The sequence below is a fragment of the Lysinibacillus xylanilyticus genome, from assembly GCF_001183605.1.
Taxonomy (GTDB): Bacteria; Bacillota; Bacilli; order Bacillales_A; family Planococcaceae; genus Lysinibacillus; species Lysinibacillus xylanilyticus.
Genome location: NZ_LFXJ01000010.1, coordinates 173,015 through 288,357, shown reverse-complemented (window position 1 = coordinate 288,357; position 115,343 = coordinate 173,015). Strand labels below are relative to the sequence as shown.

The following is a 115,343-nucleotide window of genomic DNA, read 5'->3' as shown; positions in this document are numbered from 1 at the left end:
ATTTGCTTCTACTAATCGAGTATTCATATATTCATAGAGTGCCATCATATTTTTTGATATTTCAATATCCATATTTAGAGTAGACATAAGTTCACTTATGATTGCCTGTGCTTTTTGGAGATTGGTATTTTTCCCCTGAATATTTTTATCTTGAATCGCCAACTTTGCCTTATGCAGAAACTTTAAGCATCCATTATACAGCATTAATGTTAATTCTCCTGGCGAAGCTGTTGTTACACTATTTTGTTTATATGCATTATGTGCTGATGTTTGTGCTGCCAATCAAAGACAACTCCTTTTTATTACCTTTTAACTAAATTATACTAAAACCTTTATCCCTGTCCACCAAATTGTGCAAAAATACTTGACTGTGAGTTTGCTTTGTTAATAGCTTTCTCCATTGCACTGAATTGCTTCCAATATCGAGCCTCGATATTTTCTAATTTTGTTTTCCACGTATCAATCCGTTTATCCATATCAACTAGATTTTTACCGATTGTGTACTCTTGTGCTGACTGTGTAGCACGACCAGCTTTTTTCTCAATATCTAGCGTGAAAGATTTCATAGACCCTTGAAGCTTTTGGAGGAAACCACGAGTATCCACAGTTTTTTCAACACCGTCGACAACAACTGTATCTTTTTCATTACCTCTATTTGTAAATAGCGCTGTCACTGCATCAGGATCATCTTCTAATGCCTTACGTAATTTATCTTCATCAATTTCTAATGTACCGCCGTCATTATATGATTTTGAAGTAGTAATCCCAATTTTAAATAACGTATTATATTCTGGATTTCCCACAGCTGGGTTAGAATTGTAAATCAACCCTCGCATACTAGACAATCCACTTCTTAAAATCGAGTCGCTACGTAATAAACCACTTTTCGCTTTTTCTTCCCACAGCTTAATTTCATTTTCGGACATCTCTTTTTTTTGCTCGTCTGTTAAAGGTAAATAATCTCGATATTTTGTTTCTTTTGTTTGATCGTTCATTTCCTTAGTAAGACCGTTATATGTAGTGACGAACTCTTTAATTTTGTTCATCATCTCATCTACATCTGTTGAAGATGTCATTGTTACTGGAGGAATATTTGGTGCCGTTGATGGCTTACTGGCTTCAGCATCTGCAGCAGCTTGAGCTGCATCTAAAGTTGCTTGTGCCTGTTTCAAACGATTTTCACCAGCTTTGAAATTGTTTTCTGCTTGAACTTTTAAAGCTAATTTTTCATCATAAGGAATCTGAACTGTCGCAACTTCTTGATAATTTTTCAAGTCTTCTTCACTTAAATTTTTTAAAGATTGCTTCTGTGTATCACTTAACTTTAATAATTTTGTTTTTAAAGCTTCGTCCTGTAAGTTATTAATTGATTCATTTAATGTTTCATTACTTGTAAAATCTAACCCTGTGATACTAGTAATATCTGTAGCGGATAAGCCACTTAGGAATTGTTTATCTAAAGATTTATAAGTATTCAGTGAAGTTTCTTTCTGAGCTGCATCTTTAAAATTAGTTAACTGGGTCTCATCTAGAGTCTCCACTAACAATAAATCATCTTTACTTAGACTCATTAGCTTTGATTTCAAATCTGGCGAAAAAGATGAACTAGCATTAATAGCATCTTTGATAGTTTGTTCATCCGCATTTTCATCAACTACTAAACTTTGCAATTCAAACATCTCTGCATCAGTAAGTGAACTGAAGAAAGAGTTGTTATTGATTTTGTTGTATGCTTCTTGCTCAGTAGCATTCAAACTATTTTTAAAAACTGGGTCATACCTATTAGTATATGCCGCATTAGCAGTATCAAAATTAGCAATAGCAGTATCTAATAATGCCTGTAATTTATCTTTATTTAACTGAGCATTTTTGAGTTCTTCTTTTGCTGCTGTTAAATTATTTTCAATTGTAGTGGCAGCGTTGAATGTATCTTTTAATGTTACCGTATATCCTGAAATAGAAAATGTATTAGATGATCTTTCCGTTGGAATTCCATTCACTTGAAATACTGCGTTTGTACCACCACTTGCTAAATCTCCTGAAGTCGCACCTAATAACGAATCAAAACCAAGTTTTCCAAATACATCTGCTCCTGAAATAACTTGTACCTCAGCACCATTTTTATTGTCTCCTGTATTTTTTGCTGTGATTGAAAGAGTTCCATTTTCAAATATAGCGCTTACGCCCGCATTACTATTATTTATTTTTTCAACTAACTCAGATACAGTCGTTTTATTTGGATCAAATTCAATTTTAGTCCCTTTTGCAGCCATACTACCATCCGCTTTGATTGAGCTTAACTCAATTACTCCATCAGAAATTCCAAGTTCGCTTAATTTTGTATTCCCTGTTGCATTTATTTGCTTACCAAGACCGCGAGCAGCTGAAGCCAATTGAGAAACACCCTCAATTGATAATGTTCCAGATGCATTTGCACCTGCCTTTGCTGAAACATAATTTGAGTTTGAAGATGTAACTGTTTTAGTCATAAAACTTTTATTTAAAAGATTATCCTGAATATATTTATCAAATGTTTTTAATTTTGTATTGACACCCCTATATGCATCACGCATCCATTCAGTTGTTTGTTTCTTTTGTTGTAATTTGATAAGAGGAGACCTTTCTGCCTTCATTAATTTCGCTACTAATTCATCAATATCCATTCCCGATGCTAATCCACCGATTCTGTTTACCATACTAAAATCCTCCTAAAAAGTCTTATATTTTTTCGTCTACAATCATACCTAAAAGTTTTTGCATTTCGTAAAAAGCATCTAATAACTTTTTCGGTGGTATTTCTTTCACGATTTCTTCTGTTTGAGTGTCTACGACTTGTATAAAATAACGCTCTAAACCATCGTGAAGTACAAATTTTGAAGAATTATGATTGATTTGCAAAAATTCATTCACTGTTTCTACAGCTTGTTGTAGTTTCTCTTTTGTTATTTCTTGCTCATTTATTTTTTGATTTTCTATTATTGGCTGTGGAGCTACTTGAGTAAATTCAGTAGGCTTTGTTGCATCTTCGGTATCTGCCACTCTAGTATTACTTGAAACAGCCAATGCTTCTACTGATTGTCCTTGCGGTACAATACGCATCATACCTGACCTCCTATGCTTTTCAATTACTTTTGTTTAATATCGGATAAATTTTGAAATATTTCACTTTTAAAATAAAGCTAATTAAAATAATTAGGAATGATTACATCCACTAGAAGTTTATAAACCAATAGGTATAAAAAAAGGATGAATTTCCGCATTATACAAGACGGAAATTCACCTTATAATATTTTTATTATAGCCCGAAACAATGATTGTAGAAGTATAAGTAAAATTATTGGCTGATGACCATAACAATACCAAAACTAATACAAATACGCCTCGTTTTACCAATACAAATATTGTCTTTTAACTTTGTCTAATACAGTTAGTACAGGCACATTAACCATATTCCCCTTATTAGTGCACTTCTACATCATTAAAAATATCAATAATCGACTGTGCTCGTTCTTCAAAAGTATGTGCACCTTTAATAGCCTGCCACGCTGCTTCAGACATTTTTTCACGTTTCTCATTATCTTTTAATATTGCCTGAACAGCCTCCACCATTGCGCTTAAATCATTAAAGTTATAGAACAATAATTCTTCATTTTCTGTAAATTGCTCTCTCAAATAAGGTGTTTCATTTGTCACTACCACAGAGCGTGCCGCCATCCCGGCAAAAACTCTCTCATGAGTACCATCACGAAGTAATGCTTGAAAACTCATAACAACCTTTGCCTGTCGCATCAATTCTTGAGTTTGCCAATAATTCACTGACTTATGAATAATCACATTGGGATAATTCATAAGAGGTGAATCTTCCCATCCTTTACCATAAATACTAATCGGCAAGCCTGCATCCGCAAGTGCTGTTACAACACTTAAACGGTTCACAGAATATATATATCTACCAATATCACGTACTAACTTTATGATATCCGGATTATCATTTAGACGTAAATCTATTGATACTCCCCGTTTCGCGAAAGCTTGTAAAAATTCATCTATGTAGTATTTTCTTGAATCTTCAAGACAATTATCTATAACTTCTTTACAAATTGCAAAAATAGCAGGTGGCTGGCTCTCAATGTACTTTGTATACATTGTCATATCTGAATAAGATCCACTCACTAAAATATCAATAGTTTTTTCCACTGGTTCCACTGACAATTCAATTGCAGCATGAGGTAACATATATATATTGGATATATTTAGGCCAAAATGCTCTAAATTATTTACATCATTTCGATCCATCACAGTCAAAATATCTTGTGGTCGTAAATTTTCAAGGCGACCTAAATGATCAATCGGATGATCGATAAGTAAATAAATATAAGGAGCTTTAATGACTTCCTCTATAATCTCTTTACTTTCTAAAAACAAACCGTTAAATGAAATTACAGCATCTACATCTAAGCCTAATAATGCAATAACTTGATCATTAACTGAATATTTCCCATCTAAAACAATTGTTTCTATCCCCTTCTTCTCAAGTCCCTTCGCTAAAGCATCCATCCAATAACGTAATACATTATAATTTGATTGCCCTTTTATTAATACTACTTTTTTCATACAATTTACCCACTCCAATTCCCTGAAATTTAAGATATTAATGTAAGTATCCTAATTTAGTTACTTGAATTAATTTCATAAATTTAAACCCTTTAGTATCAAGGGTTTAAAAACAATAAAAAAGAGCACCTCCCAAAATTCGATATAATGGTAGCAACCAAGCTAAACCATACTGAATGAGGTAAATGCATCTCGCTATAGATGCCACACATTTCGAATCATGCGACGCAGCGAAACCTTCGGAGAAAAAAGAGCCTGCACCACCAAAAAAAACGCCGACGCAAATCAAAAGTAGAACGAGACGCTTGGCTCACGGAACAGGAAGAAATCAAAGCCAATCAGTCAACTTATGAAAAAGAAATCAAGGACCCACTCGATACACTGTGGCAAGAAGTGCCCGTCGAACCGAGTTGGGGCATCAAAAAGAACAATAACGGCAAAAATACGTTTTGATTTGGCTTTAAAGGGCATCTCGCGGTGACCACAAAGAGTCAATATATCGTTGGACACCTCATGACATCTGCTAGTTTGTCAGATCTTAATAGGAGTAATCTAAGCTCTTAGAAAATACGATTTAAGAAATTGATTCAAATATGGTTTTTTTATCTCATACCAAAATAAAATATTTCTCTATGTTTAATAAAGGTAAAGAATATTAATAGTGATTTTGATTTTCGCGTATTTTCCACTCACAAAATGAAAAATCCTCTTCAGTATCTATATCATAGGAATGACTTTTTTCCATAATATATCCAATTGTTTCATCAGTAATAAATGATTTTGTCTTTTGTAACCAACTAGTTTCACCCACATAAACAGCTCCATTTAGAGCATACACACTCGGTAAATCCTGCCTTCTTGTAGTTAGCTGCTTTTGTTCTATTAAAGGTTTTATAGTTTTATCCTCTAAGGTATACATCCAATATGGTGATTTCTCAGGCTCTGTTACTGAAACACAGAATTTTGCTCCTTGTTCTATAATATATTCAATACAGCTGTCTATATCTGCAACGGTTCGTAATGGTGAAGTTGGCTGCAATAATACCACATAATCATATCCAGGGCACTGTTCAATCGCATGAAGGACTGGACCTATTCCCGGCGTATCATCTTGTGCAAGTTCCCTTGGTCTTACAAACGGGACTTCACACCCATATTTTTTTGCTATATCTATTATTTCCCGATCTTCCGAGGATAAAATTGTTCGAGTAATATATTTCGATTTATTTGCTGCTTCAATCGTCCACGCAATTAATGGTTTTCCAGCTAGTTCTTTAATATTTTTACGAGGTACACCTTTAGATCCCCCGCGTGCAGAAATAATTGCTAAAATTTTAGGTTGCATTTGAGAACTCCTTGAATTCATTATTTGCCCTATTAAAATCATCTATCTGTCCAATATCTAACCAATATTCCCGAATTGGAAAAACAGATGTTTTTTTATTTTTCTCAATTAACTGTTCAAACAGAGTTGGCATATCATAAAATTCATCGTCTGGAATATAGTCTAGCACCTCAGGATTTAATACATAAATACCAGCATTGACAAAGCTACGATGAATGGGTTTTTCCTTTATCTTTACTAAATCAGTACCGATAGTTTCAATCACACCATACGGAATTTGATATTCATATTCTCTCACACACATCGTAGCAACTGACTGATGCTCAATATGAAACTGCATAAGCTGTTCAAAATTCACCTGTGTTAGCAAGTCTCCATTCATCACAAAAAATGGCTTTGTTGGTCGATTTTCTAGTAAAGAAAGCGCCCCTGCCGTTCCCATTCGTTTGTCTTCTTCAATATAATCAATCGTTACATCTAACGCTTCCCCATTATTGAAATAGTCCTGAATAACTTCTTTTTTATAGTTTACAGAGAAAATAAAATGTGAATAGCCATATTGTTTAAAACCTTCAATTATTGTTTCTAAAATTGGCTTGTTTCCTATTTTCAGCATTGGCTTTGGTATGTCATTTGTAAGGGGTCGTAGTCTAGTCCCCAAGCCCCCAAGCATTAAAACAACAGTATTTTTATTTAACGGAGCTTCCATACTATCCGCAAATAAAATATTTATAATTCTACTTGATTCATCAACAATAGGTAGATGCCTTAACATTTTAGCTTTCATTAATTGTTTATATTTATAAGCTTTTTGTCCGATTTTCGCACTTATCGGATCGGGATTCATAATAGTGTTAATTGGTACTTCGAGTCCCTCACCACGCAAAATACCGCGACGAATATCCCCATCGGTTACTGTTCCAAGTAAACGTTGTTCCTCATCTACTACAACAGCAAATTGTAAAGACGAATCATCTATAATTTTCATTGTATCTAATAATGTTTGGTTTGGGGTAACTAATGTTTTTTGCCATTGCTTCATAGAATTACACTTCCTTTGCAGGTACGCCAACTGCTTTTATGCCATTTGCAATATTACTAACCACTACTGCTCCTGCACCAATTAAACAATTTGATCCTATATGAATGCCCTGGATAATTGTTGCACCTGTTCCGACATGTGTTCCTTTTTGTATATTAACACTGCCAGATATTTTAGTGCCTGGCGCAATATGTATATGGGAACCTATTTGACAATCATGATCAATTAGCGCACCAGTGTTTATAATACTATTATCGGCAATTGTTGTATTCGTTTGAATAATAGTACCAGCCATTATTTGAACTCCTCGTCCTAATTGAACGGAAGGAGCAATAATGGCTGAAGGATGGATTACAGATTTAAAATGATACTTTCTTTGCGTAAACGCATTAAATATTTTTTCTCGTAATGGTGACGGCTTAACAGCCCCTATAGCAAGTACTAGTTCAATGTCAGATGGATTATGAACTTCTATTACCTCATCAGATCCTAAGTAAGTTAAATCAAAATCATTCTCTTCTATAGTCGGTGCAGTAAATCCGATAATCGTTTGCTTCTGTGCAAGTAAAATTTCTGTTAATACCGAGGCATGTCCGCCATTCCCAATAATAATAATTGGTTTATTCATCTATTAGCTCATCCTCTTCATATGATTTTGAAGCAATTTCACCGATGAAAGACCAATATTTAGAAGGTTGAATACCATCTCCAGGTCTTTTTACAGTCAAATTGCTAACAGAGAATACTTCACCTGCTTGTATCGGATTTTTAGCAACTAAGCTTTTCCGTGCAGGAATACGATTTTGTAGTTCTATAGGTGTTGGACTTTTTATGCCATCTCCTAATGCCTGTTCTACTTCTCTAATTCCTATTATCATTGACTTAAGTTCATCTGGATTTAATGAGGCCACATGATCTGGTCCTTCTAACGTTTTATCTAATGTAAAATGCTTTTCTATTACTGTTGCACCCATACCTACTGCTGCAAGCGGGATATTGATTCCTTCAGAATGATCTGATAATCCGATAGGTAATTGAAAGACTTTTTTCATTTCAAGCATTGCTTTTAAATTAATGGAATCCATTGGCGCTGGATATTGTGTCGTACAATGTAAAAGTGTTACATATTTTTTTAACGCCGCTTTCGCTTCTTCAGTAGCATAAAAATTATATACTCGCTCTATCGTAACAGGTTCCTTAGATTTCACTAAACCATAGGATATAAATGCTAATGCCTCATGAATCTCTTCGACAGTTGCCATTCCAGTGGATAAGATAATTGGTTTTTGTTTCGTTGCAATATAATGAATAAATGGTGCATTCGTTAATTCTCCTGAAGGAATTTTAGCCGTTGCAATCTCAATTTCATCTAGTAAAAAATCGACACTTTCAAAGTCAAAAGGTGTCGATAGAAATTCTATTTGCTCTGTTTGACAAAATGACTGTAATTCAATAAATTCCTCGTAAGTTAATTCAAGCTTTTTTAACATTGCAAATTGAGATGTTGCTTCTTTTAAATTTTCAACTTGATATGCTGCTTGCTGTGCCTGCTTTGTAACTAGATTTTCTGCTTTAAATGTTTGAAATTTTACTGCGTCTGCCCCTGCTTCTTTTGCAACCATTACAAGCTCTTTTGCCATTTTCAATGAACCATTATGATTGACACCTGCTTCAGCGATGATATACGTTTTATTCTTCATAAATCATAAAACCCCTTTTGAATAGAAAATGAAGGTAAACTGCGTAATACTGTAATTATTTTTTCAGATACTATTCCATCACCAAATATATGTTCATACTTATTGCTAAATTCCCTTGCTTTTTCAATAGTATTACGTATATTTTCAGTATCCATATTTGTATTAAATACTGAATTGGGATGCTCACGCCCTTCCTGACGGTTTCCACAATTAACAGTAGGTGTCTCTAAATAAGGAACTTCAATTAACCCACTCGAAGAATTTCCAATAACAACATCAGCATTCTTCACTGCACTTAAATACTTTAACTGACCCAGTGAATCAAATATTTTAGCATTACTATGATTTAATACGAATTGTTGAATAGATTCATTAATCATCCTTCCTCCATTATCAGCATTCGATTTAGTAAACACTAAATTAATATCAGGATAATTTTCCAATGCCTTTAACAATTCGTATATCCCATTTATATGACCATTCGTCTCAGGATGATATGTTATTAAAAACATAGGTCTTTGCTCATCAAGCTGTAGTTTTTGAAATAGTTCATGTCGCGTCAGGAGGTTCAAATTCGCAATATTTTCTATTCCGAGAGCACCGACATTATAGACACGCTCTGGAGATTCGCCTAATTGAATAACACGTTTACGATGGGATTCTGTACTTGTAAAATGCCAGGTAGCCATTTTTGTAATGGAATGACGAATAGCATCATCATACGCACCAAAAGTACATTCACCCCCATGTATATGTGCAATAGGTATTTGCATAATAAGCGCTGTTTGAGCAACTGCTAACATTTCAAAACGATCACCTAAAATGATAATCAAATCTGGTTGCAAACGGTTAAGTGCATCTGTAAAACTAATTGTGGCAAGTCCTATCGATTTCACGATGCCAGTGGGAGAATCCGCAGATAAAAGAATTTCTATTTTTTCATCAATCAAAAAACCATCATTTTCAATTTCTTTATATGTGCTTCCAAACTCTGGAGATAAATGCATTCCCGTTACAATCATTTGTAAATCAAATTCTTTATCTTTTTGAAGTTGCTTGGCAAGATTTGATAATAAACCGTACTCTGCTCTAGTACCAGTCACAATACAAATTTTACGTTTCATCGTTATCCCTCACTTATTGGTGTGCTAGGAATATTGACAACACATTTATTTAACTGTTCTGTCACACTTAAATCTGATTTTGGACAGTTTTGATATATTGCTAAATGGTGCATCGGCGTCCAAATTGGGCGACTCATTACACCTTGCTCATTTAAAAAGTCCAACACCTCATCACGATTAAATCGCTCGTCAAGTAGAATTGTTTGTAGCCAATAATTACTTCTAGTATTTGCAGGCTCTTTAAATAAATGAACACCATCTAAATTAACTAACCATTGCTCATACTGCTCGGTTAACTCGCGCTTTTGTTGGATAAACATCGGCATTTTTTCTAATTGCGCACAGCCTAACGCTGCGTTTAAATTCGGCATGCGGTAATTAAACCCGATTTCATCGTGCTCATATTTCCAACGATGCGGAACTTTAGCAGTCGTTGTTAAATGTTTTGCATAGTCAGCTATTGCATCATCATTTGTTACAATTGCGCCGCCACCGCCAGTTGTCATTATTTTATTGCCGTTAAAGCTCAATGCACTTACTTTTCCAAAGCAACCTGTATGTTTTCCGTTATAATACGAACCTAATGACTCTGCTGCATCTTCAACAAGAGTCAAATTATACATTTCACATACTTGAAGTAAACCCTCTACATCAACTGCATGACCGAATGTATGCATCGGTACAAGTGCTGAAATACGTCTTCCTGTTTCTCTATTATAAAGCTGATTGTTTTGTAGTTTTCCAATTTGCTCTAAGTAGATTTTTAATTTATCTGCATCAACACCTAATGTATTAAAGGAAACATCTATAAAGTGTGGAACTGCACCTAAATATGACACAGCATTAGCTGTTGCAATAAAAGTAAGTGAAGGCATTAAAACTTCGTCTTCCGCCTTTACGCCTGCAACCTTTAATGCAATATGCAGTGCAGCTGTACCATTTACAACAGCAACTGCACGCTTAACACCGACAAATTTAGCTAAGTCTTCCTCAAAACGATTAACATAAGCTCCCACTGAGGAAACCCAACCTGTTTTTACACAATCCGTCACATATTCAACTTCTTTATCATTGAATGTGGGCTCATGCAAAGGCACAAACTCTTTTCCATAAAACTGCTTTACATTATCTGCAAATTCCAACCATTGAGTATTCATATATTATAAACATCTGCCTTATATTTAGATAAGTTCTTAGGATTTGTAAACCATTCTATTGTTTCTTCAAGACCTCGACGGAAGCCTTCTTTGCCACCATATTGTGGCTCCCACCCAAGTAGTTCCTTCGCCTTTTTATTCTCTGCCCAAAGGCGTTCGACTTCACTTTTTTCAGGACGGAAACGTTGTTCATCTGTTTCGATAGTTAAATCTACACCCATAATATCTGCAATCATTTGTGCAGTTTCACCAATTGAAACCTCATAATTTGAACCAATATTAATGACTTCACCAATTGAATTAGTAGATTCCATTACAGATATAAAACCGTTAACTGTATCTTTCACATAGTTAAAATCACGTGTAGGGCTTATAGCTCCTAGCTTAATGTTTGTGTTGCCACTTGCCAGCTGACTTATAATCGTCGGTATAACCGCGCGAGCAGATTGTCGTGGTCCATATGTATTAAACGGACGAATAATAGATACAGGTGTATCAAATGAGCGATAAAATGACAAAGCCATTTGATCAGCACCTATTTTTGATGCAGAATAAGGTGATTGTCCTTGTAATGGATGCTCTTCATCGATCGGTACATATAATGCTGTCCCATATACTTCACTTGTAGAAGTGTGTACCACCTTTTCTACGCCTAACTCTTTCGCTGCTTGTACAACATTTAATGTCCCTGTCACATTTGTATCTACATAAGTTGCAGGAGAATGATAGGAATATGGAATTGCAATTAAAGCTGCTAAATTAAGGACATGTGTACAACTCTTCATAGCTTCTTTAACACCATACGGATCACGGATATCCCCCGCAAACACATCCAATGATGATTTAATTTCCGATGATGACTGGTCTAACCAACCCCATGAATTAAATGAATTGTAGTAAACAAAAGCACGTACATTATATCCTTGACGTACTAATTCTTCCGTTAAATGAGAGCCAATAAAACCGTCAGCACCCGTTACTAGAATTTTTTTTGTCATATTATAAACAACCTTTACATAAAAATTTTAATTATTTGATGGTACTTCATACGGCTTACAGTTTTCGAAAAAGGGTTTAATCTCATATTCAAAAATATCAGCAATTAAAATAAAGTCTTGTATTTCAAGTCCGCTGTTGATCTGTTCTAAAAATTCATGATTTTTTTCCATACTCATATGATTTTGATATCCAAAATGAGCCAGTTTTTCATTTACCTCTGCTAACCATTCAACACCTTCACTAAATTGCAAAATCATTTGAAGTGCCTCTGTAAAATTATCTGTTTTTATTTTATTTACAATACTATTACAACCATCAATAATTTGATTTAAATATTTATTATAGCTAATTACTGTTTCAATAATTAGTTCATTCATTTATATTCTCTCCTTTTTTAACAATCCGATTAATTTTTCTAAATGTATCTCAGTTTCTTTTGTTGCTTCTAACATTTCAGAATATAACATTTTATTTTGCTTATAAATACGCGTATATGCATCTATCGATGATTCATTTTTTGTTGGTTTGAAGTACTTTAATACATTTATATTAATTGTTTGAAATGATATTTCGAGTACCGTTCGTTCACTAAATTTCTGTATTTTTTCATCATTTTCATCTAATTTTCTTAAAATATCATTTGAAAAGTTAGTTTTAGAGTTATTTGATTTAAGTAAATCTAGAGATTTTTTAAATAGCTTTTTTAGTTGTACATAATTCTCTTTTTCCTTTTCTAATTCTGGAAGCATTTTTTTTAGATTTTGAGCAAAAGACACATTCGGATTATCTACTCTATCAGTTGCTATCGAATTTATAGCATATTTATTTAGAAATTCTACAAATGGCATGTTTTTCATACCTTTAATCAATGCCCCGCCTTCTGTACAATTAAAAACTATTCTATTTTCCCCTAGAGTTTTATATAGTTTTTCAAATGATTCTTTCATGGTCATAAATACATAATCACTTAAAACTTTTTCTCCATAATATCCATCGATTTGAATGAAAATTTTTTCACTCTCGCTAATTTCTTCTAACTGTCTAGAATTTTTATTAAAATCAGCGTGCGTCTTATTATTAGTAAAAGCTAAATCTTGACCAATAATAGATATGGGCCCTGTAGTTATATATGTAGCTAAAGAGTATGCATAATTTGCTACGGATGTACCTCCTGATAAAAAGGGCACTGGTTCTTCAATAAACTTTTGTAAATGTCTATCCATCGTAGAGTTTGCTGTAAAGTAATAGCCTTCATTACTAAACACTGGACGGATTAAATGATGATTGTACAAAGTATATATTATCTTACTATCAATATTTTTTATATCTTTAAAATGATTAAAATTTGCCTCGCTACCATCTACAGTTATAACGTAGTCAGGCTGTATGTTATTGTGCAGTAATGTATTAACCGTTGAACCAGCAGCAATAAGAATTATATTATTTCTATATAATTTCAAGTTATCTAACTGTTTCGTTAAAGAGGGTCCCCCAGAAGCAATAACAACAGGTGCACTATACTTTTCCTTTAGTTTTAAAATAGACTGATCTTTTAATATATACTGAAGATTCAACAAATAGTTTTCAGGCCATTGTTTATTGAAAAACCTATGTGTTGATTCTGCTACGAAATCTGAATGCATCTTCTTATTTATAGCATTCAGAACTTGGGAATAAATATAATTATCTATTTTATCGTAATTAGGAGATATTATTACATTGATATTATCAGTTAGCGTAATATTTTCATCTAACTTCTCTCTTATTGCTGCTTCTGAAGATGCTGAAATAACTATTAAATCTTTTAGCTCATCAACTATACTAAGTATTGGTTCAATAACAATTATTTTCTCACCATTTTTTGCCTTTTTCTGTATAGCTTTTACAAAATGACCAGCACCATACCCATATATTAGCTGTAACCTTTCAGGTTTAAAATTTTTATCTGCGAACTCACTCGCTTCTTTAGACGGGTTATATTTGCTATGTAAAAAATAATCATTAATTTTAACTGTTTTCTCACCGTTTTTGGTATTTAAATATTCTATATAATATTTTGATTCCAATTTATTCACCTCTAAGTCTTTTATCGGTCTTCAAATTGAAATATAAAGAAAAACCCACTCTCTAAATTAGAGAGTAGGTTTCACATTAAAGATTTTCAATCAATTATTGTAATAATTGAAGAACGCCTTGAGGTTGTTGGTTAGCTTGAGCTAGCATAGATTGTGCAGCTTGAGTAAGGATGTTGTTCTTAGTGAACGCCATCATCTCAGCAGCCATGTCAGTATCACGGATACGTGATTCAGCAGCTGTTAAGTTTTCAGATGCAGCACCTAAGTTGTTAATAGTATGTTCTAAACGGTTTTGAACAGCACCTAATGCAGAACGTTGTGTAGATACTTTTTTGATTGCATTGTCGATTACTGAGATAGCACTACTTGCAGCAGTACCCGCACCAATCGATGCTTTAGTTAAATCTGTATCTAATGCTGAAACTGTCATAGTACCAATACCTAATTGCATTGTTTGACCTTTGTTAGCACCAATTTGGAATGTTAATGAACCATTTTTTGTTGCTGATGCTGCACCTTGAAGGTCACCATTTAATAATTTCTTTTCATTGAACTCAGTAGTATTAGCAATACGGTCGATTTCTGATTTTAATTGTTGAACTTCATCTTGTAAGAATTTACGGTCAGTATTTTCGTTAGTATCATTACGAGATTGAACTGCTAATTCACGCATACGTTGTAGGATTGCGTGAGTTTCGTTAAGAGCACCCTCAGCAGTTTGGATTAAAGAGATAGAATCTTGAGAGTTTTTAGTCGCCATATCAAGACCTTTGATTTGAGCGCGCATTTTCTCAGAGATTGCTAAACCAGCAGCGTCATCGCCAGCACGGTTGATTTTGTAACCAGAAGATAATTTCTCAAGGTTTTTAGCTGATTGAGAGTTGTTGAAAGCTAGGTTACGGTGTGTGTTTAAAGCTGAAATGTTGTGTTGAATTCTCATTTAGAATTCCTCCTTGAATGTTTGTTTTTGTTATTCCACATCCGTGTGGAATATAGGATTAGGTAGTTATGTACTTCCTGCCCCTTACAATCTATATATCGTAATTACTTGGAAATGTTTAATAGTTTTTTAAAAACTTTTTTTATTTTTTTTATGTAATAGATTCTGAGTTTAGATTTTTGATAAAACAGACAATATATTTTATTTTTTCTTTAGGTGTTCCAAGAAATTTGATGATGATGATAGAGCTTCTTTGTTTTGAGCTTGTATGGCTTCAAAAACTTCCGAACGGTGTACTTTGACTGTTTTAGGGGCGACTATACCTAACTTAATTTGTTCACCTTCTACTGCTAATATTTTTATTTCGATATGGTCGCCAATCATAATAGATTCATCTTTCTTACGTGATAAGACTAGCATTACTTCGCACTTCCTTCCAATGTTTGCATTGGATAGCGTAATGGAAAGGCTTTGTTATCTTGAAGAACAATTTGTTTACCACATTTTTTATCCATGTTAATAACTAATGGTGCAAGTAAATTAATAGTAGAGTCCTGTAGTGTTTCCTTCATTGTAACAACCGAGTACGTTAGAACATCTTCTTCATTTTCAATTTGAAGTTGTTCCAAATCCTCTTCACTTAAATCAAAGCTAAAGTCTTTTTTGAAGGCGAATGGATAAGCAACTACAAAGCCTATTTCAACTTGCTCAACTGATTGTAATAATACTAATGGATGTTCTTCAGAAATAGGTAATAATACGAATCTTTTATGATCCTCTAATCCGAGTAACCCTTGTTCAAACGTAAGTATGTCTTTTTCAACAATTTCAACTTCACCTAAAAATTTTGTTGCAATTTTCATCTGTTCCTTGCACTCCTTTAAATGATGACATTGGTGTCAACATCCGGTCTTTGTATCATTGTACCAGTTACTTTTCCTGGTGTGTATTCATGGGTTGGTTTGTTCACTTTTGCGTCAATTTTTGGCTCTCTTCGCTGAATATTGACATCTGTTGTCCCTGGTGTATAGTCAATTTTCACAGAACCTATAGATGGGACAAATTTAATATTAAATGGCGTCCGGTGTGGTCCATGATTTTGTTTCGCGATATTTTGGATAGTTGCACGGCCCTGACCTTTACCAGCATTGTCCATCATTTGACGTCCCTCACTCGCTCTACGTGCCATCCCCTTGAGTGCCTCTTGTTTTCCCTTTTCTGCGTAGTTTGCACTTGATTCCAATGGGCCTATCATCCCTATATCTCTTCTTGCCTGAGAAGAATCAATTTTTAAAACGCCTCTAGTCGTATGAATTTCCAAAATAGCAGCTGGCTGTTCAATATGTTGAGTAGCTTTAGGTTGTTTAATATATTGTTGCGGCTTTGATATATTAAGGTCTATTTTAGCGTCTGTTGTATGAATTTGGATTTGCGGGAGCCTCATATAAACCTCTCCTTTCAATAAAAGCGCCTGAACATATTGTTCAAACGCTCTGTTATTCATTATAAAGTTTGCCCCTGTCGCTTCGCTTTCGGGGCAGAACCTTTCGCTTCGCGTTTGCCCCTGTCGCTTCGCTTTCGGGGCAGAACCTTAGTAGATTTTAACGGATAAAATCTACTAAGGTTTGCTGAATGATTTTTGCTCCTACGGATAGAGCGGCTTGGTGAATGGATTCCTGTGTAACCATATCTGTAATCGTCTTCGTATAGTCTGTGTCTTCATTGGCAGATAGTTGTTTTGTTACATTTACTTCTTGAAGACTTAGTCGATTTCCCATCATCTCTACACGATTTTGACGAGCTCCGACATCTGCTCTTAAAGTCAATGTATTTTCGTAAATACCATCTAAACCAGGAATTTTATTAGCACCATTTGTTACTTCTAAACCAAGTGCACTGCCAATCTCCGGACCTGTCGCACCACTTTCTAAAAGTGTTGTTACGTGCGTCATAAACCCATCAATATTCTCAAATAAATCAGCACCCGGAGTATTAATATTCATTGAGATACCATCAAAAACGTTGATTTCAATCGCCTTCTGTCCTCCGGTGGTAATATCTGGGTTTTGCGGACCGGCTTTATCAGTATAAAGTGGTTGATTTGTGTGCGTGCCTGAAAAGATATAGTTTTCGCCCACTTTTGTATTGGCGATATCACGCAATTGTTCCTTAATATGTTGCATTTCTGCATTGATTTTTTGACGATCATCAGCGGTATTTGTATCGTTAGCAGCTTGTATAATAAGCTCCTTTACACGTTTTAATGCTCCGCCTACTTGATCAAGCGCTTCGTCTGTTGTATCTAGCCATGTATTTGCTTCACGTAGATTCCGTTGGTATTGTTGGTTTTTATCAAGCTCTATACGATAGCCCATTCCCTTTACCGCTACAACTGGATCATCGGATGGTCTTGAAATTACACTACCTGAGTCCAACATATCTTGATATTTAGACATTTTATTATAGCTTGTATTTAAATTGCGTAGCATATTACTCGATAGCATTGATTGTGTAACGCGCATAAATTTATCTCCTCTCAGTCAAATGGCTATTATAGCCCTACTCTTCCCATACCATTGATGATTTTATCTAATGTTTCATCTACCACTGTAATCATACGTGCATTGGCATTGTATGCTTGCTGGAATGTTATCATATTAGTCATCTCTTCATCTAAGGAAACGGAGTTCATTGAATCACGACGTTTAGAAATTTCCAAATGCATTGATTCAGAGTTGAATGCACTACGCGCAGCTTCCTGTCCCTTAACCGCTAAGTCCCCTACTAATGATTTATAATAGTTTTGGAATGTACCTTTCTTTAAGTTATCTTGAGCCTGCGATTGCAGCGCTGCTAACTTACGCATGTTTCCGTTATTACCTTCCTCACCCGCCGTATCAGATACAGCTACTTGCTTCGGATCGGTAATCACTACCTTAAAATCACGTGCAGTCGTCCCAGAGAAAAAGTTCTGACCTGTACTATCATCTAAACCAAAACCTTTACTATGAACTTCATTAAATTTTGTTATAAATTCATTTGCTAGATTATCTAAATTAGCAAGCATTTCTGGATAAGTACCTTGTCCACCGCTATGTCCATACGCATCAATTAATGCACGTAATGAACCTTTACCAGGGTCCATTTGACTGTAATCAATTGCAATTCCATTCACTGGATCTCCTGGTGGCTCGCCAATAGCAGAAATTTTAATTTCCTTAAAGTTAGCATAGCTCCCTGTCGCTTGATCATCTACATCACCATCAATGCGTTGATCGTTCGTGTCCATCGTTGCAAGTGCAGCATATTGTTTACCATCTACTAATTTAATAGGGGTACCGTCCGCTGATACATATGTAATCGTCATTGAACCTTCAGCTACATCTTTTGCTAAACCACCTGATTTTTGCAATGAAACAGTTACAGGAATATATTCATTTAACTGATCTACTAATACATCACGTGCATCATATAAATCATTCGGCACATATCCACTCGGCTCAACTTCTTGAATTTGTTTATTAAGAGCTGCAATTTGTTTAAGAATTGAATTCACTTTATCCGTCAATACATTAATTTCATTCCCGATATTACCTTGGATCTGTTTTAGCTGTCTATCCATATAATTAAAGGACTCAGCAATTGCAGTTCCTTTAGAAATTAATACCTGACGTGCAGCTGTATCTTTCGGATTGTCAATAATATCCTCCATAGACTTCCAAAAATCTGTAAATGATTGGTTAATACCAAACTCTGAAGGCTCTGACATGATATCTTCCATCTGCGAAATTGATTTTGCCGTTGAATCCCAATAACCCAACTTATTCGTTTCTTGACGATATTGTCGATCGGTAAATTGATCACGGATGCGTTGAATCGAGCTTACTTCTACCCCTGTTCCAAGATGTCCTGGATAGACAGGCTGATTTAAGCCTGGACTTGGAAAACCAGGAGTTGCTTGCATATTTGCTCGTTGGCGAGTGAAACCTAATGTATTTGCATTGGAAATATTATGTCCTGTTGTGTATAAAGCTGTTTGTTGTGTAAATAAACCACGTTTACTAGCTTCTAAGCCCATAAATGTTGAGCGCATTTTTTTTCCTCCTTTTTATACGTTTATAATTCCAAGCAAAGTTTCTTACATGGGCGCAGGAAACTATGCTTGAGAATCGAAAAATGATTTTTTGGCAACCTTATTTGTTCCGCGTATCTCACTGCCAGAGTAGTTCATTTGCTCGGTCCGAGGTCGTAAAGTATCCATTGTGAGATTGACAAATTGTAGTGACTGGAACACTAGTTTTTGATTTAGATCATTTTGTTTTTTTAAGTCGTTGATTATTTGCAATAATCGATTGCGCACTGCTGAGAGCGTGTCTTTGTCAGTCTGTTGTTCAGCAGCCTCGATGACATCAGCGACAGTTGTTTTGTCAGTTGAAGCAAATCCTTTTGCTTCAAGGTAATCCGTTACCTGTTTCTGACGCTGTTGCTCGAGCTTATCGATGGCCGCTACATGCGCCTGCTCATCCTTGAGCATTTGGTCTAGTGCTTCGACATTCCCAACTGTAATGATTTCAGTTTTTTTAAAGGCTAGTTCAAGTAAGCTTTTGTGCATTCTTTCTAGCTTTGTTAATGTAGAACAGATCGCTTCTGTAGTCATATTGCTAAGCACCCTTTCTGATATTCCTTAGAAACGATAATATTTCAGCATATCTTCAGCAACTTTGCGAGCGTCCACTTTGTATTCACCAGAAGCGATATCTTCTTTTAATTGTTTTACGCGTTCTGCACGCTCTGTGCTGTATGTTGAAACCCCTTGCATCTCCTGTGCAGTCTTTGAAATTTCAATTTTATCTGCGAAGGATGCTTTGTTAGTATCTGATTTTACATTGCGCACCTGATTTTTATAGGCGTTCACTGCATTAATCCCATAAGATGTAATTTTCATTTATTACCCCCCTATCTAAAAAGCTATCTTCCTATTATTTCGGATTGTCTCACATAATGTTAAGTTTTCAAATATAAAAAAGTGTGCTAATTTTGTTTAAAATTAACACACTTTAGACCTATCAAATATGCCTCGGCATATTTGTAGCTGACGCTTCGCTTTCGCGCAGATAAACAATGCGTCCGGAATCGGCTTTGTGCTTGCAAAGAGAGTTTGGACACTCGCTGAAAGAAGTTAACGTTTTCGTTCTGAGTGATATGTTACACGATCACGTTCGACCACACTTTCGCGGAACTCCTTCGCTGCTTCGAATGTGCGTAGCTCTGCCTTCAATTCATTCTGACATTTTGTACAAAGCTTGCCTGTTGTAGTTAGGTGACCACAGTTATCACATGGATAGCCAAGATTAGGGAACATCGCAGTCTGTAAGCGCCCCTTGCGCACCCATTTATACAATAACTCTTCTTCAGCTCCAGTTGCTTCAACAATACGTTCTACTGTCGCAGCACGGTTTTCACGTTTACGTAAAAAGCGATAAACGATTTGATATAAATCTTCTTCAGATTGAGCACATTTATGACATACTTCTCTGACCCCTGTATAGTTAAAAAACTCATTACATTTCGGACAATTACGAACCTCTGCCATCTACTATTCCTCCTCTTAAATCAATTTCGCCTTGGCGTAATTGCGTCCGGATTATGAATTGTGCCCAGGCCGACACGATGTCGGTCATTTCGGTAATGCCACAGGACGTGGCGTGTTTACCGATGCAGGTCAGTTAGCCGTTTTCACAGGATGCGAAGGTTTTAGGCTAACATCCTTTATTCATTCCTTTCAAAATCCGTGACATCCGCCGGAGGCATTATCTTCATTTGTATGAAGATAATAAGCTAAACAAATCTTATAAACTCGTAAACTATTATACACAATGCATTAGCATTTTCATCCATTAATTAGTGTGAAGCTTTTGACATTTTTCGCACCCGCATTTATTAAAATCTCGGTGGCATGATGCAAAGTAGTTCCTGTCGTTTTTATATCGTCAAAAAGAAGATATTCTTTATGCTCTACATGCGCTCCAGTCATCAGACGGAAAAGGGGAGCTACTTGGATTCGTTGCTCTCTATTTTTGGAGCTTTGTGTTTCTGACGTTGTCTTTTCTAAAAGTTGTACAAAAGGAATAGTAGCAGCCTTTAATAGCTCCTCCATATGCGAAAAGGTACGTTCCCTTTGCTTAAGGGGATGCATAGGAATCGGGATTATGGTTGCTTTTTCATGTTTCAATCGTGCATGTAGCTCCTGCCGAAATACTTTAGCGAGTGCGACATCCTGAAGAAATTTATATTGATGCAAATAATCCTTCATCGCATCGTTATATTGGTAAAGTGCTGTTGCTGTTGGAGAATATTCAAATCGAGCTGAACACCTATCACAGATGGTAGGTTGAAATTGTTTAGTTAAAAGTATTTTCCATGAAATTGCTGATTGCAAAGGCTGTGAGCATAATAAGCAAAGTGTTTCAATTTTATTCATTGTGAAAATCCCTTCTTATTATAATAAAGAATTTTTGTACGCGCATCATCCATTTCAGTCGTAATACCATGATGAAAAAATACGACGTCTCCATCTGCAAAATCAGCATTTCGTCCAACTCGCCCAGCGATTTGAATAAGTGCACTTGAAGTGAAAATCGTTGACTCTGCCCCAATAACTGCAACCTGTACATTCCTTATCGTAATTCCTCTTTCTAAAATGGTCGTTGTCAGTAAACCTGGAACTTCTTCATGGCGTAGTTTAAGCACTTTTTCTTTTCGCTCAGGATCTTCAGCATGCACCGCCACGATGCTTCCATCTAATAACCGAAAAAGTGGCGTAGCTATTTTCATTAATTCTACTTTCGGAAAAAATAATAGAAAAGGTTCTTTGCGTGTAAGGCGCTCCTCTGTCCATTGTTTAAGCTTGCGTGGAATTTTTCCACGCTTTAAGCTTTTTTCATAGTTCCATAGGGAATGAAATCGAGGGACTGGTAATGGACGGTTATGATAGCGCTTTGGGATAAATGAATAGCTTTCATTTTGGTACTGAGTCAGTAATTTATGCGAAGGTGTTGCTGTAACCAACATTATTGGCGCGTTTGCCGTTTTTGCCTTTTGCACAGCGCTTTGTAAGGTTTCATCAAATGTATAGGGAAATGCATCAGCTTCATCAACAATCATGACGTCAAACGCTCGTTCAAAACGATAAAGCTGATGAGTTGTAGCTAACACAAGCTGCGCATAACCCTCCTGCTTTGGTGATCCACCATATAGTGCATGGATTATCGTTTGCGGGAAAACTGTTTGAAAGCGCGGATATAACTCTAGCACTACATCTGTACGCGGCGTAGCGATACATACCCGTAAGCCCTGCTCTAACGCATAATTTACAGTCGGAAAGAGCAGCTCTGTTTTTCCTGCTCCACATACTGCATGGGTAAGATGGGAACGTTTTGAATTAACACTTTCTAGCATTTCATTTGCCGCCCGCTGTTGAAGTACTGTAAATTGCCCTGCCCATTTGAGTGAATGCTTTCTTATTCTAATTGCACGAGGGCCTGTCCAAATCATCAATTGCGTACAGCTACTCACTCTCCCCATATTCAGACAATGTCTACAATATACGCATTGCTGCTGGCATTTTGAACAATCAAATGTTGTGAATCGCTGAGGATTCTCATTATGGCAACGATTGCATTTTAGATGTGGCTCTTTTTGAATTCCTTCTATTACATGAATATATTTGCGATTAATTGATTTCTCGATATCTTCCTTTGAAAATGGGGTATACTCCTTTAACCAGATACGTCCTTCATGAAAATCTCGTAATGCAGGTGGCAATAACCAGCCTTTGTATTTCATTGCTTTGCTCCTTTCGTATGGGTGATTTTTATCAGCGATGTTCAAGATTTACCGGCGATTCTCCCGCTTCACCCGGCAATAAAATAAAAAAAGCCTCTACAAATTTACTGTAGAGACTGTCTCACTTAAGATTATTTTTTTGTCCAGCCTAGTCCCATTGCGCCTTCACCTAAGTGTGTGCCAATGACAGGACCGAAATAGCTTAATTTAAAGTTAACGTTCGGGTAGGTTGCTGCTAGTTGTGCTAGCCATTCTTCTGCTTCAGCCTCGCAATTGGCGTGAATCACGACAGCTTCCAGTGCTTCATACTTTTGAACATCCTCAGCTAGTAGCTCCTCCGCACGCTTTAATGCTTTTTTACGCGTACGAATTTTTTCAAAAGGTACAATAACCTTGTCCACAAAATGAAGTACCGGCTTTACTTGTAATAAGCCGCCAATTAATGCCGCTGCTGAAGACAAACGTCCCCCACGTTGTAAGTGCGCTAAGTCATCTACAATGAAGTAAGCACGAATTGATTGCTTCATGTCCGCCAATGTAGCAAGAATTTCTTTTGCAGAACAGCCCTGAGCCGCCATTTCAGCTGCTCGTAAAGCGTAAAAACCCTGTACCGCACAGGATATTTCACTATCAAAAGCGTACACATCAATGCCTTCAACCATATCGCCTGCTTGAAATGCACCTTGATATGTTCCACTGATTCCACTTGATAAATGAATAGATATTACTTCATCATACTCTTTTGCCAGTTCTTCAAAAAGAGAGGCAAATTCTCCAATTGGGGGCTGCGTTGTTTTTGGGAATTCTTTTGCCCCTCGTACTTTATCATAAAATTCAGATGCTGTGATATCTACTTCTTCTGCAAATAGTTGCCCTGAGATATTTACACTTAACGGAATCATATGAATGTTTAAGCGTCCTCGTTCCTCAGCCGAAATATATGCAGTACTATCTGTTACGATTGCTGTCCTCATCCATTTCCACTCTCCTATTCTACTTAGTTTACAATCAATTGCGCCTCTGCGCAATTGTTGCTGACGCTTCGCTTTCGCACAAATAAAAAAATTGTTGCTGACGCTTTGCTTTCGCTACAGATAAAAAGAAATGAATGTGAAATGAATTACGACATTACGTAATCCCGTCCGAATGTCGAATAGGAGCGAGTACACTCCCATCTTTCATCATTCTAGACAACTGCTAAATTATTAGATTTAGCATCCATTTCACATTCATTTTCTATGTAATAGTTCCTTTAGCAAAATTAAATTCCTAAAGGTTTATCTTCATTCAATTAATCCTTCTTTTAAGTAAATAAAGGCTCATCACCATAACTTGGGGTTGATTTCCGTTCCAGCTAGGCAAGTCCAATGAGGAGTTGGGCGTGATGCTTTTTGCCTTCGTTCCTCTATCTAGCTCACTCTTGACGCTAATCTCAGAAAATCACCCAACCTCAACTTTTAGTGATGGGCCTGCATGAAGTTATCCTCATTTTTATTTGCCAGTGCTTGATTTCGTGTCATCTCCAGTATAGAAGACGCTAGTGACCTTCCAGTGTCCATCTTCTTTGACGAATACTGTAACTTGTTGTCCTGCACTTTCATGCTTCACATTTGTTGTAGTTTGTACTAAATGCAATGTTACATTTGAATAGACCTGTGCTTCGTTTTCGCTATATTTTATAATCGTAGTATCTTTAGCATTTCGTTTAACGTCTGACTGTTTAAATACTTCTGTCGTGTATTTTTTTTCTTCTTCATAATTGAAACCTTTTGGATTCTTCGAGAGTGTTTGCATATAACGTTCAATTTCTTTTGAATTGAAAGCTGCATTATATTCATTAAAGGCTGCTAATATCGCTTTTTCTTCTTCAGCAGGAATATTTTCTGCCTTTGTTATTTTTCCACCATTCATTTCAAACCCGACAGTTCCATCATCAATGATTTTTTGTCTTTCTTCTGCACTCATATCATCTTTTTTATTACCACAGGCAGTTAACATTAATGTAGTTAACATTAATAGGGTAAAAACTGCTAGAAAACTTTTCTTTAACATCAAAAAACCTCCCGCGCATATTGTAGCATATAAATCCCGTTGTAGGAATTTTGTTGTGCATTTTCAACATTTAGGTGTTACATCTTCCTTATGACGCCCATGGTTTTAAAATGTTGCACTCTTTATGTGATCACTATGTATAAATTGTTACACCTTTATATGACATTTGCTAATGTAGGTTGTTTTTTCAATAGGTGTGAATATTACAGGAGTCTTCTGTAGACAATGCTATATTTTTGCATACTAAAAAAAACTGCTTTAAAAACTACTAAATAATATAGTAGCCTTTAAAAACAGTCTATCAATTATGCCTCGGTATAATTGCGTCAGGAATCGGCTTTGTGCAATTCCGATTCCGCGACATCCGCCGGAGGCTTCAACTTCTTTCAGTTCTGCTGAAGAAGTTATTTAATGTATGCTATTAGCGTACTTCAACCCAGCCATTTTTGATGGCTGTAACAACAGCTTGTGTACGGTCGTTTACATTCATTTTTTGTAAAATGCTTGAAACGTGGTTTTTAACTGTTTTTTCAGAAATGAACAGTGTCTCACCAATTGTACGGTTAGATTGTCCATCCGTTAATAATTGTAATACTTCACATTCACGTTTTGTTAGTAAATGGAATGGGCGACGAATTTCTGTTTGATGGAAGTTACCTTTATTTTCATGCTCAGAAAGACGACGGAATTCCGCTACTAAATTTTTAGTTACTTTTGGATGTAAGTAAGATCCACCATTTGCAACTACTTTAATGGCTTCAACAATTTCGTCAGCATCCATTTCTTTTAGCATATAGCCAAGTGAACCAGATTTTAGCGCGTGTGTTACGTATGTTTCATCATCATGAATAGATAACATAATAACCTTCGCATCTGGGAATTCATTAATTAAATCTGCCGTTGCCTCTACTCCATTTTTCCCCGGCATATTAATATCCATTAGTACAACATCTGGTTGATTTTCAGCATATAAAGAAACCACATCTCCACCATCGTCACCTTCTGCAACCACATCAAACGTATCTTCAAAATCTAAAATACGTTTTACTCCTTCGCGGAATAGTTGGTGATCGTCTACAATAATAATCTTCGTCATTTGTCTTTACCCCCTAAATTTCTCCAACAATCGTTTTACTCTACTTCTAACGGAATTTTAAATAAAACCGTCGTACCTCGATTTATCTCACTTGTAATTGAGATTGTACCACCCAAAATTTCGATACGTTCTTTCATACCTAAAATCCCAAAGGAATGTTCTTTAACCTTCTGCGGATCGAAACCTATGCCATCGTCCTTTACAACGACATTTACGGAATCTTCCAACCACTCAAGTTTCACCCAAATATCCTTACATTTCCCGTGCTTCATAGCATTTGTCACACACTCTTGCACTAAACGGAAAATAGATACTTCATAGTTTGATGGTATACGTTTTTCGGTGCTTCTCGATTGGAAATGAACGTCAACACCAGGATTATATTCAGTCACTGTCGATAAGTATTTTTTTAATGTCGGAACAATTCCCAAATCATCAAGTGCCATTGGTCTTAAATCATAGATTATACGTCGTACCTCTGATAATGCATTACGTACCGTTTTCTTTAAATCAACAATTTCAGCCAAAGCATATTCAATGCCCTTTTCACGATACGTTCTGTCTATTAAATCAGTGCGCATTAATACATTTGCTAGCATTTGAGCAGGTCCATCATGAATTTCCCTAGATAGACGTTTGCGCTCCTCTTCTTGTGCTGCAATAATACGTATACCAAAATCTTGTTTCATTTTTGCTTGTTCAAGTGCTAAACCAACATTTTTTAAATCTGAAGTTAAGTAATTCAAAACGACATTTACTTGATTGACAATATGATCTGCACGTTCAATCGTATCGAGTAACGCTCTTAATCTTCTCTCTAAATCATCTCTTTTATCACGGAGCTGCTTTTCTTGTGTTCTAATAACGGAGAGCCTCACTTGAAAATCATGCGCAGTTTCATACGCTTCTCTAACTTGTTCTTCGGTATAATTATCAAAAGCTTTACTCACTAACACAAGTCTTTGCTTAGCAAGCTGCGTACTTTTTTCTAAAGCATCGCCTTCATCAATAACAATTGAAACTTGTTTTCGAACAATTTCTAGCTCTATTTTCATACCTTCGAAGCTTCTTCGGCTTTGTTCGCTTATAATAAAGATATCATCTTTTGAGCTCATGATTGTTTCTAACATTCGATTAAATATGTCATCAAGCGACTTTAAATCGAAGGTATCATTTGAAAACATAGTATACTCCCCAGTCTAATGTCTTATGATTACTTACTATTTCAATAGACCAATTACATAGTCTACACCTATTATAGCATCCCCATGTTAAAATTTAATGCTTTTTCTTTATGAAAATTATAGAATAGAACTCTACCTTAAAGGAGATTGATATTGATGAGAGAAAACTATTTAACAGTAAAAGGATATGGAGAAAGTGAAATTGTTATTTCAAAATCTCGTTTCCTTACTTATATAGAACGTGTAGAAACGGAAGAGGATGCAATTTCTTTTATTGAACGCATAAAAAAAATGCATCATAACGCAACACACAATTGTTCAGCCTATATTATTGGGGAGCATGACCATATACAAAAAGCCAATGATGACGGGGAACCTAGTGGCACGGCTGGCGTCCCTATGTTAGAGGTTCTAAAAAAACAGGGGTTAAAGGATACGGTCGTTGTCGTTACACGTTACTTTGGTGGCATTAAGCTTGGCGGTGGCGGTCTTATTCGCGCGTACGGAAAAGCGACAACAGAAGGTTTACTTGCTGCACAGGTTGTCGAACGCAAGCTACATCATCTTATGAAAATTACCGTTGATTACACATGGCTTGGCAAAGTTGAAAATGAAATTCGAGGTTCTTCGTATACTTTAGAGGAAATTCGCTATTTAGAAGGCGTCGAAATTATTGTATCCGTGTTAAAAGAGGAAGAAGAACAGTTCCGAAACTGGTTAACAGAAATGACAAACGGACAAGCAAACATTACTTGCGAGAATGCGCAATTTATTGAATTTTTTGTGAGATAAATAGTTTTAATTGCCTAAACAAAATATGCATAGTATAATTCTAACGTTAAGCTAATTTTATCAACTGCATATTATTACTTGTATCTGAATAAAATTTAGTTTAATCGTATTATAATCCCCATAACTTAGAGGAGAATATAAATGAAAAATAAAGCTACTAAAAAGTACAAAAAAAGGTCTTCTAAAGCTTCCTTAATTATAAAAGTTTCCCTACTTCTCATAGCTAGTTTAGCAATTTGTGTAACTGCTTATGCTGTTTACCTTACTAAACAAGTGGAACATGCCGCAGACTCAGCACATGAAAAGTTAGAAGGCCGCGAAGTCTCTGCACTTCGTGAAACTAAAGTAGAGCCGATACATGATAATGTATCTATCTTATTTGTCGGTGTTGACGATAGTGATAATCGTGGGCAAGGTTCTGATCATTCACGTTCCGATGCACTAGTTTTAGCTACATTAAATAATAAAACTCATACAATTAAAATGCTAAGCATTCCTCGTGATTCTTACGTTTATATTCCTAAAGTAGGATATAAAGATAAAATTACTCATGCACATGCTATGGGTGGTACACTGACAACAATCAAGACAGTTGAAACTTTATTAGATATCCCAATTGACTATTATGTACGCATGAACTTCAATGCTTTTATTGATGTAGTCGATGCATTAGGCGGCATTGAAGCTGAAGTACCTTATGCTTTACATGAATTAGACGAATTCGACAAGTTTACAATCAACCTGAAGCCAGGTATGCAACATTTAAACGGTAGTGAAGCACTTGCACTAGCAAGAACACGTAAACAAGATAGCGATATTGAACGTGGTAAACGTCAACAAGAAATTCTTTCAGCAATTATCACTAAAGTTGCTTCCGCTAGTTCTATAACAAAATACGATGATGTCATTAAGGCACTTGGTAATAACATGAAGACTGATATGACATTTGATGAAATGAAATCCTTCTTATCTTATTTATCAGGTGGTGTACCACGCATTGACACATTAACATTAGATGGTTCTGATGATATGTCTACTGGTATATATTATTATCAATTAAATCAAAAGTCTGTTAATGAAGCATCAGAAACTTTGAAAAACCACCTTGGCTTAGATGGAACTTCATCAAGCCTTACAAACAAAGATAGTGATACTGATAGTGATTCAAGTGAAGAAACTTCAGTAAATTAACTAACTCAATAAATCTTATAGCCTTTCCACTTTCAAATCGTGGAGAGGCTTTTTTTATGGAATCATATTAGACGGATAGATCATTAGAGGGACGAATAGATCGTTCAGATAAATTATTTAGCGAAAGCAACTTTATCTACTGGCACAGTACCTAGCTTCTCGAAACGTTCCGACGACTGCTCGAACGTTCTATCTTCGCGGGTATTTCTCTTCCTTCCGCGAGTATTCGCTTTCCTTTCGCGAATATTCCTCTTCCCTTCCGCGAGTATTCCTCTTCCTTCCGCGAGTATTCCTCTTCCTTCCGCGAGTATTCGATTCCCTTCGTGAGGGTATCTCTCTGCATTCCGCGGGTATCCCTCCAAAATCGTTCTAAAAAATGTCGACAAAAAAAGCAATCATACAAAAATGTATGATTGCTTTCACTTTATTTATTAAATATCCGTACAAAGTTCAATAACGGCTTGTAGTTTTTACCAGCCAGTCCGATGACTTCAACAAATATTTCAATGGCTGTTAAAATAACTGCAACTAATAAAATCGCACCCCATACTTTCGCCATTGAGAAAATGATGGCTGCTAAACCAAACATGATGGCAATTCCATAAATAATGAGCACTGTTTGGCGATGTGTAAAGCCTATATCCAGTAAACGGTGATGTAAATGTGATTTATCTGGATCAGACCATTTTTTCTTCATGCGTACACGTCGAACAATCGCAAAGAATGTATCAGAAATCGGCACACCTAGTATGATAACTGGGATAATTAATGAAACGACTGTAACATTTTTAAATCCAAGCAACGCGAGCACGGATATCATGAAGCCAAGGAATAAAGCTCCTGTATCTCCCATGAAGATTTTTGCTGGGTGGAAATTGTAAAATAAAAATCCAAATGTTGCTGCTGCTAAAATGGCAGCAATTGCTAACACGAACATATTGCCCATAATAATTGCCATGATAGCTAAAGTAATTAGGGCAATCGTTGAAACGCCTGCCGCTAGACCATCTAAGCCATCGATTAAATTAATGGCATTTGTAATACCAACAATCCAAATAATTGTTAAAGGAATACTTAGGAATCCAAAATTTAATTCACCTACAAATGGCAAGGTAATCATATCAATTTGAATGCCACCTACAAAAATAACGATAAGTGCCGCAATAAGCTGGCCAACTAATTTGGCCTTTGCGGAAATTTCACGCATATCATCTACGACACCCGTTGCTACGATAATGCAAGCACCAATAATAATTGCAAGTAAAAAATTGCTACCATTTTCATTGATTATCAAAATCGGCTGAAATATAGCTACAGCTATTAAAAAAGAAAGGAAGATCGCCAATCCCCCAAGTCTTGGCATAATTCGTGCATGTACTTTTCGGTAGTTTGGTGCGTCGACAGCACCTATTTTGAACGCTAATCGTTTAACTAGTGGAGTTAACAAAATTGAAGCAACAAAAGCTGCTATTATAGACACGTAGAGCATGTCTCTCCTCCTCAAAAAATAATCTACATTTAAATCCAAATTGATTATAGCACGAACAGGCGCCGAAATATACTTTTTCTATTTATTTTCCACCATTTCACAAATATTATCCCTCTTTTTCTAGATTGGAAGAATGCTACATGCCAAATGTAGTCACCTTTCGTAAAATTTGATAGAATAATGTAGTGTCTAGCATTTAGACAACTTTAAAGGAGCGTATATTTCATGTTCTCAATATTCAAAAGTAATAAAGAGCAAACAAGTGCTCGTCAATTGAAACGCTACTATAAAATAGTAGAACAAATTAATAATCTCGAAGAAACATATGTCAACAAGTCAGATGCGGAATTACGAGAAATGACTTTTATTTTCAAAGATCGCTTACAACAAGGTGAGCCCATTACATCCATCATCCCAGACGCATTTGCTGTTGTACGCGAAACCTCAAAACGTGTATTAGGAATGCGTCATTTTGACGTACAGCTTATTGGTGGTCTTGTTTTAACTGAAGGCAATATCGCTGAAATGCCTACAGGTGAAGGTAAAACGCTTGTTGCTTCCCTTCCCTCATATGTACGTGCATTAGAAGGCAAAGGTGTTCATGTTATTACTGTTAACGATTACTTAGCTAAACGTGACTATGAGCTCGTTGGACAGATTCACCGTTTCCTTGGCTTAACAGTTGGTTTAAATTTACCAATGATGGAAGCAGACGAAAAAATGGAAGCCTATAATGCGGATATTACATATGGTGTTGGGACTGAATTCGGTTTCGATTATTTGCGTGATAATATGGCATATAGCTTAGCTGATAAAGTACAGCGTCCTTATCACTTTGCCATTATTGATGAAGTAGATAGTGTACTTATTGATGAGGCAAAAACACCACTGATTATCGCTGGTAAAATGCCATCTAACGATGAATTACATCGCATCGCATCTATGTTAGCAAAACGCTTCAAAATAGATGAAGATTATGATTTTGATGATGAAACAAAAGCTACTTCCTTAACAGATAAAGGTATTGAAAAAGTTGAGGCTGCATTCAATATAGATAATCTGTATGACTTAGAGCACCAATCACTTTTCCATTATGTTATCCAAGCAGTTCGTGCACATGTCATGTTTGAACGTGATGTTGATTACATCGTAAAGGATGACAAAATCGAGCTTGTTGATATGTTCACAGGTCGTATTTTAGAAGGTCGTTCACTATCTAATGGCTTACATCAAGCGATTGAAGCTAAAGAAGGTGTAACGATTACTGAAGAAAATAAAGCACAGGCACAAATCACAATTCAGAACTATTTCCGTATGTATCCGAAGCTTTCTGGGATGACGGGTACTGCGAAAACACAAGAAAAAGAAATTCGAGAAGTGTACGGCATGGAAGTTATTCAAATTCCAACAAACCGTCCTCGTCAACGTGTTGATCAGCCTGATATTATTTTCAACAAACAAGAAGATAAATATAAGTATGTAGCAGCTGAAGCTAAACGTCGTCACGAAAAGGGACAACCTGTTTTAATTGGTACAACGTCAATACTGCAATCTGAAACAGTTGCCGATTCCTTGAAAAAAGCAGGCTTAAAATTCCAATTACTAAATGCAAAAACAGTAGAACAAGAAGTTGAGCTTATTTCTCAAGCAGGTCAAAAAGGTCGTATTACTGTAGCTACCAATATGGCTGGTCGTGGTACAGATATCGTGTTAGGCGAAGAAGTTCATGCACTTGGAGGTCTATATGTCATCGGTACCGAAAAGCATGAAAGCCGCCGTGTAGATAATCAGCTACGTGGTCGTTCAGGTCGTCAAGGCGACATAGGTGAAAGTCTCTTCATTCTCTCTATTGAAGATGATATGTTCCGCCGTTACGCAAAAGACGAAGTTGAAAAATTCTCAGCAAAAAAGGTTGTCAACGAAGAGGGCATTATTCAAAATAAAGATGCTCTAGAACTCATTAACCGTACACAACGAATTGTTGAGGGCTCCCAATACGGTATGCGTGAATACAACCTAAAATTAGACGATGTTATCAACGACCAACGTACAGTTATTTATGGTCTACGAGACAAAATCTTAGCTGGGGAAGACTTAATGGGCGAGCTTAAAAAAATGCTTCGTGAAACGGTTGAGTTTGCTGTTCTTGACTCTGCACCAGAAGAAATTAGTTCCATTGAATGGAATTATGATCAAATGGAGAGCTCACTTAACTCACTTTTCATTACACCTGTCACAATTGACCGAGAAGTGGGCAAAGTAAAACAAATTTTAGCTGACATTCAACCTTCTGAACAAGAACTGCTCAATCGTATAGAGCAATTCGCTGAAAATGAACAAGTAATAGCTGTTCTTCCACAAATCATGCTTAGTCACATAGATAGTGGCTGGGTGAGACATTTGGAGGTAATGGCTCATTTAAAAGAAGGTATTGGTTTACGTCATTACCAGCAAGAAGATCCAATGCGAATTTACCAACGTGAAGGACTTGAGTTATTCGGTAAGAATTTCCAAGAATTACGTCGTTCTATTATTATAGAGATTACTGGCTTCATGAAAACAATTGAGGCACAACAGGAGGTACAATAATGGGCTTATTTTCATTCTTTAAAAAATCGGACAAAATCGTTCAAGAAAACACAATTGACTCAAAAGACTTACTAGGAAACGCTTCAACTAATTCAGGCGATAATCGCGATGTTGAGACAAAGCTTTCATTCCATCCAGATTGGGATGTACCACAGGAACAAAAATACATTTTCAACTTCCTTGCAAATGAGCTAGAACCATTGAAACCAAATCAATTATCTCTTTCTTCTATTAGTATTGAAGAAAGCAAACGCTCTGGTAAATGGCTTGTTCGTGCATTTTTCCGCTCATCCTTAGCACAAGCAATCGAGCTAGGAGAAATTGAACTTTTCATCATGGATAAAAATGATGAGCTTGTAGCATCTAAAAAATTCGATTTTAAAGCACTTGGCACAATTCCAGCAGAAAGCGCTCGCCCATGGGTGTTTGAATTTGAAAAATCTACAATTAAAGTAGATGAAGTTCCTGAAGATGGTTGGAAAATTGCCTTCAACCTTGTTTCCCTTCGTGGTCATCAATTAGAATTAGATCCATCATGGGAAAAACAATTACCCGCAGCTCAAAAAGAAGAGCTTGCCAAAATCGTCGATACTTTACCAAAGTTAGGTGAAACTGAAGTAAACTTCACTGGCTTACAAGCAAAACTGGCTGATAATGGCAATCTAAATGTATCGATTTTTATCCGAAATGGACACAATAAAGCTATTAATCTAGAACAATTACCGCTAGAAATTATAGATGCAACAGGTAAACAAATTGCTAATGGTTCATTTACAATGGATCCAGTATTAACTGTACAACCGAACTCAACGAAGCCTTGGACATTCGTCTTCCCTGCAGAGCTTGTTGACGCAAAAGATGCCGACCTTTCTCGTTGGACAGCACGCGTAACACAATAAAATGAAACTTTAATCAGTACTTCACCAATCAGATTTTACGAGCAGTTAATCTCCCTGCATTTGAAGGAGAGACTTGTACCTGACGCTTCGCTTTCGGTACAAATTACTGCCCGTTAATGCGGAATAAATATTGAAATCCCTTCTTTTTTCATAGAAAGAAGGGATTTTTTTATTGCCTTGCATGGGTATTTACTTCCCTTTGGGGGTATTTCTCTGCCTTCCGAGTATTCACTTCTCTTCCGCGAGTATTTGATCCCCCCGCGCGAGTATTTCCTTCCCTTCCGCGAGTATTCACTCCTCCCGCGCGAGTATTTACTCCCCTTCCGCGAGTATTCGATCCCCCTCCGCGAGTATTCACTCCCCTCGCGCGAGTATTTACTCCCCTTCCGCGAGTATTTGATCCCCCCGCGCGAGTATTCACTCCCCTCCGCAAGTATTCGATCCCATCCGCAAGTATTCGATCCCCCTCCGCGAGTATTTCCTTCCCTTCCGCGGGTATTCGATCCCCCTCCGCGAGTATTCACTCCCCCCGCGCGAGTATTCACTCCCCTCGAGCGAGTATTCGATCCCCCTCCGCGAGTATTCTCCACCCGCGCGAGTATTCACATCTCTCCCGTAAAGATGTTGATCTTCCTTTCATCGATCCTGACTAGCTCCATGAAAAAAAGCGATTTCTGCATGTATTTGCAAAAATCGCTTTTACTTTATTTTATTGCGTCGAATCGTTTATAAGCTACTAATCTTGTAGACCAGTAAGAGTATGTAACGTCCGAAATTTCAACACCGTCTGTCCCGGCATGGATAAATTTGTTGTTGCCTATATAAATACCCATATGAGATATACCGTCTTTATACGTATTTTGGAAGAATACTAAATCTCCCGCTATCGGATTGTTAACTTGTGTTGTATTACCGTTAAAATATCCTTCGCTACTTTCTCTTCCAATTTTTAAACCACCTTGATTAAAGGCATAGTAAATAAGGCCACTGCAATCTAGACCTTCAGGTGTGTTGCCACCGTAGAGATATGGTGTTCCTACTACTGAATTAGCTACATCTACTGTTTTCTTATAAACAGCTTGTCCATTAGCTGTAGAATCATTAGACGTTCCTGATGATGTTCCCGCACCTGAAGTTCCGTTATTATGTACTGTTTCACTCTCGGATACTGAAGACTCTGAAGATAATTTTAACACCTGTCCAATGTAGATAGTGTCTACCGTTAGTCCATTCCAGTCTTTAATTTCCTTTATTGTCACGTTATATTGCTTAGCGATTTTGGATAATGAATCGCCTTTAACTACTGTATGGGAAACAGCTGTCGTTTTTGATGGTGTTGTCGGTTTTGTTGTTGATGGATTTGTTGTTGATGGATTTGAAGGTTTTGCCGTGTCATTAGTAGCATAGTTTGAAATTTCAAGCTTTTGTGCGACATAAATCATATCATTCTTTAAATTGTTCCAAGTTTTTATGTCTTGTACTGTTACTTTATGGTTTGAAGCGATTTTAGATAAAGTATCTCCTTTTTGTACGGTATATGTTGCTGCTTCTGCGGTCTGTAATGCTAAAAAAGAAGTAGCAATAGTGCTTAAAGCAAGGATTCTTAATTTTTTTGTCTTTTTCATATCAATTTGCCTCCGTTCGTGCTAAAATATTTCCTTGTGTGTCTATCATACTAGATTTTTTAAAAATCAGATATCGGAAAAAGTGACTATTTTTCAAACAATTTATGAATCTTACCGATTCCGACAGATTCTTACAAGTTATAATAGAATATTAATTGCAAGATTAGTATTCGTATGATAACATACACTTCTGTATTTAAAATTTTTAGAAAGTTTAATCTTTTCAATCTTAAAGGAGTTTTTATTTTTATGAAAAATATCTTGCATTTCATCAAGGAAAATTTGGCAGTAGGTTTACTATTATTTGCCTTATTTTTAGGTGCTGGAAATATTATCTTCCCCCCATTATTAGGTCAACAAGCTGGTGAACATATAACGACAGCAATGATTGGTTTCTTAATAACAGGTGTTGGATTACCGTTATTAGCAATTGTTGCTATTGCGAAAGCAGGTGGCGATCTACAAATACTTGCTAATCGTGTCAGCCCTACCTTTGGTATTATTTTTACATCAATCGTTTATTTAGCGATTGGACCATTTTTTGCAGTACCGCGTACAGGTTCTGTATCCTATGAAATTGCGATCGCCCCATTTCTCCCAGAGGCAGCAACTGATCATTGGGCACCACTTTTCATTACTTCTGTAGTATTTTTTACCTTTATACTTTTCTTAGCTATCAACCCTTCAAAGCTTGTCGATCGCGTAGGGAAAATTTTAACGCCTGCTCTATTAGCCGTTATTTTACTTCTAGCGATTAAAAGCTTTATTTCCCCAATGGGTGAACCAGGGGCAGCTATAGGAAAATACACTACGTCACCGTTGACAGAAGGCTTTGTTCAAGGCTACTTAACAATGGATGTACTAAGTGCACTTGTTTTCGGAATCGTTATTTTGCAAGCATTGCGCGACATGGGTATGTCGGATACTAAAAAGCAAGTCAAAACGACAATTTTCGCGGGAATTGTTGCCGCTCTTGGCTTATCATTTGTCTATATCTCACTTGGACAAATTGGTAACACTAGTGTTGATGCAATTGGTACTTTTGATAATGGTGGTACTATTATTGCGAAGTCCGCTGAAGCTCTTTTTGGTAGTCTTGGAAGTATCATATTATCAGCTACAATTTTACTAGCGTGTATATCTACTGCTGTAGGTTTACTGACTGCTAATGCTCAATTTTTCAATAAACTATTTCCTAAAGTTTCGTATAAAACGTTTTTAGTAATTTTCACAATATTCAGTACCGCTATAACAAACGTAGGTCTTTCTACAATTATTAGCGCATCACTACCTGTATTATTAATCATCTATCCGCTAGCGATGGTGTTAATGGTTCTGTCGCTTTTCGATAACTTCTTTAAAGGTGGAAAAATTGTATACATTTTAGCATTAATTCCTACATTCTTTGTTAGTCTGAATGATGGTTTAAAGGAAATGAAGATTACAATCACACCATATGTGAACACTTTAAAAGCTTTACCATTATACGAGCAAAGTTTGGCATGGCTTGTACCTGCAATAATCGGTGCGCTTATCGGCTTTATTATTCATAAGCTAATAAAAAAATAAAAGTTCTTCATCTAACTAGAATCTGCTTTCTTTTGCGAATAAGCCTCATGCTTCTTTTAGACAATGACTGTCTAGGAATCTTGCATAAACTTTCTTTTTCGCAAAAGGCTAGCAGATTCTTTTTTTGTAGGTAATCCCTTCCTTTTACTATTAACGGTTATATGGAAATTCATGTATAATAAAGATAATTTGAAAAGAGGTGTCCTATGAAAAAAGTATTGTGGTCTTTTGTATTCGTTCTAAGCTTTTTCATCTTTCCATTTACAAATGCTTCTGCTGCAAGCAATGAACAACAGCTTGTAAAGGAAATCAAGGGTATTATTGAGGAAAATTATGTTGGAACTATCCATGGTGATTTGCAAAAAGCTAAAACAATTCCTGAAATTATCGAAATGCTAGATCCTTATTCTACATATTTTACGAAAAAGGAATTTGAGGAATTTATCAATAGCATCGAACTTTCAACAATTGGGATTGGTGTAATCATCGAAGAGCATGAAGATGGCATTCATATTTTACAAGTGTTTGAGAATAGCGGTGCCTTTGATGCTGGTGTAGTTGCTGGAGACACTATTATTACCATTAACGGGCAATCCGTAGCAGGAAGCTCTACACAAGAAGCCTCATCCCTATTAGCTGGTGATGAAAACACTAAAATAGAAGTGACACTGCGACATGCAGATGGTAAAACTTCTACTTCAACCATTACAAGAAAAAAATTCACATTACCGAATGTGGAATCTGGATTACTATTTGGGAATGTAGGATATATTGCTATGTCATCCTTCTCAGAAGACGGTGCGAAGCTTGTAAAGGATGCGCTAATTCAGTTACAACAGCGTGGTGCAACTTCTTTTATATTGGATTTACAAAACAATGGCGGAGGCTATGTAACAACGGCTCAGGAGATTACAGGGCTTTTCCCGAAAGCGAAAATCGCCTTTTTACTGGAAGAAGCACATGCCTCTTATAAAGTACGTGCAGTCAATCAAAATGAAAAATTCCCAGCTGATACACGTATTCTCGTAAACCGCTATAGTGCTAGCGCCTCTGAAATGTTAGCAGCGACATTACAAGATCAGAAGTCTGCTATTTTATATGGAGAAACTACGTATGGAAAAGGCTGTATGCAGGGCTTTTTTGAACTGCAGGATGGTAGCTATTTAAAGCTTACAATCGGTAATTTTACAGGTCCTTTAGGGAAAACAATTAATGAAGTTGGGGTAAAACCGAACATCCAAACAAAGACTGCTCCTATTTTCCAGGCGCATTATGATGCAATTAAAGCCCAATATACAAATTACAAAGAGCTTGCAAGTTTAAAAAATGTTTCGGATACTAAAAATTTAACAGTGAAAGTCCCTTCTACACTTTCTTCACAAATGTCTGAGGATAAGATTCAGCTAATTGCTTTAGGTGGTAATGAAGTGCCTATTACAGCTAAAGTAGATGGTCTTTCATTAACTATAACTCCATCAAAACCTTTAACTCCAGGGCGAGAGTATATGCTCCTTGCCCACCCAAAGGAACAAAAAGCTAACAAAGCGCAGCAAGGTTTTTATCTGCGTATAACAACAACGAAAAAATAAAAAATCCCTCTCACCAGTTAAGTTGCTTTCATGACTTAATGTCGGTGAGAGGTTTTTTCTATTCGTGCGGACATACTCTCAAAGAAGCAGCCAAACATGATTCTTTGCGCGCCTCAGTATAAAATTTCTTCCGAATTTATTCATTGTTTTACAAAGCCTCTATCGATTTCCATAAACATAGCTCAAAAGTATAGTTAATGGTAAATTTTTGTTGGTATATTTTATGTTATATCTAACATTTGACCCTTATCTTAATTCTCCAACTTTGGTAAAATAATAGGAGCTTAGGAGGGTAAAAAAACTATGAAAAAACTATCAATAATAACGGTGGTAATGGCACTTGTTAGCTTGCTTATTTGGCAACCCAACATGGCATATGCTGATGAGCTCTCAGGACATATGCATGAAAGTGGTCTACGCTATTTAATTTCCAAAGGTGCATTAAAGCAAGATGCAAATGGAAGCTATCGTCCAAATGACACTGTCACACGCGGTGAATTTGCTACTTACATAGCAAAGGCTTTAAACCTTGAGAAAAAAGATAATATTACTTTTACAGATGTCCCAGATACATATTTATTTGCAAAAGATATTAAGCTAGCTGCTACTGCTGGTATTATCACAGGTTATACAGATGGTTCATTTAAACCAGATGCACATATTTCAAGAGAGCATATGGCTGTTATGCTAATTAGAGCTGTTGATTATCTAAAAATCCCTAAAGGTACGTCATCCATTACTTTTAAGGATAATGCAGCTATTTTTAAAGACTTCCGCCAAGACATTGCTATTGGAGCACAATTAGGGCTTATTAAAGGTAGCTCTAATAACTTATTTTTACCAAAAGATAATGCCACAATTGGCGAGGCATCTACATTTGTACTACGCTTGATACATCTAGCTGACGATGTTAAAAATAATGGTGGTAATTCTAGTAATAATGGCAACAATGGCAATAACGGCAACAACGGGAACAACGGAAACAACGGGAACAACGGGAACAACGGAAACAACGGGAACAACGGCAATAACGGCAATACTGATGGTGATACGGGTAATGGCAACTCTACTAATTTCATCGTAAAAGAAATTTCCAATGGCAATCTTGTTGGTAGCCAAGCCTTCTCTAGCTTTGACGCTGCTGAAAAAGCTATGTCAAAAAATACGCTTGTCATTACGCTAAATGATAAAATTATGAAAATGTCATCGGGTTTTGTTGTAACTAATAATTATGTAGCACTTAAATCTGAAACAATTAATGACCAAATCGCTGTTGCTGCTAATACAGAAATGGAGTATTTAAGCAGTGATGCGACACAAGTAAAAGTTCGTTTAGCAGGTCATATTGGGTATTTAAAACATGCCGATGTCACATTAATCCCATCTGCTTTAAGTAAGGGTCGTTCCTACTATAAAAACGAGAATGGTGAGATTAAACATATTTTATATGATCAGAAATCAAATAAAGAATCATCTAGCTATGTGTATGGAAAAGCGCCAGACTTCATGAAGCAAGGCGAAAAATACTTTAGCTGGAATGGCATTAATTTCACAAATGCTAGTGGCTCTTCGAAAGGTGAAGCCTATAATTACTATCAATTTTTACCTGCACGTGCGAAAACTCAATATACAGCAGCGGAACTGGATAGTTACATTTTGCAAAAGTTAGCTGAGGTTGAAAGTTCAGGGGCTAGTCTTTATAAGGATGCGACGAAGAAAAGTAAGTTAATCGGTTTAGGGGAAGTATTAAAAGAAGTAGAAGCAAATTCTCACATTAATGCCATGCTTATTTTATCGCTTGCCCAACATGAGAGTGCATACGGCATGAGTGACCATGCTCAAAACTACAACAACTTATTTGGTTTATATGTATATGACACGAATCCACTAAATAAGAAGTTTGATAGTGTAGCAGCCAATATTAATGAACTTGTTGAAAAGTTCTTGCAACCAAATTACATTACACCAGGTGGTCCCTACACGAATGGTGCAGTGGTTGGCTCTAAGGCAGTCGGTTTTAACGTTAAGTATGCATCTGATCCATTTTGGGGTGCTAAAATTGCTGGACACTACTATCGTGCCGAAAAAGCATTAGGCTTTAAAGATGCAAAAAATCCATACAAAATTGGTATTACGACAACAACTGGCCTAAATGTTCGTCCAGATGCATCAACAAGTCAAAGTCCACTTTACACATTTAACAAAGTTGGAATGCCAATTATTGTAACCGGCACAGATGCTAATGGTTGGTATCAGGTAATTTCTGATAAAATCCACCCGGAATCAGCCTACATCAGTAAAGACTATGTAAAAATCATTAATACCGTGAAGTAGCAATTAAAGGCTGTCTCCGATTATTTTCGGGACAGCCTTTTTCGATGAAAATAAGTGTACAGGAAATCTAAACTGTACCGAAACCGATGCGCCCATATCTTTTTGGCTCTCTTATTAAAAAACATAACAATAAAAAACTGTCCCAAAAGTGAGTCAATCACCTTTGGGACAGTTTGATTATTGCTTTTTGTAGTATTGCAAAATTCCATTATAAATAGAATCTGCAAATAAATTTACGTATTGATCATTTGTCATTTTATTGCGATCTTCATCATTTGTTAAAAAGCCAAGTTCCACTAAAATTGATGGAATGATCATATTTCGAATTACGTAGTATGGAGTTTCTTTAACGCCACGATTCTTCATATTTAAATTGTTTACAATTTGATTATTTACAAATGTGCCTAAATCAATATCTTCCTGATACATATCTCCTGTTGAAATAGCATAATATGTTTCAGTACCTTGCGCTGAGGTATTAGCAGCCGAGTTTACATGCACACTTACGAAAATCTCACCATAGTTTGCATTCGTAAAGTCTACTCGGTCTTGTAAGGTAGGATACGTATCACCAGTACGAGTCATGTATACTTTTGCGCCAGCATTTTCAAGCTTTTGCTTAACAAGTGTACTCACTTTTAATGTAATGTTCTTTTCAGAGTTAGAACCCATTACCGTGCCTGGGTCCTTACCACCATGACCTGGATCTAGGATAATAATACGATTTTGCAACGGCTTGCCATTTTGATTTAATAATTTTATATAGGATTTATGAACATAACCTGTTTTACCATTATATTCAACATTCGCCCAATAACCTTTAATTTCGTTAACTTTTACAGAGTCTCCCTTGTTAAGCTTAAATAACACGGAAGAAGTTGTATTTGCTTCACTACGGACATTAAGGTTTCCAACAGTAGCTCGTCCTAAAACATCTCCTGAGGCTGTAGGTGGAGTCGGTGTTGGATCTGGATTTGGTTGCTCTGTTGTTTCTGTTGTGCTGTTCGCTACAATATAACCTGGTAAACCATTTACTTGCGTTAAATAATAACCACCAACAGTATTGTAAACTGGTAATTTTTCATTACCTTTAATAGCTGAAATTACTTTTGACGACGAGGTTGCTTTAACATATAAGTTAATAGCTCCTTTAGTTGTCACTTCTTTTTGGACAGTCCCTAATTCATTGCCATCTGCATCTAAAAATTGTGCATAATCTTTATAAACATAAGCGTATGCACCTTTATATGTTACCTTTAACCATTTGTCCTCAACTTGATATACTGATAGTTTTCCGCCTTTATTGACTTTGCCAACAATGTTAGCTTCTGAAGAACTATCCTTCGATTTGCGGATATTTAGACCATCTGTCGTCACTTGGACAAGTCCTATAACCTCTTTTGTGTCAGGTACAGATGACCCTTTAACAGGTAGCTCTAAACGATATTTCTCATTTTTTGCACGTGCTACAAATAATGAAAAATGTGCACGTGTAACAGTATTGTTTGGTAAATACTTATCACCAGTTCCATTTGTGATACCATTATAGTAAATTGTATTTACATATTTAACGTAAGGATTTGTAATACCTACATCAGTAAATGGTGAATCGATGTTTTCATATTCACTTGTGTCTAAGTTAAATGCCTTTGTTAATACATAACTCATTTCATCACGAGTTATAGGCTTTTTTGGTAAGAACTTGCCTTGTGTATTCGTTGAAAATAATCCTAATTGTATGGCACGTTCGATATAGCCAGACATTTCAGTACCTGCTGTTACATCTGAAAAACTAGATTTGTTTACGACTAATGGTTTGTTCCCTGAGGCAACGACAACCATTTTTGCCACTTGTTCTCTTGTTACAGAGTCATTTGGGGCAAAGATTCTTTTCCCATTTACAAAATATCCTTGTATAACACCCAAATTTACTAAATAATTGATTTCTTCATAAGCTTCGTGATTTTTAGATACATCTGCAAATGATATATTTGTAGTTGTATCTGCACTTGCACTATGTATAGTAAACATAGAAGCTGAAATGAATAAGACGCATAAAATAAGACTAATTTTTTTAAAGTTCAATGTCTTATTTCCTCCCTTCCTGTTCTCTTAAAGTATTCATTTTAACAAAATTAACTAACTAATTCATCATACATTAGCACTGTTCAAGTCTCTTTTTCTAAATCACATCCTTTTTTGTGAAATTATCATAAAAATAGAAGAGTCTGCTATTGCAAACTCTCCTCTAATTATAAGCTATTTAAAAGATCTTTTCTTGCAATCAATGAAAATTATCTAAAGTTATTGTTGTAATCTTTCAATAAACACTTTTAGTTCTTTGATTTTTAGTAATTCATCCATACCAAACTGGCCATTGCCATCTCCGTTTGTAACACCGTTAGATGCAAGAATGGAAACATATTCATTAGCCCAGCTATCTTTTGGTACATCACTAAATGTTACTTCTTGACTAGCATTCTCAAGTCCAAAAGCTAAAACTAATACTTTAGCAATTTGCGCACGAGTAATTGGTGAAGAAGGATTGAATTTACCATTAGCATCACCTTCAAAAATACCTAATTTCGTAACAGCTGCAATAGCACCTGCACGCTCATGTGTTGGTTTTACATCGATAAAACCACTATTTTTGTCAGATGTATCTAAATTTAAAGCTTTCGCAATTTGCCCAGCAACTTCCGCACGTGAAGCATATACTGTAAAGTCAATTGCTGCTTGCTTTACTTCAGCTTTTTGTTCCTCATCAAATGTAGCCACACGTTTAGCACCTACGTAACGAGAACTCCAATAATATGGATCGTCTACATTCGAATAACTAACGCCTTGATTAGTTTGTGAGTGGATCATTCTACCGTCACCTATGTATATAGATACATGTGAGATACCACTGCCACTTGTATTGAAAAATAGTAAATCTCCAACTTGAAGATCACTTTTAGCAACTGCTGTTCCTTGTTGGTATTGACCGCCTGACGTACGGTTTAATGTGATGCCTAAATCTGCGAATACTTTAGAAGTAAAGCCAGAGCAATCAAAACCGCTTGTCGTTGTCCCACCGTATTTATATGGAGTACCTAAGTATTTAGAAGCTGTTTCAGTGACTTCAGATTTAGTCGCTGCTTCAGCTGAGTCTATATGAGTTGTTGAAAATAACATGAAAGATGCAAAAATCGGTAATAACCATTTCTTATTCATACTTTTGTTATACCCCCTCTAAACTTTTTTGCCTATAAATAGACTATCATAAAAGGCGGTATTTTAATTTTTCAATTGTGTAACGATTTCAGAATAAATAAAAACGCTGATATACCAACGTTTCTTGGCATCATCAGCGTTAAAAATGGTAAAAATTATTGGTTATTTCTAACATCCGTAACACAAATGTAATATTAGCAACTCTTTGTTACATAACCAATTATTGACTCGAAAACATTTGAACCCAATAATAATTTCCTTTGCTATCCTGTGAAACCGCAACACCTGTATTTGTATAATGCTCTTTCATAATATTATCTCGATGAGTTGGAGAAAGCATCCAAGCTTTTACTACTGTTTCAGGCGATTTGATATTTCTTGCAATATTCTCCCCAAAGCTCGTGTAGGAATAATCAAATAATGTCGCTAAATCCCAAGGAGCGCCATAATAAGGGGAAACGTGCTCAAAATAATTACGTTTAACCATGTCCTGCGCTTTTATAATTGCAATTTGTGTCAGTTTCGAATCATAGACAACAGGCGCTAGGTTATTCTTTTCCCTTTCCACATTGATTAACTGAATGACCTCTTTTGACCAAGCTGTCGAAAGATTTAGTGTTGGTATATAATCCTTTGATAAATAATCATAAGCTACTTCAAGCTGCTTTATTTTTTGCTGAAAATTTATGCTGCGTTCAACAAAAACTGCTAATTGTGCCCGTGTCACTAATTTATCGGGTGCAAAATGCTTGGAGTCTATTCCGCCAATAATTCCTATGTCTGTTAGTGATTCGATAAAGTCTTTTGCCCAGTGTGTTCGAGTAACATCGTCAAATTTACTTTTATTCTTATCATCCACTTTAAACTGATAGGCTAGTGCTAGCATTTTTGCAACTTCCATACGCTTTAAAGGCTCATTTGGATGAAAGGCATCACTGTTTTGTATAACGCCTAATTCTACAAGTTTCCGAATTTCCTTGTAATATGGATGTGAAGCAGAAACATCTTTGAAGTGTAATGAAATCGAAGTATCTGAGTTTGTTTGAATAGACCGAGCAATTGCAGATGCAGCCTCTGCCCTTGTAATAGCTTGCTCCGGCTTAAATGTATTGTCTGTATATGTAGTCATATATTGCTTCGATAGCATATGTTGAATCGACGAACTTGCCCAGTATGAACTAGACACATCAACAGCTTTAGAGGATGCCGCGTCTGCCTTACTAATCCCAGATAAATTTCCAATAGTTGTAGCTTGTAAAACAATTGAAAGTACCAATATACTTATAATCCTTTTAAACATGGCTACCTCCTATATTAATATTGTTTAAATGACCCTCAAACATTGTAATAATACTCCCTATTACATACGATTTCTTCATTGATAAAGTTTCACTTTTTTTGGAATTTCATAGGCTATAACTTTATAAATTTGTTTTATATAGTATAGAAGGAGTTTTCCCAAAATATGCATTGGGAAAACTCCTTCTTACTAATACTATTGAATCATTTTTAAATATTCTTCAAGAATGCGATAGTTATATACTAAATCCTGTTGCTCCAGCGTAAGTGAGTTATATAGTTTTTGAGCGGCTAACACCTTTTTCTCAAATGTCGAGTTGTCTGGATCAATAACAGCGATAGCTTCAACTACTTTTCGAACAGCCTCTACATCCTTTTCAGCTTTCTTTAATACATCGTCATTGATGACTTGTCCTCTTAATTTTGAATCTAAAGCTTTATAGGCTGCGACTGCATTCGCTACATCCTCTAAATACGTTGAAGAAGTTGGTGAGAGGCCAGCAATTAGTTCAACGACTTTCTTTACATCGGCCATACTTTTCTCCGCTTCTAACAAGATCGAATAATTAGTAATCCTTTGCTTATCTGTCGTATTTAAGCTATCGTACTCTTTTCGTACTGCTTCAACCATACCAAAGTAAAACTTGTCATTTGGATTTAAACTAGCAATGTTCTTATATACTTTTATTACGTTATCTAATGATAATAATAGGTCGTCATTATAAACGTATCGTCTTTGTTCGGCATTTAGCTTATCATAGGCTTTTAAGATCTTTTGATATTGACTATTCATGTCTTTGGCAGTAAGTAGTCTATCAATATCCTCTACAACACTAATGACAGGCTTCAAAAGCTTCTCTTGATCTTGTAACACTTTGTAATTTTGTACGGCTCTTTGTTGATCCTTTGGTAAAGCGTTATAAGCCGCACGAATTTCCTGAATACGTTTTACATACTGCTTCGGATCTACAGACGGTAAATCATTAATCATCTGCATAACATTACCCGCACCTAAAATGCTTGTTTCTGCTGCTTGTAATAAGTAATAGTTTGTAACATATTGCTTCATATCTGGCGCTAGCGCATCATAAAGCGAACGTGCACGAATTGTATCCTCAAGGTATGTACTACTTGAAGATTTCAGTTTACTAATTAATTCAATAACCATTGAAACGGGCTCATAGGTTTGTAGAATATCAATATTATTGATATATTTTTTCTGATCTTTACTTAAATTATCATACGCCTTACGCGCAGAATTGACCTTGCTGACAAAATTATTTGAGGACGGATCCAAATTATTAATTTGCACCATCACATTTAAAACAGGTTTTACCGCTTTTTCACGTTCTGTCAAATCTTTAATATTTGTCACTAATTTCTTTTGATTAGAAGTTAGCCCATCATACGCAACACGCGCATTCATAAGCTTCGTTAAATAGTCTGCACCCTGCTCTTTAGTAGAATCAATAAGCTCAACAACCTTATGTGCTACTCCTTGCTCATTTTCTGCTGCTACTAGTGCATCGTAATTAATGATCACTTGTTGCTTCTCTTGAGGTAGTGCATCATACATCTCACGTGCTGTTTTCATATCTTGGAAGAATGTCTTGCTTGATGGCTTTAATGATGAAATTAGGCCAATCAATGAAGCCACATCTTCAACCGCAGTTAGATTCGCATAGTTCGTCACACGTTTTTGCGATACTTCATCCAAAGCATTATATGCCTTACGCGCAGCGAGTACTTTTTTTGTATAATCCTTACTTGTTGGATTTAAGGCATCGATCATTTGAATAACCTTGATAACAGCTTTATTATTTTTTTCGTAATTGGTTAAGGTTTTTGCCTGCTCCACTAGTTTCTTCGCATTTTTATCCATTGTTTTGTACTCTGCAGATAATGCAACTACTTTCGCCACAAAAGTATCTGGGTGTTCATTCGCTAATGCTAAGACACGATCATCAAATGCCTTGGCTGTATCGATATAGCCCTGTGCTTTTGTTAATTCACCACTGTTTACTACCTTCAATTTTTGTTCTTCAGCTAATTTATTAAACGCGTCATTTACTTTCGCCACATTGTCTTTATACGTCTTTTGAGATGGATTTAGGGCATTTATTTGAACAATCACTTCTGTTACAGTAATCACATCATTTAAATTATTATAATTTCTGACATACCCTCGTTTTGTCTCGTCCAGTTTTGCGTAAGCTGTATAAGCAGATTTCGCTTTTGAAATATAACTTTTAGATGCTGGATCTAATTTTTCAAAAAGATCAATAACATTGACAACAGCCTTATGTGATTTCTCTAAATCTGTTAGGATTTTAATGTTGGTCACACGGCTTTTAGCTGCTGCTGGAAGTGCGTTATAGGCTGAGCGTGCTTTAAGCATATCAACTACTAGATTATTAGAGGTTTTTAAATTATCAATTTCACTGATAACTTTTGCTACTACCTCTTCTTCATTTGCAAGTTGCGACAATTTCGTCTCCAGCTTGTTTTTAATTTCATCCAACGCTGCTGCATCGCTACTAGTCCCAGCATTTAACGCAGCCACTTTAGTTTGTAATGCCCCTATTTGTGCTTTGTAATCCTTCATCGATGTATTTAGTGCATTTACTTGCTTCGATAAATCAGCATATTGGAAAAATAACTTTAATTTATCGCTTTTTTGCACTAATGCCTTTTCACCCTCACCAAGCTTGTCAAAGGCAGCCTGGGCAGCAATTGTTTTGCTTTCAAAAGTAGAAGATTTAGGATCTAAGCCATCGATTAATTTTTCCACGCTTTGTACTGCTTTATTAGCCGAAGATAAATTTGATAAGGCATCCGTATACTTTTTATAAGGTGTTACAGAATCGTTATTTGGATTATGGGCTACGACCACTTTCTTTTGATCCGCTGTTAGTGCATTATAAGCTGTCGTAACTTTTTCCAACGCAGCTGAAATGGCTGCAAAGTCATTTGGATTTTGCTTTAATTTGGCTACGAAATCCTCTAGTTCTTTAGTGGCTGGTAATACCGCAGCTGCATCTTCCTTTAATTTAAACAGCTTCGCAATATCTGCTCCCTTTGTTTTAAAGTAGGCATTGCGTGCAGCCTCATCATAGTCATATTGTAAAGATGTACCACGAATAGTCGAAGCAATACCTTTAGCTCCATTTGACAATGCTGAGTTGACAGCTGTTGCGAATTTTTTTTGGACATCTAAGTATGAATTAGTTTCTGATTCACTGCCTAAAAATTTAACATATGCACCTTCTACAGTTGCAACATCATTTATAAATGTCTTACTTGTATAAGATAACCCATTGATGCTCGTCCCGATTTCCTTTACTTTGCTTAGAAGTTGACGTTGTGCGACAACATAGTCATACTTCGCTTGAATAAATGCAATTTCCTCACTATTAAAATCTGTCGTACTTAGGTTTGCTACATCACCTTTTGCAATAACCATTTCATCCGCTGTCGAATTCTCAGAAAGCTTCGCAAATTGTGCTATCATTTGTTCTTTTGTCGTTGAGGCAGCTACCCCGTTAAAGTTGGTAACTTGCTCTGTTTGTGATACACGAGTCTGTGCATCACTTTCCTGCGCATTCGCTATAGCCGTAGGTGCTAGTAATAGACTCGTTATGACTCCCGCCGTCAATTTTCGATTCAATCGAACCACCCTTTCATTTTTTATGTATAGGAAAATGATTGTGTTCATTTTCATTTCAATTCATTACTTTAGTATCGGTGTAATTCATGTGATTTCAAGCCATTTTTTACAATATTAAACGCATCAAAAGTAATTTTTCATAATAACAGCTAGAAATACAGGAAGTTTTTTCAATTATACTATACAATAGTTTTATATGATGTTTTTCCTCATTCGACATGTAGTTTCATATAGTGTTTTTTTCACGGAATTATAGGAAAAAAACAGCTATTTTCATATGTCAATATCGTTTAACAAGGTGTATACTACAATTTTGATATATACTATTTCGGGAGAAAGGGAGCTGTATATGTTTTACCATTATAAATTTTGGCATAGCTTAAAAAATCCAACCTATTTTACTAAAATTGTAGAAGAAGGCGAGATTATTGGATACAAAAAACGTTCGTTGACGGTTTTCATCTTATTCATTCTGTTATTCATTGCACGTGAGTTTTGGGGGATGGGTACTGAAACTTTAACGACATTGTTCGCAATGGATTTACATAATGAATACTACGTGGCTCGTTTACTTTCGATGCTTGGTGCCATTTTGTGGGCTATTGTCTATTTTTGCTTCCATTATTATGGTGTTACCTACCTTTTACACCTTTTAACGGACATTCCATATACATGGATTAAAAAAGTCCAATTATATGTTGTCACATTTTTATTAATCGAAAAAACAATATTATTTGCTGTTTTCTATGTAACTGGCTATACAACACTCTTTTCATTCTTTTCTTTAGCGCCCCTTGCAGTGCAGGTGATGAGTACAGATTACGTCTTATTCACGCTCAATCAGTTGACAGTGGCAACTATGCTAACAATTATTGTACAGTTCACATTCCTTTCTAAATGGGAAGAAGAGGCGAGTAGAAAAATATTATTAGTAAAAATTATTGGTATACAATTATTTATGGCCCTATTTGTCGGTATGATTAGTGTTTTACCAATTAAAGAATGGATTACTAGGGGGTTAGGATAATGGCATTTTTCAAATCAAAACCTTGGACAAGCTTGGCCATCGTGTTGACAATGCTATTAGTCAGCGTAAATGCTTATTTTGTCTTTAAAGACGACAGCAAAATTACACGATCCTACTTTATCAATGAATTTCAAAGAGCCTATAAAGGTACAAATACAGAACGTGTTAATAAAGAAACGATTGTAGCACCAGCTGAAACATACACGATCACAGCCGATGCGACAAGCTTATCAGCGGTGAATGTTAAGCGTGGCCAAAATGTAACACCTTCTGATTTACTGGCTACCTATAAAACAGAAGAAGTTGATAGTGAGTTAACAAAGCTTGAGGCAGAACGTACAGCCTATGAAAATGAACTAAGTGAGTTAGAAGATGCGCTCTCTCAAATCGAGAGTGATTATAGTGACACATCTGATCCGAAAAGTTCAGTCAATACGGACCAAATAAACGGCACATTATCTGTCACACTAAAATTGGAGCTAGGACAGCAAAGTTCACCATCGGCAGCAGTAGCCATTTTGAATCAACATATTGCCGAAACAAATCGTCAAATTGCGCTAATGGATGCACAAATTGAACAAATACAGTCTCGCCAAGGTGTGGTTAGCCCAGTGGACGGTGTTATTGCAGCCATTAAAGAGGAAGCTGGAACAGTCACATTTGAAATCTATTCTACTGAAAAAACGATGCTTGCATATTTATCAGAAGATGAATGGCAAAAAGTGTCAGAAGGACAAACCGTTGACTTTAAAGTAAAACATTTGAAGGATTCCTTATCCGGTACAGTACTAGAAAAACAAATGATAGCTGCAAATGATTCTTCTATTTGGGGTAACGAACTTGCAAAAACAACAGCCTTACCTCAACCAACGAATTATGAAGTAGTGTTGCAACAAGATGATGCAATGGAGGATATTCCATTTTCGACTACTGGCAAAGCCTCCATTATTGTCAACGAAGCATCTGATTCTTATAAAATAGATAAATCGTGGGTGCAAGCTACTAAAAAGAAAGGTAAAAAAATATACATTATTGGACAGGACGGCAAAATTGAGCAAAAGGATATTCATGTTGACTTTAAAACTGCACAGTCAGCTATTTTTACTGACAGTTTAGATGAAGGAACACCTATGCTATCCTATGAAAAACGTAATCTTTCAGCCTATACCTTCCGTACAATGCCAGTCGAGAAAATTCAATGGAAACATTTCAAGGACTTAGATTGGAAACACTATATTAAATATATTATTTTCTAACTAAGTGTTGCTAGTTAGCATACGACATATAATAAAAATCCGCTTCAATTTCTGTGAGCAATAAAAGAGCAGCAACGGTTTGCTCTTCTCACAGAAATCTAGGCGGATTTTTTCATTCGTGATTGTAAATAAATATTTAGTTACTCTCCATAATAACAAAACCTAATATGACTTTTCGGCAAAAGGAGGGTTGATTTCCGTAACGACTGGGTGCTTCCGATGAGCCGCTTGGGCAATAGATGTTTTTTGCGCGAAAGCGTAGTGCTAACAAAGCGACAGCACGTTTTAACAAAGTGTTATCCAACTTTTGTGTTTTATCGGAACACTTTTACGTTTTATCGACTAACTTTCACGTTTTATCACTCAACTTTTGAATTTTATCGACTAACTTTTACGTTTTATCACTCAACTTTTGAATTTTATCGACTAACTTTTACGTTTTATCACCCAACTCTTAATTTTTATCGACATCCACCTGCCAAAGAGCAAAAAAAGATTCACACACAAAATTGTGCGTGAATCCTCTTACTTTATTATGTCGCTCAGTCTTCACTCCAATCAACTAATCCACATGACATACGTTTTAAACGAAGTGTTATCCATCTTTTGTGTATTATCGGAACACTTTTACGTTTTATCACCCAACTTTTAATATTTATCGACATCCACCTGCCAAAGTGCAAAAAAAGATACACACACAAAACTGTGCGTGTACCTTCTTGCATCTGCTAAATTAACGCAGATGCAATGAGTGTTTTATGTGCAGAAGCGAAGCGGCAGCAGCAACGTTAGCGAAGAAAGCAGCTCTGCGCCTGGCCATTCTATTTTTTAACAACATGACAAAACCCTGTAGTTCAATCCTACAGGGCTTTGTTTGAAGTGCTTTTATTATTTTAATTCTAAGCATCTATTTAAGAAGCTTGAGAATTGTGCACGCGTAATTTGTGTGTCTGGTCTGAATGTATTATCTGGGAAGCCGCTTGTTAAGTTATTTGCTACAAGCGCTTGGATATCGCTATACGCCCAATGCGTCGATTTAATATCTGTAAAGTTTACTTTACTTGTGCCTGTTAATTTATAAGCTCTTGTTAAAATCGCTGACATTTCAGCACGTGTAAGCTGTCCGTTCGGATTGAACTTCCCTGCTTCTTGCCCTTTAATAATCCCGGCTTGCTCTACTGCAGCAATGGCATTGTAAGCGTAATGATCCTTGCTGACATCTTTAAAGCTTGGTGCCTTCGTTGTTGTTAAATTGAGAGCCCTTGCAATAATAGTAGCTGCCTCTGCACGTGTAATGGATGCTTCTGGTTTAAATGTTCCATTCGAGTATCCTTTAATAAGGGATTTATTATTCAAACTTTGGATATCTGAAAAAGCCCAGTGACCTTTCGTTACATCTGTATAGACTAATTCCTCATGGTTGTCTTGATACACAGCCTGTAATTGATCGAAATATAGCTGTCCTTTCTTTTGAAGAGAAGCTGAAGGCTGTGCAACGTATAATCGTTCGAATTTCAATGGTAGTGTAACATCATTTGGGATCTTCGCTGTGACATACTTCCAACCATTCCAGTCCATACCGCCTTGGCTAGTGAAATCAATTGTGTGCTTTGCTCCTGAACCATCTACAAGCACCCCTCGAAGCCACTGCTTTCCAGCATCTCCGAACACCCAAACGCCTATGTTATTTGGCTTTCCTGTAATAGAAATCGGTGTTTTAGCTACCATATAGGCTGCTTTCGTATCTGTTCCTGATGTTGTAAAATCATAATTTAGCTTTAAGCTAGCAGTTCCCTGTCTAGCATAGTCTTTAGCATCTGTGATGGAAGCATTTGCTTTTACAGTTTCCACCGTCCATGATGAAGCATTATCAAAACTATCTAGTAAAATAGGTTTTTCTTGTGATAAATCAACAACTTTCACAGTTGTTGATGTTCGCACACCGTCATACTCACCGATAATTTTGCCTTCGCCCTTTTGTGTAGCTGTAAAGGTTGCACCGTCCATCTTACCGATATTGCCTTCAACCGACCATTTCATGTTAGATGGGTTGATTGTGATAGGATTTAGGTATTGGTCGTAGGCACTAACCACTTTCATGTCAACGGATGAACCTTTCATGACTTGGTTCACATTGTTTAACGTAATGGATTTTGCTTTCCCTAGTGGCGCTGTATTGACAACCTGTAAAATGGCTGATACACGACGTTCACCACCATCTGAAGGGACGTTCACAAGGTTCGCAAAATTGCCGCCTGGATTTCGAACAACCATCGCTGTAGAGCCACCTCCATCAAGGTTGATGGCCGAAGTAGCACCCATTGAGATTAAATATGAAGCTAACTCTGTTAAATTAACGCCATTACTATGACCAGTTAATCTACCATCTACTGTAACAACAAACACTTTTGTACCAGTTGCATCTACTGCCACCGCAGTACGAGGACTGCGAGCTGATGCAAATGAAGAACTCGTTGGCATAGAAATGTCTATCTTACCATTATTCACTAACATAGGTCCTGCAGCTAAAATAAATTGAGCATCCATCCATTTTTCATCAATAGCTAGATTCACGTCAATGTTTGTACCTGCAGCAATTTGGCTAAGTTCAGTTGCCAGCTCTTTATTTTGCACTGAAATAACAAAGCCATCTGAAGGTACAGTTGAATTCCCTTCTGCACCGTACGCCGTTACTTTTGAAACCGTCCCTGAGAGGCTATCTCCGAAATGTAATACTTTCATATCTTGACTAGCATTTGAGACAACTATTTCTACACCCCAATTATTTGACCCTGTTGTTTTTTTATCAGGTGTGTATAATACTGTTTTATTAGTCGTTCTTTCACTATTAATAAGATCAATCGGATAACTTTTACCATTTACTTGAAAGGATAGATTAGTAGAATAATAGTCTGCTATCGCCTTCCCTGTTTTTGATAGACCAAAAGCAACAGGCTTTTGTGTTGGACTATCAAATGTATCTCCCAAAATACCATAGTTAATGATTTCATTCTTTTCCGCTAACAAGTTGGCAGGCATGCCATTTCCTAAGAAGTATGAAGCATTGACAGCTCCAACAACACGATGTCCATCATATGTGTTTTGCTTTGCCATATTCGTCGTTGTTTGAAGTGAGTTAATTGGTTTTGGTACACCTACTTCAAGTTTTGTATATGTATTATTTAAATTAACATCTAAAACATTTACAAACTCACGAATATTATTAGAACTATAGGTTTGCTGTATATGAGTTACTTGTGGCGAAACTTCTTTCTTTTCTTCTTTTATTTTATTATCAAAAACTGCTGCATTTGCATAACTTGGATTTACAGATAGCATTAAAACGAAAAATACTACAACAATCGTTACTAGTTTTCTTACCAATTTTTTTCACTCCGAATCAAAAAGTATGGCACGAAGTCTTATTGTGAACCACATTCGTGCCAGGGACTTCATTTATTTTGTTTCTACATAAATAGCTACTGGAAGATTTACTCCACCTGCATGCATGAATTCTAATTCAAGCTTTTCTGATGAACCCTGCATAATGTAATCCGGTAATTCAACATATTCTGTACCAACTCTCAATGTAGGTACTAGATACACTTTGCCATTGACCTTTACTGCACCACTGTATATGCCACCTCGACCAGCTAATTTAAGCTTGATCGTTTTTGTCGTTCCAGTTTGATTAACAAGCGGAATCGACACTTTATAGTTCATTCCGAAGTGACCAGGATTCCCGATTGCTCCATTGATTTTTGAAAGTGAGTTTTCTGCTGTTAGCAAATTGTCTGTTCTATCATTTGAAATGCTATAGCCAACCCTTGGTGAACCTACTGTATAAGCAGGAATATCTGCAAGAATAGTAGAGCTCGTCCAGGCACCTCTTGGATGCTTTGCAGATACATCAATCGGAACAGGTTCTGATAAAATGCTTGTTAAATTACTTTTATCCTTTGTTAATACTGTGCGAATCGTATACTCCGGAGTCCCACCATTGATAGCTCGAATATCTAAATCATGCAAATATCCAATGATATAACTATTGAGCAAATCATATGATTCGATCACCTTTGTTTCTCCTGGTGCTATAACAATCCCTTTACTACTAGATTTTTTCAGCTTATCATTTAATGTTGCATCAGCGATTGTTAAACCAATATCATGGCCAACCCAGCTATTTCCTGTTTGTTGGCTAGTCCCTTTAGAGTCGATTACTTCGATGCTTTCAGTACTAGAAGTATTTTGAACTGTAATACCCATTCGTACATCTGTCCCTAACGTATTGTAATGCCAGCCAAATACTCGATGTTTATTTGTAGCTGATGTTGCTTTCACTTGATATTGGGCAAGCGTAGCATTAGATTTAGGAATCAGCTTGTTCGTTAATGTTTCTGGATTATCACTAATAAGCAAATCACGATCTCCTTCTAAACGAGCAGAAGGAACATTCGTAGGCGTTGGTGTAGAACCATAAGATTTTTCAAGGAAGGAGCTTGTATACATATATTGATAGACATAAAGATACAATTCTCTTTTATCTTCAATATAACGTAAATTCCCACCTAATGCGTTGACAATAAAACTAACAGGAACATACATCTTCCCATTTTGCATAAATGGTTTTGCTTCCATTGTCACAACTTCATCGTTTATTAGAACTTGGTTACTATTTTCTTTGAAAACAAAGCTCATTCCCGCAATTTGCAATTCAAACGAGTTATCAGGTAACAACGTGCCAGAAGAATCTTCTAAGTTATCATATATATAATTAGCCGGAATATAAGATCTCGATTGCTTGACGATAATTGGATCCTCCATCACAATGCGGTCATTATTAATATGTAAAATATATGGGTCCCCTTGAGGTTTTCCTGGTATCTCATCTGTTAATGAAATATCAACAGTTTGTGTAGCAGGATTCCAGTTCACGATACCACCAAAGTTTTCACTGACGAAACGCAATGGCATGTAAGTGCGGTCCTTATACATAAATGGTGCAACAACCATTGGCACTTTTTGTCCATCCACTAAGGCTGTATTTGAACCTATTGTTAAATCAACCAACTTGCCATTTCGAATAGCTGACGCAGTAAGTGTTTCTTTCTTCCAATCCACACTGGCACCAACAGCCTCATACAAAGCTCTCATAGGTAAAAAAAGATAATCAGATTTATTTAAAATCGGATCCGACACTTTGAGAGTTTCACCATTGATATTAATAGAAACATTATTTTTGATGTGAATCCCATTGTTACTAGCAGCTGATGCAGAGGCTTGCCCAGGCAATATTGTGGCCAAAGCAACTGCGGTAATCATACATGAGGTCTTAAATTTACTAAACATTTTAAACTCCTTTTTCCATAATTAATCTACAGACCATATTAACATGAAAAAAGTCCAAAACGTGGTATCATTATCGAAAAAAGTCGATTTAGGTACTGGCACCTAAATCCTATTCCTGCAAAAGATGCACGGAAATCTTAGGATTTTCCAAGACCCTATGAACTTCTCCTTTATTCTCTTGAATATGTCTAGTAATTCTTTTTTTATAGTTTTCACCATATATTGAGAAGGAAACATAGAATTAACAATCAGGCTACCTCGGAACTAATCTTAGAACCTGACACTTCACTTTCGCTAAATAAAATACTTGTAACTGCCGTTTCACTTTCGTTACACAAGACATTTGCTGAAAGAAGTTAAAAGAATGGCACGAAACATGTTGTGAAACACATTCGTGCCAGGGACTTCATTTATTTTGTTTCTACATAAATAGCTACTGGAAGATTTACTCCACCTGCATGCATTAATTCTAGCTCAATCTTTTCTGATGAACCCTTCATCTTATATTCAAATTCAACATACTCTGAGCTTGATCGCAACGAAGGCACTAAGGACACTTTGCCATTGAATTTCACTGCACCACTGTATAAGCCACCTCGACCAGTTAACTTAACCTTGATCGTTTTTGACTTTCCAGTATCATTGATAAGTGGGATCGATACCTTATAATTCATACCGAAGTGGCCAGGATTCCCTAGTGCACCATTGATTTGTGACAGTGAATTTTCTGTCGTTTGCAAATGATCTGTTCGTCCATTTGAAATGTTATAACCAACCTCTGGTGTATCTACTGTATAGGCTGGAAAATCTGCTAGAATAGTAGCACTCGGCCAAGCACCTCGTGGATGCTTCGCATATTCATCAATTGCCACAGCGTCCGTTTTGATCTTTGTTAAATCACTATTAGTCTTCGTTAATACTGTTCGAATCATATAATCTGGACTTCCACCATTAACTGCTTGGATGTCTATATCATGTAAAAATCCAACGACATAATCAGGGAACATCTCGAACGTTTCGATCACCTTTGTTTCTCCTGGTGCGATAACAACACCTGTACTGTCAGATTTTTTAAGCTTTCCATTTAACGTTGCATCTGCAATCGATAAACCAATATCATGGCCCACCCAATTATTCCCAGACATTTGAGTAATACCTTTAGCACTGCTGACCTTAATACTTTCAGAGCTTGAAGTATTCTCGATCGTAATACCAATATTTACTGCTTCTCCTAGCTTATTTAAGTGCCAGCCAAATATTCGATGCTTATTTGTAGCTGAAGTAGGTGTTACATGATATTGTGCAAGCGTAGCATTTGATTTAGGTAGTAGATCGTGCGTTAAATTTTCTGGATTATCACTGACCATCAAATCACGGTCTCCTTCTAAACGAGCAGAAGGAACAGGTTGAGGATAAGATGTAGATCCAAAAGATTTTTCTAGGAAGTCACTTGTATACATAGCGCGATAAACATAAATATACATTTCTCTTTTTTCGCTAATATAACGTAGGTTTCCTCCTAATGTATTGACAACAAAAGTAATAGGAATGTACATTTTCCCTTTTTGAATAAACGACTGTTCTTCTATTGTTACAGATTCATTGTTGATCAAGACGTTATTACTACCGTCCTTGAAAACAAAGCTCATGCCAGCAATTTGTAATTCAAATGATTTATCTGGCAGCCAATTACCTGCGGAATTATCTAAATAATCAGTCAAATAATCAGCAGGAATATAAGATCTAGATTGTTTCGTCACAATTGGTTCTGACATCACAATACGCTTATTATTTACATGTAAGATATATGGATCTTCTTGAGGGATCTCTGCAGGATCATCTAATAAAATATTAACAGTTTGTGTACTAGGGTCCCAATTGACATTTCCATCTAAGTTTTCAGTAACAAAGCGCAATGGCATGTATGTTCTTTCCTTATAGATAAGTGGTGCAACATCCACTGAAACTTCATATCCATCTACTAAAGCTGTCATAGAATCAATTGTTAAATTAATAACCTTGCCATTGCGATTAGCTGTGGCAGTTTGTGTTTCATTGTTCCAGTCAACATTCGCACCAATTGCCTCATACAAAGCTCTCATTGGCAAAAGAAGAAAATCCGATTTATTTAAAATTGGATCATTGATTTGAATCGTTTCTCCATCGATATTAATCGTAACATTATTTCGTATCTGAATTCCTTTGTCAGTAGCAGCTGACGCAGAAGTTTGTCCAGACAATATAAAAGCAAAAACAACAGTTGCAACAATACATAAAGCTTTTAATTTGTTTAACATTCCTATCTCCTTTTTCAACGTAAATTTTCCAATCACTATTTACCATCTTAACATGAAAAATGCCCAAAATGTGGCATTCTTATCGAAAAAAGTAGAATTAGGTAATGGAGCCTAAACCCAATTCATGCAAAAGCTTCATGGGCTCATCACCATAACGTCTGGTTGAATTTCCGTTCCGACTGAGCGATTTCTTTGGGGCGTCCGATGAGCAGTTTTAGTTCGTTGCAGGGTCTTATCTGTGACGCTGATTCCCGAGGAGTGGTCCCGTCTTCAATCCAATCAACTCATTTATAAAGCATACGTTTTAATAAATATCATTCCTATCGTTCAGTTGAATTGCATGTAGTGCTTGAAAGTAAAAAGAAGTCATAGACGAACCCTTTTTTTCCTCGATATTAATACCAGAATAATGTGCAAAGAACAAACGATTACGGGTGGTAGTGCTTCTTAAAATATTGTATAGGTAAATGGCGCCATCTAAATAGAACCATTGTAGGAATATAATAATACTTGAGGAACACTTATATAATAAATACAATAAGCGTTAGAGAAAGGTTGGATACATAACTGAAGAAATGGACGAAATAATTACAAGGCGTAAGGAACTGCAAAAGAACTCACCACCTCTCACATGTCAAAGACAAATAAGAGTGATCAACAACCAACAGGAGAATTAGGCTTCAAGCCTCCTCAAAAGTGACTATCAAAAGTCCTTAATTAATCGACCCCTTTATGTGAACGAACAGCAAACAAAAGTAAAAACAAGCGCACACCCGACAGAGACAGAAGGGATAGTGTCAGTCAGTTTAAATCAGCGTTATTAGCTGACAATCAGTCTATTATTTACCCAAATTAATTATGCTTAAAGGAGATTTAAAGTGATCAAAAAATTTACAACTAGACTTACTCTAGCACTTATTTTATTAGTTATTAGTTTCGCATTCGCACCTTCTACAGAAGCTGCATCTGCTATTAAAGTAGAAATTGATGGTGAGGTTATACAATTTGACCAAGGTGCAGTATCTGTTAATGGACGAACTTTAGTACCAATGCGAACAATTTTCGAGGAATTAGAATCAACAGTTCAATGGACTGCAAAAACAAAGACGATTACAGCTAATCGAGGTACAAAAAAAATTACTTTAGTAGTTGGTAGCAAAACTGCAACTGTTAATGGACAAAAGATTGCTTTAGACGTTGCTCCACAGATTATTAATGGTAGAACTCTTGTCCCTCTTCGTTTTATTAGTGAAGCACTTGGTGCGAAGGTTGACTGGAATAATAAAACGAAAACAGTTTATATTACTACTTATGTAGGTGCTGATAGATACTATTTTGTAAATCTACAAACTAAAGATTTAGAACTTATTTCAGAAGACCGTTATGATCAGGAAGATCCATTTAATTCCTCACGTGAACTTGTAAGTGATTTTATCTTTACTTCATACCTAGATAATAATAGAGAATTCTATTCTCAGCATACCGTTCGAGTATCAAACGGTGGTACAGGATTTGCTACTCCGCATGATGGCTATATGGATTTAGATGGAACTATTGTTAATGGTAAGGCTTCTGGTGAATATACTATCGAACTATTCGATATAAAAACCGGATCTCATAAAAAGACATATACTGGTTCTTTTAAAGATATAACATATGATCGCAATATTAAAACTACAGTACAGGAAATCATCAATAAAAATCATGTGAAATGATATCCATGAAAATAAACATAAATCAAAATTCTAAAATGAATGAACTTTAATGGCTTATGATTTGATTTTCAGGAGTTTCTTTAATACAAGTAAAAATACTTGAACAATGCTGTTGGACACATATTTTAGGGGTATGATATTGCCCCCTTTAAAATACCCTGTACCTTTAAAGTCACTATTCTTTACTTAGTTCCTCGCTGAAAGTGGTGCAGTTCCTTACGCTCTTTTATTTTTGAACTTCATAGAATTTTTTCAGGAAACCGATGATGATTTAGCTTAATCGGTATTCGGGTTGTAGTATCGACTCACTTCTTAGTCAGTGCCTCTATTAGTTCTTACATGGACTGATAGGGGTTTTTTCTATTTTCGCCATGCTATACTTTTCAAAATGATAGAAAATTAATTTTAGGATTAATTCTAATTCGCATTTTAAAGTCCGGCCATTTTCCCTAACTTTCTAACAACATTGTAGATCCCATTTGATTGAAGCTTATTTCCAAATTTATTCATAAATAAAGGATCTTTTTTTTCATATGTTCTAGTTAGTAAATACTCTTTTAAAACAATGGCACATTCCACTGAAAAATGTGTTTGTCTATATTTATTCCCCTTTCCTAGTATTTCAGCTGTTCTGCTATCCAAATTAACATTTTCAATACATAGTTTCTCGACTTCTGCCCTCCTACATCCTGAAGAAAATAGAAAAAGAATTAACGCTCGATCACGAAGAGGCAATTTTTCTGCGGCCAATTTCACCTGAGCATATTCTTGCTCATTTAAATAGTTTGGTAATCCTTGAGGTATTTTAAGTCTCCACCTTGTTTTCATTACCATGTTTTCTAAATACTCTTCCTCTAGACAAAATCGAAAAAATGAAGAAAGAGTTGATAAAAAGAGATTTAATGTTATCGTATTCTTGCCAACTGAAAACTTATTCAACCATGTAAGTACATCCCCCGATGTTAATTCTCCCAAAGAAACTAAACACTCCGAAAAGAATCTCTCTAGTATTCATCGATATTTTGTAATAGTGGCTTCTGCTTTATTAGTCAACTTTAAACTCAATAAATATTCATTTATAACTTTTCTTGTTAATATCGAGATATCTTCTCGAGTGCTTTCCCAGTATTTCTGTGTCACTTTTAGTCTTTTAACTCCTTTCAGGTTAATAAATTAGTATAGTTATTTACCAAATTTATATTTTTTAAACCTATAAATTAAAATGGGATAGTTATATAAAAGGAAAAGTTTAAGTGTTCATTCGAAATATAATCTATATGCATATCTATATTTATGCATTAAAATACAAAACATAAATTGAAAAAGCTTCTTTTAGAAAAAACTTAAGACATTTTAACATTACAAAACTGAGCTATTGATGGAACAATTATAAAAGCATTCTCATGTAAAAAAATAAAAGTAGGCCTATTCTTTATAAGAGGAGGTGTTTTTCGTTAGTGGAAGTTAAAAATGTGGAAAACGTTGAAGACGAACAAGTAGTTGAATTTGTTGATGAAATAGAACGAGGCGATTATGTCTGTTATTTATCGATTATACGATAAGACTGTAAGAGATTTAGTAAATCGCTAAGGACTTTCCTCCTTTACCTTTGTTGTATAATTAAGCAAAATTGTTTTGGAGTAATAAAGTATCACTATCCTCAATTCACTGTCCTTTAAATAGGATTTGTATATAAAAATGCTTACAAGAAATCAAATGTAAGCATACAACTCACATTATAGACATGTGTTTTAATTTCTATAAACTCAACATTGAAAACTAAAGCCTCTAATCTAAATAGACGAACTTCACATGACGAATCTAAAAAATTTTTCGCTTATTATTTCCTTCAATCCTAATCCACATTATCTTCTTATACTAGAAAAAGCCCTATCCCTGCCATAGAAATGGGGCTTTTATTCATTTATCTACAGGTTAGTATATAGTATGTTCAAAGACTAGAAATTGGAGATCTATGGTACTTAATTATTCTAGTAAAAGAAAAAAGTCCTGTAAAGATTACTCTCTACAGGACTTTTTTAAATTCATATTCTATTTAATAGAATTGAGAAATCAAATAACTAAAAATTAGTTACCAACTGTTACTGTAACAGTTGTATTAGCTGCAGCTGTATCAGCTGTAAATACAACATCAGCACCTGTATTAGTTACAGCCCAACCTGTAAAATCAGTTGCAAATGCATCTTTGATTTTAGATGATACTACAGCTGCAGTATCATCAGCAGCAACCTTTACAGTTTTAACAACATCTTTACCATTAGCAGTAAATGTTACTTTAATATCTCCAGCATAATTTGCAGGTCCAACAGTTAATGTTTCAACTTGCTTTGTTCCAGTAGTTGCTGAAACTGCAGGAGCTCCAACAGTTGTTGATGCTGCAACTGTTTTACCAGCTACAGAATTAGTTGTAGCAGTTAATACTGCTGCATCTTCTTTACCTGCTTTTTCAGTGAAAGTTAATTTTCCAGCTAAATCATCAGCTACTGTATACTTTGCATTTAAAGTAGCATTAGCAGCAACTAGTGCAGCAACTTCTGTTGCAGTGGCAGCAGGAGTTCCACCAGTAACAAGAGGTAAATCAATACTATCAATTGTTACTTTTTCACCTGCAAGAAATGCATTAGTAAATGTTACTGTATCAATACCTGCTACAGCTAGTTTTGCTTCAGTTGGAGCAACACCTTGAGCTGTATTTTTTTGTGTACCAGTAACATTAGCATTAGCAGTAGCTTTTACTAATGCAGATTCACCAGTTGATTTTGTAAGTGTATTTTTAGCAACTGAGTGATCAATTACATATTTAGCTGATTCTTTTACAGATACTTTATAAGATGTGTCTACTTTACGACCATCTGTAAGTGTAATTACAAGTTTTTTACCGTTTACAGCAACATCGTATTGAGCAACGTTTAATTCCTTATTGTCAGATACACGAGTAATAAGGAAATCAGCATCGATTAAATCTTGGTTGCCAGCAGCAATTTCATCAAGTTTTAATGCTTCTGAATAATTGATTGTAATTTTGTTACCATCTACCTCGTAAACACCTTTATCAGTAATTTCTGGTTTTACAGAATCTAATAAGTTAGTAGATGTAGAAGTTACTTTAATGAAATCAGAACCTTCTGGAGTGTTTCCAGCAAGTGTTACAAGTTTAGCAAAATCAACTTTTAAATTTAAATCAGCAGCAGAAGTTCCAAGAACACCATCTTTGAACTTAACTTTTACAGTTGAAGTACCGTCGATTTCTACATCCTTAACTTGTTCAACACCGGCAATTTCGTAAGAGAATGCTCCTGTAGAAGCAGATTTAACACCTGCGTTTAATTTAACTTTAATTGTATTTTTATCAACTAACTCTGCTTTCATACCAGCATAGTCTTTGTTGTTGATATCAGCTAAAGCTAAATCAGTTGATTTTTCTAGTTTAATGATATTTTTTCCAGTACCTGTTGTAGTATCTGCAAATTCTTTTAATAAGTTACCTGCAACATCTTTTACTCCAAGTACTTGTAATTCTGATACATTAGCTTTACCTGAACCAGCATTTACAAAATCAACAGTTTTTCCATCACGTGTTTCTGCGAATGTAATAACTACAGTAGTACCATCTTGCATTACTGAAATATCAGCTAAATCTGATGATAAAGTTTGTAATTTACCGTCAACTTTCACAAGATAATTTGAATAATCAACTAAAGTATCAACATTCATTTTCTTGTTGAATGTAAGAACTACACGGCGTTCTTTTGTATTAACAACTTTTGAATCAAATTCAGGAGCGTCTTTGTCGCCTCTTACAATTTTATCACTGTAATCAAGCATTGTGTTTTGAAGCTTAGTAGCATCTTTAAGGTTTTTAATTGTAAGTTTATTTTCACCTGTAGAAAGATCTGAATATAAGTTGATGATTACAGTTTTAGAATCATTCGGGTCTAATTTTGCATTTTGAACTGAAACAACTTTACCGTCTTTATTTAATACAGTATAGTTTTTCACATCTTCTACACTTGTTGAGTTAAGTGCTTTAGAGAATGTTACTTTAATAACGCGTGCATCTGTTACAGTTACTTTTTTCACTTCTGGGCGAGTTTGATCAATCTCAGGAGTTACAGTAACTTTTGTATCTTTTGCAATTTGGTTATCAGAGAAGTCTTTAACGCCTTCTACAAAAATATCTACTTTACCTGTTGGAAGAGTTTTTTCTTCTTTAAAGAAGAATTTGTATTTGTTATCAGCAATTGCTTCAAATTCATGAGCTTCTTTCTTAGAATCTCCAGACTTCCAATAAACGTTAGAAGCTTTGATTGTTTCAACATCAACATCTTCAGAGAATGTTAAAGTAACAGATTCTAAAGTTGCAGTTGCTTCAGTTACTGTTGGAGCTTCTTTATCTTCTACAACTTTGAAGTCGTGAGTTGAAGATAATGAAACGAAATCAGCATAATCTTTAACACCAGTAGTAGTTAGTTTATGATCACCAACTGAAAGAGCAGTTGAACTGAATGGAGTTAAGATAACAGAACGATCGTTAGCGCCCATAGTAATTTTACCGAAGTAAGCTTTACCATCTAAAGTAAAGTTAGATTGTTGTAAACCTTTAACTGGCTCACTGAATTCAAGCTTCACTGATTTTGTTCCTAAAGATTTAACTGCTGTAACTTCTGGTAATTTGTTATCAACTGCTGTAAATTCAACGTTTTTCACATTGATTACTTTATCGCCAGCTTTTACATTTGAAATGCTAATTGCATCAGCTTTGTTATTTGCAAGAGTTCCTACAACTGTAACAGTTGCTGTTTTCTTGTCATCAGATAACTTAACAGATTTAACTGCTTTACCTGATTTTAAAGTGTAGTTTGAAGCTTCTTCAGCTGTTTCTTTATCAACAGTACCGTCGAATTCAACTACTACTTCTTTAAGGTTAGTTGCAGATACAGATTTAACAGCAGTAGCTGTAGTTACAACGTAAGTAACTTTTGCTTTGTATTCTACATCTTTGATTTTGAAAGTAACTTCTGTTTCTTTGTTAGGCTCTAAAGCTTTTTCTAAAGTAACAGTTTCTTTAGTACCATCTGTTAAAGTTACGTTTAATGTTTTAGCGTCAACTACTTCAACTTTGTCAACTTTTACAGTTGTATCTGCAAGCTCAAGAGCACGAGAGAATACTACTGCGAATTCTTGACGAGTGATTGATGCTTTTGGGTTTAGGTTTGTTTTACCATTTACTTCAGAACCTTTGATAATGCCGTTTGCAACAGCGATTTCTAGGTAAGATTTAGCCCATGGTGCAACAGTAGATGCATCAGCGAAATCTTTAAGATCTGCTTCACCTTCTAATTCGAAAGCTTCTACAAGAATTTTAGCTGCTTCTGAACGAGTTAATTGTTTAGTTGGTGCGAATTCAGTTGCACTTACACCTTCAAAAATTCCGTACTCTACAGTTGCTGCGATAGCATCATAGTACCAAGCGTCTTTTTTAACGTCTTTGAAATCTACAGAACCTTCTGCTTTTAATTCTAACGCGCCTGCGAAGATTTTAGCTGCTTCTGCACGAGTAATTGTGTTAGTTGGGTTGAAGTTTCCTTTTTCATCCCCTGTGATTACTCCAGCGTCAACTAGAGCTTGAACTGCTTCTTTAGCGTAAGGTGCTACTTTATCGAAGTCCTTGATTGTTGCAGCTGATGCTACAGGAACGATTGCTGATGCAACAAGTGCTGCTGTTGCTGATGCCGCGAAAAACTTACGGCCTTTGTTTTGCTTTGCCATTATTGTATTCCTCCCTAACATTTCCTTTAAATTGGTATTATCCTAACGAAAACTATAGTACTGCTTGTTACCAAAATGTATGTATTATAGCCTCATTGAATAATATAAAACCTACAAGCAAATTTTTTTAGTAATTTAACTAGAAAAAGAGTAGTAGAATACCATTCTAGTTAATTTATTCACTTTCTACAATAATATAACACTATCCTTCTCTAAATTCAAGCATTCTAACATAAATTTAGATATAGAAGATTTTTTTACCGTGAATATTATGGTAACCATTATACACCAATATTTTTACCTTATTCAGGTTGGTAACATATAGAACCATTTCCTATTATACCTGACTCTCAACATTATCCAAGCATTTTCTGGAATAGATACGAAATTGTCAAATTTTAAAGACTTCCGTAAATAATTAGTCACAATTGTAAAGAAACAGAAATATATAACGTGATTTCCAAAGCAGGAATGTTTTTTCCTTCATTATTATTACTGTAAAAAAGGATCTGTTCCCATGTTGTAACAATAAATCGTCTATATTTATGCTAAACTTTTGGTAGCTTGATAGAATCCTATCAACTATTGAAAGGAGCTTAAAGAATGAAAAGTAAATTCTCTATTTTCGGGGCCATGCTTATAGCAATGTTATATTTAGCACCTATAAATGTAGCAGCAGAAGATATATCTAAACACTGGGCCTACTATGAAATGAACTATCTTATTACCCACGATTTAATGAAAGGTGATGATTCAGGTAATTATCGTCCGAATGATTCCGTTACTCGTGCTGAATTCACCGCCTTTCTAGTAAGATCACTTGACTTACCAGAAGTATCTACGAAACCTAACTTCTTGGATGTTCGTGAAGGAGATTGGTATTACGATGTCATAAAGCAAGCCAGTTACTATCAATTAGTCAAAGGCGATGATAAAGGAAAGTTTAATCCAAAGGCTAACATTGATCGTCAGCAAATGGCTTCCATGCTAAAAAGAGCTCTCGATTACCAAAACATTAAGACGACCGCTTCCCCTCTTAAGTTTAATGACAATGCTAGTATCGCTAAATGGGCCTATGCCGATGTACAAGAAGTCGTGTCGTTAGGGCTTATTGTTGGTAAGCCGAACAATACATTTGCGCCACTTGCCCAAGCAACACGTGCTGAGTCAGCTACTGTACTCTATCGATTGATACATTTAGATGCGCCTGAAGTTGGTGGCAAGCAATATACCACTACCAACTACTCACAGGACTTCACTGCAGTGGTGGATAAACAGGCAAAGAATAATCCAAAAGTAGATGGTGCTGGCATTTTCACAGCTAGCGAGGCACTAGTGTCATACTATGTTCACCCTAAAAGTTTTATGCAGGATAGTCCTTCCTATTATCAATTTTTAAAATTATCGACGGCTGTTACTAATCTAAATGCGAAAGCGATCAACGAAAAAGTTCTCTATAATAAAGGAAGTTTAGTCGGTACAGCAGACGCCTTTATTCAGTCAGGTGTTGATCATAATGTGAATGCCATCTATTTGATATCACATGCATTGCATGAAACAGCCAATGGAGCTTCAGCACTGGCAAATGGTATTGAAGTTGGACTCGATAAGGACGGTAAAGCAGTAATGGTAACGACTGAAAATCGAGATAGCCTGACTGCTATTAAGAAAACATACAATGTATATGGCATTGGGGCCGTTGATGCAAACGCCAATAAATATGGTGCTGAACGTGCTTATACAAATGGATGGTTTACGATCAATGATGCTATTATTGGTGGGGCACAATTTGTGAAAGATCAATATATTAGTACTGGGCAGGACACATTGTATAAAATGCGTTGGAATCCTGATAAACCAACAGTCCATCAGTATGCAACTCATGTTATGTGGGCAGTGCTTCAAGCACAAAAGATTTATGACATTTATGAAATAACTGGCGCAGATACTACGACTAACTTAGTATTTGACGTTCCTGTCTATCAAAACCAGTCATCCCCTGCTTCGTTACCTACTCCTGCAAAGCAATATGCGGTAGATACAGCTTTAGCTGGGGCCACTGGACAGGCTACGGTTAACGACCTAAATATGAGAACTTATCCGAATACAGCGGATGCTTCTTCCATCATCAAGAAATTACCAAAAGATACATCTTTCACTGTGCTCGGTGAAAATGGCGGTTGGTACAAAGTCAAAGTGGATGGACAAGAAGGATGGATATTTGATGATTATGTAAGCCTGAAAAATGGATTACAGATTGTCGATATGAACATCACTCTAAATGTAAGAAGCGAGCCATCTACTACGTCTTCCATATTAGGTACAGTAAAACCAAAGGGCTTTATCATTGGTGTTGTAGATGACAATGGTGATTTTGTGAAAAATGGTAACTGGTATAAGGTTATCTTTAATGGTAAAACTGGATGGGTTCATAGTGATTATATTGTAAAAAATGAATCACTTGATTCAAAATAAGTTTTTAAGATAAGCTGAGTGCGAATATTTCAATTCGCACTCTTTCTTTATGTTCACCCACGAAAAGCTCATATTCCCCCATGATGATACGCAATATTTCCCTATAACATTTATATGCTATATATAATAGAAGAAACTCATGTTTTTTAGGCTTATGTACTCATAATATCTTATTACTTCTACCGCCTTTTGAAAGGTAATATTAAAAATGCAATTTGCGCTTTTCCTTCCCCTTCTTCTTCACGATTCACCTAATACCATTGTCCTGACAGCAATGCCAAGCAATCACCGAAAATTTCCTGTCAATATTGCTTTTGTGGTATGATAGATTGCAGATCAATTATGCAATTATGCCTCGCCATAATTGCGTCCGGAGGCTTTGGGCCAACAGATGTTTTTTGTGCGAAAGCGTAGTGCTAACGCAGCGGCAGCAACACGATGTTTTTTGTGCGAAAGCGTAGTGCTAACGCAGCGGCAGCAACATGATGTTGGTCACTCGGTCATTGCCACAGGACGTGGCGTTCTTAGACTGAGTTCCTCTATTTCAGCGGGTGTTCAAACACCCGCTGAAAGAAGTGAAAAAGGAAATAAAGAAAGGTTTGAACACTATATGAAGCATGTAACGATTATGGGGGTACCCTTTTTACATAGTAATCAGCAAGAGTTTGTTGATTTACTCGTTAATCGTATTGAACATGAAGAAAAGACATTCGTTATTACAGCAAATCCCGAAGTCGTGATGCAGGCAAATGAAAGTCCTACTGTCATGAATTATCTGAAGCAAGCTACTTACATTTGTGCAGATGGTATTGGCGTTGTGAAAGCTGCACAAATACTTGGTGATCCGCTTCCTGAGCGTGTCACTGGTTACGACACGATGGTACGACTTTTGGAAGTCGGCAATAAAAAGCGCTTTAAAATCTATCTGTTAGGCGCGCAAAATGAAACGCTCGAAAAGACCATAAAAAATATCAATCAAACATATCCAAATGTCGACATAGTAGGCTATCATGATGGATTTTTTGATTGGAACAAGAATGATATTGCGAATGAAATTGCAGCATCAAAGCCTGACCTAGTATTTGTTGCATTAGGAGTGCCAAGACAAGAGAAATGGATTACTGAAAATCTAGATCAATTTAGCAAAGGTGTATTTATGGGTGTTGGTGGTTCCTTTGATGTTATTGCAGGAACAGTCAAACGTGCTCCTGTAATCTGGCAAAAACTAAATCTCGAATGGCTCTACCGACTACTTCGTCAACCAAGTCGTTTTGGAAGAATGCTTGTCCTTCCTCGATTTGCTTTAAAGGTTTTCGCATTAAAAATTAAAGGTCAGGGTGCACCAAAATGAGTCAGTCAACATTTGTCAAAAGCACACTTGTCCTAACAGTTGCTACGTTGCTTTCTAAGGTTATCGGTAGTATTTTCCGAATTCCACTCCAAAATATAGCTGGTGATGAGGTACTTGGTATATTCAGTTTAGTGTATCCAGTCTATATGGTGGCACTCTATTTATCAGTAGCTGGAATACCTATTGCCATCTCGAAGCTTATTGCGGAGGCCAATGCAAAAAAAGACACAGATAAAGTGAAGAAAATTTATGTCACGGCAAGCATCCTAGCACTATGCTTTGGCGTCTTAAGTTTTGCAATCATTTTTGGCTTTTCAACTGAAATCGCAAATGCTTTAGGGGGCCCGTCGACAAAAATTGCGTTAATTGTTGTTGGTCTTACATTGCTCGTTGCTCCTTATATGGCTGTCTATCGTGGATTTTTCCAAGGCTATGGGGATATGCGTCCGACTGCGATCTCTCAGGTAATTGAACAGTTAGTGCGTGTTGCTCTAATTTTAATTGTTGCCTATTTCCTAGTTGCAATGGATTATTCCAATGATATTGTCGCTGGGGGTGTTATGGCAGGCTCTGTAATTGGGGCTGTTGCATCCCTCTTCTATTTACGCTTGAAATATTTCCGCTCATCTGTAAAAGTGACCAGCAAGGAGAAATATACATTTAGCGATTTCTCATCCTGGGGTAAGACAATTTTAAAAATATCGATTCCGATTGCCATCGGTTCTGTCACAATGGCACTATTTAACTTTGTTGACTCATTTACAGTAACGTATGGCTTAAGAAGTGCTGGAGCTGACTCAAGTGAAATTAGTTTCCTTTATGGGATTTACGGTCGAGGATTAACGCTTGTTCAAATTACAACTGTTTTTGCGTCTTCAATCATTTTACCGCTTGTTCCACTAATTACGACAAAAATAGCAGAACGTAAATTAGATGAAACACGTGGGATTATTGAGCAAACGCACCGTATTACACATCTTATTTCCTGGCCAGCTGCTTTAGGGTTACTAGCATTAACCTTACCTTTAAACCTTGCTCTTTTCACAGACTTAGAGGGAAGCTTAATGTTAGCGATTATTAACCTCAGCTCTGTATTTACATCTTTGACACTACTTGGTACAGGGATTTTACAAGGGATGAATGCTGCAAAAACAGGAGCCATCATCATTATTATTGGTGTTGTACTAAAGATATTTTCAAACATCTTCTTTATCCAAGGCTTCGGATTAGATGGGGCTGCATATGCAACATTATTTGTTTATTTTGTTTTATTTATTGTAAATTCTATTTTTATTTATCGTACAATTCGCTTCACTGTATTTGGGAAAGATACTATCAAAATCATCCTATCTTCTATCCTAATGGGAGCTGCAGTCGGATTACCTACACTATGGTTTGATTTTGAGAAGTGGTCAAGAATGTGGGCAACGGGTTATCTAGCTGTTGCGATTGTAATTGGAAGTGTTATTTATTTCCTATTATTATGGCTAATGAAAGCCATTAATAAACAAGATTTAAAGAAAATCCCGATTATCGGAAAAAGGTTTTCATAAATAAGAGAGGTAGAAAATTTATGTCGAAACAGAAATGGCTTTGGGGAATTGTGGTCCTATTGCTCATCATAGCTTCACCTGGAATCATGATGCGTTGGAATGCTGAGCAATCGAATAATTCGTATGAAATAGTTATTCCCTATGATGAAATACAAACAGTAAATAAGGAAAGCGATTTAACAATGGATAAAATCCTTTCCTCTTTAAAAGATGCAGGGCTTACAACAGTTAGCCTTGAGCCTTTATCATTGAAGGAAATGGAACATCAAGGACTAATTTCCACTTACAATGAAAGTGAATTAGCGGCACAACTACGTTTCACACCTTATAAAGGTGCTGTTGATGTTAATAAGGGTGGATACTATATTAGCGTTCCTGAAGATGCAAGCTATCAACAGCTCATTAAGGACAGCATTCAGCCAGAAGAAGTACAAATAGGAGATGAGTCTTTCTATTTTCTTCCGAGTTCAAACCATCGTTATGATTTAAAAACACCACTTGGTTACGATAAGCTTGCAATGGACATGATCAACAAGCACGATCTGTCCCTCATCTTTAAAGTAGAAAATGCAAACAATAAAGTGGCCAACGAAAAAATCGTTAAGCAATTGCTTGAATTAAAAGATTCCTCTGCAGGCCGTTTACTTGGTTCAGGTACTGAGGCAATCGGATTTGGACAGAATTCAGGTAATGCAATGGTTGAAAAGCTAAGTAAGGCAGGCTATTATTTCTACACAATTGAAAGCAATCCCCTTAAGGGTGAAGACAAAATTGCAAAAAGTACAAATTATAATATGATTCGCTTGCACAGCATCAATGTAAACAGAGAGACAAAGTTAAAGCTTAATGCAAGCATTGATCGTACAACACGCGCAGTGAAAGAGAGAAATATTCGTTCTATCTTCTATCATATTCAAACAAAAGGTAATGCCGAGAAAAATTTGGCGGAAACAATTGATTATTTAACTGGTGTTCAAAAGCAGATGCCAAATCATTTCAAGTCTGGTACCCCAGAACTGTTTGATGTTGTTGCAGTACCAACATGGGTAACGGCACTTGTTTTATTAGCAGGTATACTATTTACTTACCTTATGTCAGAACTAGTGAAATGGATGCCTCTTCGTATAACAGCAGTTGTATTTATGAGTGCTTTAGCCATAGGATACTTACTTCTGAAAAGTACTATTTTCTTACAAGCATTCGCGTTAATTATTGCAGTTATGGCCCCAACATTTGCAGTTATTAAAGCAGCTAAGGGCTCTACTCATATCGCTTCGATATTATTACAATATCTGAAAGCAGTAGGTATTAGCGTCATTGGTATCGTTATTGTCATTGGGTTATTAAACGGCAATGCATTTATGACAGGCTTTGAAGCATTTAAAGGCGTTAAGCTTGTTTATGTTGTTCCAATCGCAGGTATATTATTATTTGTGATGCTGGAACTAAACCGTATAGTTGATCAAGATCTTAAGAAAACACTTTCGAATACCGTTACATTATTAAATAGAGATTTAAAATATTGGCATGTTTTACTGCTAATTGTCGTTGCAGGAATAGGATTATTCTATATCAGTAGAACAGGTAATTCTGGTTCTGTTAGTAATGCGGAATTGGCATTTAGACAATGGCTTGAGAATATACTATATGTTCGACCAAGAACTAAGGAATTTTTAATTGGTTTCCCATTCTTTGTTTTAGCGCTATATGTGATGGGCATTAATCGAAAATGGGGCAGTATCCTTCTAGTACCAGGAGTTATTGGATTCTTGTCTATCGTTAATACCTTTACACATTTACACATCCCTGTTGCTGTGTCGGCATTACGTACACTTTATAGCGTTTCACTTGGTTTTGTCGTAGGACTAGTGTTTATCTTAATTTTCAAGATAGGTTACCGTTTTATTTCTAAAGCAATCGCGAGGTGGTCATAATGCATGTTGTATTGTCTGGCTACTACGGATTCGATAATGTTGGCGATGATGCGATTCTGCTTTCCATTATCCAAGCTTTAAGAAAATGTCAAAGTGATATAGACATTACTGTATTATCGAATAATCCAGCGGCTACTGAAAAAACATACGGTGTTAAGGCCGTGAATCGTTGGAAAATGAACGAAATCAGACAAGTACTAAAAACAGCTGATGGACTCATTAGTGGTGGCGGAAGCCTCATGCAAGACCAAACCGGGATGAAGACGATTCCTTACTATGCGGGCGTGATTCAAATAGCAAAATGGTTAAAAAAACCTGTATTTGTTTACGCCCAAGGTATGGGTCCAATCAATCATCCTTTAAGTAAATGGATTGTCCGCAAAGCCTTTAATAAGGTAGAAAAAATAACGGTACGAGATAAAGCCTCACAGTCTCTTTTAACAGAGATAGGTGTCAAAAACGAAGCTTTAATAGTGCCAGATCCAGTTATCGGCCTTAACGGTAGCACCTTCCATACTAACTGGCTAGCAGATGAGTCCTTATCAGCAAAGTCTTATATTGCTATAAGTGTTCGTGACTGGCCATCAACGGTAGATTACAAGCAAAAAATAGCGGACAGCCTAGATCAATTAGTACGTCATGGTGAACAGATTGTCTTCTTGCCAATGCATGGTGAGCATGATGCAAAGTCTTCACAAGAAGTAGCAGCACTTATGCAAGAAAAGAGTATGATAGCCCCTGCTGATTTATCGATCGAAGAAAAAATTGCGGTGATTGGTCAGTCTAAATTGCTAATTGGTATGAGATTGCATTCATTAATTTTCTCATCCATTTACTCTACTCCATTTATTGCGATTTCTTATGATCCGAAAATCGATGCATTTGCTGAAATTGTAGATCAGCCAATTATTGGACATGTTGAAGTTGATGATTGGAACGGGACTTTATTGTTTGAACAAACTGTAAAAGTAATTGAACAATTAACAACCGTCCAAGAAAATATGCGTCAAAAAGTCCAAGCGTTCCAAGATGCAGCAGAGAAGACAGCAAAATTAGCGTTAGAGGTTTTCACAAAGTGAAAGTAAAAATGATGAATTTCAATAAAAATTGAAATTCATCATTTTTTTTGTGGGTCTAATAATTTTAAAATGGATTGTGCCTGCTGCATATGCAATGCAAACACATATTGACTTGCTTGCATTAAAATTTGGGCCTTCACCATATTCATCATTTCTTTGGCGATATCTGCATCACGAATGCGAGATTCAGCATCTTGTAAGTTTTCTGCCGTGTTTACGTTCGCGTTATACGCATGCTCTAGACGATTTTGATAGGCACCTAGTCTTGAGCGCTCGCTTGATACCCGCTTTAATGCCTCTTCCATTGTGGAAATGGCTGTATCGGCATCCTCACGAGTTGCAATGGATGTCTTATCGTCCAAGCCAATTGCTCCAGCACCCATATCGCCAATAAACATCTCAATGTTTTGACCTGCGTTGGCACCTGCCTGAATTTTAATACCATTTGTAGAATAATCCCCATTTAGCAATGTCTTTGTATTAAACTCAGTGTCCTTCGAGATGCGCTGAATTTCTTTTTTTAATTCCTGATATTCTAAATCGAGATTCTCCCGATCACTATCCGTCAATGTGTCGTTGGCCGCTTCGACTGCGAGCTCACGCATGCGCTGAATCATATCATGTACTTCATTTAGTGCTCCCTCAGCTGTTTGAACAAGTGATATACCGTCCTGGATATTCTTCGCTGCCATGTTCAAGCCGCGAATTTGCGCACGCATTTTTTCGGAAATCGCAAGTCCCGCTGGATCATCCGCTGCACTATTGATGCGGTAGCCTGAAGAAATTCGAAGCATTGCCTTGCTCATTGCACCGTAATGACTATTCATATTATTTAAAATTGACATCCCCGTCGCTGACCACTTTCCAAGCATCATTTCATCACCCCCCATTGTTATGTATATCGGTCTATGTTAAATTCTTTTAACCTAATTTTTGTAATGTATACCAATTTAATAAGTCCTATATATTAATGATTTTTAATCATTTTTCACATTTTCGACTTTAGACCCATATCAATTCCGCATTGGCGTGATTGTGCTTGCACGAATCCTTCCTTTCAAAATCCGAGACATCCGGTGGAGGCTTTTGGCCAACAGATGTGCGAAAGCATAGCGTCAGAAACATAGTTTTGTCTGTGCGTAAGCGTAGCATCAGCTTAATGTTGGTCACTTAGCATTTTCACAGGATGTGAAGTTCTTAGCCTAAGCTCCTCTATTTCAGGACACCCACAAAAATCTCACCATCTTCAGAGGTGGAAGTCTTCTGTAACTGACGTTGCACTTACGTTACTAAAAACATTTGTAACTGCCGCTACACTTACATTACTAAAAACTTTCAACTGACGCTTTGCCTTCGCTACAAAAATGCTTGTTAATGAAGATAAAAGCACCCACTTCTCATATGCGAAAAGGGTGCTTAAATAAAATACTGTGTATTCAATTTTCGAAACCTCCGAGTTGATGGTTCTTTTGTTGTAGTAATTCAAAAAAGAGATCTTTATTATGATCTAGTAATGCCTGGTCGATTAAATAATCAATGTTTTTCTGCTCCAATTCTGTAATGAGCTGATCTACTTCGCCAACAGTCACTGAAGATACAAGTGGTAACTGAGGCTTCGGAGTAGCGCTTTCAAGAATCGGTGTTAGATGCTCATGAACATTTGTAATTAATAATAATTGATATAATGGCAGTCGGATAAAACGATTCCCTTTCTGGAAAACAAATACCTCAGATATATTTTCAATTTGCTGTGTATTCAAGTTGATAATCATCTCTTTACCTTCGATGGGGATGAAATGGAAAATCTCATTCTCTTTTAAAATAGAGAAATATTGATAAGCAAACACGAGACGTAGTTTGTCTCCCGTGATTTTTGTGTAAAATGGCTTCATATATTGAACTTGCATCATCCTTATCCCTCCCTATTTAACTGATTATTCAGATTTTAACACAAATCAATTATCTTGTTAACTATCTTCTCCTTGATTTTTTTATTTCAAATCATTCAGCTTATCATGTACGCATTTTAATCGTATAATGGAAGGACAGTCTTTTTTTATTCATACTTACACATACCCACTAGCTATACATTTTGAAAGGAGTGAGGTTATGGCATTGTCTATTGCCCAATTAGCTAAAGAGCATCAAGAATTTATCCTTGCCAGATTACAGGAAGCTGAACAGGCGTTACATCCTTCCTCTTCTGAAGACGAAGAGCTAGTGCGTCGTGCCGTTTTTTCAGTACGGAATAAATCAGTTGTCTTTGAACGTTTTAATGGAGCAAGTTCTACATTATATGCTAGCGTACAGGATGTCAGACCTGCTACTGTAGAAATTGATTTTGCCAAAGAGGAGCTACGCTGTAACTGTCCCCAGCTGAAATGGTGTAGACATCAGGTTGGCGCATTGCTTGCTCTTTATCAGTATTTTGATTCGGTGCAAAATTGGTCAAGTGCTTGGCGCGCTCAAAAATCAGTGCAATTAAAATCATTAGCAGAAGAACGAAGTCCAGAAAGCTGGAAGTTAATGGTCAATGAAGTAATGAAACGTTTATTACCACCTGGGCGTATTCTAGAAGGGTATGGCCTCTCAGCTATACGGACAGATGCAATGGAGCGACTCCAACGGCATATGCCATTCGAGCGTGAGTGGCAGCCACTTTATAAGCTTTTTATGGAGCTATCGATCTTTAATACACTATGGCGTCATTTAAATGAGACAAAAGGACATTCGTTGGATTCTCCTTATATGAAATATTTTATTGATCAAAGTGTTCAATCATTCGAAAGTATAATGACAGAGCTAACGGGTCGATCACGACTTTTTGCCACTGATCCATTTTATGATGCGATTCAGGAATCAGTTCGAGAGTTTTTATTGGAACGACAAGGATTATTTGCTGATCGACTACAAGTATATATGCTGCTTTGGGCAGTGCTTTTTTATGAAAAGCCGCGTCGTGAACAGGAATTAGCACTTATAAATAATCTTGAGAATCCTTCACCTGAGATTTCCTTGGAGTCATTAAAACTGCTATTTTATGTGTTGCTACAAAAAGAAAGTTTATTACAGGAAAGCATTGCGCATGTAGATGGTCAACATATGCAGGACCTATTTGAGCTAGCTACTTTTGCAAAACGTGCTGGTGAATCACATGCACAGTCAATTATTTTACGTGCAATGCTACCATTTTCCGAAGTCTTTTTACAGCAAACAGTGCCAGTTGTAAAACGTGCTCAATATGTAAGGCAATTTCAGCTTTTATACGAAGACATACAGCTTACTGAAGAACAGGAAGCTACATTATATAGTGCATTTGGTGTTTATGGACTCCAACCGTTTTCGTTCTTTCTTATAAAAAAAGGACGCTACCGTGAATGGGCAGCCCTCCATCAGTTAAATCTCTCCTCCCTTTCTTATTTAGAAATGTGTGGATTGAAAGATGTTCTTCAGGTTGCGCCTGCAACAGTATTGCCCTTATATCATCTATATGCCATGACTGAAATTACACAAAAATCACGTATGAACTATAAGCAGGCTGTACGAATATGGAAAAGTATGCGTAGTGCAGCAAAGCGTGCTGGTAAAACTGCTTATTTTGAGACATATATGCAAACAATTCGTGCAGAGTATAAACGACTTCGTGCATTACAGGAAGAAATTGAGAAAGGAAACTTAGTATGATGACTATAAATGCTCCTTCCCCGTTTTCAAAAAAACTACAGCTTCGTATTCATGCAGCACAGGAAGGATATTTTACGTTACAGGGATTTACTGCTGATGGTGCAGCAATGGAAGCAGACTCACTCATTTCTTCATTATTTTTTAACTATGAAGCGAATGTCTATGGTTTATTAACCAACCGTTCAGAGCGTACGATTGACGTCTCAACCTCTGAGCTCCTTGATATTTTTTCACAGCGCTATCTGCATCCTTTTATTGAATGGCAAGGTGCGAACGCAGAAAGTCAGGTGTGGCTAGAAAAAGCGTCTGCTATACAAACGTATTGGCAGGAGCCCTCGCTTTGGTCACACGCAGTTATTGCAGATGATTTTTCCGCGCTAACATTCCCTATAGAGGGTGAAGATACAGCTTTATTAGAAATGGCAGTACAGCAAAAACTAGCTCAAGCAGGTCTTGTACTGTCTGATTTACCAAAGCTAATGCCATTTTTCTTGCGTGGTGGCTGGCCACTAGAGCAAGAACGACAAGCAGGTGCAGTTACTGTCTCCCTACGCTTAAGTGAGCCTGAGGAAGATTCAGATGTTTGGCTTTTAGAAACAGTACTTAGTACGGCTACAGCCAAAAACTACTGGACGCCTGCCATGCGAAAGCAGTCACTACAAATCGCTGACGCTCTACCGGCAAAATGGCAAATGTCTGCTGAAGTTATTGAACAACAACAAGGACAAATTGTAGATCTTCTTTCTATTGAAGATGTACGTAGCGATATTTTCATCCGTATTATGCTTGACGATTTACAAGTTCGAACATTTTTACGTGAAGATTTAGCAAGATTACAAGCACTCGGCTTTGACGTTGTATTACCTGCTTGGCTTAAGGATTTAAAACAGTCAAAAATGCGTGTTCGTGTCAGTACTGGTAATGTAGCGACAAAGAAGGTTGCTGGACTAGATGATATTTTAACGTTCAAATGGCAGTTTTCTATGAATGGACAGTCCATTTCACCTGAGCAATTTAAAAAGCTTGTAGATGAGAAACGCGAATTCATTCGTATTGGTACAGAATGGTTTAGAGTCGATGCAAACTGGATGCAAGAAATGCGTGCATTGATGCAGCAAGCTGAAGATGAAAGCTGGACTGTTCGTGAATTGCTATTCCGTGAGCTACCAGAGGATTTATCCTTACCTCTTGAAGAAGAAGATGCCGATGATGCAATGCGGGATGACCCTATTTTTGCATTTGAACTGCAAAAATCGCTTAAATCCTATATGGAGCAGCTTTCTGAGAAAAAAGGACTGCCTACAGTACCTGTTCCTACATCTTTGCAAGCAGAATTACGCCCTTATCAGCATGAGGGCTTTGAATGGCTTGTCTTCATGCGAGAACAAGGCTTTGGTGCATGCCTAGCCGATGATATGGGGCTTGGTAAAACGGTTCAGCTTATTTCTTATTTGCTTCATCTTTTTGAAACAACTGAGGATACAAAGCCATCCATCATTATTTGTCCTACGTCCGTGCTCGGCAACTGGCAAAAGGAACTCGCTCGTTTTGCTCCTTCCTTGAATGTGCATACGCATTATCAGGCGAATCGAGCAAAGGAGGACGCTTTTAAACAGCTAGTAGGAAGAGAAAAACCACATGTGATTTTATCTACCTATGGCACGGTATCACAGGATGCAGAGTTTTTACAGGAAGTAGAATGGTCAACAGTTGTACTAGATGAAGCTCAAAATATTAAAAATATGCAAACGCTACAATCAAGGGCTATTCGTAAATTACAAGGGACGCATCATATTGCTTTAACGGGTACACCAGTGGAAAACCGTTTATCGGAGCTATGGGCTATTTTTGACTTTATCCATAAAGGCTATTTAGGTAGCTTTGGTCGCTTTAATGAAGAATTTATTTTACCGATAGAACGAGATGAGTCTGAGTCACATAAACAAAAGCTACGTGCAAAAATTCAACCATTTTTACTGCGTCGTACAAAGCGTGACCCACACTTACAGCTCAACTTACCAGATAAACAAGAGTCTCATGCGTACTGCCCATTAACAACTGAACAAGCATCTCTATATGAAGGATATATATTAGAGACGCTCGATCAGCTAGAGCAATTAACAGGCTTTCAAAAAAAGGGACGCGTCTTAAAGATGCTCAGTAAGTTAAAGCAATTATGTAATCATCCTGCCTTATATTTAAAAGAACCTTTCGAGGATGCCGAATCAATGCTCACTCGTTCTACGAAATTAGAACGCATTGTGCAAATGGCTACAGAAATCGTGGACAACGGCGAGCAGTGCCTCATTTTCACACAATATATCGGAATGGGGCAATTACTACAGCATTGTTTTAGTGAACTATATAATATTGATGCACCGTTCTTAACAGGTGCTATGCCTAAGCAGCAGCGTGACCGCTTAGTAGAGACTTTTCAGGCAGGAGATTTCCCAATATTTATCCTTTCATTAAAAGCGGGTGGAACAGGGCTAAATTTAACAGCGGCAAATCATGTATTACACGCAGATCGCTGGTGGAATCCTGCCGTTGAAAATCAAGCGACTGACCGTGCATATCGAATTGGCCAAACACAATTTGTGCAAGTGCATAAGTTTGTTACAATTGGTACTATCGAAGAGAAGATCGATAAAATGCTAACCCAAAAATCTGCATTATCAGAAGAACTAATTCAATCAAGCCAATGGTTAACTGAGTTAGAAGATGACGAACTTCGTGATTTAATGAAGCTCGATTTTTAATAATGAGTAGATGCGCCAAGAGCACAACGTTCTTGGCGCTCTTTTATTTCAGCGGATATTACTGTTACTTCTTCCCCTACTTACTTCATATTTATATTTAGTTGTGTTAATAATGCTCATTGCTGTGCGGTCTTCAGCAATGAACTACGTTATGAAATGTAGACATCATTCCTTTCTAAATTTTGATTACGGCGCAAGTAATAAAAGGAGAATGGCGGATCAGACAACTTGTTTCTTGCCCCGTATGTACCAATTAGAACTGCTATATTACCGGCAATTGTACTGCTGCCTCAGGTAGCACAAAATCCTTTAAGCCTTCCTGCTCATCTGGTGGCTTTGGAGGCACAACTGCCCCGTCGCTATCCCTTGGCTTAAGCCGATAAAATCGGACATCTTCTACGACTACTTCTGTTATAAAAACCTTTGCGCTTTCTTCATTTAAAAATGATCTTGATTGAATTCGACCATTCACTCCAATTAATGAGCCTTTTCCGCAATATTTGACGATATGCTCTGCAAGCCTTCCCCAAACTGTACAAAGAATAAAGTCAGCATCCACTTCCCCACGACTGTTTTTGTAATTGCGATTAATGGCTAGAGTAAAATGTGCTTGCACGCGATTTCCAGATAAGTGTCGTAACACTGGATCCTTTGTTAACCTTCCGACCAGTCCGATTTGGTTCATTGATTCACCTCCTTTGCTTTCGATTGCTCTCATCTTACAAAAATTAATCCAGCATTGGCAAAAGTCGATTTTTATCATTTCCCTTAATTTTTAATCATAAATTAGGTATATTAAGGCTTTTACTTTTCATTTTTTAAAAGATTTTTCGGGCTGAATGCTTTTCGCTGTAATAGCAAATGCTAATTGTTGAAATATACAATTTCGCTGTTTTTGCAAATTGTGCAAAAACACAGCATTGCCCCTATCGTAACCAGGGCTAATTGAATATGTTATACTAAAAAGGATGACCGACTTAGGAGGATATTACATAATGAAAACATTTAAGATGCTTTCCTTTGACCTTGTCACAAAAGACGGCATACAACCTTTCCCTTTAGTCGATGGTATTATTATTAACCAGGAAAACAGCCATCAATCTTGGATTCTCGAACTGTTTATGGACCGGCAATATCGTTCAACTTTTGATGAACTATTAGCGAATGCTACTGTCTTTAATGTACGTGCAGTTATTTCATTTCCAGATAATGAGCCTGCTCCTTTTAAGGTTGTCGTACATACAGTTCAAGAAATTGGCGAGCACATCTCTGTCCTTTTAAAAGGAACGCTAAAGACAAAACGCTCGAAATATGCCGAGCAATTACTAGCCGAGTTACTAGCTGAGGGCGTTACTTTAGATAAGTTATTGGACCGCTTCTCACACGATATGAAAGAACGACCAAAACTCAAAAATGATTGAACTTGATTTAACGATGCAAAAATTTGCATCGTTATTTTTTTATTGGACAGGTAGAGATTTTAAGGTAAAATACGATGTAAAAATTATAGGAGGTAACTACACTTGAAAATTGCTATTAGAGAAAAGCCTGTAAAATTAATATGGCTTGAGGCTTTAAAGAGGCGTTTGTTCGAAGAGGATCCTGATTTTAGCTATTATAATGAGCAATTCCGAAGATTCGATGCTGGCTTTGTTGGTGAAAGAAGAGTTGACCGTGAATGGCTTGAATTAGTATGTCCCTATACTTTTTTAGTGTTACATAATTTAATTCTGATGAATTCTGCTCAGCATTCGCATCAACTCGATACGCTTTTCATTTGCAGTAATTTTATGCTAGTTGTTGAAATAAAAAATATTAACGGCCGTCTCGATTTTGACGATATTACTCATCAATGTATTCGAACGAAGTCGGATGGAACTGTTGAAGGATTCCCCAATGCAATTACTCAGACCCAACGACATATGCAATTTCTTAAAGTTATTTTCCAAAACTATTCTCTCCCCATTGAGGGTGCGGTTATCATTGCTAACTCTTCTGCTATCATTGCAAGTCATCCAAATACAATCCCGATTTTCCATGTTTCAGGACTTCAAAAACATCTTCATTCCCTTTTTAATAAATATACACATGCCATTTTAAGCGATGAACAGCTAACTCAAATTGCTCAACTACTTCTTAGTAGACATCAGCCATCGAAAATTCCGGCTGCTATTGATTCATCACGATTTCGCCAAGGCGTGCTTTGTCCGAAATGCAAATACAAATCTCAAATGCATTATGCTCGCGGAATATGGAGATGTTTATACTGTCAATATGCAAGCGAAGAAATTTTCGCTGAAGCCTTACAAGATTATCAGTACTTAGTTAGACCAACAATCACCAATAAACAGCTGCGTGAGTTTTTCGGTATTCATTCCATTGATGCTGCAAATCGTTTACTTAGAAAATTTCAATTTCCCTATACAGGTTCTTATAAAAATCGTGTTTACCGATTACCCGAAAATTTAGTGGAATATATGAAGCCATTTTTCCGCCCTTCCTGAGAATATTTAGCAGGTTTCTCACCTTCGTGCGGGTATTGCCATCTTGCCCGCGAGTATTTCCTTCGCTTCCCCGAGTATTCACTTCGCTTCCGCGAGTATTCACTTCTCTTTCGCGAGTATTCACTTCTCCTCCGCGAGTATTCACTTCTCCTCCGCGAGTATTCACTTCTCTTCCGCGAGTATTTCCTTCTCCTCCGCGAGTATTTCCTTCGCTTCCGCGAGTATTCACTTCGCTTCCGCGAGTATTCACTTCTCTTCCGCGAGTATTTCCTTCTCCTCCGCGAGTATTTTCTTCTCCTCCGCGAGTATTTCCTTCTCCTCCGCGAGTATTTCCTTCTCCTCCGCGAGTATTTCCTTCTCCTCCGCGAGTATTTCCTTCGCTTTCGCGAGTATTCACTTCGCTTCCGCGAGTATACACTTCTCTTCCGCGAGTATTTCCTTCTCCTCCGCGAGTATTCACTTCTCCTCCGCGAGTATTCACTTCTCCTCCGCGAGTATTTCCTTCGCTTCCGCGAGTATTCACTTCTCTTTCGCGAGTATTTCCTTCGCTTTCGCGAGTATTCACTTCTCCTCCGCGAGTATTTTCTTCTCTTTCGCGAGTATTCACTTCTCTTCCACTCGGTAATATTTCCCCCTAAAAGAAAAAAAGAGTGTTCCATTGGATGGAAACACTCTTTTTTATAATTATCGCGTTACTTTCTCTTCAACGATCTTTTCTTTAACTACGCCGTTTGCATTTGGTACGTTGTTATAACCATTTGTACCATTTAAGTCAGCATTTGTTCCTGGCGTTGTAGTTGTTCCTGGTACTGTCGTTGTACCTGGTGTTGTAGTTCTTGGTGTAGTTGTACCTGGTGTAGTTGTACCTGGTGCTGCAGCTTCTGGAAGAACAGTGTTACGGTTAACACCATTTACGTCACGATTGTAAACGTCATTTCTTCTAGACGGCTCTACAACGTCTTCCACTTTGTCAACACCACGGCGAACGTCGTGTTTAACATTCTCCACTGGTCTTGTTTCAACAGCCTTGTTTCCCCAGTTACAACCTCCAAGGAATAAAGCAGCAAGAATAATTGCCAAAAATGACATTCTCCACATAGAAAAATCCTCCTTTCTCGGTGCTATGTCAACAAATACAATGTGTTGCATTTGTGATCCTACATAGATTGCCCGGGAAAGGAGGGAACTATCCGATTTTTGTACAAACTATTTTTGTTTTTCTTTTAACAATTGTTCAATGTATGCTGCTTCTGCTTTACAGTTGTAGCTATAATTTGTACCTAGCTCTTTTTGCAATGCCTCGATTGTTTCAATTTGTTTAGCTGTGGGTTCTTCATTTAAAATTTTTGCAATTACTTCATCGATTTTCTGCGCCATCTCTTCATGGAATTCAGTACTCATCAAAACATTTGCTGGGATTTTTTCGATCCATGCGGCATTTTCTTTAAAATAAGTTTGCCAGCTAGCAATGAAGTCTTCCATAGAAAAACGCTCCTCTTTCCAATCAATACCTGCTAAGTATGATTCAAAAGATGTTGAAATCGAACGCGTAATGCTAATTTTAACACCTGAAGACAATTCCTTATACATCTATATAATCCTCCTACGTTTTAAAAGCAAAACTACATGTATTAATTCACAATCACATATAACGCCATATACATTTTTATAAAACATCGTAATTTCTTTAACTGCACTACTTATAGACTAAACTATTAAAAGATTAACAGTAAAGACATTATTCGATATGATTATTTTAAATCTTTTAGCCTATAATTGCAAATTACACCTATTTTGGCTGTGCAGGTCCAATGGCAAATAGAATATCCGCTTCACATACTAGTTCTCCATCGACTGTCGCCACACCATGACCTTTGCCCATTACTCCACGTAGTTTCACGAACTCTACCTCTAATCGAAGTTGATCTCCCGGAACTACTTGGCGCTTAAAACGACAATTATCAATACCCGTCAAGAAAGCTAGACGACCTTTGAATTCATCTGCGTTTAATAATGCGACGCCACCGACTTGTGCTAGCGCCTCTACAATTAAAACCCCAGGCATTACTGGATAGCCAGGGAAATGCCCATTAAAAAAGTCCTCGTTTATAGAGACATTTTTCAAACCAACTGCACGCTTGCCTTCTTCTAATTCAACGATACGATCAACGAATAAAAAAGGATAACGATGCGGTAAAATTGCTTGAATTTGTTCTGCTGTTAACATTTTCTTTTCCCCCTTATATCAATTTTGCCTCGGCGTAATTGCGTCCGGATTTTGAAATGTGCACGCACAATTTATAATCCGTAACATCCGCTGGAGGCTATATCTTCATTCAATATCCAACACCTACTGAATGAAGATATTATATGTAAACACAAAGTAAGGTAAAGAATAAAATTATTCTTTACCATTCATAATATCAAATATATGCTGCCATGTTTCTGGTTTGAAAACGTCCATGGCTCTACCTTGTCCAATTACACTATAGCCAAACATTGCACCTAAAACTGCGGCAACAACAACTAAGATGATAATAAGTACAACGCGTAGCCAAATCGGAATCAGCCGTATTTGCACCCATCGAACCTCTCGTTGCTCTCCATTTGAGCCGTGTTCCTTCTCTTCTGGTGGCGTATCGGTTTCTTTTGTTTGCATAGAACCTCGACTTGAATCGTTTGTCATAGATTGTACTCCTCTTCATTACTTACTAAACAGTAATAATGGATTTACTATCGAATACCATTAATGAGCCCAAGCATTTGGTCTGCTAAAGTTACAGCTCTTGCATTGAATTGATAAGAACGCTGCGTCTGAATTAAATCCGTCATTTCCTTTGAAAGATTTACATTCGACATTTCTAGCGAACCGCTCTGCATGCCAATTTGCTGACGATTTGCTCCTCGTAATTCAGTGACAACTTCAGCTTGTGTATATCCAAGCTGAGCTAGGTTATCCGGAAATCCAACGTAGGCGCCAGAAACTTTCTCCATTAGCTGAGGCTTTTGGAACTCTGTCACTGCTACATCAGTACGAATAACATCTCCATTTGGATATGATGCCTCTAATACGCCTCCATCACCGATCGCGAAACTTTTTACATTGTCCGGTAATGTAATAGCTTGTCCTGTTGAGTTTGCCAATGGATATCCATCTGCAGTTACAACCATTACTGTTCCATTATTTAATGGTGATAAATAAAAGTCACCTTGACGAGTATACACTGTTTTTGTACCATTTTCACCATCTGGCATTAAAATATTGAAATATTGCTTTGGTTTTGTAAAAGCAAAATCAAGGTCACGATTTGTTGTTTGTAGAGAGCCTTGCTTTTGATTTGATTGAATTTGTCCAAGCATTGCACCTGAACCATAACGGATGCCAACAGGTGATTGTCGGTCAGCTCGATCTAGCTTGTCATTATTATATTGCTGATAAAGCAATTCATTAAATGTAGCTTCTTGTGATTTATAGCCGAGTGTGCTGCTATTGGCAATGTTATTACTAATTGTATCTAGTTTATTTTGTAATTGCCCCATTGTGTTTGTTGCAGTAATCATTGTACGTAGCATATTCAAATGCCTCCAGTTCGCCTATTATACTTTCCCGATTTCGTTGGCAGCCTTTTCCATACTGCGATCATAAGCCTGTAACACTTTTTGGTTAGCTTCGAAAGCGCGATATGCTGTCATTAAATCAGTCATTGTACGACTAGAGTCTACGTTTGAGCCCTCTAGATAATTTTGACGCAGTGTAAAGGCTACGCCATTGGCACCATACGCTGTCGGTAAGTTCTCACCGTTTTCAGTTCGAATTAAACCATTATCCTGCTTACTTAGCATGTTCGGATCCGCTGCAAATGATACTCCAACACGAGCTACCTGCTGATTATTAACATAAATTGCCCCATTTTCATCTAAACGGAAATCATCATTCGGTAGCTGGATGCGTTGACCTCTGTCTGATAGCACATACAGTCCCTGTGGATTTACTAAATATCCTTGACCATCTAATGTAAAATTCCCGTTACGTGTATATGCTTCGCCACCCTCTGGATGTGCTAAACGGAAGAAAATTGATCCAGCAGTGCCGTCTTCATTTTGCGGTAAGTTTCCATCGATCAAAGCCATGTCTGTCGTGAAGTCTGTGCTATAAATTTGACCTTGTATGTAATTTGGTAATGTTTCTTGCATATAAATCCCAGTATTTAAAGCGCCAACTTGACTCATATATTGAGAGCCCGCTTGTTGATTAGCAGGTGCATTCGTTTTTCCTACACTTGACATAAGCATGTCGGGAAATGAACGAATTGTTGATTGGTCTGCTTTAAATCCTGGTGTATTTGCATTTGATAAATTATTGGTTAGTAATTCTGTTCGTCTTTGCTGTGCAATCATACCAGTTGCAACTGTATAAAACCCTTTGAACAAAGAAATCACCTCATTATATTTTTATAAGGGCGCGGACACTCGATCAATATTTTCAAGCATAATGCCTGTACCAATTGCTACACAATCCATAGGATGCTCTGCAATGAACACAGGTACCTTTAACTCTTCGATTAATAGCTGGTCCATACCGTGTAGTAATGCACCACCGCCAGTAATAATAACCCCACGATCAATTATATCAGCCGATAGCTCTGGTGGTGTTTTTTCTAAAACATTTTTTGCAGATTGAACAATCATAGCAACCGATTCATGTAATGCACGTTCAATCTCCTCCGAGTGAATCGTTATTGTACGTGGTAAACCTGTTACCATGTCTCGACCACGGATGTCCATTGAATCATTTCGGCTACCTTTAAAGACTGTTCCGATTGTAATTTTTATGGCTTCTGCAGTACGTTCACCAATTAGCAATTTATATTCTTTTTTAATATATTGTAAAATATCATTATCAAAAATGTCTCCTGCTACTTTGATGGACTCACTCGTTACAATATCACCCATTGATAGGACTGCAATATCTGTTGTTCCGCCGCCAATATCGACTACCATATTGCCGCTAGGTTGGAATATATCCATGCCCGCTCCAATAGCTGCAACTTTTGGTTCTTCTTCTAAGTATACTTTTTTTCCACCTGATTTTTCTGCAGCTTCACGAATAGCTTTTTGTTCAACACTAGTAATGTTTGTTGGACAGCAAATTAAAATACGTGGCTTAGCTAAAAACCCTTTGACGTTTAACTTGTTGATGAAATGTTTTAGCATCGCTTCCGTAACGTCAAAATCTGCAATGACACCATCTCGTAGTGGACGAATTGCAGTAATATTACCCGGTGTACGCCCTACCATTTGACGAGCCTCTTCTCCCACCGCTAATACTTTATTTGTTTTTTTATCAATCGCCACAACAGATGGTTCATTTAAGACGATTCCTTTACCTTTAACGTGTATTAATACGTTCGCAGTTCCTAAGTCAATGCCAATATCTTTCGAAAACATTTTATAATTTCTCCTTCCCGCCATTTCCAACTACATAACGTTCATTTTTATCTGTTTATCTAGAATATTTTATCATATACCATTGGTAATTACACCTAATTTTAGTTAATGGAACTGTATTCTCTCAATTATATGAACACTTATTGAAAAGAAGAAATTGTTTAAACAATTTTTTGTATGGTTTCATTATCGAAGGCTTGGGATGAAAGGAGAATTAGCTATTTCTCAATTATGTAAGGAAATTAAAAGAAGTATCTAGCTTGACCTTTGAATCAAAAAAAGAACGAATCAATCTTGACTCGTTCTTTCTTTCCACTTGTTTTTCGTTGCCTCTCCTCCACGAATATGACGTACGGCCTTATGGTAGGCGAGTATTTCCTTTACTTGCTCAGCTAATCCTTCATGAATTGTTGGCAGTCGCTCTGTTAAATCTTTGTGCACCGTACTTTTTGAATAACCTGTCATTTTCGCGAGGACACGCACAGTTTCACGCGTCTCAATCAATAATTCACCGAGGCGTATGCAGCGCTTCCGAATGTGCTCGTGCACGTTCTTCGTCCTTTCCACACAATTTCACAAATGGCATCAGATGCACGTCTGCGCATTTCTTCACCTTATGTGAGGACAAAGCTATTCAGAACACATTTTACATTTTCACGATAAAATACCGTTTTTTTATGCATTTTTTAGTATTCATTTCTTCCAATGTAAAACTATCGTTTACTATATTTAAAATCTACGAATTTTCCTATCATTAGGCTTGAATACCCGCTGAAAAGTGACTTAAACCAGTAGAAGTCTCCCACCTATAGAGGTGAGAGACTTCTACTGAAATAAATTAAAAGGCTAGTAATTTTTTCGGATTAATATATTTCCCGTTTTCTAGTACTTCAAAATGCAAGTTAACGCCAGCTGATTGGTTCCACTCATTGTCAGTCGCTTTTCCAAGTACTTGACCTTGTGTTACCTCATCGCCTTCCTTGACAGCAATGTCTTTTACAGAGCTATACTGTGTTTGCTTACCATCTGCATGCTCAATAACAATTTTATTACCTGTAAATGCATCAAGCTTTACTTGTTTTACTTTACCACTTAGAGCAGCAAGTACTTCAAATTCTTCACCATTCATAGAAAGCGTAATACCGGAAGATGTCGTAAATGTTTGATTAAATACCATTAGTGCTTTTTCACGCGACTCTGCATTAGCCTCTACTTCATAAAACTCTTGTGAAATTTGAATTTTACTAAGATTCTCTTCCTTGAATGGGTACTTCAGTGTTTCTGTTTTTGCATTTGTTTCAACTACAGGACCTGAATCTACTTCTGCTACATTTGTGGAAGGAGCCTCTTCTACTTTTGATACGAGACTATTGTAACCAAGCAGCAAACCTGCTAGCATTAGAGCCCCACCAGCATAAACAACTGGCCAAAACCACGGTTTCTTCTGTAATTGAACTTTTTCATCTTGTTGATTTTGAGAAGTTTTACTATTTTTATCCTCTCTCATTTTCATCACCTCTAGTTGCAGTGTGAACAACTAGAAGTTATTTTAAACATGCATCTATCTTTTTTATTTCAATATCTTGATAATAATAGTGTAAAATTTCGTCAGCAGTTTTCCCATCACTTGCCATAGCCTCTGCTCCATATTGACTCATTCCTACCCCATGCCCGTATCCTTTCGTACTCACTTGCACTTTTCCAGCGGTAGAATTATATGCAATTTTAAAATCCGTTGATGGTATTTCTAAAAGTGTTCGAACTTCTCGCCCTGACCACACATTTTTACCTAACTGCATGCGCTCAACACGTCCTGAATCATTTGAAAAAAACTGTACACGGTTGAAGTCACTTACTTGCCATTTAACAGGCCACAATGAATTCCATTCAGCTAATGTCCATTCTTTCATCGCTGAAAACTTTGGTGATGATAGATCCGAATTACTCGCAACACTTTGTAAATAAGGTATATCATTGCCACTAAAATCGTAGGCACTTTCTGTTTTCCCATTGCTCGTAGAATGAAACATTGCCGTAATTAATTCATTATTATATAGAAGAACTTGTCCTTTCGTTTCATTAATAGCTTCGACAATTTTCTTTTCATTCCCCGGGAAATTGCTAGTCCAATTCTCTTTTCTTTGCTCCTTATTGTAAAAAACTTGTCTAGCAACAGTAGGAGCGATAGATATTTTACCGTAATTTGTCGATTGCAACGCGTATGTCCTTGCTGCAATAGCTTGCGCCTTTAAAGCTTCTTTTTTAAATGACACAGGCATTTCTGCAGCTACTACACCAGTTATATACGTTTCTAAAGGGATTTTCTCCTGTTGTCCCTCCACTTCTATGAATATTTCACAAGCTTGCTCTGTTGTTGCAGGCGAATCTTCTTTAACCGTAAGTCTCTCACCCAATGCCACAGGAAGCATATATAATGCTCCAATCAAACAAATTATGCCTATACTCATTATCCATTTTTTCATAAGGAATAATATGCTAGAAATCTTCAAAATATGTGGATGTTGGCGAAGTAAGCCTCGATATAAAGTTTTTGTGCGAAGTGTAGCGACAGCAAGAAATTGTTCCGATAAAACAGAACAAATGTCCCAAAGCGCTCATATACATCTGACACCAGACAAAAAATCTACAGTTACATTAACAAAGAAAAAACCCTCTGCTCATAAGCAAAGGGTTTATAAATCTATTTAGTTTGTTGGTAATTCAATAGTTGTTTTCTCTTTAATGATAACTTCCTCAGCTGGTACACGTTCAATTTGTGCGCCAAGTGCAGCAAGCTTGCCATGGAAATCTACATAACCGCGATCTAAATGATGAAGCTTTGTTACTCTAGTCACACCTTCAGATACAAGACCTGCTAAAATTAGTGCAGCCGCAGCTCGTAAATCAGTCGCCATTACTTCAGCACCCTGAAGATCTACAGGCCCTTCGATAAACACAGAACGTCCTTCTATTTTAGCACCAGCATTCATGCGACGGAACTCCTCAACATGCATAAAACGATTTTCAAAAACCGTTTCCGTAATAATACTCGTACCCTCAGCTGTTAACATTAATGCCATCATTTGAGATTGCATATCAGTCGGGAATCCTGGATGTGGCATAGTTTTAATATCAACAGCTTTTAATGTTTTAGGAGCACGTACACGGATTCCTTCATCTAGCTCAGTTATTTCTACACCCATTTCACGCATTTTTGCAATTAATGCTGTCATATGCTCAGGAACAGCATTTTCAATCGTTACATCACCTTTTGTAATTGCTGCTGCAACCATAAATGTGCCAGCTTCAATACGGTCAGGAATAATATGATGTTCTGTTCCATATAATGTATCGACTCCTTCGATACGAATCGTATTCGTACCTGCACCGATGACACGACCACCCATATTATTAATGAAGTTTGCAAGATCTACAATTTCAGGTTCTTTTGCAGCATTTTCAATTACAGTTGTTCCTTCCGCTAAGGCAGCAGCTGTCATAATATTTTCAGTTGCCCCAACACTAGGGAAGTCCAAATAAACATTTGCGCCTTTTAAACGTCCCTCTGCCTTCGCCTCTACATATCCATGGCCAAAAGAAATTTTTGCTCCCATAGCTTCAAAGCCCTTTAAATGTAACTCAATTGGACGGGAACCGATTGCACAGCCCCCTGGTAAAGCAACACGAGCATAGCCATTTCGAGCAAGTAAGGAACCCATCACTAAAATCGATGCACGCATTTTACTGACAAATTCAAATTGAGCTTCACTAGAAAGATCTTTTGTTGTATCTATATATACTGTATTATCCTCAGGTATATATGTAACTGCCGCATTTAGACTTTTAAGTACTTCATTTATAGTAAAGACATCTGCTAAATTAGGGACTTCTTTAATTACATTTTCTCCTTTAGAAGCAAGTAAAGCCGCTGCTAGGATTGGTAACACCGCATTTTTTGCGCCCTCTACGCGCACTTTCCCCTGTAGCTTTTGGCCGCCAGTCACTATTATTTTTTCCACCCTATGTCCCTCCGAATTCAATCTATTAACCTATCAAAATTTTATTTTAAAAAGAAGTATAATGTCATAATCAGTAAACAAACAACTCTATAGTACAACTTTTCTTACGCTCGTTCAAGCATCCAAATCACTATTTTACGTCATTTATTGATATTTTGCTATTTATTTATTGTACGCATGATTTATTTTTTTGTGAATGACCAATAACACGGAAGAAAAGCGTTAATTTCTAATATATACCTAAGAATTTGTGAACAAAAACCAAATCTAATGGATATATATCAATTATTCCGAGGCTTAATTACGTCCGAATTCATCCCATCACCTTATGAGATGAGAGATACTGTACCTGTCGCTACGCTTTCGGTACAAAAACACTTGTAGTTGAAGCTTCACTTTCGCTATGAGGAACATTTATAGCTGACGTTTCACTTTCGCTACGAAAACATCTGTAGCTGACGCTTCACTTTCGCTACGAAGACATCTGTAGCTGACGCTTCACTTTCGCTACGAAAACATTTGCTGAAAGTATTCAAACTAATTTTTTACATATTTCAAAGGACCACATAAATTATGTTATAAAGCCCTGTGAAACATGTAGATTCAATTACTAACATAAAAATAGTAATAAGGGGCTATTAAAATAAATACGGAAGCTTCCCTGACCAGTTTGAAATTTGCAGAAAGAAATTAGAGACAGCTGATCCTATCGCAATACTCAATAAAATATAAATTAATTGGATTTGAAAAACTTTATTCTTCTTAAAAATCTTTTCTAACATAAACGCTTGTAGCGCATAAAAAGTAATAGCGATAAAAAATAAATGCGATAAAATCCCTATTAAAGCTTCCTGCCCTATTGCCTGATAAATTTCCATGTTGGTTCCTCCATATTAATTCCTAAGCGATACTCTCAAACGGTAGCATAATGTTAAAAAACGGACAGATGTTGAATCTGCCCGTTAAAATTTGAATTAGATATTACCCTCATGAACGTTGATACGATTCAACGCACGTTTTAATGCTAGGTCAGCACGTTTGAAATCAATGTTATCTTGTTTACCTTGAAGACGACCTTCAGCACGTTTAACGGCTTCTTTAGCTCGTTTAACATCGATGCTTTCAGCAATTTCAGCAGACGGAGCTAAAATTGAGATTTTTTCAGGGCGAACTTCAATGAAACCACCGCTTAAAGCAATAAGTTCAGTTGAACCGTTTTCTTTTTTAAGCTTCACTGCACCAATTGCAAGTGGAGCAACCATAGGAATATGGCCTGCAAGAACACCGATTTCACCTGAAGTTGTTTTAGCGATTACCATTGAAACTTCAGAATCGTATACTGGGCCGTCGGGAGTGACAATATTGACTAGAACTGTCTTCATATTTTTTCCTCCTCGTCCCTAGTATTAAACCTCTACGCCCATGCTTTTCGCTTTTTCAACTACTTCATCAATAGATCCAACTAGACGGAAAGCATCTTCTGGTAGGTGATCCCATTTGCCATCAAGGATTTCCTTGAATGAGCGAACAGTTTCTTTAACAGGTACATAAGAACCTTTTTGACCAGTAAATTGTTCCGCAACGTGGAAGTTTTGAGATAAGAAGAATTGAATACGACGAGCACGTTCTACTGTTTGTTTATCTTCATCAGATAATTCATCCATACCTAAGATAGCAATGATATCTTGTAATTCACGGTAACGTTGGATTGTACGTTGTACACCAGTAGCGATTGCGTAGTGCTCAGCGCCTACGATTTCTGGTGATAAAGCACGAGAAGTCGAAGCTAATGGGTCAACCGCAGGGTAGATACCCATTTCTGATAATTTACGCTCAAGGTTAGTAGTTGCATCTAAGTGGGCGAAAGTTGTAGCTGGAGCCGGGTCAGTATAGTCATCGGCTGGTACATAGATCGCTTGAATAGAAGTTACAGAACCTTTGTTAGTAGATGTGATACGTTCTTGTAATTTACCCATTTCAGTTGCAAGTGTTGGTTGGTAACCTACCGCAGAAGGCATACGACCTAATAGGGCAGAAACCTCAGAACCTGCTTGTGTGAAACGGAAGATATTGTCGATGAATAAAAGTACGTCAGCACCTTGCTCATCACGGAAGTATTCTGCCATTGTAAGACCAGTTAAAGCTACACGCATACGTGCACCTGGTGGTTCGTTCATTTGACCGAATACCATCGCTGTTTGCTTGATAACGCCTGAATCGCTCATCTCGAAGAATAAGTCGTTCCCTTCACGAGTACGCTCACCTACACCAGCGAATACAGAGATACCTGAGTGCTCTTGTGCGATGTTATTGATTAATTCTTGGATTAATACAGTTTTACCTACACCGGCACCACCGAATAGACCGATTTTACCACCTTTAATGTATGGTGCAAGTAAGTCTACTACTTTGATACCTGTTTCAAGAATTTCAACTGAAGTTGAAAGTTCAGCGAAAGTTGGTGCTTCGCGGTGAATTGAATCACGACGAACGTCAGCTGGAATCTCTTCACCTAAGTCGATTACTTCTCCAAGTACGTTGAATACACGACCTAGAGTAACTTCACCAACTGGTACTGAGATAGCTTTTCCTGAGTCTGTAACTTCTGCTCCACGTTGTAAGCCATCAGTAGATGACATTGCAATTGTACGAACAGAATCATCACCTAAATGAAGAGCAACTTCTAATGCAAGAATTGTTGGTTCTTCATTAGGACGTTCAATCTTAACTTTTAATGAGTTATAGATTGCTGGTAATTGGCCATTGTCAAATTTTACGTCAACAACTGGACCCATTACTTGAATAACATGTCCTTTATTCATTACTGTGTACCCTCCTATCGTATTCTTATACGACATTGGGAAGCTGGCCTATTCTAAGGCTGCAGCTCCACCAACGATTTCTGTAATTTCTTGTGTAATCGCCGCTTGACGCGCACGGTTATATTGCAATGAAAGGTCTGAAATAAGATCAGAAGCGTTATCAGTTGCATTTTTCATAGCCGTCATACGAGAAGCATGTTCACTTGCTTTTCCATCTAATAATGCGCCGTAAACTAAGCTTTCCGCGTATTGTGGAAGTAATACTTCAAGAATTGCTTCACCAGATGGCTCAAATTCATAAGAAGCATTGCTGCTAGCAGGTGCAAGATCCGTTAATGGAAGAAGTTTTTTCTCTGTCACTTCGCTAGCAATTGCGCTGACAAAGTGATTGTAGTACATATAAAGTTCATCATACGTACCATCAGTGAACATACCAACAGCTTTACGAGCGATTTCTTTAATATCAGCAAATGATGGTTGGTCCGGAAGGCCGACAACATCGCTGATGACATAATGATCACGTTTCACAAAGTAGTCACGAACAACACGACCTACCGCTAAAATAACGTATTCGTCTTTTGATTTATGACGCTCGTCAATTGTACGTTGTACTTGGCGTAGGATACTTGAGTTGTAAGCACCTGCAAGACCACGGTCAGAACCAATGACTAAGTAAGCTGTTTTCTTAACAGGACGAGCAGTTAACATTGGATGTCCACTGTCTTTTGTTCCTGAAGCGATCGCGCCTACTACGTCCTGGATTTTTTCCATGTAAGGAACGTACGCCTTAGCGTTTTGCTCTGCACGACGTAACTTTGAAGAAGAAACCATCTGCATCGCTTTCGTAATTTGTTTCGTACTCTTTGTAGAATTAATACGACCTTTTATTTCGCGTAAGTTTACCACTGGTATTTCACCACCTTTTGTTTTTTAATCAAGTGACTAGCTCGAACTTATTCTGATTTAGCGAAAGTTTTTTTGAACTCAGTTAAAGCAGCTACGTAATCCGCATCAGGAGCAAGCTCTTTTGTAGTACGAACATGATCTAAAACGTTTGTGTGGTTTGTATCTAACCAGCTTAAGAATTCACGTTCGAAGCGAACGATATCTTGTACTGGAATATCATCTAAGTGACCTTTAGTTAATGCATAAAGGATTGCAACTTGTTTTTCAACTTTAAGAGGTTTGTTAAGGTCTTGTTTAAGAACTTCAACCGTACGTTTACCACGTTCAAGTTTACCCAGTGTGATTTTATCTAAATCAGAACCGAATTGAGCAAATGATTCAAGTTCACGGAATGCAGCTAAGTCAAGACGTAGTGTACCCGCAACTTTTTTCATCGCTTTAATTTGAGCAGATCCACCTACACGTGATACAGAAAGACCGGCGTTAATCGCTGGACGTACACCTGAGTTGAATAAGTCAGATTGTAAGAAAATTTGTCCATCAGTGATTGAGATTACGTTAGTTGGGATGTATGCAGAGATATCCCCAGCTTGTGTCTCAACGAATGGAAGAGCTGTAATAGAACCATTTTGGTATGTTTCATTTAACTTCGCAGCGCGTTCAAGTAAGCGGCTGTGTAAGTAGAAAACGTCACCAGGGTAAGCTTCACGACCTGGAGGACGGCGTAGAAGAAGTGAAAGTTCACGGTAAGCTGATGCTTGTTTAGAAAGATCATCATACACGATTAATACGTGCTTACCTTGTAACATGAATTCTTCTGCCATAGAAACACCAGCAAGTGGTGCTAAGAATAATAATGGAGCTGGTTGAGAAGCAGAAGCTGTCACAACGATTGTGTAATCTAAAGCACCATTTTTACGAAGAGTTTCTACTACACCACGTACAGTAGATTCTTTTTGACCGATTGCAACATAGATACAGATCATGTTTTGGTCATTTTGGTTAAGAATTGCATCGATTGCTACTGATGTTTTACCAGTTTGACGGTCACCGATGATTAACTCACGTTGACCACGACCGATTGGTACTAGAGCGTCAATCGCTTTGATACCAGTTTGTAGTGGTTCGTGTACTGATTTACGAGCCATTACACCGAAAGCTGGACTTTCGATTGGACGAGATTTTGTTGTGTTGATAGGACCTTGTCCATCCACTGGTTGACCAAGTGGGTTTACAACACGACCAATTAGTTCTTCACCAACTGGTACTTCCATGATACGACCTGTACGACGAACTTCATCGCCTTCTTTGATGTCTGTGTATGGACCTAAGATAACGATACCAACGCTACCTTCTTCTAGGTTTTGAGCCATACCCATAACACCGTTAGAGAACTCTAAAAGTTCTCCAGCCATGACGTTGTCGAGGCCATGAGCAAGTGCGATACCGTCACCAATACGGATAACTGTACCAACTTCGCTTACTTTAAGTTCAGATTCATAATTCTCAATCTGTTGTTTAATCAGACTGCTGATTTCTTCAGCCTTGATGCCCATGTATGTCACCTCTCACATTTCTAAATTTATTAACCGATTAATTCACGTTTTAGACGCTCAAGCTTGTTCGCTACTGAGCTATCATAAATATGGTTACCGATTTGAACACGAATCCCACCAAGTAAAGATGGATCGATTTCGTTTGTTATGTTTAATGATTGTTTCCCAACAAGTTTTGCAAACGCTGCCGAAATATTAGCGTTCTCTTCAACAGAAAGTGCACGAGTTGAGAATACTGTAGCATCTGCAATACCTTGTGCTTGTGCAGCAAGTTCAGCATATGCGTTAGCAATAAGCATAAGTTCGTTCACACGTTTTTTCTCAACAAGTAGTTGAACTGTGTGTAAAACCTCTGTAGTTGCACCTGCAAAGATTTCTGCTACCATTTGTTTCTTACGTTCGATAGAGAACTTAGGAGCATTTAAAAGTGTTAAAAAATCAGGAGATTCTTTGACTACCTTTGTTAGCTCATTTAAGTCTGCTCCAACTTCAGCAAGAATGTTTTTTTGTTGCGCTAAAACAAAAAGCGCTTGAGCGTAACGTTTTGCTACAGTTGAATTACTCATCGAGCTTCCCCTGCCTTCGCAATCGTCTCTTCAATTAGAGCACGGTTGTCTGCCTCAGAAATCTCTTTGCTAAGGACTTTAGATGCTGCAAGTACAGATAATGAAACGACTTCATCACGTACAGCTGCAATAGCTTTTTCTTTTTCAGACTCGATTTCACGTAAAGCCGATTCTTTTAAGCGGTTTGCTTCATTGCGAGCTGCAGTAAGAATTTCTTCTTTTTGCACTTCGCCTTGCTTCTTAGCGCCTTCAACAATCGATTGTGCTTCCGTACGAGCTTCTTTAAGAAGGCTCTTTTGTTCTTCTAAATATTGGTGCGAATCTTTGCGCGCTTTTTCAGCTGCTTCGATTTCACTAGCTACTAATTCTTCACGTTGTTGCATGATGCCCATAAGTGGACCCCAAGCGAACTTTTTAAGTAATAGCATTAGCACTAAGAAGATAACTAATGTTGCGGCGATATCACCACCATTGAAACCAGCACCAGCGCTGCCTAGTACAAGATTATCTAAAAACACGATTGTTTCACTCCCTTCAAGAGCTTTAACTTCAACATAATAATTTAATTACTTGAAAACTACCTATTTTAAAAAGCTATATTTACACATAGCTTTTATCAGTTCCAAAATGAAGGGCGAAGTTTCATCTGGAGATTCCTGCTTCGCCACTACTAGAATTCAGTGTACAACTGAATTATTTGTTCATTACGATGAATGCGATTACTACTGCGATGATTGGTAGGGCTTCAACTAATGCTACCCCGATGAACATTGTAGTTTGAAGAACGCCACGAGCTTCTGGTTGGCGAGCGATACCTTCTACTGTTTTTGAAACGATAAGACCGTTACCGATACCTGCACCAAGTGCACCTAAACCGATTGCGATTGCTGCTGCTAATAAACCCATTTGAAAATTTCCTCCTTGGAATTGTTTGTTTTTTTTTTGGTTCAAGCATAAGATATATGCTTTATATTAATGGTCATCGCTCACTTTATGAGCCATGTAAACCATTGTTAACATTGTGAAGATAAAGGCTTGGATAAAGCCGATGAAAATAGAGAAACCTTGCCATGCCATCATTGGAACAATTGCTCCGATGAATCCAATTGGACCCGTAACAGCTAAACTTGCGATTAAGCCAAGTAGAATCTCACCTGCATAAATGTTACCGTAAAGACGAAGACCTAATGTTAAAGTGTTCGCAAATTCTTCAACGATTTTTAGCGGGAACATGAATGACATTGGCTTGAAGAATGTACCAACATAATGGCCTGTACCCTTCATTTTAATACCATAGAAATGTGTTAAGGCTAAAATCATTGCTGCAAGCGTCATTGTAACAGTTGGGTCAGCTGTAGGAGATTTCCACCAAAGTTTGTCGTCATAGATGATAGAGAACGGAAGACCTAATAAGTTAGATACAGCGATAAACATAATTAACGTTATACCTAAAATGTGGAATCGACCGCCAGTTTTCCAGTCCATGTTGCTTTTGATGATGTTCTTTACGAAATCCATAATCCATTCCATAAAGTTTTGCATACCAGTAGGTTTTAACTTAAGGCTTCTAGTTGAAATAAATGCGATTAAGAAAACGATTACAGCTGCAACTAGTAACATCATAACAGTTGAAAGGTTGAACGTTAGCGTGAACAAACCAAAATCAACTTCTTGTAATGGAGCTTCATGATTCATTGTTATTTTTCACCTCTCTTTCTAATTTAAAGCACATTAGCGGTTCCTTACATGTGACACAATTCTCTCGACAAAGAGAAAAACGTACGGAATCATTAGCCCTATGACCGTGCTAATTAAGTGAAAATAGTTTGGCAACGAAATGGCTAAAGCGACTGCCGCTACACCTGATGCAAAGCGAAGCGCTGTACCAAGTGAGCCTACTTTCTTCCCTTCACTAATGGCTCGATCAAACTTATCCATACGGCGAACTAGAATCCAAAAATTATACGTACCAAAGAATGCACCGATTGCGATGCCCGCAAAAACCGTCTGATAGGGTGTAAATCCCCAGCCTAATGCACAGAGTGCGAGCAAAAAAAATAACGCTCTCTTCTGCACAGCAATAATGTGATGCAAATCTAGCATTGGTTTATAATCTCCTGAATCATTTTTTCGAGTAAAGAAACGTTTGCTGACCACTACGTGAAATCAGAAAAGAGCAGTGAAAAACACTACTCACAGCGGAATAGTAACGGGAGAGAGTCATTTTGAAATTACAGGTGTAAATCCCCAAAAATATCTTACACCCCGAAACGCACAAAACGTTGCAAATCGACAGCCATTGGTTTGAACTGTCAATTTAGTAGAAACTTGATATAACAAGTGTTTCAACCTCTATTTACGATTGAAACCCTTATCATTATTACCCTTTGTAAGCATACAATAGGAGATATTTGAAGTCAATTAGTAAAGGAGAAAAACTTCACAGACACTATACTCTTGTCAAATTGTTGACAAATTTGTGTATGAAAATTCATAGCTTTAAAATCAAAGTTCACGTTTGTGCAAAAAAAAGCTAATTTACGACACATATATGCTCGTAAATTAGCTTGCCGATCACGATTAGTACATTAGACTCATTTTTTGATTTCAAAAAGGGCTATTACTTGCTTTTTTGTAAAAACGCTAAAAGAGCCTTCACAATACGTTCTGAAGCATGTCCATCACCATAAGGATTTGATGCTTTTGCCATTGATTCATAGGCATTTTTATCTTCTATTAATTGCTTAGCTAGAGAGTAGATTGTTTCTTCTTCCGTCCCTGCTAGCTTTAGAGTCCCTGCAGCAATACCTTCTGGGCGCTCTGTTGTATCTCTAAGTACTAAAACTGGTTTACCTAATGAAGGGGCTTCTTCTTGAACGCCACCAGAATCAGTTAAAATCATATAAGAATTAGCCGCAAAGTTATGGAAATCGAAGACCTCAAGAGGCTCAATTAAATGTACACGCTCATGATTTCCTAAAATTTCATTAGCTATTTCTCGTACAGCCGGATTCATATGGACTGGGTAAACAACTTGTACATCCTCATGCTCGGCTAAAATTCTAGTAATCGCTCTAAACATATGACGCATAGGCTCACCAAGATTTTCACGACGATGTGCTGTTAATAGAATCATACGATCCGAACCTATTTTTTCTAACACAGGGTGTGTGTAATGTTCACTTACTGTTGTAGCTAATGCGTCGATAGCTGTGTTACCAGTAACAATAATTGTATCTGGATTTTTATTTTCATCTAAAAGGTTTTTCTTTGAGACTTCCGTTGGTGCGAAATGAAGGTCAGCCATAACACCTGTTAACTGGCGGTTCATTTCCTCTGGGTATGGTGAATACTTATTCCAAGTTCGAAGACCTGCTTCCACATGTCCGATAGCAATTTGGTTATAAAATGCAGCTAGACTTGCAATGAAAGTTGTTGCTGTATCGCCATGTACTAAAACAATATCAGGTTTTGCTTCTTTCATGACTTTGTCTAAGCCTTGTAATGCATTAGTCGTCACGTCAATTAATGTTTGACGATCCTTCATAATATTTAGATCGTAGTCTGGTGTAATTTTAAATGTTTCTAAAACTTGATCGAGCATTTGGCGATGTTGTGCTGTTACCGTCACAATCGATTCTATTTGCTCAGGATACTTTTGTAATTCCAATACAAGTGGAGCCATTTTAATAGCCTCCGGTCTCGTACCGAAAATCGTCATTACTTTCCATTTTTTTGTCAAAACGATTTGCACCGTCCTTTTTTTTATTTGTATGAAAAGTGCTTACTCCCATTGATCGGCATCATATGAAGCAAGAGTCGGACTTCAAGAGAAGTAATTCGCCTAACATACTATGAAACGTCCTTCAATATTGAAGGACGCTCTCAAAAGTTTTAAGTTTCCCAAAAATTACTAAATTTTCAGGTGGTGATCCTTTTTATTACCGTTGAAAACTATTCAGTATTATTTCGTACCGAATAAGCGGTCGCCTGCATCACCTAAACCAGGGACAATGTAGCCATGGTCATTTAGTTTTTCATCAAGTGCAGCAATATAAATATCTACATCTGGATGATGTTCTTGAATTTCTTTAACACCCTCTGGAGCAGCGATTAAGCACATAAATTTAATGCTTTTCGCACCACGTTTTTTCAGTGAGTTGATCGCTTCCACTGCTGATCCACCAGTTGCAAGCATTGGGTCTACAATGATGAAATCACGTTCTTCTACATCTGCAGGAAGTTTTGCATAGTATTCTACAGGTTTTAAAGTTTCTGGATCACGATAAAGACCGATATGACCAACTTTAGCAGCTGGAATTAGTTTTAATACGCCATCTACCATGCCGATACCTGCACGTAAAATCGGTACAATCGCAATTTTCTTACCAGAAAGTACTTTTGTTTTAGCAACTGTAACAGGTGTTTCAATTTCAATTTCCTCTACTGGCATATCACGTGTAATTTCGAATGCCATTAATGTTGCTACTTCGTCTACTAGCTCACGAAATTCTTTTGTTCCTGTATTCTTGTCACGAATATAAGTTAACTTGTGTTGGATTAGTGGATGATCAAATACGTATACTTTGCTCAAAGGGATTCTCTCCTAACCGTTCGGATTTCATTTTTTATCTCACCTAGTATAACAGAAAAAAGGAGTCGTCTCAAAAATAAATTTAGGACAACTTCTTTTCAAGAATGTTTGCTACATATAATAGCAATTATTTATCAAGTATTGCATCTAACTGTTCTATTGCCATCGGTTTATAATAGAAATAACCTTGTCCTACTTTACAGCCAAGTGCACGTAAAATCTCAACCTGCTCTTTATTTTCAATACCCTCAGCGACCGAAGTCATCCCTAAGTTTAATGCTAATTGAATAATGGATCGGACAATAGCAAGTGTCGCTGCATCATTAATATCATTAATAAAGCTTCGATCTATTTTCAATTCAGTAAACGGTAGTCTTTGTAAATAACTTAGTGATGAAAAACCTGTTCCAAAATCGTCTACCGAAGTTTTAAAGCCGTACTCCTTTAATTCCTGGATAATAGAAAAAGCAGTCTGAAAATCAACTAGGCCTATATTTTCCGTTACTTCTAAAATGATATATCTAGGATCAATATCGTATTTCTGAACGAGCTCCAGTGTATCCTGTACAAAATCAGCATAGTAAAAATGATCAGGCGAAATATTTACTGCTACCTTCACTAATTTTTTCCCTAATCTTTTGCGCTCTGCTAGCCACGAAAGAACAATCTCTAATATTTGATTATCGATTTCGCGTACCTTTCCTGCACTTTCTGCCACTGGAATAAAGATTGCCGGTGACACGAAACCGAGTTTTGGGGAAATCCAGCGGGCAAGTGCTTCAATACTTTGAATTTCACCTGTCCGTAAATCAACCTTTGGCTGTAAATTCACCGAGATTTCTTTATTTTTTATTGCATGTGCCAAATGGTTTAACACTGTCATTTGCTGCTCAAGCACATCATTTCTTTCTTGTGTAAATATTTCCATATGAGTACCTGGTTTATTAGCCGCAAACGATACAGCATTATCTGCAAAGCGAATCGCATCAACAATTTTTATCTCATTATTATATAAAGCAATTCCCGTTTTCAGTGTAATATAAATTTGCTTTCCACCCACAATAAAAGGCTGACGAATAATCTCTTTTATACGCCTCTTATAATAGAAGAAATCTTCATCGGATGTGGCATTTGCAATGATTAAACTAGAGCTTGTAAATCTAGCAATATATTCATTATCATCATTCTTCTCTTCATTTAGACGTTTAGCAATTTGTCTTAAAAGCTCATCTCCCGCTTCACGACCATATAACTCGACAATTTGATGGAATTCGCTCGGCTTTAAGATTTTGATATTGCCATTTTGACCGTATTCTTTTTCTACCTTGTTTAAAAAACCATGTCGATTAGGCAGCCCCGTTGTAATATCGATATAGGCTAAATCCCATATCTTTTTTTGTATTCTTTCATACGAGTATGCCAATGCAACAAGAGCACCGATATTTTGGAACATATTTCCATAAAACTTTTGGTCGCTGGAATGATGCTTTAAAAATATCGCAAACAATCCAATTGCTTGGTGTTGCTGATTGTATATTGGCATAAACAATCCAAATGACATTTCAAATGAATCGGCAAACATTTTATGTTCTATTGGAATATCAATTTCATCCAAACTCTTAACTAGAATGGATGTCTCTCCTTGCATAACTCTCTTAAAAAAGTCTTTGTTTTCACAGCGCTCCGGCAAATCTTTTATTTTGTCATTCCCTTTAAAAACTTGTAATTGATCTACCTCCGCTTTGACAAGTACCATACTTGATATTTTTGGCATAAAGAATTCATCTAAACTACTGCAAATAACGCTCATCTTTTTATCAAAGGAATAATCCTTTTCAATCGCTTCGTACATAGCTTTCTCAAGGCGCATTAAAAATTCTTCGATATGATAGTAAGTAACATCCTTCACAACTACTAGTACAAATAATGTTTCATTATTATTATTTTGAAATGGGAGTGCTTGTATCTCTGCCCAAAAAGGAGGTTTATCGAAGCAACTATGATGCAATTTTGCTTGTACCATGACTCCGCTATGTATTTTATCTTTAATCATTTCAATTGTTGTCTTTTCTTCGTTTGACATCAGTGAAAAATAATCGCTATTTATTATTTGCGAACGTGCAGTATTTGTAAGCGTACAAAAAAAATCATTACATTCTACTACGCAATGATTCTTTGTTGCATCAAAAATAACGTAACTCTCTTTAGAATTATCACCTAACCTACGAATTGTATTTAATAGCATTTCATGTTCTCTGATCATTGCTTTAGTAACCATTCAACCCCTCCTCCCTAAATCCCTTTAGATCCCTCTTACATTGTACATAAAAATTCAATAAATTGTCACTTTTATAAAAATTCCTTCTGCAAAAGGACATTATTTGTCTTACTTCAATTTATTCATACCCTTTTATACTAAGTTTATGTAAATAAATTCAAAAATAGGAGTAATTTATTTCTATTTTAACAAAAAATAGCCCATCTTCAAAACGTATGGTTGATTTCCGTTCCGACTGGGCGCTTTCCTAGGGCGTCCGATAAGCCGCTTCGCTGCAGGGGTCTCATCGGTAATTGCTTTTAACTAATAAAAAAGCTGTGGTTAAAGTGCAATCTATCACTTTAACCACAGCCTTATCTATTAAATTATACGTATAATGGATGTTTGTCAGTTAATGCTATTACGCGAGCTTTCGCTTCAGCCTTGACTGCTTCATCTTCTGGATTTTTAAGAACCGTAGCAATAATTGCTCCAACTTCTTTCATGTCCTCTTCATTGAAGCCACGAGATGTTACTGCCGGTGTACCAATACGGATACCAGAAGTTACGAATGGAGACTCTGTATCGTAAGGGATTGTGTTTTTATTTGTTGTAATGCCTACTTCATCAAGTGCATGCTCTGCTACTTTTCCTGTTAAGCCAAGAGATTTCACATTAAGAAGTAACAAGTGGTTATCCGTACCACCAGAAACAATTTCAACACCTTCTGCAATTAATACTTCTGCTAAAGCTTTAGCATTAGCTTTAATTTGTTTTGCATACTCTTTGAATTCTGGCTGTAATGCTTCACCGAATGCTACAGCTTTTGCAGCGATTACGTGCATTAATGGTCCACCTTGGATACCTGGGAATACAGATTTGTTAAGCTTTTGCTCCCATTCTTTCGAAGCAAGGATTAGACCACCACGTGGGCCACGTAATGTTTTATGTGTTGTAGATGTTACAAAATCAGCGTATGGCACTGGTGATTGGTGCTCACCAGCAGCTACTAGACCAGCGATATGTGCCATATCCACCATGAAATATGCTCCTACTTCATCAGCGATTTCACGGAATTTAGCGAAATCGATTTCTCGTGGGTATGCAGATGCCCCTGCAACAATTAGTTTTGGCTTATGCTCTAACGCTTTTTGGCGTACATCTTCATAATCGATTACTTGAGTATCTTTTGTTACGCCATATTCAACGAAGTTATATAGAATCCCTGAGAAGTTTACAGGAGATCCATGTGTTAAGTGACCGCCATGAGATAGATTCATCCCAAGTACAGTATCACCTGGTTCTAAAATTGTGTGGTATACAGCCATGTTTGCTTGTGCACCAGAGTGTGGTTGTACGTTTGCATACTCTGCTCCAAAGATTTCTTTCACACGATCACGTGCGATATCTTCCACAACATCTACGTGTTCACAGCCGCCATAGTAGCGTTTACCTGGATAACCTTCAGCATATTTATTTGTTAGAACAGAACCTTGTGCTTCCATTACTGCTTCAGATACAAAGTTTTCTGATGCGATTAACTCAATATTTGCTTGTTGACGTTTTTTTTCCGCAAGAATTCCGTCTAATACTGCTTTGTCTTGTACTGCTAATTTTTCGTATGCCATGTTTGAAAAAGCCTCCTAAGTATAATCATTATTTGTATACCACTGATTTCAGAGGTAAATTTATTTATATACTGCACGCTCTCCGCCAATCAGCTTTGGACGTGTTGTTGCAATGGTAACAACTGCTTCTCCTACCATCCGCACAGAAGTACGAACTGGAACAGCTACTGCTTTTAAATGCATACCTATAAGTGTTTGACCAATGTCAATACCTGCATTTGCTTGCACAGCTTCCACAACAACTGGATTTGTAAATTGCGTAAACGCATAAGCGGACATCGAGCCACCTGCTGTACGAACTGGTACAACTACTACTGGCTCATAACCAAATTGGTCTGCCGTTGTTGCTTCCATTGTAATAGCACGATTAATGTGCTCACATCCTTGGAACGCTAGATGCAGTTGATGTTTCTTTGCAAATGCCTGCAACGGCTCAAAAATTGCCTCTCCAATTTCAAGCGCGCCTGCTGTGCCAATTTTCTGACCAATCACTTCAGATGTCGAGCAACCTACAACAAAAATAGTATTTGGTCGTAGGGTTACCTGCTCTTCAAATTCACTGAGTAACTGAGTCAAATGTGTTCGTATTTGTTGTACAACCACTATGCTCAGCCCCTTTTTATTCTATTATTTATGTCCAACAGCTAAAAAGCACTCTTTGACGAAACTTTCTAGCTTAGGACATATGTTAACAAACTTAATTGCTTTTCTTATTGCTCAAGCTCAGAGATTTTTTCAATGCGTCGCGTATGACGACCACCTTCAAAATCTGTTTCAAGCCATACTTTAGCGATTTCACGTGCAAGGCCAGGCCCAATAACACGCTCACCCATTGCTAAAACATTTGAATCGTTGTGGCAACGCGTTGCTTTTGCACTAAATAAATCATGTACTAAAGCGCAACGAATCCCCTTAATTTTATTTGCAGCAATGGACATACCAATGCCTGTACCACAAATTAAAATACCTTTATCAAATTCCCCGCTAGCAACACCTTCAGTAACTGGTTTTGCATAATCAGGATAGTCTACTGAATCCGCAGATTGTGGACCAAAATCTTCGTAGCTAATATTTAGCTCATCTAACAGCTGCATAATCTCACGACGTAAATTATTGCCTCCGTGATCAGAAGAAATTGCTATTCTCACTGGGTTCCCTCATTTCGAAATTATAGTCAACACTAGTGTACCACTTCTATCTCAAGATTAACATGATTTTTCTTGCATTTTTATGCTGATTTCTCCTGAAAGACGAACATTTCTTGTTAGTATGTATAAAATCATTCACATTTAAACTCGTTTTCCTGTGGATATTGTGAATATCATGTTGATAAATTCGGATAATAGTCTTTTGTTGTAATATTCTATCTTCTGAAGTTTTTTTACCTTTGCAATTGCAGTGGACATGCTATATCAATATTTTTTCTACGCATTACCAATAGTTGGTATTGTAGAGGAGTTCTATACAAAACGCGAGTGTGGTGTAAGGATGTGAGGCTTTCTTAGTTTGATGTACTATCCGTCGCTTCGGCTGTTCTTTCCGTCGTTGCAGCTCTTCCTTCCGTCGCTTGGCGGGCTTCCCGTCGTTGCAGTTCTTCTTTCCGTCGGTTTCTTCTCTCATTCCGTCACTTCGGCTGTTCTTTCCGTCGTTGCCGCTTTTCTTTCCGTCGCTTGGCGCGCTATCCGTCACTTCCGCTCTACTTCTATCCGCCACAATCATCTCTACAGGCACTATGTACAAACCTTCATATAAAATATAAAAAACTGTAGCAAACTCGGACCTCATCCGAGTTTATCTACAGTCTAAAAACTTCACATTTATGCTTGTCTATCAAATTGTTGAATCATTTTATGCAGTTCTTCTGATTGTTTCTTTAAGCCTTCTGCTAGTTTTTCTACTTGCTCAATTGCGTATGCTTGTTCTTCTGCTGCACTACGAACTTCCTGTGCACCTGCTGACGTTTCCTGAGCAATGGCTGCAACTTCTTGAGATTGACGAGCAGTTGTTTCAATATTATGCATTTGCTGTTCAATTAGTGTAGAGATTTCTACAATCGATGTCGCCATTTCATGTACACTTGAAGACATTCCTTCTACTGCTGTTGTAGTTTCTGATACTCGTGCAGCTTCTTTTGTCGCAAATGCCACCTGTTGATTCATTTGTTTTACAACAATTTCAACGTTTTGTTGCATGGATTGAATAAGGGAAGTAATGCCCTGTACGGCTTTCGCACTTTCATCAGCTAAACTGCGAACTTCTTCAGCAACAACAGCAAAGCCTTTGCCATGGTCGCCAGCACGCGCTGCTTCAATCGAAGCATTTAAAGCTAGTAAATTTGTTTGTGCTGCGATATCGCCAACTAAGCTAATGATGCGCTCTACCTGTCCAGCATTTTCTTCTAATAGACGGATACTTTCTAATGCCTCAGTATTGCCAGCCGCGATTTGCTGAATACTATTCACTAACGTTTCGATCGCTGTTGTTGTTGTCGTTAAATTATGTAAAATCTCTTTGGATTGCGTTGCCGATGCCTCTGCTCTACTATTAACTTCTGTTGCGAGAGCTCGTACATCTTCAATTGCTTCCGCTGTATCTTGGACTGCCGTTGCAGATGTCTCGGCACCAGAAGAAATATGCTTTACTGTATAAGCAATATTCTCTGCTTTTTTTGTTGCAACAGCTGCTTCATCAGATAGTTGGATAATTGTTTGATTGGTTTGTTGGAAGTTACTATCTATGCTTTCCACCATTCCTCTTAAGTTTAACACCATTTGTTGGAATGCCTCTGCAACAGAACGAATTTCATCATTTGTTTTCGGCATTTCTACATCCTGTCCAATTTTCCCTTCCGCTACTCGGGAAGCTGAGTTTTCGAGCTGCTGTAAAGGTTTAATTAAAATTACACTGAAAACTGCAGCCAAAATGCCTGACCATACTATCCCTGATACATAAGTAAAAATTTCAAATAGTTTACGATCGATATTCGGGAAAAATGTAGGTTGTAAATATTCAATAAATATAAAACTAATACTGTACGTGATTAGTGCAAGAATACTAACAAATAATACTAGTTTAAGTCGTAAGCCAAACTGTTTATTCATAGCGACCCTCAATTCTCTTCTATTTTTTTTACTAATCGTTCTACCAATTCCGTTAATTCTGCAAATGTTTCTTTATATATTTCTTTACTACCACCATAAGGATCTACAACATTTCCTCCGCTACCTTCACTTGTATACTCTTTTAAAGTAAAGACTTTTCGGTCTGCATTTGGATAATTAGCGATTATTGTATCTCTGTGAGCTGTAGTCATTGTTAAAATTAAATCAGCCCATTCCATTTCAGCTATTGATAATTGTGTTGCTAAATGCTGATGCGTCATACTTGCTTCATATAATACTTGTTGTGCATGTGCAGACATTTCCGCATTTGGCATGGCATAAATGCCAGCTGAACGGACCTCAACATTGGTCATTTGTTTATGTTTTAAAATAACCTCTGCCATTGGACTGCGACAAGTATTCCCAGTGCAAACAAATAGTATTTTCATACTTATCACCCTCCACTTTTTTCTCTATTGTCGGATAGCTAGGAAACCCATAATGATAAAAAAAACCCCTGTAATGATTTGAAATTTATTGCCAAGTAAGACCTGACTTCTATGTGCAATGACTAATGACCCATAAGAGCAAATAAGTGCACTTACACCTGCGCTTAAAATAAATGCCGTTTTCTCTAAGTTTAGCATACCAAAAGAAACACTTACTGAAAAGGCATCTAGGCTTGCAGTCACAGCTAAAAGTATTGGTGAAATTGTTACCCTTTCATTTCTTCGCGAAAATAATAATAAATGTAAGCCCATGCAAAATAATAATATACTTGAAATCCATTGTCCCCATTCTAAGAGGAAACGTACTAAATAGTTTCCTAATTCGAAGCCTAACAACGGGAACAGCATATGCAAAGCAGCTGTCCAAACTGATAAAAAAAATCGATATCTAACATTTGGTATTAATACATATAAACCAATCACATCTACAGACGTTAATATACCTGCAAGAATTCCCTGCAAGAAAGCACTCCTTCGCTCTCTAATATTTTATCATTTTATGCTCGAAAATACAGTATTATCATATTACATTTTACTTACAACTAGGTGTTAAAAGTCACTCCAAAAATGAACAATCACCATCATTTATAGTAAAAATTTTCTAGGCTTTCTACAGCTATTGCTCAGGTATAAAAGTCTAAGCAGATTTTATATCGCATTAATGGCAGTAATTGATCTGTAGCAAAACACTTGTAGCTGATGCTTTGCTTTCGTTATATAAAGCAATCGCTGAAAGAAGTTAAAGCTTCACTTTATCTCCAATACAAAAATAGCATGCCAGAAGTAGCTTCTAGCATGCTATTTTATTTACAGAGTATACCATTTTCCTCCGGCTGCTTTCTCAAGACGATTCATAATTGCAGCCCCTACACCTTCAGTCGATGTAGTAGTCGCCAGGATAATTGTAGCTGGTGTTTTATCGCAAGCTCTTAGAGCATGATACAATGTCGCACCCATTTCTTCTTTACTACCGGCCTCTCCTACTGAGAAATAAAAATCAGCCTTGCTGTCAACAAAGCTAGCTGGTGCAAGTAACGCTACTTTATGCCCTTGTTTTTGTAATTGATGTACAGCCTCATGGACTTTCTCCAAATCACATTCAATTAATAGTACAGGGGCGTTAGGAGCATAGTGTGTATATTTCATACCAGGGGCTTTTGGAGTAGCCTCTAATTTCTGCTCTATTTTTGAAGGTTGAAGTACTTGACCAATCTTAGCCTCTAACATCTCCTTCGTAATTCCGCCTGGACGCAAAATTACTGGAGGTTCGTGTGTAACATCTAACACTGTAGATTCGAGTCCAATCCCAGTAGAGCCTCCATCTAAAATATAAGGTATGTACCCTCCCAAATCATCCTGAACATGTATTGCTTCTGTAGGACTTGGCTTACCACTACGATTAGCACTCGGCGCAGCAAGTGGCTTTTTTAATAGTTGAAGTAAGTCGAGCGCAACTGGATGATCTGGCATACGAATGCCGACAGTCGATAAACCAGCTGTCACACTTTCTGCCAGCACATTTGGCTTTGCAGGCATTACAAGTGTCAGTGGACCCGGCCAAAATAAATCCATGCATTTTTTGGCTACTTCAGAAATATGCTCTATATAAAGTTCAACTTCGTCTTTCGTGCCAATGTGGACAATTAGCGGATTGTCAGAAGGGCGACCTTTTGCTTCAAATATCTTTTTGACTGCAGTGTCATTCGTTGCAACAGCTCCTAGGCCATAAACCGTTTCTGTCGGAAATGCCACGACCTCACCCGCATTTAAGATATCCACAGCTTGTGTATAATTTGTCTGACTATTCACATTACTGTCCACAATCTTGCAAACGGTTTCCATAATTAAAACCTTCCTTCAATTATTCGTTTTACTGAATTATCCACATAATGTTTATAACTTATTAAAAATTGTGTATAAGTTATCTGAATTCGTGAACAATTCATTCAAAAAAACCTTTAATCCATTCCCATATAAAAAATGTAACTTGTTCCTTCTCTTCTTTTACTTCTTCTTTTACTTCTTCTTTCGCTTCTGCTTTAGTAGGCTCACAAATTGATGGGAATACGCTACACCACCAGTTATCACCACGTGCATCACCGATTTTCACGACAATCGAATGATACAAATTTTGTGGATAAAGTACAGCGTCCTTTCGCTTTGGCGGAAATAAGTTATCCCCAAGTACAACTTGTGTATGCAGCTGTGGATAATTTTCTTTTATTTCTGTTTCAATTTCTCGCTTTAATGAAAGTATTTGCTCGTTGTCCACAGTTTTCGCTCCAGCACTAGCTACTAATCGATTAAAATAGGGCTTTAAATTTTTGACAAGCTCCTCTTTTTCATGCTGATCCTGAGTAGTATTGCTATTAGCAATAACGCGTATACGAAAATCATTTTCTTGCTCCTGATTGATAGACTCTTTCGCAAAACCTACTAATGATGGAATATATAAAATACATAATTGTAAAGCAATCGCAATAAATACTAATCTCGCAAAAGCTAGAAAAATATTTCGTTTAGGTAATCTAATAATCTTGTATTCGTTTAACATAAAAATCCCTCCTTGCTCAACATTGTTGGCAAGAAGTAGATACTTTATACATGAATTTCACAAAAAATCATTCGAGGCTTACCATTTATATCTTTTTCTATCGAAATTGTAGCCTGTGGAAAACTATTTTTAAAGAATTGAGCCACCTGCTCCCCTTGTGTATAACCGATTTCAAGACCAATGAGGGCTGGTTTATTCATAAGGGCTGGTAACTGCTCAGCCAATTTTCTATATAAAATAAGTCCGTCCTCTTCTGCAAAAAGGGCACTATGTGGTTCATGCTCTAGCACAGTACTAGACATCTCTTTCGCTTCATCAAAAGCAATATAAGGCGGATTAGATAACACAATATCGAATTTTTCACCTACAAGAGGAGCCGTTAAATCGCCTAATCGGAAATCAATATCCGCCGCTAATCTTTGGGCGTTGTTTTGTGCTGTAGTTAAAGCAGCTTCAGATAAATCAGTGGCTACGACTGTTAGCTCTGGACATTCTAGCTTCATAGAAATAGCAATTGCACCACTACCAGTTCCGATATCTGCAAGCTTCACTGTTTGGTCATTAAATATTTTGTTCATACGATTAATTGTTCCAAGCACTAATTCCTCGGTCTCAGGTCTGGGAATAAGTACTGACTCATCGACAATAAATGAACGGCCATAAAATTCTTCACTACCGAGGCAATACTGTACAGGTCGTCCACTCGCATGCTCTTCGATGAGTTCTTGAAATTTTTCTTTTTGTTCAGCTGTTAATACGTCTTGAAGGCGTAACATGACTTCTGAATAGCTAGTACCAAGCATGTGCTGCATGACAATACGTGCTGCCGTTTCCTCACGACCATTATCCACTAAAAAAGAAGAAGCCCATTGAAGGGCCTCCATTACATTATTATAGGTCATCATTTAATCGCTCTAACTTTGATGCTTGCTCTTCTAAAATGAGTGCATCAATGATTTCGTCAAGTCTACCTTCGACGATTTGGTCTAGCTTTTGAATCGTTAAACCAATACGGTGGTCTGTTACACGGTTTTGTGGATAATTGTATGTGCGAATACGCTCAGAGCGATCGCCTGAACCTACAGCTGATTTACGTGTGGCATCGATTTCCTTTTGTGCTTCTTGCATATACTTATCAGCAACACGAGCACGTAGAATTTTCATCGCCTTTTCACGGT

At 37.0% G+C, this 115,343-nt stretch carries 96 protein-coding genes (2 of these 96 running past the window's edge); 19 read left to right on the top strand and 77 right to left on the bottom strand.

Features of this window, described 5'->3' with window-relative positions:
• The 28 genes from fliS to ACZ11_RS18800 all read right to left on the bottom strand — a co-directional run.
• Positions 1–282, bottom strand: the 5' portion of a protein-coding gene (fliS, locus tag ACZ11_RS18940; RefSeq protein ID WP_049668097.1) for a flagellar export chaperone FliS. Its footprint begins 123 nt before the window's first position; 282 of the gene's 405 nt are visible here — the first part of the coding sequence; its start codon is at positions 280–282; the stop codon falls past the left edge of the window.
• Positions 283–332: 50 nt separating this feature from the next.
• A complete protein-coding gene (gene fliD / locus ACZ11_RS24765; RefSeq protein WP_053093237.1) occupies positions 333–2,696 on the bottom strand; it encodes a flagellar filament capping protein FliD in 2,364 nt (787 codons plus the stop codon).
• A gap of 22 nt (positions 2,697–2,718) precedes the next feature.
• Entirely contained in the window at positions 2,719–3,099 is a 381-nt protein-coding gene (locus ACZ11_RS18930) for a flagellar protein FlaG (RefSeq protein WP_049668096.1), read from the bottom strand.
• 360 nt (positions 3,100–3,459) lie between these two features.
• Positions 3,460–4,614, bottom strand: a complete 1,155-nt coding sequence (locus ACZ11_RS18925) for a glycosyltransferase family protein (RefSeq protein WP_049668095.1) — start codon at positions 4,612–4,614, stop codon at positions 3,460–3,462.
• 655 nt (positions 4,615–5,269) lie between these two features.
• Positions 5,270–5,959 carry an acylneuraminate cytidylyltransferase family protein gene (locus ACZ11_RS18915; RefSeq protein WP_049668093.1) on the bottom strand — a complete coding sequence of 230 codons (690 nt, stop codon included), beginning with the start codon at positions 5,957–5,959 and terminating at the stop codon, positions 5,270–5,272.
• Positions 5,949–7,001 carry a nucleotidyltransferase family protein gene (locus tag ACZ11_RS18910; protein ID WP_049668092.1) on the bottom strand — a complete coding sequence of 351 codons (1,053 nt, stop codon included), beginning with the start codon at positions 6,999–7,001 and terminating at the stop codon, positions 5,949–5,951. The genes ACZ11_RS18915 and ACZ11_RS18910 overlap by 11 nt, the downstream gene beginning before the upstream one ends.
• A 4-nt stretch (positions 7,002–7,005) precedes the next feature.
• Positions 7,006–7,629, bottom strand: coding sequence for an acetyltransferase (locus ACZ11_RS18905; RefSeq protein WP_049668091.1), 624 nt, complete (start codon positions 7,627–7,629; stop codon positions 7,006–7,008).
• Complete coding sequence (neuB, locus tag ACZ11_RS18900; protein ID WP_049668090.1) at positions 7,622–8,701, bottom strand: N-acetylneuraminate synthase; 1,080 nt, start codon at positions 8,699–8,701, stop codon at positions 7,622–7,624. Before neuB ends, ACZ11_RS18905 begins: the two co-directional genes overlap by 8 nt.
• Positions 8,698–9,825 (bottom strand): UDP-N-acetylglucosamine 2-epimerase, encoded by a 1,128-nt coding sequence (neuC, locus tag ACZ11_RS18895; protein WP_049668089.1) that lies wholly within the window; start codon positions 9,823–9,825, stop codon positions 8,698–8,700. Before neuC ends, neuB begins: the two co-directional genes overlap by 4 nt.
• Positions 9,826–9,827: 2 nt before the next feature.
• A complete protein-coding gene (locus ACZ11_RS18890) occupies positions 9,828–10,982 on the bottom strand; it encodes a LegC family aminotransferase (RefSeq protein ID WP_049668088.1) in 1,155 nt (384 codons plus the stop codon).
• Positions 10,979–11,980 (bottom strand): NAD-dependent 4,6-dehydratase LegB, encoded by a 1,002-nt coding sequence (locus ACZ11_RS18885; RefSeq protein ID WP_049668087.1) that lies wholly within the window; start codon positions 11,978–11,980, stop codon positions 10,979–10,981. Before ACZ11_RS18885 ends, ACZ11_RS18890 begins: the two co-directional genes overlap by 4 nt.
• A 27-nt stretch (positions 11,981–12,007) precedes the next feature.
• Positions 12,008–12,358, bottom strand: a complete 351-nt coding sequence (locus tag ACZ11_RS18880; RefSeq protein WP_049668086.1) for a hypothetical protein — start codon at positions 12,356–12,358, stop codon at positions 12,008–12,010.
• Positions 12,359–14,047, bottom strand: a complete 1,689-nt coding sequence (locus tag ACZ11_RS18875) for a motility associated factor glycosyltransferase family protein (RefSeq protein WP_049668085.1) — start codon at positions 14,045–14,047, stop codon at positions 12,359–12,361.
• A gap of 103 nt (positions 14,048–14,150) precedes the next feature.
• Positions 14,151–14,996, bottom strand: coding sequence for a flagellin Hag (gene hag, locus ACZ11_RS18870; protein WP_049668084.1), 846 nt, complete (start codon positions 14,994–14,996; stop codon positions 14,151–14,153).
• 201 nt (positions 14,997–15,197) lie between these two features.
• Complete coding sequence (gene csrA, locus ACZ11_RS18865; RefSeq protein WP_049668083.1) at positions 15,198–15,416, bottom strand: carbon storage regulator CsrA; 219 nt, start codon at positions 15,414–15,416, stop codon at positions 15,198–15,200.
• Entirely contained in the window at positions 15,416–15,859 is a 444-nt protein-coding gene (gene fliW, locus ACZ11_RS18860; protein WP_049668082.1) for a flagellar assembly protein FliW, read from the bottom strand. Before fliW ends, csrA begins: the two co-directional genes overlap by 1 nt.
• 17 nt (positions 15,860–15,876) lie before the next feature.
• Complete coding sequence (locus ACZ11_RS18855) at positions 15,877–16,440, bottom strand: DUF6470 family protein (RefSeq protein WP_049668726.1); 564 nt, start codon at positions 16,438–16,440, stop codon at positions 15,877–15,879.
• Between the two features lie 157 nt (positions 16,441–16,597).
• On the bottom strand, positions 16,598–17,518 hold the full coding sequence (gene flgL / locus ACZ11_RS18850) for a flagellar hook-associated protein FlgL (protein WP_049668081.1): 921 nt from the start codon (positions 17,516–17,518) through the stop codon (positions 16,598–16,600).
• Positions 17,519–17,547: 29 nt separating this feature from the next.
• Positions 17,548–19,089 (bottom strand): flagellar hook-associated protein FlgK, encoded by a 1,542-nt coding sequence (flgK, locus tag ACZ11_RS18845; protein ID WP_049668080.1) that lies wholly within the window; start codon positions 19,087–19,089, stop codon positions 17,548–17,550.
• A 63-nt stretch (positions 19,090–19,152) separates the two neighbouring features.
• Positions 19,153–19,653: a flagellar protein FlgN gene (locus ACZ11_RS18840; protein ID WP_049668079.1), complete on the bottom strand. Its 501-nt coding sequence runs from the start codon at positions 19,651–19,653 to the stop codon at positions 19,153–19,155.
• Positions 19,654–19,680: 27 nt separating this feature from the next.
• Positions 19,681–19,941, bottom strand: coding sequence for a flagellar biosynthesis anti-sigma factor FlgM (gene flgM / locus ACZ11_RS18835; protein ID WP_049668078.1), 261 nt, complete (start codon positions 19,939–19,941; stop codon positions 19,681–19,683).
• Between the two features lie 234 nt (positions 19,942–20,175).
• Entirely contained in the window at positions 20,176–20,589 is a 414-nt protein-coding gene (locus ACZ11_RS18830; RefSeq protein WP_049668077.1) for a TIGR03826 family flagellar region protein, read from the bottom strand.
• A 297-nt stretch (positions 20,590–20,886) separates the two neighbouring features.
• A complete protein-coding gene (locus tag ACZ11_RS18825; RefSeq protein ID WP_049668076.1) occupies positions 20,887–21,477 on the bottom strand; it encodes a ComF family protein in 591 nt (196 codons plus the stop codon).
• Complete coding sequence (locus tag ACZ11_RS18820; RefSeq protein ID WP_049668075.1) at positions 21,474–22,841, bottom strand: DEAD/DEAH box helicase; 1,368 nt, start codon at positions 22,839–22,841, stop codon at positions 21,474–21,476. The genes ACZ11_RS18825 and ACZ11_RS18820 overlap by 4 nt, the downstream gene beginning before the upstream one ends.
• A gap of 131 nt (positions 22,842–22,972) precedes the next feature.
• Entirely contained in the window at positions 22,973–23,815 is an 843-nt protein-coding gene (locus ACZ11_RS18815; protein ID WP_049668074.1) for a DegV family protein, read from the bottom strand.
• A gap of 517 nt (positions 23,816–24,332) precedes the next feature.
• Entirely contained in the window at positions 24,333–24,893 is a 561-nt protein-coding gene (locus ACZ11_RS18810) for a nuclear transport factor 2 family protein (protein ID WP_049668073.1), read from the bottom strand.
• Between the two features lie 421 nt (positions 24,894–25,314).
• Positions 25,315–25,989, bottom strand: a complete 675-nt coding sequence (locus ACZ11_RS18805) for a response regulator (RefSeq protein WP_049668072.1) — start codon at positions 25,987–25,989, stop codon at positions 25,315–25,317.
• A gap of 35 nt (positions 25,990–26,024) precedes the next feature.
• Positions 26,025–27,173, bottom strand: a complete 1,149-nt coding sequence (locus ACZ11_RS18800) for a sensor histidine kinase (protein WP_049668071.1) — start codon at positions 27,171–27,173, stop codon at positions 26,025–26,027.
• Between the two features lie 156 nt (positions 27,174–27,329).
• On the opposite strand from ACZ11_RS18800, the gene ACZ11_RS18795 reads away from it, so the two are divergent.
• Both ACZ11_RS18795 and ACZ11_RS18790 read left to right on the top strand, forming a co-directional pair.
• Positions 27,330–27,965: a YigZ family protein gene (locus ACZ11_RS18795; RefSeq protein ID WP_049668070.1), complete on the top strand. Its 636-nt coding sequence runs from the start codon at positions 27,330–27,332 to the stop codon at positions 27,963–27,965.
• Between the two features lie 141 nt (positions 27,966–28,106).
• Positions 28,107–29,156, top strand: a complete 1,050-nt coding sequence (locus tag ACZ11_RS18790; protein WP_049668069.1) for an LCP family protein — start codon at positions 28,107–28,109, stop codon at positions 29,154–29,156.
• A gap of 424 nt (positions 29,157–29,580) precedes the next feature.
• On the opposite strand, the gene ACZ11_RS18780 is transcribed toward ACZ11_RS18790, so the two are convergent.
• Entirely contained in the window at positions 29,581–30,645 is a 1,065-nt protein-coding gene (locus ACZ11_RS18780; RefSeq protein ID WP_049668067.1) for a glycosyltransferase family 4 protein, read from the bottom strand.
• Positions 30,646–30,870: 225 nt separating this feature from the next.
• Between ACZ11_RS18780 and secA2 the strand changes: the two genes are divergently transcribed.
• Positions 30,871–33,234 (top strand): accessory Sec system translocase SecA2, encoded by a 2,364-nt coding sequence (secA2, locus tag ACZ11_RS18775; RefSeq protein ID WP_049668066.1) that lies wholly within the window; start codon positions 30,871–30,873, stop codon positions 33,232–33,234.
• A complete protein-coding gene (locus ACZ11_RS18770) occupies positions 33,234–34,133 on the top strand; it encodes an accessory Sec system S-layer assembly protein (protein WP_049668065.1) in 900 nt (299 codons plus the stop codon). Before secA2 ends, ACZ11_RS18770 begins: the two co-directional genes overlap by 1 nt.
• 704 nt (positions 34,134–34,837) lie before the next feature.
• Here ACZ11_RS18770 and ACZ11_RS18760 read toward each other — a convergent pair.
• A complete protein-coding gene (locus tag ACZ11_RS18760) occupies positions 34,838–35,758 on the bottom strand; it encodes a C40 family peptidase (protein WP_049668063.1) in 921 nt (306 codons plus the stop codon).
• 249 nt (positions 35,759–36,007) lie between these two features.
• Between ACZ11_RS18760 and brnQ the strand changes: the two genes are divergently transcribed.
• The 3 genes from brnQ (at position 36,008) to ACZ11_RS18745 (ending at position 41,250) form a co-directional block, all read left to right on the top strand.
• Positions 36,008–37,327, top strand: coding sequence for a branched-chain amino acid transport system II carrier protein (gene brnQ, locus ACZ11_RS18755; RefSeq protein ID WP_049668062.1), 1,320 nt, complete (start codon positions 36,008–36,010; stop codon positions 37,325–37,327).
• Between the two features lie 206 nt (positions 37,328–37,533).
• The gene (locus ACZ11_RS18750; RefSeq protein ID WP_049668061.1) at positions 37,534–38,916 is read left to right on the top strand and encodes a S41 family peptidase; all 1,383 of its coding nucleotides are present in this window, start codon (positions 37,534–37,536) and stop codon (positions 38,914–38,916) included.
• 303 nt (positions 38,917–39,219) lie between these two features.
• Positions 39,220–41,250, top strand: a complete 2,031-nt coding sequence (locus ACZ11_RS18745) for an S-layer homology domain-containing protein (RefSeq protein ID WP_049668060.1) — start codon at positions 39,220–39,222, stop codon at positions 41,248–41,250.
• A gap of 177 nt (positions 41,251–41,427) precedes the next feature.
• On the opposite strand, the gene ACZ11_RS18740 is transcribed toward ACZ11_RS18745, so the two are convergent.
• The 4 genes from ACZ11_RS18740 to ACZ11_RS18725 all read right to left on the bottom strand — a co-directional run bounded on the left by ACZ11_RS18740 (position 41,428) and on the right by ACZ11_RS18725 (position 49,432).
• Positions 41,428–43,335: an N-acetylmuramoyl-L-alanine amidase gene (locus ACZ11_RS18740; protein WP_053093236.1), complete on the bottom strand. Its 1,908-nt coding sequence runs from the start codon at positions 43,333–43,335 to the stop codon at positions 41,428–41,430.
• Between the two features lie 219 nt (positions 43,336–43,554).
• Positions 43,555–44,466, bottom strand: coding sequence for a C40 family peptidase (locus tag ACZ11_RS18735; RefSeq protein ID WP_049668059.1), 912 nt, complete (start codon positions 44,464–44,466; stop codon positions 43,555–43,557).
• A gap of 220 nt (positions 44,467–44,686) precedes the next feature.
• The gene (locus tag ACZ11_RS18730) at positions 44,687–45,766 is read right to left on the bottom strand and encodes a CAP and S-layer homology domain-containing protein (RefSeq protein ID WP_053093235.1); all 1,080 of its coding nucleotides are present in this window, start codon (positions 45,764–45,766) and stop codon (positions 44,687–44,689) included.
• A gap of 195 nt (positions 45,767–45,961) precedes the next feature.
• Positions 45,962–49,432: a hypothetical protein gene (locus ACZ11_RS18725; RefSeq protein WP_049668058.1), complete on the bottom strand. Its 3,471-nt coding sequence runs from the start codon at positions 49,430–49,432 to the stop codon at positions 45,962–45,964.
• Positions 49,433–49,781: 349 nt separating this feature from the next.
• Here ACZ11_RS18725 and ACZ11_RS18720 point away from each other — a divergent pair, with 349 nt between their 5' ends.
• Positions 49,782–50,459, top strand: a complete 678-nt coding sequence (locus ACZ11_RS18720) for a hypothetical protein (protein WP_049668057.1) — start codon at positions 49,782–49,784, stop codon at positions 50,457–50,459.
• Positions 50,459–51,715 carry an HlyD family secretion protein gene (locus ACZ11_RS18715; RefSeq protein ID WP_049668056.1) on the top strand — a complete coding sequence of 419 codons (1,257 nt, stop codon included), beginning with the start codon at positions 50,459–50,461 and terminating at the stop codon, positions 51,713–51,715. Before ACZ11_RS18720 ends, ACZ11_RS18715 begins: the two co-directional genes overlap by 1 nt.
• A gap of 888 nt (positions 51,716–52,603) precedes the next feature.
• On the opposite strand, the gene ACZ11_RS18710 is transcribed toward ACZ11_RS18715, so the two are convergent.
• The 3 genes from ACZ11_RS18710 to ACZ11_RS18700 all read right to left on the bottom strand — a co-directional run bounded on the left by ACZ11_RS18710 (position 52,604) and on the right by ACZ11_RS18700 (position 59,361).
• Positions 52,604–55,099 carry an S-layer homology domain-containing protein gene (locus ACZ11_RS18710; RefSeq protein ID WP_049668055.1) on the bottom strand — a complete coding sequence of 832 codons (2,496 nt, stop codon included), beginning with the start codon at positions 55,097–55,099 and terminating at the stop codon, positions 52,604–52,606.
• A 72-nt stretch (positions 55,100–55,171) separates the two neighbouring features.
• On the bottom strand, positions 55,172–57,064 hold the full coding sequence (locus ACZ11_RS18705) for a stalk domain-containing protein (RefSeq protein ID WP_049668054.1): 1,893 nt from the start codon (positions 57,062–57,064) through the stop codon (positions 55,172–55,174).
• 410 nt (positions 57,065–57,474) lie between these two features.
• Positions 57,475–59,361 carry a stalk domain-containing protein gene (locus tag ACZ11_RS18700; protein WP_049668053.1) on the bottom strand — a complete coding sequence of 629 codons (1,887 nt, stop codon included), beginning with the start codon at positions 59,359–59,361 and terminating at the stop codon, positions 57,475–57,477.
• Between the two features lie 878 nt (positions 59,362–60,239).
• On the opposite strand from ACZ11_RS18700, the gene ACZ11_RS18695 reads away from it, so the two are divergent.
• Positions 60,240–61,076 carry a copper amine oxidase N-terminal domain-containing protein gene (locus ACZ11_RS18695; protein ID WP_049668052.1) on the top strand — a complete coding sequence of 279 codons (837 nt, stop codon included), beginning with the start codon at positions 60,240–60,242 and terminating at the stop codon, positions 61,074–61,076.
• Between the two features lie 429 nt (positions 61,077–61,505).
• Here ACZ11_RS18695 and ACZ11_RS18690 read toward each other — a convergent pair whose 3' ends face one another.
• A complete protein-coding gene (locus ACZ11_RS18690; protein WP_053093234.1) occupies positions 61,506–62,051 on the bottom strand; it encodes a tyrosine-type recombinase/integrase in 546 nt (181 codons plus the stop codon).
• 1,113 nt (positions 62,052–63,164) lie between these two features.
• Positions 63,165–66,866, bottom strand: a complete 3,702-nt coding sequence (locus tag ACZ11_RS18685) for an S-layer homology domain-containing protein (protein ID WP_049668051.1) — start codon at positions 66,864–66,866, stop codon at positions 63,165–63,167.
• Between the two features lie 603 nt (positions 66,867–67,469).
• Here ACZ11_RS18685 and ACZ11_RS18680 point away from each other — a divergent pair.
• The 5 genes from ACZ11_RS18680 (at position 67,470) to csaB (ending at position 75,258) form a co-directional block, all read left to right on the top strand.
• Positions 67,470–69,341 (top strand): S-layer homology domain-containing protein, encoded by a 1,872-nt coding sequence (locus ACZ11_RS18680; RefSeq protein ID WP_049668050.1) that lies wholly within the window; start codon positions 67,470–67,472, stop codon positions 69,339–69,341.
• A 628-nt stretch (positions 69,342–69,969) separates the two neighbouring features.
• On the top strand, positions 69,970–70,692 hold the full coding sequence (locus ACZ11_RS18675; protein ID WP_049668723.1) for a WecB/TagA/CpsF family glycosyltransferase: 723 nt from the start codon (positions 69,970–69,972) through the stop codon (positions 70,690–70,692).
• Positions 70,689–72,245, top strand: coding sequence for a putative polysaccharide biosynthesis protein (locus tag ACZ11_RS18670; RefSeq protein WP_049668049.1), 1,557 nt, complete (start codon positions 70,689–70,691; stop codon positions 72,243–72,245). The genes ACZ11_RS18675 and ACZ11_RS18670 overlap by 4 nt, the downstream gene beginning before the upstream one ends.
• 20 nt (positions 72,246–72,265) lie before the next feature.
• Entirely contained in the window at positions 72,266–74,179 is a 1,914-nt protein-coding gene (locus tag ACZ11_RS18665; protein WP_049668048.1) for a DUF5693 family protein, read from the top strand.
• Entirely contained in the window at positions 74,179–75,258 is a 1,080-nt protein-coding gene (csaB, locus tag ACZ11_RS18660; RefSeq protein WP_049668047.1) for a polysaccharide pyruvyl transferase CsaB, read from the top strand. The genes ACZ11_RS18665 and csaB overlap by 1 nt, the downstream gene beginning before the upstream one ends.
• A gap of 38 nt (positions 75,259–75,296) precedes the next feature.
• On the opposite strand, the gene ACZ11_RS18655 is transcribed toward csaB, so the two are convergent.
• Complete coding sequence (locus tag ACZ11_RS18655) at positions 75,297–76,130, bottom strand: flagellin N-terminal helical domain-containing protein (RefSeq protein ID WP_049668722.1); 834 nt, start codon at positions 76,128–76,130, stop codon at positions 75,297–75,299.
• 564 nt (positions 76,131–76,694) lie between these two features.
• Positions 76,695–77,168, bottom strand: coding sequence for a hypothetical protein (locus tag ACZ11_RS18650; RefSeq protein WP_049668046.1), 474 nt, complete (start codon positions 77,166–77,168; stop codon positions 76,695–76,697).
• A 199-nt stretch (positions 77,169–77,367) separates the two neighbouring features.
• Between ACZ11_RS18650 and ACZ11_RS18645 the strand changes: the two genes are divergently transcribed.
• Together ACZ11_RS18645 and ACZ11_RS18640 are read left to right on the top strand one after the other, a co-directional pair.
• Positions 77,368–78,942 (top strand): hypothetical protein, encoded by a 1,575-nt coding sequence (locus ACZ11_RS18645; protein ID WP_049668045.1) that lies wholly within the window; start codon positions 77,368–77,370, stop codon positions 78,940–78,942.
• On the top strand, positions 78,939–81,701 hold the full coding sequence (locus ACZ11_RS18640) for a DEAD/DEAH box helicase (protein WP_082172842.1): 2,763 nt from the start codon (positions 78,939–78,941) through the stop codon (positions 81,699–81,701). Before ACZ11_RS18645 ends, ACZ11_RS18640 begins: the two co-directional genes overlap by 4 nt.
• 262 nt (positions 81,702–81,963) lie before the next feature.
• Here ACZ11_RS18640 and ACZ11_RS18635 read toward each other — a convergent pair whose 3' ends face one another.
• Complete coding sequence (locus ACZ11_RS18635; RefSeq protein ID WP_049668044.1) at positions 81,964–82,386, bottom strand: single-stranded DNA-binding protein; 423 nt, start codon at positions 82,384–82,386, stop codon at positions 81,964–81,966.
• Positions 82,387–82,696: 310 nt separating this feature from the next.
• Between ACZ11_RS18635 and ACZ11_RS18630 the strand changes: the two genes are divergently transcribed.
• Positions 82,697–83,122, top strand: coding sequence for a YwpF family protein (locus ACZ11_RS18630; RefSeq protein ID WP_049668043.1), 426 nt, complete (start codon positions 82,697–82,699; stop codon positions 83,120–83,122).
• 102 nt (positions 83,123–83,224) lie between these two features.
• A complete protein-coding gene (locus ACZ11_RS25360; RefSeq protein ID WP_082172841.1) occupies positions 83,225–84,205 on the top strand; it encodes a nuclease-related domain-containing protein in 981 nt (326 codons plus the stop codon).
• Here ACZ11_RS25360 and ACZ11_RS18620 read toward each other — a convergent pair.
• The 35 genes from ACZ11_RS18620 to prfA form a co-directional block, all read right to left on the bottom strand.
• Positions 84,102–84,812, bottom strand: a complete 711-nt coding sequence (locus ACZ11_RS18620) for a hypothetical protein (protein WP_049668042.1) — start codon at positions 84,810–84,812, stop codon at positions 84,102–84,104. The genes ACZ11_RS25360 and ACZ11_RS18620 overlap by 104 nt on opposite strands.
• A 77-nt stretch (positions 84,813–84,889) precedes the next feature.
• Entirely contained in the window at positions 84,890–85,303 is a 414-nt protein-coding gene (locus tag ACZ11_RS26820; RefSeq protein WP_049668041.1) for a hypothetical protein, read from the bottom strand.
• A gap of 108 nt (positions 85,304–85,411) precedes the next feature.
• On the bottom strand, positions 85,412–85,795 hold the full coding sequence (locus ACZ11_RS18610; RefSeq protein ID WP_049668040.1) for a hypothetical protein: 384 nt from the start codon (positions 85,793–85,795) through the stop codon (positions 85,412–85,414).
• Positions 85,796–85,994: 199 nt separating this feature from the next.
• Complete coding sequence (gene fabZ / locus ACZ11_RS18605) at positions 85,995–86,432, bottom strand: 3-hydroxyacyl-ACP dehydratase FabZ (protein ID WP_049668039.1); 438 nt, start codon at positions 86,430–86,432, stop codon at positions 85,995–85,997.
• Positions 86,433–86,606: 174 nt separating this feature from the next.
• A complete protein-coding gene (locus ACZ11_RS18600) occupies positions 86,607–86,891 on the bottom strand; it encodes a DNA-directed RNA polymerase subunit beta (RefSeq protein ID WP_049668038.1) in 285 nt (94 codons plus the stop codon).
• A 47-nt stretch (positions 86,892–86,938) separates the two neighbouring features.
• The gene (locus ACZ11_RS18595) at positions 86,939–87,778 is read right to left on the bottom strand and encodes a flagellar hook-basal body protein (protein WP_049668037.1); all 840 of its coding nucleotides are present in this window, start codon (positions 87,776–87,778) and stop codon (positions 86,939–86,941) included.
• Positions 87,779–87,802: 24 nt separating this feature from the next.
• Positions 87,803–88,636 carry a flagellar hook-basal body protein gene (locus ACZ11_RS18590; RefSeq protein ID WP_049668036.1) on the bottom strand — a complete coding sequence of 278 codons (834 nt, stop codon included), beginning with the start codon at positions 88,634–88,636 and terminating at the stop codon, positions 87,803–87,805.
• 21 nt (positions 88,637–88,657) lie between these two features.
• Complete coding sequence (mreB, locus tag ACZ11_RS18585) at positions 88,658–89,653, bottom strand: rod shape-determining protein (RefSeq protein WP_049668035.1); 996 nt, start codon at positions 89,651–89,653, stop codon at positions 88,658–88,660.
• 288 nt (positions 89,654–89,941) lie between these two features.
• Positions 89,942–90,202 (bottom strand): sporulation transcriptional regulator SpoIIID, encoded by a 261-nt coding sequence (locus ACZ11_RS18580; RefSeq protein WP_049668034.1) that lies wholly within the window; start codon positions 90,200–90,202, stop codon positions 89,942–89,944.
• A 289-nt stretch (positions 90,203–90,491) separates the two neighbouring features.
• The gene (locus ACZ11_RS18575; protein WP_049668033.1) at positions 90,492–91,160 is read right to left on the bottom strand and encodes a M23 family metallopeptidase; all 669 of its coding nucleotides are present in this window, start codon (positions 91,158–91,160) and stop codon (positions 90,492–90,494) included.
• Positions 91,161–91,197: 37 nt separating this feature from the next.
• Entirely contained in the window at positions 91,198–92,136 is a 939-nt protein-coding gene (spoIID, locus tag ACZ11_RS18570; protein ID WP_049668032.1) for a stage II sporulation protein D, read from the bottom strand.
• A gap of 222 nt (positions 92,137–92,358) precedes the next feature.
• The gene (murA, locus tag ACZ11_RS18560) at positions 92,359–93,672 is read right to left on the bottom strand and encodes a UDP-N-acetylglucosamine 1-carboxyvinyltransferase (protein WP_049668030.1); all 1,314 of its coding nucleotides are present in this window, start codon (positions 93,670–93,672) and stop codon (positions 92,359–92,361) included.
• Between the two features lie 638 nt (positions 93,673–94,310).
• Positions 94,311–94,550 (bottom strand): DUF1146 family protein, encoded by a 240-nt coding sequence (locus tag ACZ11_RS18555; protein ID WP_049668029.1) that lies wholly within the window; start codon positions 94,548–94,550, stop codon positions 94,311–94,313.
• A gap of 96 nt (positions 94,551–94,646) precedes the next feature.
• Complete coding sequence (locus tag ACZ11_RS18550; protein ID WP_049668028.1) at positions 94,647–95,054, bottom strand: F0F1 ATP synthase subunit epsilon; 408 nt, start codon at positions 95,052–95,054, stop codon at positions 94,647–94,649.
• A gap of 24 nt (positions 95,055–95,078) precedes the next feature.
• Positions 95,079–96,494: a F0F1 ATP synthase subunit beta gene (atpD, locus tag ACZ11_RS18545; protein ID WP_049668027.1), complete on the bottom strand. Its 1,416-nt coding sequence runs from the start codon at positions 96,492–96,494 to the stop codon at positions 95,079–95,081.
• 48 nt (positions 96,495–96,542) lie between these two features.
• Positions 96,543–97,400 carry an ATP synthase F1 subunit gamma gene (gene atpG, locus ACZ11_RS18540; protein ID WP_049668026.1) on the bottom strand — a complete coding sequence of 286 codons (858 nt, stop codon included), beginning with the start codon at positions 97,398–97,400 and terminating at the stop codon, positions 96,543–96,545.
• A 47-nt stretch (positions 97,401–97,447) separates the two neighbouring features.
• Entirely contained in the window at positions 97,448–98,956 is a 1,509-nt protein-coding gene (atpA, locus tag ACZ11_RS18535; RefSeq protein ID WP_049668025.1) for a F0F1 ATP synthase subunit alpha, read from the bottom strand.
• A 29-nt stretch (positions 98,957–98,985) separates the two neighbouring features.
• The gene (locus tag ACZ11_RS18530) at positions 98,986–99,522 is read right to left on the bottom strand and encodes a F0F1 ATP synthase subunit delta (RefSeq protein ID WP_049668024.1); all 537 of its coding nucleotides are present in this window, start codon (positions 99,520–99,522) and stop codon (positions 98,986–98,988) included.
• Positions 99,519–100,040, bottom strand: coding sequence for a F0F1 ATP synthase subunit B (atpF, locus tag ACZ11_RS18525; protein WP_049668023.1), 522 nt, complete (start codon positions 100,038–100,040; stop codon positions 99,519–99,521). The genes ACZ11_RS18530 and atpF overlap by 4 nt, the downstream gene beginning before the upstream one ends.
• A 175-nt stretch (positions 100,041–100,215) precedes the next feature.
• Complete coding sequence (gene atpE, locus ACZ11_RS18520; RefSeq protein WP_049668022.1) at positions 100,216–100,428, bottom strand: F0F1 ATP synthase subunit C; 213 nt, start codon at positions 100,426–100,428, stop codon at positions 100,216–100,218.
• Positions 100,429–100,494: 66 nt separating this feature from the next.
• Positions 100,495–101,217 (bottom strand): F0F1 ATP synthase subunit A, encoded by a 723-nt coding sequence (gene atpB, locus ACZ11_RS18515; RefSeq protein WP_049668021.1) that lies wholly within the window; start codon positions 101,215–101,217, stop codon positions 100,495–100,497.
• A 36-nt stretch (positions 101,218–101,253) separates the two neighbouring features.
• A complete protein-coding gene (locus tag ACZ11_RS18510) occupies positions 101,254–101,625 on the bottom strand; it encodes an ATP synthase subunit I (RefSeq protein ID WP_049668020.1) in 372 nt (123 codons plus the stop codon).
• 517 nt (positions 101,626–102,142) lie between these two features.
• Positions 102,143–103,264 (bottom strand): non-hydrolyzing UDP-N-acetylglucosamine 2-epimerase, encoded by a 1,122-nt coding sequence (gene wecB / locus ACZ11_RS18505; RefSeq protein WP_049668719.1) that lies wholly within the window; start codon positions 103,262–103,264, stop codon positions 102,143–102,145.
• Between the two features lie 222 nt (positions 103,265–103,486).
• Positions 103,487–104,116 (bottom strand): uracil phosphoribosyltransferase, encoded by a 630-nt coding sequence (gene upp, locus ACZ11_RS18500; protein WP_049668019.1) that lies wholly within the window; start codon positions 104,114–104,116, stop codon positions 103,487–103,489.
• A gap of 127 nt (positions 104,117–104,243) precedes the next feature.
• Positions 104,244–106,394 (bottom strand): EAL domain-containing protein, encoded by a 2,151-nt coding sequence (locus ACZ11_RS18495; protein ID WP_049668018.1) that lies wholly within the window; start codon positions 106,392–106,394, stop codon positions 104,244–104,246.
• Positions 106,395–106,759: 365 nt separating this feature from the next.
• The gene (gene glyA / locus ACZ11_RS18490; protein ID WP_049668017.1) at positions 106,760–108,001 is read right to left on the bottom strand and encodes a serine hydroxymethyltransferase; all 1,242 of its coding nucleotides are present in this window, start codon (positions 107,999–108,001) and stop codon (positions 106,760–106,762) included.
• Positions 108,002–108,061: 60 nt separating this feature from the next.
• Complete coding sequence (locus ACZ11_RS18485; RefSeq protein WP_049668016.1) at positions 108,062–108,604, bottom strand: TIGR01440 family protein; 543 nt, start codon at positions 108,602–108,604, stop codon at positions 108,062–108,064.
• A gap of 107 nt (positions 108,605–108,711) precedes the next feature.
• Complete coding sequence (gene rpiB / locus ACZ11_RS18480; RefSeq protein WP_049668015.1) at positions 108,712–109,149, bottom strand: ribose 5-phosphate isomerase B; 438 nt, start codon at positions 109,147–109,149, stop codon at positions 108,712–108,714.
• Positions 109,150–109,818: 669 nt separating this feature from the next.
• Positions 109,819–111,102, bottom strand: coding sequence for a methyl-accepting chemotaxis protein (locus tag ACZ11_RS18470; protein WP_049668013.1), 1,284 nt, complete (start codon positions 111,100–111,102; stop codon positions 109,819–109,821).
• An 8-nt stretch (positions 111,103–111,110) separates the two neighbouring features.
• Entirely contained in the window at positions 111,111–111,551 is a 441-nt protein-coding gene (locus ACZ11_RS18465; protein ID WP_049668012.1) for a low molecular weight protein arginine phosphatase, read from the bottom strand.
• 24 nt (positions 111,552–111,575) lie between these two features.
• On the bottom strand, positions 111,576–112,073 hold the full coding sequence (locus tag ACZ11_RS18460; protein WP_049668011.1) for a manganese efflux pump MntP: 498 nt from the start codon (positions 112,071–112,073) through the stop codon (positions 111,576–111,578).
• Between the two features lie 345 nt (positions 112,074–112,418).
• A complete protein-coding gene (locus tag ACZ11_RS18455; protein WP_049668010.1) occupies positions 112,419–113,453 on the bottom strand; it encodes an L-threonylcarbamoyladenylate synthase in 1,035 nt (344 codons plus the stop codon).
• Positions 113,454–113,553: 100 nt separating this feature from the next.
• Entirely contained in the window at positions 113,554–114,165 is a 612-nt protein-coding gene (locus ACZ11_RS18450) for a stage II sporulation protein R (RefSeq protein WP_049668009.1), read from the bottom strand.
• Positions 114,166–114,209: 44 nt separating this feature from the next.
• On the bottom strand, positions 114,210–115,070 hold the full coding sequence (gene prmC, locus ACZ11_RS18445) for a peptide chain release factor N(5)-glutamine methyltransferase (RefSeq protein WP_049668008.1): 861 nt from the start codon (positions 115,068–115,070) through the stop codon (positions 114,210–114,212).
• Positions 115,057–115,343 carry the 3' portion of a peptide chain release factor 1 gene (gene prfA / locus ACZ11_RS18440; RefSeq protein WP_049668007.1) on the bottom strand. Its footprint extends 790 nt past the window's final position, so the window shows 287 of its 1,077 coding nt (coding positions 791–1,077); the start codon falls outside the window, past its right edge; it ends in the stop codon at positions 115,057–115,059. The genes prmC and prfA overlap by 14 nt, the downstream gene beginning before the upstream one ends.

Coding starts and splice junctions, on each gene's coding strand:
- neuB (WP_049668090.1), bottom strand. CDS start 8,701: ATGAAGAATAAAACGTATATCATCGCTGAAGCAGGTGTCAATCATAAT.
- atpB (WP_049668021.1), bottom strand. CDS start 101,217: ATGAATCATGAAGCTCCATTACAAGAAGTTGATTTTGGTTTGTTCACG.
- ACZ11_RS18595 (WP_049668037.1), bottom strand. CDS start 87,778: ATGCTACGTACAATGATTACTGCAACAAACACAATGGGGCAATTACAA.
- ACZ11_RS18760 (WP_049668063.1), bottom strand. CDS start 35,758: ATGAAAAAGACAAAAAAATTAAGAATCCTTGCTTTAAGCACTATTGCT.
- atpA (WP_049668025.1), bottom strand. CDS start 98,956: ATGGGCATCAAGGCTGAAGAAATCAGCAGTCTGATTAAACAACAGATT.
- ACZ11_RS18810 (WP_049668073.1), bottom strand. CDS start 24,893: ATGTTAAAGAAAAGTTTTCTAGCAGTTTTTACCCTATTAATGTTAACT.
- ACZ11_RS18915 (WP_049668093.1), bottom strand. CDS start 5,959: ATGCAACCTAAAATTTTAGCAATTATTTCTGCACGCGGGGGATCTAAA.
- ACZ11_RS18795 (WP_049668070.1), top strand. CDS start 27,330: ATGAGAGAAAACTATTTAACAGTAAAAGGATATGGAGAAAGTGAAATT.
- fliW (WP_049668082.1), bottom strand. CDS start 15,859: ATGAAAATTGCAACAAAATTTTTAGGTGAAGTTGAAATTGTTGAAAAA.
- ACZ11_RS18455 (WP_049668010.1), bottom strand. CDS start 113,453: ATGGAAACCGTTTGCAAGATTGTGGACAGTAATGTGAATAGTCAGACA.
- fabZ (WP_049668039.1), bottom strand. CDS start 86,432: ATGTTAACAGCAGAACAAATTCAAGCAATTTTACCGCATCGTTATCCT.
- csrA (WP_049668083.1), bottom strand. CDS start 15,416: ATGCTAGTCTTATCACGTAAGAAAGATGAATCTATTATGATTGGCGAC.
- ACZ11_RS18905 (WP_049668091.1), bottom strand. CDS start 7,629: ATGAATAAACCAATTATTATTATTGGGAATGGCGGACATGCCTCGGTA.
- ACZ11_RS18750 (WP_049668061.1), top strand. CDS start 37,534: ATGAAAAAAGTATTGTGGTCTTTTGTATTCGTTCTAAGCTTTTTCATC.
- ACZ11_RS18830 (WP_049668077.1), bottom strand. CDS start 20,589: ATGGCAGAGGTTCGTAATTGTCCGAAATGTAATGAGTTTTTTAACTAT.
- ACZ11_RS18770 (WP_049668065.1), top strand. CDS start 33,234: ATGGGCTTATTTTCATTCTTTAAAAAATCGGACAAAATCGTTCAAGAA.
- ACZ11_RS18470 (WP_049668013.1), bottom strand. CDS start 111,102: ATGAATAAACAGTTTGGCTTACGACTTAAACTAGTATTATTTGTTAGT.
- ACZ11_RS18665 (WP_049668048.1), top strand. CDS start 72,266: ATGTCGAAACAGAAATGGCTTTGGGGAATTGTGGTCCTATTGCTCATC.
- fliD (WP_053093237.1), bottom strand. CDS start 2,696: ATGGTAAACAGAATCGGTGGATTAGCATCGGGAATGGATATTGATGAA.
- csaB (WP_049668047.1), top strand. CDS start 74,179: ATGCATGTTGTATTGTCTGGCTACTACGGATTCGATAATGTTGGCGAT.
- ACZ11_RS18675 (WP_049668723.1), top strand. CDS start 69,970: ATGGGGGTACCCTTTTTACATAGTAATCAGCAAGAGTTTGTTGATTTA.
- ACZ11_RS18820 (WP_049668075.1), bottom strand. CDS start 22,841: ATGAAATACAAAGGCTGGTTATTGCCACCTGCATTACGAGATTTTCAT.
- ACZ11_RS18650 (WP_049668046.1), bottom strand. CDS start 77,168: ATGATGCAAGTTCAATATATGAAGCCATTTTACACAAAAATCACGGGA.
- ACZ11_RS18930 (WP_049668096.1), bottom strand. CDS start 3,099: ATGCGTATTGTACCGCAAGGACAATCAGTAGAAGCATTGGCTGTTTCA.
- ACZ11_RS18825 (WP_049668076.1), bottom strand. CDS start 21,477: ATGAATAAAATTGAAACACTTTGCTTATTATGCTCACAGCCTTTGCAA.
- ACZ11_RS18645 (WP_049668045.1), top strand. CDS start 77,368: ATGGCATTGTCTATTGCCCAATTAGCTAAAGAGCATCAAGAATTTATC.
- ACZ11_RS18745 (WP_049668060.1), top strand. CDS start 39,220: ATGAAAAAACTATCAATAATAACGGTGGTAATGGCACTTGTTAGCTTG.
- ACZ11_RS18855 (WP_049668726.1), bottom strand. CDS start 16,440: ATGAGGCTCCCGCAAATCCAAATTCATACAACAGACGCTAAAATAGAC.
- ACZ11_RS18705 (WP_049668054.1), bottom strand. CDS start 57,064: ATGTTTAGTAAATTTAAGACCTCATGTATGATTACCGCAGTTGCTTTG.
- ACZ11_RS18700 (WP_049668053.1), bottom strand. CDS start 59,361: ATGTTAAACAAATTAAAAGCTTTATGTATTGTTGCAACTGTTGTTTTT.
- ACZ11_RS18925 (WP_049668095.1), bottom strand. CDS start 4,614: ATGAAAAAAGTAGTATTAATAAAAGGGCAATCAAATTATAATGTATTA.
- brnQ (WP_049668062.1), top strand. CDS start 36,008: ATGAAAAATATCTTGCATTTCATCAAGGAAAATTTGGCAGTAGGTTTA.
- ACZ11_RS18495 (WP_049668018.1), bottom strand. CDS start 106,394: ATGGTTACTAAAGCAATGATCAGAGAACATGAAATGCTATTAAATACA.
- ACZ11_RS18840 (WP_049668079.1), bottom strand. CDS start 19,653: ATGACTACAGAAGCGATCTGTTCTACATTAACAAAGCTAGAAAGAATG.
- ACZ11_RS18555 (WP_049668029.1), bottom strand. CDS start 94,550: ATGGAAATTTATCAGGCAATAGGGCAGGAAGCTTTAATAGGGATTTTA.
- ACZ11_RS18510 (WP_049668020.1), bottom strand. CDS start 101,625: ATGCTAGATTTGCATCACATTATTGCTGTGCAGAAGAGAGCGTTATTT.
- ACZ11_RS18790 (WP_049668069.1), top strand. CDS start 28,107: ATGAAAAATAAAGCTACTAAAAAGTACAAAAAAAGGTCTTCTAAAGCT.
- flgL (WP_049668081.1), bottom strand. CDS start 17,518: ATGCGCGTTACACAATCAATGCTATCGAGTAATATGCTACGCAATTTA.
- ACZ11_RS18680 (WP_049668050.1), top strand. CDS start 67,470: ATGAAAAGTAAATTCTCTATTTTCGGGGCCATGCTTATAGCAATGTTA.
- ACZ11_RS18885 (WP_049668087.1), bottom strand. CDS start 11,980: ATGACAAAAAAAATTCTAGTAACGGGTGCTGACGGTTTTATTGGCTCT.
- ACZ11_RS18715 (WP_049668056.1), top strand. CDS start 50,459: ATGGCATTTTTCAAATCAAAACCTTGGACAAGCTTGGCCATCGTGTTG.
- atpE (WP_049668022.1), bottom strand. CDS start 100,428: ATGGGTTTATTAGCAGCAGCAATCGCAATCGGTTTAGGTGCACTTGGT.
- ACZ11_RS18635 (WP_049668044.1), bottom strand. CDS start 82,386: ATGAACCAAATCGGACTGGTCGGAAGGTTAACAAAGGATCCAGTGTTA.
- atpD (WP_049668027.1), bottom strand. CDS start 96,494: ATGAATAAAGGACATGTTATTCAAGTAATGGGTCCAGTTGTTGACGTA.
- ACZ11_RS18805 (WP_049668072.1), bottom strand. CDS start 25,989: ATGACGAAGATTATTATTGTAGACGATCACCAACTATTCCGCGAAGGA.
- mreB (WP_049668035.1), bottom strand. CDS start 89,653: ATGTTTTCGAAAGATATTGGCATTGACTTAGGAACTGCGAACGTATTA.
- ACZ11_RS18815 (WP_049668074.1), bottom strand. CDS start 23,815: ATGAGGACAGCAATCGTAACAGATAGTACTGCATATATTTCGGCTGAG.
- ACZ11_RS18655 (WP_049668722.1), bottom strand. CDS start 76,130: ATGCTTGGAAAGTGGTCAGCGACGGGGATGTCAATTTTAAATAATATG.
- flgM (WP_049668078.1), bottom strand. CDS start 19,941: ATGAAAATTACATCTTATGGGATTAATGCAGTGAACGCCTATAAAAAT.
- ACZ11_RS18730 (WP_053093235.1), bottom strand. CDS start 45,766: ATGTTTAAAAGGATTATAAGTATATTGGTACTTTCAATTGTTTTACAA.
- ACZ11_RS18550 (WP_049668028.1), bottom strand. CDS start 95,054: ATGAAGACAGTTCTAGTCAATATTGTCACTCCCGACGGCCCAGTATAC.
- ACZ11_RS18465 (WP_049668012.1), bottom strand. CDS start 111,551: ATGAAAATACTATTTGTTTGCACTGGGAATACTTGTCGCAGTCCAATG.
- ACZ11_RS18780 (WP_049668067.1), bottom strand. CDS start 30,645: ATGCTCTACGTGTCTATAATAGCAGCTTTTGTTGCTTCAATTTTGTTA.
- ACZ11_RS18640 (WP_082172842.1), top strand. CDS start 78,939: ATGATGACTATAAATGCTCCTTCCCCGTTTTCAAAAAAACTACAGCTT.
- hag (WP_049668084.1), bottom strand. CDS start 14,996: ATGAGAATTCAACACAACATTTCAGCTTTAAACACACACCGTAACCTA.
- ACZ11_RS18720 (WP_049668057.1), top strand. CDS start 49,782: ATGTTTTACCATTATAAATTTTGGCATAGCTTAAAAAATCCAACCTAT.
- ACZ11_RS26820 (WP_049668041.1), bottom strand. CDS start 85,303: ATGTGGAGAATGTCATTTTTGGCAATTATTCTTGCTGCTTTATTCCTT.
- ACZ11_RS18600 (WP_049668038.1), bottom strand. CDS start 86,891: ATGACAAACGATTCAAGTCGAGGTTCTATGCAAACAAAAGAAACCGAT.
- ACZ11_RS18530 (WP_049668024.1), bottom strand. CDS start 99,522: ATGAGTAATTCAACTGTAGCAAAACGTTACGCTCAAGCGCTTTTTGTT.
- ACZ11_RS18610 (WP_049668040.1), bottom strand. CDS start 85,795: ATGTATAAGGAATTGTCTTCAGGTGTTAAAATTAGCATTACGCGTTCG.
- ACZ11_RS18880 (WP_049668086.1), bottom strand. CDS start 12,358: ATGAATGAACTAATTATTGAAACAGTAATTAGCTATAATAAATATTTA.
- ACZ11_RS18685 (WP_049668051.1), bottom strand. CDS start 66,866: ATGGCAAAGCAAAACAAAGGCCGTAAGTTTTTCGCGGCATCAGCAACA.
- secA2 (WP_049668066.1), top strand. CDS start 30,871: ATGTTCTCAATATTCAAAAGTAATAAAGAGCAAACAAGTGCTCGTCAA.
- ACZ11_RS18670 (WP_049668049.1), top strand. CDS start 70,689: ATGAGTCAGTCAACATTTGTCAAAAGCACACTTGTCCTAACAGTTGCT.
- flgK (WP_049668080.1), bottom strand. CDS start 19,089: ATGCGCTCAACATTTATGGGCTTAGAAGCTAGTAAACGTGGTTTATTT.
- prmC (WP_049668008.1), bottom strand. CDS start 115,070: ATGATGACCTATAATAATGTAATGGAGGCCCTTCAATGGGCTTCTTCT.
- ACZ11_RS18450 (WP_049668009.1), bottom strand. CDS start 114,165: ATGTTAAACGAATACAAGATTATTAGATTACCTAAACGAAATATTTTT.
- ACZ11_RS18575 (WP_049668033.1), bottom strand. CDS start 91,160: ATGAGAGAGGATAAAAATAGTAAAACTTCTCAAAATCAACAAGATGAA.
- ACZ11_RS18800 (WP_049668071.1), bottom strand. CDS start 27,173: ATGTTTTCAAATGATACCTTCGATTTAAAGTCGCTTGATGACATATTT.
- spoIID (WP_049668032.1), bottom strand. CDS start 92,136: ATGAAAAAATGGATAATGAGTATAGGCATAATTTGTTTGATTGGAGCA.
- ACZ11_RS18910 (WP_049668092.1), bottom strand. CDS start 7,001: ATGAAGCAATGGCAAAAAACATTAGTTACCCCAAACCAAACATTATTA.
- neuC (WP_049668089.1), bottom strand. CDS start 9,825: ATGAAACGTAAAATTTGTATTGTGACTGGTACTAGAGCAGAGTACGGT.
- glyA (WP_049668017.1), bottom strand. CDS start 108,001: ATGGCATACGAAAAATTAGCAGTACAAGACAAAGCAGTATTAGACGGA.
- ACZ11_RS18630 (WP_049668043.1), top strand. CDS start 82,697: ATGAAAACATTTAAGATGCTTTCCTTTGACCTTGTCACAAAAGACGGC.
- ACZ11_RS18735 (WP_049668059.1), bottom strand. CDS start 44,466: ATGAATAAGAAATGGTTATTACCGATTTTTGCATCTTTCATGTTATTT.
- ACZ11_RS18890 (WP_049668088.1), bottom strand. CDS start 10,982: ATGAATACTCAATGGTTGGAATTTGCAGATAATGTAAAGCAGTTTTAT.